The organism is Bacillus sp. IBL03825, from assembly GCF_024712505.1.
Lineage (GTDB): Bacteria > Bacillota > Bacilli > Bacillales > Bacillaceae_G > Bacillus_A > Bacillus_A wiedmannii.
In genome coordinates this window covers 4,820,001-4,931,975 of the sequence record NZ_JAMXKE010000001.1, presented here as the reverse complement: position 1 = coordinate 4,931,975, position 111,975 = coordinate 4,820,001, and the positions used below count along the sequence as shown (strand labels likewise).

Below are 111,975 nucleotides of genomic sequence, written 5' to 3'. Positions count from 1 at the left end.
TTGATGTGCTGAAAATCCATCAATGAATCCGAGTTTGAAAATCGTTGAAAGTACGCCGTAGCTACAAGCTCCGAATAAAACAAGTAATGAATACTTAAATTTCTCCATGAAAATCCTCCTTTTAAATAATAAAAAACGCCCGCTATCCAAATAAGGACAACGGGCGAACGAAACAGAGTAAGACACTCTACAAAATTCCGCCACTCATACGAAGTATGAATTTGGGGTATGAAATTGTAGTAGGTTTTTACATTGCTTTTGGAAATACAATGGAGCATTTTACACCTTGAGGTGTGTTTTGTATCCCATAAGGAAACTGATGCTTATCTAGTATTTGTTTTACAATGTATAACCCAAGACCACTACCTTGTACTAAGCCGTGTTTGTCAGGGTTTGCGCGATAGAATGGTTCAAATAAATGGGCGAGTTTATCTTCATCTATTTGTGAACCTGTATTTAGTACTTCTAATGCGTAACCGTTTGGCTTTTCATAAAGCTTTATATATACATGCTGATGGTCAATTGTGTAATGAATTGCATTTGAAATAATGTTAAAAATAGCAGTTTGAATAAATTTAGGGTCAGCTAAAATTTGTACATCTTGCTTAATGTTAGATTGAACATTTAATTGCTTTACAGATACAAAGTAATCTACTTTCTTCATAACATCCTCAATAATAGTAGTTAATGAGATAACTTTTAAATCAGGTTTAAATTGAGGGTTTTGTATTTTGGATAATTCCGACATTTTTTCCGTTAATATGTTAATATCTTGCATCATTTCATAGGAACGTTTTAAATATTTATCTCTATCTTTATAAGCTCCAATTCCGTGAATCATGCCATCTAGTTGTCCCATAACGGCTGCGATTGGTGTTTTTAATTCATGGGATACCATAGACATAAATTCTTTACGAGATTGTTCTAATTGTTGTTCTCTCTTGAGCTCGTTTCTTAAATCTTGATTGCTTGCATGTAAATTCTTCACGATATTTGGGACCTGTGAAGCAGCTACTTGTAAATTAAAATCAGTTTGGTCTGTATTTTTGTTAAGTAGCTTTTTATCTGAGAAATCAAGATTCATAATATCTTTTAAAGCATCGCTCATAAATTGAAAAGGTTTGGCAATTAGTTTTGTATAAATTAAAGATCCGAGTAAAGATAATGCAAGCATTGTCGCGCCAATATGTGGAGCTAATTGCTGCAGTACATCTGTTAATTTTGGATTATCTTGTGCATCATTTGTTTTACTTGCTGCATTTTGTTTATGTAAGGCATCATTAGTAGCGACTTGCTTTTCCATCTCTGTAAGTGGAGCAGAAGTGCTATTTTTCCCCGTACTACTTTGTGTATGTTCTTTTGCTTTTGCAGTTTGGCTAGGCTGCAAAAGATGATTGATAGCTGTAGAGAGTGATTTATAATCTATAATAGAAGATTGGAAATTAAAAATGTCTCCCTGTGATACAGCTTTATTTTGATTCGTTTTACTTTGGTCGTTTTGTTTGTCTGAATCCGCTTGTTCTGTAGACAGCGCTCCATTTTCTTTTGCAAAACGTTCTTTATCGTAGTTTGAAGCTAGGAAGTAAATAATTTGATAAAGACAAAGTGATAAAAGAATACAAAATAATAAGGTTTTGATGAAAATATTTTTGGTGATGTTGTCTGTGCTACGATTCGATTTTGTAGCCAATGCCTTTCACCGTTTTAATATAAGGAATCCCTAATTTTTTTCTTAAGTTTTTAATATGTGTATCTATAACTCTTACATCACCATAATGTTCATAGCCCCATACCTTATTCAGCAAATCACTTCTTGATAATACTTTTCCCCGATTTTGCAGTAAAGTATAAATAATTTCAAATTCCTTTGTTGTTAATTCAATTTGATTACCATGAACATAAGCGGCATATGCTGTAGAATTTAACATCAATTCACGGAATTGTAGTATAGTTGCGGTTTCTGCTTCCTTCGTTGCTGCCCTTCTTAATACAGCTTCTACACGTTTAATAAATACGGTGTAATGAAACGGTTTCGTAATATAGTCATCAATACCTAATTCAAATCCTTTAATTTCACTTTCTTCATTATGTAAGCCTGTTAACATAATAATCGGTACATCAGATTGTCCTCGCATAATTTTACAAATACTATAGCCATCTATATCTGGTAACATCACATCAAGGAGGACAAGATCGTATGAATTTTTTTGGAAAAGAAGTATACCTTCTGTTCCAGCGCCAACGACATCAACGGTAAAGTTTTGTGCCATTAGAAATTCACGAATTAGTTCTTGTATATCTGGGTTGTCTTCAATCACCAGTATATGCGTCATAGTAACACCTCCTAAATAACGCTTTTTACTGCAATATTCGAATTCATCATTTTTCCGATGACTCAGATTGTTTATACATATAATAAGCCCCCGCCATAAAATAATCATGAAAGTAGCAAGGGGAGTTGTTTTAGTGAAACTGAATATTTAAGAATTACAGTAATTCTATTATAGTATGTATTGTAAAATTTATAAAATATTATAACTGTATAATTTTAATATCCATGTTTATCAATGTTTAGATGTTACTTAATACAATCTATCCCTATTATATATGTAAATACAGTTGTTTTGCTACTGTAAATGAAGAAATAAAATAAGCCAAGATATAAAATTCTTGGCTACACGTAAATCGTGTTGTTAGGTTATTTTACAGTGACAGTAGCCTGCTGGGGAATACGCTCAAATAACCAGTGTATATCATTATTATACATACGAATGCAACCTAGTGTTGTCCATTTGCCAATTGCCTGATTATTGTTCGTACCATGAATCGCATAAGTTGTTCCGTAAGTTCCTGCCATGTTTAGTCCGAGCCAACGGTCACCCAGTGGATTACGTGGATCGCCGCCTTTAATTTTGCCTGTATAATAAGGACGATTTTTAATTTTATTTACGATTTGAAAAGTACCTTTAGGTGTAGGAGTAGCTGCTTTTCCAGTAGCGACAGTAAAACTCTTTATAAATTTTCCATTTTGATAATAATCCATTTTATTTAACTGCGTGTTTACAATCAGTTGATCGTTCGTTGTAGCTGCCTCAGCATTTGTGAATGGAATAGTTAAAAATCCTAATGATAATAGTGCGCTTAATAATAGTTTTTTCATTATATTCTCCTTTTTACTATTGTAATAGTCTTACATACAATGAATTTGCAATCCTCGTAATACTTTATTTACATTTTCATCTAATGTTTCAAAGAAGGTAGTAATCTTTGGATTTTGTTTGTTGTTTTTATCAATAAGTAATCTTTCATTTAGTAAAAGTTCACCATGCAGTCCAAAACTTTGAACTTGAATATTTAGCTCATCTTCAGTTTCAGAAATAATTGGTAAGAAGTAGTGGAAAGCTTTCGTTGGAATGATGTAACTTTTACCAATCATGCTTTCTTGATTTGAATTAATCCATTTTTTCGTAACAATCTTAATGTTCTTTTTTGAAACGATAAAAGACAGTGTTGTAGATTTTGTTAAACTTACGTCAAATTCACTTGTTTCACATATGTGTAAATTAAAAACGGTTTCATTTTGGTGAGATTCAACATTTGTATTAATAAAATCGTGCATTTTATAAGCTTCCATTTCTTATTCACCCTTTTTTTAATTTCGAAAAGCGACTTATATTTATTCAATTTAATGATTAGTAATATATTAGTTAAATTTTTCAACAAATTCCGCTATAATCTTACAATACGTATATGAAGCTAATATGAAGTTAGTATGAGTTTGTAGTGGTTTTTTATTGAGAACGAAATAAGGTGATTTTTAAGTGTTAAAAAATGGATGAAAAATGTATATTAAGGCCAGGTTTCTCACGGTATATATTTGTTAAGTTGTTTTTAAATGAACGTACATAGAAGTAAATAAAGAACAGAAAACTTTAGTGTGAGCCTTACAAAAATGTAATAAAAATGTAAGCTATTGTGATAGTTATTTCGACAATTTTTTTATACAATAATAGTAAGAAGTTGTACGTGATTGAAAGGAGAGATGACATGGAGTGGGTTCATGAATTATTTCAGCAGTACGGGTACTATGTTGTACTTGTTGGTTTGCTGTTAGAATATATTGCACTTCCGTTTCCGGGAGAGCCAACGTTAGCATATGCGGGGTTTTTAGCACAGAAGGGCGATTTAAGTTTACCGATTTTAATTATCTTATCCTTTATTGGGACAAGTGTAGGAATGACAATTCAATACTTTTTAGGAAATAAATTAGGTATGCCCTTTATTCAAAAGTATGGGAAATACGTATTTTTAACACAAAGAAAAATCGACTTAACAAGAATGTGGTTTGATAAGTATGGATACTTCCTTATTTTTATCGGCTTCTTTATTCCTGGTGTACGTCATTTTACAGGATATTTTGCAGGAATTATTAACTTACCATTCCGTCGTTTTGCAATTACAATTTACTCAGGTGCTCTATTTTGGGTATCATTCTTCTTAATCGGTGGTTATTGGTTAGGTGGAAACTTACATGACATCTTTGGAGTGCTAGAAGATCATATCGGTAAAATCATTGTTGGAGTTATCGTTATCGTAGCAATTACGTTAGGTGTTCGTTTCCGCAAACAGTTAAAACGAGTATTGTTACAAAACGCAAGTTAATATGGAATCCATTCTATGTCAGAATTTAGGAAGGCAGTGCAAAAAGCACTGCCTTTTTATTTTATATTCCAATCTATTCTCAACTTTCCTTTTAACTTATTGCCATTAACTATAATGTAATACGTTCCCGTCTTAATTGCTGCAAATTGGTATGTATTAGGACCGTTTGAAGCTAAATAATTTTCTTCCTCTTGAAACTCACTAGCCATTTTTACGGCTCCCATGTAGCCATCTGGATTTTCAGCTCGTGATTCAATGGTAAATTCTAATATGTCACCTCGTTTTAGTTCAATGGGGACTTTATGTTCACCACTAAAATGTTGAAAAGATGCTTCGAAAGAGTTTTCTGTTTTTGTTTCGACCCATTGTTCTTTTGATGTTCCAATCTTTCCTAGATCGATTAAGTTGATTGTAATAAATATAATAAGCATAATACCTGGCACGACATATTGTATCCACTTAAATTTTGTTGCTATAACTGCACATAAGTAGAAAAAAAGAGAACACACTGCTCCAATTGATCCGAGAAACAAGAACTGTATTAGACTAGCTTCTTTAAATATTAGGAATGGAAGAGAAAATAAATAGCCGCAAAAAATATAAAGGCATAATGTCTTCAGTCTTGTATATGTTTTTAATTTCAATTTATCGATGCAAATAGAACAAAAAATTGCATATGCCGCAAGAATAGGAACGAAGGGAACATATAGTAGTTCTCGTAATCCAGCTAAGAAACTATATAATGTTTGTTGACTAGTTGTTAAGAGAAGCGTGCTAATAAGTAATAATAATAATAAAGCTGCTGTAAGCTTAGTAAGAATGTAAGAAAAGGTAGATGTTTTCTTCATATGGAACCTCCTTTGTTTAATATTTCACATTCATTATATAAGTTATTTTCATCATAATACATCTTTATTTTTGTCAATTATTATAGTCGTAATGACAATTATAATTGACAAAGATAAGGATATTATTTACAATTTTAATTAAATAAATGAAAAAGAGGGAAGACATGAAGCTTCAAAATCGAGTGAGGGAATTGCGAGCAAAGCATCGTTTATCACAAGGGGATTTAGGGAAAGCGATAGGATCATCACGGCAAACGATTAGTTTAATTGAGCGCGGGGATTATGCACCATCTATCGTATTATCGTTAAAAATCGCACAAATTTTCAATGTACCGGTGGAGGAAATATTTACGTTAGTGGAGGGGGAAGAGGATGATGAAGAGTAAACGAAAAAAACAATTTGATTTTGTGGGGAAAATAGCATTAAGTATGATGGGTGGCTTTTTAACATCTTATATAGCTTTAAATTTACTCTCGGATGAACCGAGAAAATTATCATCTAATACATTTATAGGTGTATGTACTATTTTTGGAATCTTAATGATGTACTACACTTGGAAGAATACACGTATGTTAGCGGAGGCACGCGATGAAGAAGAGAGCGTACAAGGCAGAAAGTTAGGTATTATAAGTATATATTTACGTGTAGGTGATATAGTTACCCAGGCATGGTTTGTATATGCAGTTATTACATGTAGACGTGCACTGTTGCAGGATACAAATGTGTCATTTGCAGTGTGGAATTTAGTAGCTGCTATTGTCTGTTTGACTATTGTAGTGGTTATCGGGCTCATAACAAAAAATCGTTATAATAAGTTATATCCTGAACAAGGTGTAACATATATGGAATCTATGAAAATGTGGACGAAAAACGCAGATGAAGGATTAAAGCACATTGTGCATGAAGCTGGATATAAAGCGTATGAATTTACGAATACAATATTAGCATATGTATGGTGGGCTGCCGTTATATATACAGCGGCTAGTGATATCGATTTTGTATTAATTGGCTTAATCTCATTTATTTGGATATTGCATCTCGGAAAATTCATGTACGAGATGCAGAGAAAAATGATTTATTAAGGGGAGAAAAAGGTGGATATTTTAAGAAGGCCAGCTGGTTCTATGACGGTGGCGTTAGTTTTGTCCATTTTATACGGAGTAATCCGAACTGGAAAATTAGAAACAATGCTGAACATATGGGCATTATTGGCTATTTTTCTGTTAGTGGTAATCATTCATGAGTTAGGACATGTCATATTCGGCGTAATGGGTGGTTTGACATTTAAATTTATGACAGTAGGGCCTATTACTGTTCAAAAAGAGAAGGGGAAAGTACGTATTCGAGAAAATAAATTATGGGCGTACTTCGGAGGCGTGGCAATGTTAATACCGCCTTCTATAGTAACACCGAACCTTTCGAAAAAATGGGCATGGATGACTTTAGGTGGACCGATAACAAGTTTACTATTTGGTATTACTTTTGGTTACATATACATGGTAAGTTATTATCAATATCTGTTATATTTTTCTGTTTTCCATTTTATCATTTTTGCGGTTACAATCGTACCGATAAAAGGAACGCTTATGAGCGATGGTATGCAATTTCTTATTTTAATTAAAGATGATGAAAAGGCGAAGCAGCATGTATATAACATTCAAGTATCGAGTGAGTTATTTAGTTATAAGAGGCCGAAAGATTGGGACGAGAGATTAGTAAAACTTACCGAAGATAAAATAAAAGAACATAAAAGTATAAGAGAGATCATGAGCGGACTTATGCTTGTCTTCCTTGCCCGGTCGGATCAAAAGGGAATGGAAAGAGCGATACCATATATAGAACAAGTTGCCCAGCTCCCTGTAACGAAAGAAAATAAATATTTCGTTAGCAGTTTTCACAGTTGGTATCTTTTATATAAAGCTCTTTATGAGATGGATCGTCTTTCTCTGCAAGAAGCGAAGGTGCATGGGAAGGCCATTACAAAAATAGACCTACATGGGTATTATCGAGCACAAGCAATTGTTACATATGCAGAGAATGATTTAGAAGCTTCCCGTATGTATATGAAGAAAGCCGATAAAGAATTACAGAATGCTGAAAAGAATGAACTGGGATATTTACAATTAGAGAGAGAATGGTTTGAGCAGTTGAAAGAGAGGGTATCTTACGATGGGTAAGGTATCCTCTTTTTTCTATGTCGTCTTCTGCCGTTCCATAAAAAGTCTGGGGCGAGTAAAATAAGATTAGAAGAGCAAAGCTTGGAGGAATTCTAGATGGAAATTTTAACGATTATTTTAATAGTCTTGCTCATTTATGCTGTTTTTAAAGTAGCATATGTAGCATTAAAGATACTCGCGATCCTATTAGTTATCTTTTTAATCGTAGAGTTCGGCAGTAAATTGCTTGGGGGATAGGGTATATTGTACGCTTTGAATGTCGGTAAGTCGATATGTTGTGTCGAAGCGTCGATATAATGAAAAAATCGCCGATATAAGTGGAGAAATGATCGATATATTTGAAAAATCGTTGATATATTTTAGTGAATACTAAGTGGGGTATGTGGAAAAGAAGTTGCCATGAGGGTAGCTTCTTTTTATTTTGATAATGGGTATGAACAAGAAAGAATAACAAACAAAAAAGCTGGAAGATATTCTTCCAGCTTACGAGTTACTTTCAATTTGGCGACCGTTTTCTTCTTCATTGTCTTGTAAAAGGTTGAATACGTCTGCTAGGCAGAATGCAATGAACCAAGTCCATAGACCGTGGAAGAAAGCTGAGCTTAATTGAAGTGGTAATGTATAGTTAGTCATTGAGTAGGAAATACATCCGCCAACGATTCCGATCATTGTTAATAACATTGTTTTTTGTGCATTTTCTTCTGGATTGAAGAGGAAGTAAATGTATCCACCTAAAATTGAAGCGCTTACAAGCGTTTCGATTCCATTAAAAATGATATTCTCTCCAAGCTGAGTGTTTGTCCAGAAGCAGATTGTTCCGCCGATAATAGCAAACAGGACAGCTATTGTATATCTTATATATTGATTCATATGTTCATCTCCTTATGTAATAAGATGATTTGGAAGTCAAAAAGGTAGGTATAGTATATTGAAGTGAATTTTAGTTGTACGTATCTTTTTATAAAAAGATCATGGAAGAATAACTAAGATGATCGGTTTTTTAAACCGTTACGTGTATGGTGTTTGAAATATACCTGACTGCTCGTTTCTTTTTGCTTGTAAAAATAAGAGAAACTTCCAAGTCTATATACTCTTTTTTTGTGAGTCTGCTTTCATTATAACACATTTAGGGCCACAATAATAGAATTATCTGATTTTGTAATAAGTGTAAAAAATAAAAATCGCAAGGAAATACCACTAACAATGCAGTTTAGTGGAAGAAGGATTTTAATTTATTATGATGAAATATGTAATCAAGGTGAGATTTAAGAAGGAAGCTTACATACTATAAAAAATGTTTTGTAGCATGAATGTAAGGGAGGAGAGCTAACTTGGAGATCACAACAGAAAGATTAATAATTAGACCTTTTAAGAGTACTGATTTACAGGATGTATTTGCTATTTATAATAATGATGATACATGTAAGTTCCTATTACATAATAAGTGGACTCATGAAGACATGCAGAAAAAATTTAATAAGAAGCTAGCAAACAGTGTACTTACTGAAGAATCAATATTAAGTTTGGCAGTTATATACAAGGCTAAAGTAGTTGGTGATTTATCCGTATGGTACACAAATATGAAAGATACTGTTGAGATTGGTTATAGTTTTTCAAATGAAGTAGCTGGGAGAGGTTTGGCAACAGAAGCAGTAAGTAGTTTGGTATTTAAATTATTTAATGAATTTAATGTACACCGTATACAAGCTAACCTTGATGCACGTAATACTGCTTCAAAAAAATTGTGTGAACGAATAGGTATGAGAAAGGAAGCCCATTTCATACAAGATTTTTGGAATAAAAATGAATGGACAGATAGTTTTGTATATGGAATGCTATTCTCCGATTTGTAGTAATAAACTTCGTGATTTTATTATGCTAAAGGGTGCGTTAGTTGCATAACAAAGGGCATAACATATTATATATGACTAATATGTTATGCCCTTTCATGTATTAACCTTTTTTATATGCGTTTGAAACGGCCGACAATTTCAACTGTTTCAGTAATGTTCATGAATGCTTTGTTATCCACTTGACGGATAATACGTTTCATTTCGCCTAACTCATAGCGAGTCACGACAGTGTAAATCATTTTTTTCTTATGGTTTGTATAGCCGCCGACAGCATCTACCATTGTCACCCCGCGTATGCCGTGATGCAATAGTGCGCTTTTTATTTCCTCGCCTTTTTCTGTAACTGTCATTATCGTTAATTTAATATGTTTCGTATGCACAGCATCGATAACTTTGCTGACTACAAACCGGCTAATTAACGTATAAAGCGTAATATCCCATCCGAAAATAAATCCTGCTGCAACAAGTAAGATTAAGTTGAATCCAAAGATGATTGCTCCAATTGAAATATCTCGATGTTTCGCTACAATCAATCCAACAACATCAAAGCCACCTGTTGAAGAAGCAAATCGGAATATGATCCCTGAAGCTGCTCCACAGATTACACCACCGAATACAGAAGATAGTAAAATATCGTCTGAAACTTGGTGTACAGGGATAATGTTCATCGCTAACGATGATACAGCTACAAAGTACGCTGTTAAAAAGGTTGTCTTCTTGCCTAAGTAAAAGTGACTTAAAATAAGAAGAGGAATGTTTAGTAAAAAGATAAGTGCACCGATATTGTAGTGCATTAAATAACCGATAATCATCCCTACACCAGCGAATCCACCGCTAATCATGTTATGCGGGATAAAGAACATATTCATAGAAATTGCATACAAAATAGAGGCTACGAAAATAACAACCAACTGTATGATAAATTCTAAGTGGAATGTTTTAGCTGCTGGGAAGGATAAAAAGGCGGTGTCGGGAACGTAATCGGCGTCTCCTAGTTGACCCATAGTATGTTTCATCTCCATATTCATTTTTGATTACAAGAAGAGAATAAAGGTTTTTTCAAAAACTGGCAATAGTTTTATTATAATGCAAAAATTTTATAAATTTCTAACAAATTAAACCTATACAAGGATGCGTGTGAATATACTAAAGAAAGCGAATACATTAGTTTTTTAGCATAGTTTTCTTGAGAAAATATGCAAAATACTTTTTTGACGATAAAAGGAAATAGAGAATGTTTGTGGAATGTGCTAAAATGACCTTATTAAGGATGTGAAGCGATGGAATTTTTATTGCAGGATGCAATTCTATATATATCGTTTGTAACGACAGCACTTTGTTTATTAGAAGTTTTCTTCCTTGCTAATGTTTCTCGCTTTGTGCGTCAGCAAGCATCAAGCGGTAGACAAAGAGCTTTTAAACTAGTTAATACGTGTGAAGAGGGTACTGGTAATGTATCGCTTTTCTCTATTTTTTATAAATATGGAATGATTCGTTCTGTGCGCAGACAAGAATCCAGTGAAGAGAATGACGAGGTCGGTCCGTATACACCAATGTTTCGCTAAATAATTACGAAACATTGGAGGAATGAACATGTTAAAATCATACCGAGCTGTGCTCGTTAGTTTATCATTATTACTTGTTTTTGTTTTATCTGGTTGCAGTAATGCAGCCCCAATTGATGCACATAGTACGGGAATTTGGGATCATTATTTCGTATATCCAATCTCGTATATGATTCAATTTGTTGCTCATCATATACCAGGAGCTAGCTTCGGGATTGCTATCATTATTATGACGCTCTTTATTCGTTCAGCCATGATTCCATTAGCTGTTTCGCAATATCGTAGTCAAGCGAAAATGAAGAAAATGCAACCTGAACTGCAGAAGCTGAAACAAAAATACGGTGATGTGGGTAAAGATCTTGAAAAACAAAAGCAGTATCAAAAGGAAATGTCGGAACTAATGAAATCAGGCGGTTGGAATCCACTTGCTGGTTGCTGGCCAATCTTTATACAAATGCCGATTTTCTCTGCTTTGTATTATGCGATTAGCCGAACAGAAGAGATTCGCACATCTTCATTTTTATGGGTGAACTTAGGACATGCAGATCCTTATCATATATTACCGATTATCGCAGCGTTAACGACATTTATTCAGATGAAAGTTTTCCAATCTAATATTACACCTGGAGAACAAGTACAGATGCTGAAAATGCAGCAAATTATGATGCCGGCAATGATTCTATTTATGGGATTTGCGGCGCCATCAGGACTTGTGTTGTACTGGATAACGGGTAATTTATTTACAATGACACAAACAATTGTATTAAGAAGAATAATGGAACGTGAAGAATTACAATTACAAAAAGCTTAGAACAACACCGCTCGGGATGAGCGGTGTTTTTTGGTTAAGTCGTTAAGGAAATGTTAAGAAACCAACATTACTATAGGCATTGTATACGATAGTGTACATGCTTTAGAAATATGAAGGAGGAAATTTCCTATGAAGAAGAAAACAGTTGGGTATTTAGCGATTGCAGGTGCTTTATCATTCGGAATCATTGGAGGAGTCGGTATTCCGGCATTCGCGGCAACGAATACTCCAGCAGCTGAGCAGTCTACAAAAACGGCGAAAAAAGATTTGGATGACGCTACAAAACAAAAAGTAAAAACGATTATGGACGATACAAAGAAACAGTTGAAGGAGTTAGGTGTAAACCTTCCAGAGAAAGAAAAACGGAAAGATATGTTCGCTAACTTAGACGAAGCAACAAAAGAAAAAGCGAAATCAATCTTAGAACAAGAGAAATCCGGCAAACTAACACGTGAACAAGCGCAAGAAGAATTAACAAAACTAGGCGTGAAGTTTCCGGAAAAGGGTAAGCATGGAGATATGTTTGCTAACTTAGATGAAGCAACAAAAGAAAAAGCGAAATCAATCTTAGAACAAGAGAAATCCGGCAAACTAACACGTGAACAAGCAAAAGAAGAATTAACAAAGCTAGGTGTGAAATTCCCTGAGAAAGGTAAGCATAAAGACATGCTTGCTGACTTAGATGAAGCAACAAAAGAAAAAGCAAAGTCTATTTTCGAACAAGAAAAATCCGGGAAATTAACTCATGAGCAAGTAAAAGAAGAATTAACAAAGCTAGGTGTGAAACTTCCAGAGAAAGAGAAGCATGAAAACATGTTTGCGGGATTAGATGAGGCAACGAAAACAAAAGCAAAAGCGATTTTAGAAAATGAGAAGAAACAATTAGAGGCGTTGAATGTGGATCTTCCGCATCATAAGATTTTTATGAAAAAAGATGAGAAATAATTGAGTGAAGTCGTATCTTTCGTGTGGGCAACCGGAAGGTACGTGCGAGGACCGATTTCTGTTAGCAGAAATCGGTCCCTTTTAATGATTCAATAAAATTTTTTTCATTGTTAGTATGTATCCAAAGACGCAGTAGAAGATTGCAAAACCGATAAACACTTCTGTGTATTGGTATTTACCTAATACGTAGAAGGCAGCAGCTGGTATAATAGCTACCGCTAAAATGCTATAACCAGGATACTTGTGCCTGTACATGATAGCGAATAGAACAGAAAGAAACGTAGCGATGATACAAAAAACAGCAATCATTATTGGTGCACCTCCTATATAGATTGTACCATTTTTAGGGAATTAGAGAAGTGTCGTAACTTCTGTTATAATATAAGAAGAGAAACATTTCTTATGTTATATAAAAAAATATATTGATTTTTTCTAACAATTCAATATAATGAACAATAACTACAAAATTCGACATCAAGAAGTGATGATGAGGACATGATCAATTTTTTACGATTCTCAGAGAGGGAAGCCTTTGGCTGTGAGCTTCCTAATACGGAAAACTGGATTACCACCTCTGAACTGCAGCAGTGAACGGATACCTAGTAATTGCTTGCCGGAAAAAACCGTTATTTAGACTTGAGAAATTGGTGAAGTGTGTTACTTTGCGAATTGAAACAAGGGTGGAACCACGAATACAACACTCGTCCCTTTTTTAGGGAGGAGTGTTTTTTTATTTCATTTTTGCATCACACTAGAATTGGAAGGAGGATACGCAGCATGCATCATGATGAGAAGAACAAAATTGGTTTAACAGTAGCACTTTCTATCGTAGTAGGAACGATTATTGGATCTGGTGTGTTTATGAAACCAGGGAGCGTATTAGATTACTCAGGGAGTTCTAATATGGCTATTCTTGCTTGGGTAATTGGTGGACTATTGACGCTAGCCAGTGGTTTAACAGTAGCTGAAATTGGAGCGCAAATCCCGAAAAATGGTGGGTTGTATACGTATTTAGAGGAGATTTACGGAAGCTTTTGGGGATATTTATCAGGCTGGATGCAAACGATTGTTTATGGACCAGCTATTATTGGAACATTAGGATTGTACTTTAGTTCTTTAATGATTAATTTTTTCTATTTAGATAAAGTATGGAATTTACCAATTGCTATTGGAACAGTTGTGTTCCTTGGCGTTGTAAATAGTCTGGGAACAAAATACGGAGGTATCGTTCAAACAATCACGACAATTGGGAAAATGATTCCGATCGTATTAATTGTTGTACTAGGTTTTTGGAAAGGGAATAGCGATATCTTTAATGTAGTAGTGCCGATATCAGAAAATCAAAGTATCGGTATGGCAATTTTAGCAACATTATTTGCTTATGACGGCTGGATTCTACTTGCTTCGATTGGCGGAGAAATGAAGAATCCAACAAAGTTATTACCGAAAGCGATGACAGTTGGGATTTTAATTGTAACGGCTGCTTACGTACTAATTAACTTAGCGTTATTAAATGTATTACCAGCAGCGAAAATTGTAGACCTTGGAGAGAATGCAACAGCGACAGCTGCGGGCATGTTACTTGGAGAATATGGCGGAAAAATCATTAGTATCGGTATTATCGTTTCTATTTTCGGTTGTTTAAATGGAAAGATTTTAACGTTCCCACGTATTCCGATGTCGATGGCAGAGCGTGGACACCTTCCGTTTTCTAAGTTTATCGCAAAGGAAAGTCCAAGATTTAAAACACCAGCAAATGCGATTACTGTTGAAATCATTTTAGGAATTATTTTAATGATTATTAGTGATCCGAATAAGCTATCTGAGATTTCCGTATTCATTATTTATATTTTCTATGTAATGACGTTTATTGGTGTCTTCATTTTAAGAAAACGTAACAAGAATAAAGAGCGTGCATACAGTGTACCGTTATTCCCGATTGTACCAATCGTTGCGATTTTAGGATCATTGTTTGTACTTGGAAGTGCGATTATTAATGATCCGGTAAGTTGTTTCTTATCAATTGGAATTGTCTTTACTGGACTGCCGGTGTATTGGTATTTAAATAAGAAGAACAAAAATAGTGTTTCATAATTAGAAGGCAGGCGTATGATACGCCTGTTTTTTTACTGTAAAAAAATTGTACTTGTTTTCAATTTCTATTTTGGTTACTATAGTCGTAGTAACCAAAAAAGAAAGCGTGGGGAAAAACTTGAATTTTCGTGTGTATATTTTAGCTATCGCGGCTTTCGTAGTCGGAACGGTTGAGCTAATTATAGGAGGAACGCTCGATCTAGTTGCCAATGATTTAGGAGTATCTATTAGTGCAGCTGGTCAGCTTATAACAATATTTTCAGTAGTGTTTGCTTTATCAGGTCCGGTTTTATTAGCGGTAACTGGAAAATTTGAAAGAAAAAGATTATACATTGGGGCATTATCAATTTTTTTAATCGGAAATATTATTTCAGCATTTAGTGTGAATTACGGGATGTTAATGTTTTCAAGGGTTGTTTGTGCAGCGAGTGGTTCGCTTATTATTGCACTATCAGTAACACTTGCTTCTAGTGTTGTAGAACCGCATTTTCGTGCGCGTGCAATTGGAATTATTTTCATGGGGATTAGTGGATCGCTCGTACTTGGAGTACCACTTGGACTTGTACTCGGAAATGCATATGGATGGCGTGCACCATTTGTATTAATTTCGGTATTAACAGTTATAGCAATCGCTTGTATTTCATTATTCTTAACGAAAGTACCACCGACATCAGTGTTATCAATAAGAGAACAAATTGCTACGTTAAAAGATAAGAAAATCGTAAGTGCACAGTTAACATCATTTTTATTTTTAACGGGGCATTTAACACTATATGCATATTTAACACCATTTTTAAAAGATGTGATGCACGTGGAAGCGGATTGGATTAGTGTATTTTACTTCATTTTCGGAATTGCAGCGGTACTTGGAGGCGGTCTTGGGGGCTTGCTTGCTGATAAATGGGGATCGAAGAAAAGTATTATTTCCATCATTATTGTATTTGCATGTGCAATCTTTATATTACCAATGATGACATTCTCATTCCCGCTGTTCATTATTATGATGGGACTTTGGAGTATGCTGAGCTGGGCTATTTCGCCAGCGCAACAAAATTATTTAATTGAAATTGCGCCAGAATCAGCTGGTATTCAGCAAAGTTTAAATAATTCTGCCCTTCACTTAGGAATTGCACTCGGTTCAACAGTAGGCGGAGTTGTTATTGAAAAATCATCTGTTATATATAACGCTTGGGTAGGAGGCGGCTTTATTATATTAGCGCTGCTTTGTGCGATTTTCTCTATTACGAGAGGACGTTCTGCTCAGTTTGCGAAGGAAGAATCTATCGTTTGATAGGTTCTTTTTTTATTTGTAAAAAATTGCAGGTTTTAGTAGGTATATGGAGAAAGTTGTATGCAGCGAGGTGATAGAAAAATGATGTTTAATTTCTCGATATTCGGTATAATACTTGCACTATTGCCGATAGTTGTAGTTGTTTTTGTATTAGGGTGGATTCGTTGCATCTATCAAAATTCAGAGAAACAAGTGGAGCAAAATGAGAAAATTATTGAGCTGTTGATGGAGATAAAAGAGGAAAATAAAAAGGAGTCTAGGTGAAGAACTAGACTCCTTTTTTGTATGCAATTAATACCGCAACTTCCGCAACAAACTTTTAATTTCCTCATCTTGCATGAAGAGATCCAGATGCTTCTCTGTAATTTTTGCAAGTGCAACGTCGTGATAGAAGAATTCTGTAAAGAACTTTACGAAAGGTTGTGACATTGTTTTCATCGCTTGCCATGACTCTTGCTCTACACCAGCAAATAAAATTTCGCGGTCGTCAACGATTAGCAGCAAGTAGCGTTCTAATGCATTAGGTTCTTCAGTTGGGATTAGAAAATGCATGTTTTCTAAGTCTGTTTCTACTTGTCCAACTATAAGGGACTCGAGTTTGACGCCTTGTTTTGCTTTTTCTTCTAATGAAGAAAGGTATTCTAAAAGAGTATCATTCCAAGCTGAAATGCGAATCGATTCTTTTGCACTTTCGATGAGTTCCTTACTTTGCACTCGAATAGAAGATTGCATTTTTAAGCTCCACACACGGTCATCTGTAAATGATTTTTTCGATATATTTGTTTCCAATTCTTTAATATTTGATTGGAATTCTGTCGTTAATTTTTCAATTGCTAGCTTGAGTGGTAAAGCTGTATACAGCTTTTTCTTTTCTGAAACAGAATCCATTACCATCCCTTTATCGATCAGGCGTGCTAGCACTTCATATATTTTTGCTTTTGGAACACCAGAGTGCTTCACAATCGTTGTAGCATCTAGTGGTTCGTTGCTTGATACGACAACTTCATAAGCTTGGCTTTCATATTGTGAGAAACCGAATTTTTGTAACATAGTTCCCTCCGAACGAATGAGATTATATAGCTTAAGGATAATGAACTATTTGTTTTTGCACAAGTGGTAGTAGGTTGTCTACTCAAATTGAGATGAGAATTAATTTCAATTTTTTAATTTTATCCATTATACTTAATATAGTGATTAATATGATTACAATACAACGAGAAGGGGATGCTTGGGGGAAGATGTTAAGAAGTTTACGTTTAAAAATTGCGGTAGTATTTTCGGTGCTTATTTCTATGATGTTTGTAATATTAGGTACAGCAATGTATCAATTACAGAAAGAGAAGGAAGTGCGCTCCTTAGACCAGTATTCTCAAAATACGATGGATCTTGTGACAGAGCAACTTACGACATTTGTTCAAAGAACGGATGAAGATATGGGATATTATGCGAACAGTGAGATGGTTCGTAATATACTTCAAGACGGTGTTACTCCAGAAGAAGAAGCCTTTTTGACGAAAGAGTTTTCGGAGTACAAAAAGAATCATCCTGGCATTTTAGACTTATATATTGGTACGAAAGATAAAAAAACATTAAGTGCCAATCTTGCTGAAGGTGGACAAGTGCCAGAAGGATATGATCCAACGACAAGATCATGGTATAAAGACTCAGAAGCTGATGTGAAAAAGGTTCACTGGGGACAACCTATGTATGAAATTGCAACAGGTAAGCTAAGCGTGGGAGTTTCTAAAGCAATTACAGCTCAAGATGGATCTGTATTAGGTGTTGTTGCGATGGATGTATCACTTGGAACAATTCAGAAATTACTTCATAATATTCAATACAATAATGGCGGAGAAATGTTTATTATAAATGATAAAAGTATGGCTCTTGTTTACCCAGAGAAAATAGGGAAAGATGTTTCGAAAGAGCCACTTGTGAAGAGTTTAAATAAAGAGGTAACAAAATATGCTGTCACTACATTAAAAGGTGAAGATGTAGTTGTTTATAGCCAGTCATTTGATTTGATGAAATGGAAAATAGGAATTTTTTATCCGAAAGAAACGATTGATGGGCTATTAAATAGTACGAGAAATACAGTCATTATAATGGCTTGTATTAGCTTATTAGTTGGAATCGCAGCTTCATACTTGTTCTCAAGAAGATTAGCAAGACCATTGCAACTATTAACGAATCACGTTCAAAAAGTAGCAGAAGGTGATTTAACGTTGCAAATGAAAGTGACAAGTAAGGATGAAGTTGGAGAACTGACGAACCACTTTAATCATATGGTTGAGCAAATGAATGAAATGGTAAGTAAAATTAAAAATAGTGTATCAACAGTGCAACAATCAACGAATAATCTACATTATTTAACGAATGAAACTGTAGCAGCTAGTAGAGAAGTATCAGGTGCAATGGATGATGTGAGCGGAGGAGCGTCCACTCTTGCTAATAGTGTAGATGAAGTTTCAGAACAGCTCGAGAATATGGCGCAGTCAGTGGAACAAATGAATCACTCCGTTGGTGAAATAAAAGGTGTGGCTGGCAAAGCTGAAGAGGCATCTAAGCAAGGATTAAATACGATGCGTAATTTAGTTCGTACGAGGGGCCAATCATCATCGATTGTTGTTCATACAGAGGAAGCATCCGGAAAGTTAGAGCAAAGAGTTGGATCGATTCAAAATGTTGTAGAGCTTATAAAAGGTATTTCGGATCAAACGAATTTACTTGCTTTAAATGCTTCAATTGAGGCGGCACGTGCAGGGGAACAAGGTAAAGGCTTTGCTGTTGTGGCCGAAGAAGTTCGAAAGTTAGCGGAACAATCTAAAGAGGCGACAGGAGAAATCGCAACGATGATTGGCGATGTACAAGTAGAGGTAAGACGGGTTGTAGAAGTTGTAAGTAAATTAAAAGATATTGCAGATATACAAAATAAAGTTACGACAGAGGCAGAAACGGAATTCCGCACAATTATGTCAGTTGTAAATACGATTAGTACTTCAGTCGAACAAATTGTAGAAGAGGTACATAACATCGGTTATGAGCAAGGAGAAATTACAACGGTAATGCATACAATTGCTAGTACGAGTCAAGAAAGCGCAGCTGTTTCGGAAGAAGTAAATGCTGCAACTGAATCTCAAGTGAGTCATCTAGAAAAGGTAGCTCATACGATGGAAAGTTTGACGGAGCATATGAGAGACTTAGAAAGATTGGTTGAGCAGTTTAAAATAGAGGAATAACAAATTAGTAAAATGATGAGTATTTCGGTAAAATAGACAATGGATATATAAGAAGCAATTATAGGAGGAAGACTACTATGGCAATTGTTGACGTATCGATTATTCCAGTAGGAACGGGTAATCCAAGTGTTAGTGAATATGTAGCAGAAGTACAAAAGGTGCTAGAGAAAAATGCAGATCGCGTGAAGTATCAATTAACACCAATGAATACAGTAATTGAAGGAGATCTTCCTGTCATTCTAGAAGTAATTCAACAAATGCATGAAGTTCCATATACGAAAGGTGCACAGCGCGTTGCAACAACAATTCGTATCGATGATCGTCGTGATAAAGTAAGCACAATGGAGAAGAAATTAAACTCTGTTCGATCAAAATTATAAGAAAAAGCAGCGATTTTCGCTGCTTTTTTCATATAGGAGGTAAATAAAATGAGTGAAAAGTTTAACGAGCAATTTGACGGATTACTAGAGAAATACACGGAGTTATTACTGGGAGAGAGCAATGAAGAGAGAAAAGAACAGGTACAGAAGTGGGCCCTGTATTCTTATATTGCAAAGACGATGCCAGCTTTAGTGAAGCACTGGAATGAGACATATCCCGATGCAAAAGAAGAGATGGTACAGTTAATTACAGATATTAAAAAGCTGAATGAAGAGAAGAGAAATGAGCAATAAAAAACTTGAGGTAAATATAATCTCAAGTTTTCAGTATTAATATCCTTATATAATTTACATGGAATATAAAGGGTTTTATAAGCATGTCGAATATTTTCGACATGCTTATTTTGTGCCTAGTAAATTCGTTTTTTCTAAATGTCGAAAAATATTCCCTGCATATTTATAAGCGGAAATATAGGGTTTTAAATGTTTTTATAGTATTTTATAAATTATCTAAATAATTATTTGTATCCAATAATTTTAAACAGTGATATAATTTTGAAGAGGGGTAAAAAACAGATAAATCACAGTCATAGGGGTGAATTACATGGAACAATTAATGCGAAATTCGTTTCTTTTCTTGTCAAAAAATAAAGCGCTAACAAAACTGGCTAAAAAGTATGGTTTGCGCTTTGGTGCAGGTCGCTTCGTCGCAGGGGAGACGATTGAATTAGCGACAGCTGCAATTAAAGCATTAAATAAGCAAGGTCTTTGTGTAACAATCGATTATTTAGGTGAATTCGTTGATAACGAAGCGGAAGCAAATGAAATGGCTAGCGAATCGATTGAAGCGATTCGTGCAATTGGAAGAGAAGGTCTTAATTCGCAGCTTTCTTTAAAGATGACTTCTATGGGATTAGATATCTCTGATGAAATCGTAATGAACAATATGCGCCGTATTTTAGAAGCTGGAAAAGAAAATGGTGTGTTTATTACAATTGATATGGAAGACTATACGCGCTGCGGGAAAACAATTGAGATCTTTAAACAATTAAAATCTGAATACGATAATATTGGTACAGTTATTCAAGCTTACCTATATCGTACAGAAAAAGATATGGAAGAATTAAATGCTTATAGTCCTAATTTACGTCTTGTAAAAGGAGCTTATAAAGAGCCTGAAGAGGTAGCGTTCCCGGATAAGAAAGATGTAGATGATAACTATAAAAAAATTATTAAAATGCACTTATTAAATGGAAATTATACTGCAATTGCTTCACATGACGAAGCGATTATTGAATATACGAAAAAACTTGCCGAAGAACACAACATTCCAAGAGACCAATTTGAATTCCAGATGTTATATGGTATTCGTAATGAGCGTCAACTTGAGCTAGTAAAAGAAGGTTACAAAATGCGTGTTTACGTACCTTATGGAAACGACTGGTATGGCTACTTCATGCGTCGTCTAGCAGAGCGTCCAGCAAACGTTGCGTTCGTATTAAAAGGTATGGTTAAAAAATAACCAAGGAGAAAATACTCCTTGGTTATTTTAATTGCTGAAATGCGTAATGTGCCATTTTTTTCGTATCAGGATATAGTTGTGTGCGAGTAGAAGATAATACAACATTAATGACGCGTTTACCGTCTTTTTCATCCACTGTTACGACCGTATATTTTCCGAGTGCTGATAGACCGCTTTTACTTCCAATTGCATATGGATCGTCATATAGTTCTTCTCGTCCATAGTTTGCGATGTTTGGAGAGCGTTCTGAAGTATGTAGAGTTGTACGTGTTGAATTCATATATTCTAAAACAACTGGGTACTTTAATGCTTCTTTCGTAATCATAGCAATATCATATGGTGATACTTTATTTCCGAGTGCATCAGCACCACTTGCATTTTTGAAAGTCGCATGCTTTGTACCAAGTTCCTTCGCTCTTGCATTCATCATTTTTACAAATTCATTTTTTGATCCTGCGATATGTTCTGCGATAGATTCAGCGATTGGGTCTGCACTAATGATAAGCATAAGTTTTAATGCCTCATCACGCTTTAACTTTTCCCCAGCACGAAGTTTAATCTTCTTACTTTGACTTTCCGTTTTAATTGCGTTCTCTGTAACTGTAATTTCTTCATCTTCTTTTACATTCTCTAGTAAGAGTAAGGTAGTCATCATTTTCCCTATACTAGCCGGATAAGAGCGTTCGTCTTCCCGTTTTCCATACAAAATTTCACCTGTGTCTGCATCGATTGTAATGCCGTATTGCCCAGTAATGTTAGGTTGATCCGCTCTTACAGCTTGTTGCCTTTGTGCATAAGAGAAGAAAATCATCCCTGTAAATAGTGTAGCAATCATTACAATCATAACTATTGTTCGTTTCATCATCGTTCCCTCTTTTGTTTTCCATATGTACAAATAAATTGGGCAGAAAAAGCAGCCATTACCCATTATGCCACGTTTTCTGCCCAAAAATATACCGTTATTTTTCGCCCATATTATGCTTCTTATATTGTTGGTTATTACCTTGACGGCCCTTTTCCACACCGTGATTATGCGGACCTGCATTTCCCGTTACGCTTGCTGCGCTAATTCCAGCCTTTGAAGGGTTCTTCTTAAGTTTTGCCATATATATTCCTCCATTTTCGTCAGATTATAAAAAGGAAAAGTGTATTTGAGTGAAGAAAATACATATATATAGCATGGGCAAATAAAAGAAAAATATTTATTTCAGAAAATTTTATCAATAAATATATTGCGAAAATTCAAACTGTATCATATATTTATTAGTAGAGGCTCACTCATTGATTGCGACTTATGTCGAAAAATTGAATGAGCATTCATTCAAGAATAGGGGGAGAATTGGATGTTCCAAATTAAAAAGGCTGCTGTTCTAGGTTCAGGCGTAATGGGTTCAGGGATTGCGGCACACTTAGCTAATATTGGTATTCCGACATTATTGCTTGATATTGTACCACCTGCGCTAACAAAAGAAGAGGAAGCGAAGGGACTTACATTAGAACATAAAAGTGTGAGAAATCGTTTTAGTAATACGGCTGTGCAAAAACTACTAAAGCAAAAACCAGCTCCTCTGACAGTGAAAGGAAATCTAGCACTGATCGAAGCAGGTAACTTAGAAGATGATCTTGAGCGTCTAGCTGATGTTGATTGGATTATTGAAGTAGTAGTTGAAAACTTAGATATTAAAAAGAAACTATTTGAAAAAGTAGATGCTGTTCGTAAAACGGGTTCTATTGTAAGCTCGAATACGTCAGGCATTTCAGTAGAAAAAATGGCAGAAGGTCGTTCAGACGACTTCCAGAAGCACTTCTTAGGCACACACTTTTTTAACCCACCACGATATTTAAAACTTCTAGAGGTAATACCGACGAAAGAAACAGATCCACAAGTATTAAGCTTCATGAAACTATTTGGCGAAGACGTTCTTGGAAAAGGCGTTGTTATCGCAAAAGACACACCAAACTTTATTGGAAACCGCATCGGTACGTACGGTTTATTAGTAACTCTTCAAGAGATGATAAAACGCGGCTATAGCATTGGGGAAGTTGATTCTGTAACAGGCCCACTTATTGGTCGTCCGAAGAGTGCAACATTCCGTACATTAGATGTTGTCGGTTTAGATACATTCGTACACGTTGCAAATAACGTATATGAAAACGTACAAGAAGAAGAGCGTGATGTATTTAAAGTACCAGCTTTCATGCATGACATGCTTGATAAAAAATGGCTTGGAAGCAAAACAGGTCAAGGCTTCTTCTTAAAACAAGGAAAAGAAATTTTAGAATTGAACCCTGAAACGATGGAGTACGAAGCTCGCAAAAAATTAAAAGCTGCATCTATCGAGTTAAGTAAACAAGAAAAAGGTTTATCGAATAAATTGAAAGCGCTTGTATACGCGAAAGACCGTGCAGGAGAGTTGTTATGGAACATCATTACACCGACTCTTTTATACTCTGCAAAACTTCATAAAGAAATTGCTGACGATATCGTTGCAATTGACCAAGCGATGAAGTGGGGCTTCGGCTGGGAGCAAGGACCATTTGAAGTTTGGGATGCAATTGGCGTTGAAAAGTCCGTTCAAAAGATGGAAGAAAACGGTGCAGTTGTTCCGACTTGGGTGAAAGAAATGGTAGAGAAAGGTTTCACTACTTTCTACAAACATGATAACGGAGATAGCTACTATTACGATAATGGCGAATATAAGCTCATCGAACGTAATAAAAAGGCAATTTCTCTTAAACAATTAAAAGCGAAAAATGGCGTTTTAAAGAAAAATAGCGGAGCGAGCTTAATTGATTTAGGTGACGGCATCCTTTGCTTAGAATTCCATTCGAAGAGCAATGCAATTGGTATGGATATTACGCAAATGATTAACTACGCTGTTGATGAAGTAGAAAAGAATTATAAAGGTCTTGTTATCGGTAACCAATCGAAGAACTTCTGCGTTGGTGCGAACCTAGCAATGATCTTAATGGAAGCACAAGATGACAACTACTTTGAAATTGAGTGGGTTGTGAAAAACTTCCAAGATGCAATGACGAAAATTAAATACTCTTCTAAGCCGGTTGTAGCAGCACCATACGGTATGACGCTTGGCGGAGGTACAGAAGTTTGTTTACCAGCAGCTAGCATTCAAGCTTCTAGCGAAACGTATATGGGCTTAGTAGAAGTTGGTGTTGGCTTAATCCCTGGCGGAGGCGGTAATAAAGAGCTATACATTAAACACTTAAATAAAATGCCAAACGGTGTAGAGTTTGATCTGCAAAAAGTTGCGAATAAAGTATTCGAATCTGTAGCGATGGCGAAAGTTTCTACGTCAGCACAAGAAGCTGTATCGAACAACTTCTTAGGCGATAAAGACGGTATTAGTGTGAATGGTGATCACTTACTATATGATGCGAAACAAAAAGCACTTTCTTTATATGAAGCAGGTTATAAAGCGCCGATTCGCAAAAAGATACCAGTTGTTGGTGAAACAGGATATGCAACACTTGTACTTGGTGCAGAAGCAATGCATTTATCAGGTTACATTTCTGAACATGATCTTCACATTGCGAAGAAACTTGCATATGTCATTGCGGGCGGAAAAGTGCCGTACGGAACAGAAGTTGATGAGCAGTATTTATTAGATGTAGAACGTGAAGCATTTATTAGCTTAGTAAGTGAGATGAAATCACAAGCAAGAATGCAGCACATGCTTGTAAAAGGAAAGCCATTACGTAACTAATAACGAGGGGAGATATCGTTCATGAGAGAAGCTGTCATTGTTGCGGGAGCAAGAACACCAATTGGAAAAGCAAAGAGGGGTTCATTAAAAACAGTTCGTCCTGACGATCTAGGGGCGTTAGTAGTAAAGGAAACGTTAAAGCGTGCGAATTATGAAGGACCAATCGACGATTTAATTTTCGGTTGTGCAATGCCAGAAGCAGAGCAAGGTTTAAATATGGCTCGTAATATCGGCGGACTAGCAGGACTTTCTTACGATGTTCCAGCTATTACAATTAACCGTTACTGTTCTTCAGGGTTACAAAGTATTGCTTACGGAGCGGAGCGTATTATGCTTGGTCACTCGGAAGCAGTATTATCAGGCGGAGCGGAATCAATGAGTTTAGTTCCGATGATGGGACACGTTGTTCGTCCAAATAGTCGCCTTGTTGAAGCAGCTCCAGAATATTATATGGGTATGGGACATACAGCAGAGCAAGTTGCTGTGAAATATGGAATTTCTCGTGAAGAACAAGATGCATTTGCAGTAAGAAGTCATCAACGTGCTGCGAATGCATTAGCTGCAGGGAACTTTGCTGATGAAACAGTATCTGTAGATGTAACGTTACGTACTGTTGGATCAAACAATAAACTGCAAGAAGAAACAATCATTTTCGCACAAGACGAAGGTGTAAGAGCAGAAACGTCGCTAGACATTTTAGGTAAATTACGTCCAGCATTTAACGTTCGCGGTTCTGTAACAGCTGGTAACTCTTCACAAATGAGTGACGGTGCAGCATCTGTACTATTAATGGATCGTGAAAAAGCAGTGAGTGATGGCATGAAACCACTTGCGAAATTCCGTTCATTTGCAGTAGCTGGCGTACCACCAGAAGTAATGGGAATCGGCCCAATTGCTGCAATTCCAAAAGCGTTAAAATTAGCTGGTTTAGAGCTATTTGATATTGGCTTATTCGAACTAAATGAAGCATTCGCTTCTCAATCGATCCAAGTTATTCGTGAGCTTGGTTTAGATGAAGAAAAAGTAAACGTAAACGGCGGTGCAATCGCACTTGGACATCCACTTGGCTGTACAGGAGCAAAACTAACACTATCTCTTATTCACGAAATGAAACGCCGCAACCAACAATTCGGTATCGTAACAATGTGTATCGGTGGCGGAATGGGAGCAGCGGGAGTGTTTGAATTACTATAAAAAGTGGAAGCGGCTCGTTCAGAATGTGAGGAAGAAGCGAAGCCACCGAACATTCTAGCCGCTGGAACTAGATTATAAAAAGTGGAAGTGGCTCGTTCAGAACGAGACGCCCATGCAAAGAATGGAAGCAACAAAGGTTTATAAAAAATAAAATTGAGAGCCAGCTTCTTTCAAAAAGAAAGGAGCGGCTTATGAAAATATGAAGGAGGAAATTTTCATGGAAAAAACAGTAGGAAATGCGGTTAAAGGCGGTAGCTTTTTAGTTGATGAGATTACGATTGATCAAGTGTTTACGCCAGAGGATTTTTCATCTGAGCATAAAATGATTGCAAAAACGACAGAGGACTTTATCGTAAATGAAGTTCTTCCAGAGCTTGAATATTTAGAGCAACACGAGTTTGATCGTTCTGTTCGCCTTTTAAAAGAAGCTGGGGAACTTGGTTTATTAGGCGCTGACGTACCAGAAGAGTACGGCGGAATTGGCCTTGATAAAGTAAGCTCAGCGTTAATCGCAGAGAAATTCTCTCGCGCTGGTGGTTTTGCAATTACTCACGGTGCTCACGTAGGTATCGGATCTTTACCAATCGTTTTATTTGGTAACGAAGAGCAAAAGAAAAAGTATTTACCATTACTTGCAACTGGTGAAAAATTAGCGGCATACGCATTAACAGAGCCAGGTTCAGGGTCTGATGCATTAGGTGCGAAAACAACTGCACGTTTAAATGCAGAAGGTACACATTACGTATTAAATGGTGAAAAACAATGGATTACAAACTCTGCATTCGCTGACGTATTTATCGTATACGCAAAAATTGATGGAGAGCACTTCTCTGCATTTATCGTAGAGAAAGAATATGCTGGCGTATCTACAAGCCCAGAAGAAAAGAAAATGGGTATTAAATGTTCTTCAACTCGTACGTTAATTTTAGAAGATGCATTAGTACCGAAAGAAAACTTACTTGGTGAAATCGGTAAAGGTCATATTATCGCGTTCAACATTTTAAATATCGGCCGTTATAAATTAGGTGTTGGTACAGTTGGATCTGCGAAACGTGCAGTAGAAATTTCAGCACAATATGCAAACCAACGTCAACAGTTCAAACAACCAATCGCTCGCTTCCCATTAATTCAAGAGAAACTTGCGAACATGGCAGCGAAAACATATGCAGCTGAAAGCTCTGTATACCGTACAGTAGGTTTATTCGAAAGCCGCATGAGCACATTATCTGAAGAGGAAGTAAAGGACGGTAAAGCAGTAGCAGCTTCTATCGCTGAATATGCAATCGAGTGCTCTTTAAATAAAGTATTCGGTTCTGAAGTACTAGATTATACAGTAGATGAAGGTGTTCAAATTCACGGTGGTTACGGATTTATGGCAGAGTACGAGATTGAAAGAATGTACCGCGATTCTCGTATTAACCGTATTTTCGAAGGAACGAACGAAATTAACCGCCTAATCGTACCAGGTACGTTCTTACGTAAAGCGATGAAAGGTGAATTACCACTTCTTCAAAAAGCACAAAAATTACAAGAAGAGTTAATGATGATGATGCCAGAAGAAGTAGGCGATGAGCCATTAGCACTTCAAAAATATTTAGTAACTAACGCGAAGAAAATCGGCTTAATGGTAGCTGGATTAGCTGCTCAAAAATACGGTAAAGCATTAGATAAAGAGCAAGAAATTCTTGTGAATATCGCTGATATCGTAAGCAACCTTTACGCAATGGAGTCAGCTGTTCTTCGTACAGAAAAAGCAATTAAAACAACTGGTCTTGAAAAGAATAAACAAAAAGTGTTATACACTGAAGTATTCTGTCAAGAAGCATTCAACGAAATCGAAGCAGATGCGAAAGAAACACTTATCGCAGTTGAAAACGGCGACATGCTGCGCATGATGTTATCATCATTACGTAAATTAACTCGCCACACACCACTTAACGTAATTCCGAAGAAGCGTGAAATTGCTGCGAAAATTTTAGAAGATGAGCGTTACACAGTTTAATAGGTGTAAAGAACAGTAGTCGTATAAACGGCTACTGTTCTTTTTTTTTTGCAAAAATGAAAATTTTAGTGTCATAAAACTAATACCATTAGTATAATAAAACTAATAGCATTAGTTTTATTCAGAAAGGGAGCTGGAAATATGAGAGTGATACATGAAAAAACGGTATACCAATTGTCATTTTTGCCAAGAGTGTTTCCTGTGAATTGTTACTTTGTCGAGGAAGAAGATGGTTTAACTTTAATTGATGCGGCTTTGCCATATAGCGCGAAAGGAATTTTACAGGTGGCTGAGAAAATAGGGAAGCCAATTACTAAGATTGTATTAACACATGCGCATGATGATCATATTGGTGCATTAGACGCATTAAAGGAAGTGCTTCCTAATGTTCCAGTCTATATTTCTAAGCGGGACGCAAAGCTTTTAGAAGGAGATACGAAGTTACAAAAGGATGAACCGAATATGCCGATAAAAGGCGGTGTACCTAAAAAGATAAAAACGGTACCTGATGTTTTATTGGAAGATGGCGACCGAGTTGGATCGCTTCTTGCGATTATGACACCGGGACATACGCCAGGATCCATGTCGTTCCTTGATGTAAGAAATAAAGCTCTTATTGTCGGGGATGCCTTCCAAACAAGAGGAGGTATGGCTGTTTCGGGACAAATGAAATTTTGGTTTCCGTTTCCTGCGATGGCAACGTGGAGCAAAGAAATATCACTACAAAGTGCAGAGAAGTTAAGCGAATATGAGCCTTCCTTGCTTGCGGCAGGACATGGGAAAATGATAAAGGATCCAGGCACTGTCATAAAACTTGCTATTAAGGAAGCTAAGCGGAATATAGAAAGTAGGAAAGAAGGTTAATTTATGTCACCGAGAATCGGACTTACATTGCAAAAAATTGTAGAAACAGCAGCAGAAATTGCAGATATAAATGGAATACAAGAAGTAACGTTAGCCTCATTAGCGCAAACATTAGGGGTACGTTCACCCTCGCTATATAATCATGTGAAAGGTTTACAAGATGTACGGAAAAATCTCGGTATGTACGGAATAAAACAGCTGCATAACAGACTGGAAGAATCGGCTGAGGGTAAACGTATGGATGAAGCAATTCATGCTTTAGGAGAAGCGTATGTAGCATTCGTCCGCAAACACCCTGGACTGTATGAAGCAACCTTTTTACGAGATGAAGAAGTAAGAAAAGCAGGTGACGGAATTGTAAAGCTTTGTCTTCAGGTTTTACAGCAGTACGGCTTAGAAGGAGAGAATGCACTTCATGCGACACGTGGATTCAGAAGTATTTGCCATGGATTTGCGTCGATTGAACAGCAGGGTGGATTTGGTTTGCCGCTAGATTTAGATACAAGTTTACATGTATTATTGGAAACATTTATTAAAGGATTACATGTAATGAGAGGTTGAATAGGAAGCGAGACAACCCGAAACCTTAGAAGCGATTCTAAGGTTTTTTAGTATATATGATTTCAAAAGAACGGTAGATGGATAAAAGTTTCATTTGGTGTTAAAAATAGTTTACATGATGTTAAAAATAAATTACAACTAAAATATAGAAAATAATGTAAAAAGAGGAGGGGTTATGAAACAGAGTGGAAATTTACAAAATAATCTCGTTGTACTTAGAGCAGAAAAGCGCTGGTCACAAACAGATTTAGCGAACAAAGCTGGGGTAAGTAGACAAACGATCGCCTCAATTGAAGCGAATCGTTACAATCCATCTTTAATTTTAGCTTTTGAAATTGCACATATTTTCGGTAAGGAGTTTCATGAAGTTTTTCAATATAAGATAGAGGGGGAAACGGAATGAGTGTTGTAATAGGGATCATAATCTCAGTAGCAGGAATAATAGGTGTTTTATATTCAACACGTTTTCAGAAGAATGAAGGGGAAGATGAAAGAGGCGAGCATATTACAGGGAATGCAGCTAAAATTTCATTATTTGTATTTTTATTTCTATATTTAGTTATCTTTTTAATCGGGAATCTATATTCATTGACAGGCGAAGAGTATAAGTTAGCAAATGCATTTTTATTAGCTGGAGTACTTTGTTCGTATGCTTTAACTATTGTAGTTTTGAAAAGAAGATATTAGATGGAAAAGAGTCTCTAATGGTTTAGAGGCTCTTTCTTATTAAATGATATTATTTTGCAGGTTTGAAAAATGTATATATCGCTAAGAAAAAGCAAACGAAACTGAATGCGATAGGATCTTGATAGGGACTAGGTTCAGAGCCTTTCTGAATTTCTGTAAGGAATTCATGGGTTTTCATAGTCATTGCTCCTTTAACTAATAAGTTTTATATGATGCGAGGGGTATGGTGGATAGAAAGTTTTTTGAAACTTCATATAATAATTATTGTATAGCAATCTGATTCCTAAAACTATAGAATACAAAGTTTTCATAATATGTAAAATTGCATATTATTCTTTTGAAAGATTTGCTATATTATCTTTATATTTACATTAAAGGATTTTTGTTGAGGGAAATGAAAACAAATGGAGGAATATTATGAGTAAAACAGTGTTAGAAGCGTATAGTGCGGAAAGAAAAATAGAGAATATAACATATAAAAATCTATTTGTAATGATAGCAACCATTTTAGGATTCTTACTTCTGGGAGGATTATTCCTTGGTTTGGCTTTGGGGATTTATGGTGAGGAAGCGTTGCGTGATAATTTAGAGGGGTACTATTTCCTTTTAATAGATGCAGCTGTTGTTGCTATCGTTTTACTAGCTTATAAACCAGTTCTTCATTTTATTAAATCTATTTGGGATGTATCCGTTTTGAAGAATGGGAAGACATATTTATATCTATTAATTGGTTTTATAGTCATTGCGTTATCACAATATTTAATGTTACATGTGTTTAGTTTTGAAAGTGCAGAAGAACAGAAGGAACAATTAGGGAGCTTAGGGATTCAAAATAGCATACAAAGTATTATATATGTGTTAAGTGTTGCTATAATTACACCGATTAAAGAAGAAATTCTATTTCGAGGTATTTTATATCGATTTTTAGAAAAGAAATATAATTTTTTAGTTGGTATCATTATTTCTTCCTTCATTTTTGGAATTCTTCATGGAGGTCTTCTGATTACGGCAACGATTATGGGAATGGTATTTGCAATGTTATACAAAAAGACGCAATCTATTATACCTAGTATTGTTTTACACATTGTATGGAACTTACTTGTGAGTATAAGTATGATTGTGTCTCTATAAAAATAAATACATAACCAGTATAAAAGATGAATGGCTTAGCTATTCATCTTTTATTTTGTATGCACGTGAAAAAGTTAATTCATGTATACAATCAAAAAAGAGCTAAATACTAACAGTGAACGAATAAAGAAAGGTAGGAGTATTCTATGCAAAATTTAACAGAGCTTGAAGTAGAAAACTTACGCCATTTAATTGGTGGACATGCAACAATTATTAATAAGTTAGACCAGTATGCACAGGCTTGTACAGATCCACAACTGAAACAAATGTTACAAAAGGATGCGCAAGATGCACGAAATACGAAACAGCAATTAATGACTTTCCTAGGATAGGAGGAAACGACAGATGAATGAAAAAGATATGGTAAACGATTATTTAGCAGGATTAAATGCAAGTTTAACAAGTTATGCAAATTATATTTCTCAGTCTGATAATGAACAGTTACATCAAACGTTAATCCAAATTCGTAATCAAGATGAGATGCGTCAACGTAATATGTATGAGTACGCAAAGCAAAAGAGTTATTATAAGCCAGCTGCACCTGCTAACCCAATGATTGTACAGCAATTAAAAGGCCAATTAAGTGCAGAATAATGGGATGAAAAAACGGGCGAATGAAGTCGCTCGTTTTTTTGTTTTGTCCCGTAAAAGTACAATTGGTGAAGGGTGATTAAGGTTTCACTTTATATATGTCAATAAATATATAATAAATATTTTTCCAGTTGTAACAAATATGACGAAAATGGAATATAACAATTCACAAAAAAGACAAAAAGTTTGCTCAATGATTCACAAAGTATCCATGGTTTATATCGTGGGAATCTATATAATGAGGAGTGTAAAGAACAAAAGAAATAGATTATATGATCAATTAGGAGAGATTGCTATGAAAAGAAATACAAGAAAAATTGCAATTATCGGTACTGGATTAGTTGGATCAAGTTGTGCATATTCCATTGTAAATCAAGGCATTTGCGAAGAACTATTATTAATTGATATAAATCATGAACGTGCAGTTGGGGAAGCGATGGATTTATCACACTGCATTAATTTTACAAATACAAGAACAAAAGTATATGCAGGAAGCTATGAAGACTGCAAAGATATGGACATCGTTATTATTACAGCAGGACCAGCACCAAAACCTGGACAAAGTCGCTTAGATACTTTAGGAGCGAGTGCGAAGATTATGGAAAGTATTGTTGGAGGCGTAATGGAAAGTGGATTTGATGGTATTTTCTTACTTGCATCGAACCCAGTTGATATTATTACATATCAAGTGTGGAAATTATCTGGATTACCTAGAAATCGTGTGATCGGTACTGGTACATCATTAGATTCTTCTCGCTTAAGAACAATTTTATCTGAAATGTTACATGTAGATCCTCGTAGTATTCATGGGTATTCTCTAGGAGAACATGGTGATTCTCAAATGGTTGCTTGGTCTCACGTAGCGGTTGGTGGAAAGCCGATTCTACAAATTTTAGAAGAGAAAAAAGACCAATTTGGTGAAATAGATTTAGATGAAATTGTTGAGAAGACTGCAAAAGCTGGATGGGAAATTTATAAACGAAAAGGTACTACTTATTACGGAATCGGAAATTCTCTAGCGTATATTGCGAGCTCAATCTTTAATGATGATCACCGTGTAATTGCTGTATCAGCCATTTTAGATGGTGAGTATGGTGAATATGATATTTGTACAGGAGTGCCAGCTATTATTACTAGAGATGGTATGAAAGAAATTGTAGAACTAAATTTAACAGAGGATGAAGAATCTCGATTCGCAAAATCAAACGATATTTTACGTGATTATATGAAAACAATTGGTTACTAACTTATAGGAGAAGGTGAAACAAATGAAGGAATATATAATGTCTCGTGTATTTAAAGCATCAGCTGGAATCGCACAAGGTATTTTCGTATCCCTTGGAATTGGTTTACTAATCGAAAATATAGGAAGAATTGTTGATATTCCAATGCTTATTACAATCGGGGTTGTTGCAAAATCACTTATGGCACCAGCCATTGGTGCCGGAATTGCCTTTATGCTCGGTGCAAATGGTCTTGTAATTTTCTCGGCTATGGTAGCTGGAGCGATTGGTGCCGGATCCATTTCCATTACTGAAGCGGGTCTAATCATTAAAACAGGTGAACCAATCGGTGCATTATTAACAGCAACTTTAGCTGTATATATTGGTAAACGTTTAAGCGGAAAAACTGCGTTAGATATGATGCTCGTTCCATTTGCAGCAATATTAGGTTCTGGTTTAGTCGGTATATGGTTATCTCATAATATTACTCCTGTGTTAAATACAGTTGGAGCATTCATTAAAGATAGTTCAGCTGGTAGCCCGTTCATCGCTTCTATTGTTATTGCAGTCGTTTGGGGACTATTACTTATCTCTCCAGCTTCATCAGCTGCGTTAGCGATCGCACTTAGCTTAGACGGTGTTGCAGGTGGTGCTGCTCTTGCAGGCTGCGTTGCTCAGTTTATCGGATTCTCTGTAATCTCAGCGAAAGAAAATAATTTAGGCGGTATATTAGCTCAAGCGCTTTGTACTCCGAAAGTACAGTTGCCAAATATCACTAAAAATCCAATGATTCTCGTCCCAACTGTCGTCGCCAGTGCTATAGTTGGTCCAGTATCTGCATTAATTTTCCAACTGGAAGCAGGAAAAGAAATTGCAGGTCTTGGATTAAGTTCTCTTATCGCACCAATTAATTTAATTTCTAGCGAAGGATGGGAAGTTGTCCCAGCGATGGTAATCACTTATATCATCATTCCAGTAGCTGTTTCTTATATACTTTACATTGCTCTTAAAAAAGCAGGTCGTATTCATTCTGGTGATATGACTGTACCGCAATCTTAAATTTTATATAGAGAAAAGCAGACTGGAAGCCACAGTCTGCTTTTTACATTTTGTGATTTTGTTTTACTGGAACACGTACAGTTTCTTTTGCTAATAAAAGCTGAACGCCGAAGTAAAGTATGCTTGCAAGCGTCATTCCAGAAATGGCGTCTACAAATGCGTGTTGCTTCGTAAATAGCGTTGATAAAATAATAAGCGTACCGAAGAAGGTAAGAATATAATATTCAAAAGCATGTTGTTCTCTACGTTTAAAGGCAGCTAGCATAATCACAAAGGTAGTAAGAACGTGAATGCTAGGGAAACAGTTTACCGGCTGATCGATACTATAAATATAGCGGACTAGTTCGGAAAATACGTCTGATCCAACGACTGTTGGACGTGGTACAGTTGTTTGCCAAAAATAATAAATAGAAAAACAAGCAAGTTTTCCAAAAATTATACTACTTAAAGTGACATAATATTGTTTTCGATCTGCAAAGCAATAATAAATAAGTGCGCCGTATAAGTAAGGAAACCAAAGTAAATAAGGAATAATAAATGCTTTCACAAATGGAATCCAATCATCTACTACAGTTGTGACATCTACTGCGTGTACAGTAGATTTATTTAATACATCGTAAAGGGGACTTACGAGTACGAGTAGAAGTATATAACTTAACGGAAGAAAAGATGAAAGTTTAAATTTCTTCATGATAATCTCCTATGTTTAGTAATGTAAGTAAATTCAATTGATTATAATATAGAAATGTCATTTGAGCTATCGATTTTACTTACATTTTCTTGAATTAACCTTACGTTTTCGTCACTTGACTTAAAAGAAGGGGAGGGTGCTAAATGAAGCGTTTATCGTATTTCTTATTTTTTATATTGATATGCCTAGTGAGTGCTGGGTGTGCAAAGGATAAAGAAGGAGAGAAATTAGAATATAACGGGAGAGCACTCGTAATTGGAGTTATTGGAGAAAAGCCGAAAGATACGTTTAGAAATATAAAGTTTGAAAATGTGAAGTTAGAGGAATTGGAAAAGAAATCTAAGGAAGTGGATGGTTTTCTAATAATGAAAGATCACTTTCAAGAAGCCTCAACAGAGCAGTATAAAGATGTATTTTCATCGCTAAAGAAACCAGTGTTTTTTATTGGTTTACAAGATAAATCATATTCAACTTTTATTACAAAAGGGATAGAGTATAACAGTGCACGAAAAGATGTAAATGCTATGTATACGCAAGGTTTTGCAAATATCGGAAGTGGTGAAGGACAACAATGGGCAGTTGGTTTATCGAATGGTGGAAATACAGAAGAAAGTATTCATAATATGTATATCGTAGTATTTCAAACAATTGCAGATTATTTGAATAGATGATGAAGGAGCCTGTAAACGAGGCTTCTTATTTTTTTATGTAGAAGCATATAACAATGTGATTGAGAAGCTCACGCAAGCTTTACAACGTATGCCAGATGCATTCGCGGCTGTAATGATACCGATTTATAATTTTATATCAGCTATTGCAGATTTAATTATAAAATTTAATAAAGCGCATCGAGTATTAGCTCGTTTTATCAAGGGATGATAATGTTAGTTCCACATCTCCCCCCTTGCGATTGGTATTGGTTTGTGGGCAAGTATGCAAGCAGCTTTAGCTTCATTATGGCCAATAAGCGTTCCTGTTGAGACTGGACTTGCGGTTATGAGTGGCTAAGGTATGGTTAGTGGCGTCTGCTTGAGCAGGAATTGCAGTAGGATATTCATATGCATATAAACATGTTTATTTATATACTCGCTTACTCTTTCTATACCTCACTACATCATAACGACTATGCCATAGTTATGTAATGGATTTCTGTTAAAAATTAGTATTAAATATCTTAATTGAAGTGCACTGCATTTCTACCCATTCATTTGTTATATCTTGCTCAATTCCTTCTAAATCAATTAGTATGATACTATCGTAGATATTTAGTGTTGCTAAGTTATCCTCACTGTTATAATCTAGCTTAGCAATTACTTTAAAGCCTTTACTATTCTGAATTATTGCATTTGCATTTTTATCTGAAAAGGTTATATTTGTATTCCATATAAATTCATCATCTATATGTATTTCTACATTATAGTTTTCGTTTTTTTCTGGCTTATCCCCATCACACTCAGCGATAAATGGATTGCTATCTACTTGAACTAAAACTTTATATCCATCTAATAATTTTTCTGATATATCCACTATTTTAATATCCATTGCTTATTACTCCTTTTTATTTTTAATATGGTACTCTAACAAGGGGATTGTCAACATTCATTACGTTATTTACGGGGACAAAGATCCATTTTTCTTTATGAAAGAAAAAATGTAAATAAGAGGATATGTATTGTGAGGATAAGGGGGGAATGATGTTGAAAACTATTAAAAATACATTATTATTTGTTCTATGTTTGGTAGTTCTTAGTGGTTGTTTTACAAGAGAGGGAACGATTGTTGGTGGTAAGGTTCATGGAGGTTCAAATAGTATAGATGGAAAGTATAAAAGTTTCACAGGTTTTGCAACTCAAGATATGGATGTAAAAAAAGGTGAAAGCTGGATATTTATCTTTGATGATAAAACGAAGCAAGGAACCATAAAGGCTTATGTTTTAGATTCAAATGATAATACAATACTGGAAGTTAATAGTGGAAACAGTAAAAATAATATTAAAGTGTCTAAAGATGATACATATAAAGTTAAAATTATAACAGAAGAACATGGTGGAGAATTTGAAATATCATGGAAAAAAGAAAAGTAGTTAAGTTAATGAGTATCGGGCTATTATTATGTTCTTAGGATTCGAATACCTTCCAAAGAGATGGAGAAAAAGGAAAGTTTCAGAAAAGTTTCTGCAAGCAAAATTTGCTGATGAAGGAAAAGGGATTTTGATTATTACTTATGCTATAGATTTATATGTAATATCTATTCCTTTAAAAGTAAAGAAATATAATTCACTTTAATTTGTATTGAATATAGAAGTGATTATGCTATGAAAGTCATGTGTATACATGGCTTTTTCTTTGCAGTAATTTCTTACCTGTCGGTGCTATTGCATCCGTTGTAGCGTTATGCGGCGGGTTATTCATTATGGTCGGTGGCCAGGAACAGGGATTTTCCCTTATTTCAAGAGCTGGGATTGTCTATATGGTGGTTCAACTGATTCTGTTATTTATGCGATTACTTGTTGGGATTGCTAAAGCTATTTTGTCCTACACTAGTAGGGCTTTTTTATTAAAAGTAGTTCCTCAATATTCATGAAATATGCAAATGTACATATTGTATTTATTTGGATATTTTCTATGTTAAAATTAAATATAGGGATTTTTGTATATAACGAACTAAAATCAGAAATATCCAATGAATTTTGAGAGGTGTTATATGTTTAAAAACAAGAAATTAATTCGATTTGGTCTAACATTACTTGTATGTTTATGTGTAATTGATTTTACAATCAGTTATTTTCAAGCATATCTCGAATCAGCGGCAGGTATTAAATGGGTAGTCTCAGAAACTTGGAGAACTATTTTGTTAGATGCCCCTGAAAGTATATTGGTTATTTTAGGCGCAATTGCTTTATATGATTTCACAAAAGAAACATCTCCAAAAGACGCATCCATTTAAATGCGTCTTTTTTCTTTGCAGTAATTTCTTCAACATCATGGAATACTCTCACTATTACGGCCAAAATCGTTAGTTCCTTTTATCTGTACGCCTTTGTCATTTAAAGTGTTTCCGGGTTCTGTGATTATAGGCTGAAATGGTTAAATAAACGTTTGTTTAAGATGTATGTTCGGTAGAAAGAAACCGATGCAACTCAAAGGTTAACAAAGAAAAGTAGGAAATTAATCAAACGTTTGTTTAAGGTGTATGTTCGGTAGAAAGAAACCGATGCAATTCAAGGGTTAACAAAGAAAAATAGGGAGTTAATCAAACGTTTGTTTAAGATATATGTTCGGCGTGGGATGAGAAAAAAATTTAAAAAAATTATATATTTATTTTTTCTTAATAAATGGCGGAAAAATAAGAAAAATTTGCAGGATTATTAAAAATTATCACGAAATAAGTAAAAGTTTAGCGAATAATCGTTTGAAATAATAAAACGTTTTCTATATGATAAAGGTAAAGGTTAGTAAAAAAGTAGGTGAATTTATGACAGTAACATTTTATTCATATCCAAAGTGTGGCACATGTCAAAAAGCAAAGAAATGGTTTGAGGCAAACGATGTAGCATATGAGATGATTCATATTGTTGAAAATCCACCGTCAAAAGAAGATTTACGTAATTTACATGAGAAAAGTGAATTACCATTAAAAAAATTCTTTAATACAAGTGGAATGCGTTACCGCGAACTTGGTTTAAAAGATAAGTTAAAGGATGCAAGCGAAGACGAAATGTATGAGCTTTTAGCATCTGATGGCATGTTAATTAAACGTCCAGTTGTAACAGATGGAACGAGTGTAACACTTGGTTTTAACGAAGAGCAGTTTGAAAGTGTGTGGAAAAAGTACCAATAAGGTATTTTTACATAATTAATACATTCACTGGAGGTACAGTCATGAGCATTCCAAATAATTTACGTTACTCTGAAGAACACGAATGGGTAAAAACAGAAGGTAATGCGGTTGTTATCGGTATTACTCATTTTGCGCAAGGTGAGTTAGGCGATATCGTATTCGTTGAACTTCCTGAAGTAGGTGCAACAATCGAAGCTGACGAGCCATTCGGAAGCGTAGAATCTGTTAAAACAGTTTCTGAATTATACGCACCTGTAAGTGGTAAAGTTGTAGCAGTAAACGAAGAATTAAGTGACCAACCAGAACTAGTTAACGAATCTCCATACGAGGGTGCATGGATGGTTAAAGTTGAACTTTCTGATGCAAGCCAAGTTGAGAAATTATTAACTGCAGAAAAATATGCAGAAATGACAAACCAAGACTAATTATAGTCGACTAAAGGACAGCCTTTGTGCTGTCCTTTTTTATTTTGTGTTACATAATACATTTAAAATCGAGTGTAAATGAATAAGCTATTATGGGAATGAACGTTTTTCGGTAAGGTTTCATGTGGCTTCGTAATCTGAACGAGCCGCTTGCGCTTTTCTTTTGCAAAAATAAACAGGAAACAACATGAAAATAACGAATATACTATATACTAAGTTAAAGGTTGTATAGTATATGGTGATCGGGTGATGACATATGATTTATGTGGAAAAAGTCATTATTGTAGAAGGTAAATCAGATAGAAGAAAGATTGAATCTATTATTCGTGAACCGGTGGAAATTGTTTGTACAAATGGTACAATTGGTTTATCGAAAATGGATGAGCTCATTGATCAGTTTTTTGATAAGGAAGTGTATGTACTAGTGGATGCTGATGATGCTGGAGAAAAGTTAAGGAAACAGTTTCGAAAAGAATTTCCGCAAGCAGAGCATATTTATATTGATCGCTCGTACCGAGAAGTGGCAACTGCGCCATCTTCACACTTAGCAAATGTATTATGGGGAGCTGACATTGACGTTTATACAGAATATTTACGGTAAGGAATGATAGAAGTGATTGATTGGACAGGTGCCGAAGCTACAGCCCTAATAGGAAATGAAGAAAAAACAGTGTTATATGTGTATACACCAATGTGTGGAACATGCCAATTGGCAAAGAAGATGTTAACGGTCGTTGAGATGACAATTGAAGATTTGAAAATTGGAATGTTAGATTTAAATTATGCCCCGCATTTAGCGAAAGAGTATGGGATAGAAAGTGTACCGTGTTTACTTGTTTTTGAAAATGGGACACTCATGAAGAAGATATATGCATTTCATTCGGTTGAATATTTATATACGGAATTAAAGTAGGCGGCAAAGTTTTTGCCGCCTCGACATATTTCTCGGGAAATATGTCGAGATGCAGGGTGGCTACAGTATTTGTCGAGCGAAAGTAACAGGATTGCTCTTTAGTGAGAGGGAATGGTATGTGTAATAGAAAGTGATATGAAGGATGTGATTTAGGGTGAAATTATATTCTTTGCTGCAATCATTTGTAAATTACGCTAATGGTCAATATCATTTAGAGCCGCTTTTAAGACAAGGAGAAAGAACTGTTAATTTCCGCTTTGGAGATGAAAGTTGTTCGTTACAAATTTCAAGAGATTATATAGAGCTGCTACATGAGGAACGAGGAACGGAGCAAATCGTTTGTGTAGATGAGGAAGATGTAAAACAATTGGTGAACGGAAATGTACGATTGCAAATGTTAATGAACGATGGACGTGTACAATATTCGGGCACGTATCGAACGATGCTATTAGTTGAATCGATGTTTCATATATGTAAGCCGATGTCAGTGGGTGCTTAAAAGTCTGAAGTTTCTTTTTTTACGAAAATTTCTGTTGACATGGCGTATGGATATTGATACAATTCAATTCATAAAATATAGACAATTTCATAAATTACAAATCAGACGAAAATGTAATCTGATTTCTCTTATCAAGAGAGGTGGAGGGACTGTGCCCTGTGAAGCCCGGCAACCGTCAACTTATGTTGAAATGGTGCCAATTCCTGCAAAGCAAATGCTTTGAGAGATGAGAGAGAGGGATAATGTTGTTATATACGCATATAAACCTTTCTGCTTCTCTAAAAGCGGAAAGGTTTTTTTGTTGTTTGAATGTGGAGGACATTCAAATAATAAAAGTAGTGATAACGGTGGACTACACGCATTAAAAATAAAAAATTGCGGAGTCGACCAAAAATCTAGCTTCAGCGGCTAGAACAAAAAAAGGGGTGAACATCATGATCTTGTTAGAAAATGTAAAGAAAATATATAAAGCAAAAAGCGGTGATGTCACTGCTGTAGATAATGCCAATTTAAAAATAGACAAAGGTGAAATCTTTGGTGTTATCGGATATAGTGGCGCTGGGAAAAGTTCGTTAATTAGATTATTCAATCAGTTAGAGAAACCAACTTCTGGCCAAATTACAATTGCAAATCGTGTGATTTCAGCAATTACAGGGAGTGAACTTCGTAAGGCAAGGCAAGAAATCGGAATGATTTTTCAGCACTTCAACTTACTTTGGTCACGAACTGTACGCGAAAATATCGAGTTCCCACTTGAAATTGCAGGTGTCGATAAGGCGAAGAGAAGAAAACGCGTAGATGAGTTAATTCATCTTGTTGGATTAGAAGGAAGAGGAGACGCGTATCCATCTCAGCTAAGCGGAGGACAAAAGCAACGCGTTGGTATTGCAAGAGCATTAGCTAACAACCCACAAGTGCTTTTATGTGATGAAGCGACATCAGCTCTTGATCCAGAAACGACAGATCAAATTTTAGATTTATTATTAGATATTAATAAGCGTCTCGGTTTAACAATTGTACTCATTACACACGAGATGCACGTGATTCGAAAGATTTGTAATCGAGTGGCGGTAATGGAGAAAGGAAAGATTGTAGAAACGGGTCCAGTACTTGATGTATTCCGCAATCCGCAGAAAGACATTACAAAGCGATTTGTACAGCAGTTAACGGATTCTGAAGATACAAATGAAACGATTGAAAGTTTAATTGAAAAGTATCCAGATGGTAAAGTAATTCGTTTGCAGTTTATCGGTGAAGCTGTAGAAAGACCAGTACTTCAAAGATTAATGCAACGCAGTGATATAGAAGTTAGCATTTTGCAAGGAAACATCGCACAAACGAATAACGGCTCTTACGGTAGTTTAGTTGTTCATTTAAATGGTGAGGAAACAGCGATTCAGCAAGCAATAGAGGGAATACATCAAGATCAAGTAGAGCTGGAGGTGATTGCACATGGATAAGTTAATTGCAAATGTTGATTGGAATCAAATGTTAGAAGCAACTGGTGAAACGTTATATATGACGGCAATCGCAGCTCTTGCCACATTTGTATTAGGACTAATTTTAGGATTGTTACTCTTTATGACAGCGAAAGATAATTTATGGGAAAACAAAGCGGTTAACACGGGGATTGGAGCGTTCGTAAACATTTTCCGCTCGATACCGTTCATCATTTTAATCATTTTATTAATCCCATTCACAAAGATTCTGCTTGGAACAATTCTTGGAGCGAGTGCAGCACTTCCAGCTTTAATTATTGGAGCGGCACCATTTTACGCAAGAATGGTTGAAATTGCGCTTCGTGAAATTGATAAAGGTGTAATTGAAGCTTCGAAAGCAATGGGAGCAAAAACAAGCACAATTATTTTGAAAGTGTTAATTCCAGAATCGTTACCAGCATTAGTATCTGGTATCACGGTTACGACAATTGCTTTAGTAGGCTATACAGCAATGGCGGGAGTTGTTGGTGCTGGTGGCCTTGGAACGCTTGCTTATTTAGAAGGATTCCAACGAGGAAATAACGATGTAACAATCGTTGCGACAATTTGTGTATTATTAGTTGTATTTTTCATTCAGTGGATTGGTGATAGTTTAACGACTCGAATAGATAAACGATAATAAAAAATGGGAGGATATTTCAAATGAAAAAATTATTACTTACAGCACTTATTTCAACTTCAATTTTTGGGTTAGCTGCTTGTGGCGGGAAAGATAAAGATGAAAAGAAACTTGTTGTTGGTGCTTCTAACGTACCGCACGCTGAAATTTTAGAAAAGGCGAAACCGTTACTTGAGAAAAAAGGAATTGAATTAGAAGTGAAAAAGTTCCAAGATTACGTGTTACCAAATAAATCGTTAGCGGATAAGGATTTAGATGCAAACTACTTCCAGCACATTCCGTATTTAGAAAAAGAAATGAAAGATAAAAAATATGATTTTGAAATAGCAGGGAAAATTCATTTAGAGCCAATCGGTGTATATTCTCAAAAATATAAGAGCTTAAAAGAACTTCCAGACGGGGCGACAATTATTATGAGTAATTCCATTACTGACCATGGACGTGGTTTAGCGATTTTACAAAAAGAAGGCATTTTAAAAATTAAAGACGGAGTAGATCCAGTTAGTGCAACTCAAAAAGATATTGCAGATAATCCGAAAAACTTAAAGTTCAAAACGGATATTGAGCCTGGTTTATTACCACAAGTGTATAACAATAAAGAAGGCGACGCTGTTTTAATTAACTCGAACTATGCAATTGATGCGAAATTAAACCCAGAAAAAGATGCAATGGCAATTGAAGGTGATGATTCTCCATACGCAAACGTATTAGTGGTTCGTAAAGGTGATAAAGATAAAAAAGCGATTAAAGAGCTTGTAGAAGTATTGCATTCTAAAGAAATCGAAGACTTTATTACTAAAGAATATAAAGGAGCGGTTGTTCCTGTAAAAGAATAATTGCTGAAAAGGGCTGGTGTATGCCGGCCCTTTTTTATAACTACATAACTATAAGGGAGAAGGGGACATCATATGAAAAAGATTCTACTGTCAGTTGTTACAGCGCTGTCTGTATTTACATTAGCTGCTTGCGGAGGGAAAGATGAGAATAAGCTTGTTGTAGGAGCTTCTAACGTGCCGCACGCCGTTATTTTAGAAAAGGCACAGCCGATATTAGAGAAAAAGGGTATTAAATTAGAAATTAAAAAATTCCAAGATTATGTTCTGCCGAATAAAGCATTAGCGGATAAGGAAATTGATGCAAACTACTTCCAGCACATTCCTTACTTAGATAAAGAAATTCAAGAAAAGGGATATAAAATTGTAAACGCAGGAAAAATCCATTTAGAGCCAATGGGCATTTATTCTAAGAAATATAAAAGTTTAAAAGAACTTCCAGATGGCGGAACAGTTATTATGAGTAACAACGTAGCGGAGCGTGGCCGTATGCTCGCATTGTTACAAAAAGGCGGCGTTATTAAATTAAAAGACGGTGTAGATGTTGTTAAAGCAACAGTAAAAGATATTGTAGAAAATCCGAAAAACTTAAAGTTTAAAACAGATGTAGAGCCTGGATTGTCACCAAAGCTGTATGAAAATAATGAAGGTGATGCTTTATTCATTAATTCAAACTATGCAATTGATGCGAAGTTAAATCCAACAAAGGATGCAATTGCGATTGAAGGATCAGACTCTCCGTACGCAAATATTATTGCAGTTCGTAAAGGTGACGAGAAGAAAAAAGAAATTAAAGAATTAGTAGAAGTACTGCATTCAAAAGAAATCCAAGACTTTATTAATAAAGAATATAAAGGTGCTGTACTTTCGGTAAGTGAATAAACACAAGGAAAGGACTGGAAAATTCCCAGTCCTTTTTTCTTTATATAAATAAGAAGAAAGGTGTATCATATAAGGATGCAAGGGAAATACTTATATACATTTGTGAAAAAATTGTTACTTTTTTTCGTCGTTTGCGATATCATTTTATTTGATATAAGATTAGAATGAGAATAAAATGAGAATATGAACGTTTTAGGAATTTTTAAAATGTATATATAGGATTAATGGAGGTATTGAGATGGCTGGTTCTACATTAACGGTTAAAGACTTACACGTATCAATTGATGGCAAAGAAATTTTAAAAGGTGTAAACCTTGAAGTAAAAGGTGGAGAAATCCACGCAATTATGGGACCTAACGGAACAGGTAAATCAACTTTATCTTCTGCGATTATGGGTCACCCAAAGTATGAAGTAACAGAAGGTAGCATCATCATCGACGGTGAAGATGTATTAGAAATGGAAGTAGACGAGCGCGCACAAGCAGGTCTATTCCTAGCAATGCAATATCCAAGTGAAATTAGCGGAGTAACAAACGCTGACTTCTTACGTTCTGCAATTAATGCACGTCGTGAAGAGGGCGATGAAATTTCTCTTATGAAATTTATCCGTACATTAGATAAAAACATGGAATTCCTAGAAATGGATCCAGAAATGGCACAACGTTACTTAAACGAAGGTTTCTCTGGTGGAGAGAAAAAACGTAACGAAATTCTTCAATTAATGATGATTGAGCCAAAAATCGCAATCTTAGATGAAATCGACTCAGGTCTTGATATCGATGCATTAAAAGTTGTATCTAAAGGTATTAACCAAATGCGCGGCGAAGATTTCGGTTGCCTAATGATTACGCATTACCAACGTTTATTAAACTACATCACTCCAGACTTCGTTCACGTTATGATGAACGGTCGTATCGTTAAATCTGGTGGCCCTGAGCTTGCACAACGTCTAGAAGCTGAAGGTTACGACTGGATTAAAAAAGAATTAGGTATTGAAGACGAAACAGCAGAGCAAGAAGCGTAAGAGAGGAGCATAAACATGACAATCGGTACATTACCTTTCGATCAAGAAACAATCCGTCAGCGCGCAAGCGAAGTAAACGAAGCTGCTTGGTTGACTGAGTTCCGCTTACAAGCTCTTGCACAAGCAACTGAACTTCCAATGCCAACGCCTGATAAAACGAAAATTGAAAAATGGGACTTTATCGGAAAAGGCGACGCTGCTAAGCAAGAGCCTGTAAGTTCTTTAACAGAGCTTCCAGAAGCAGTGAAAAACTTAATCGATGAAAATAACAGCGTATTAGTACAACGTACTGGTACAACTGCATTCGTTTCTTTAGCAGACGAAGCAAAAGAAAAAGGTGTTATTTTTACAGACATCGTAACAGCTGCAACAGAGCATGCTGAATTATTACAAAAGTATTTAATGAAAGACGGCGTGAAGGTAGACGAGCATCGTTTAACTGCACTTCATGCTGCATTAATCAACGGCGGTGCATTTGTATATGTTCCGAAAAACGTTGTTCTTGAAACTCCACTTCAAGCTGTATTCTTAGTAGACGGCGAAGAAGCTAACGTATATAACCACGTATTATTCGTGGCTGATGCGAACAGTACTGCAACTTATGTAGAAAACTACGTTGCAAATGAAAATGCTAAAGGTATTGCAAATATCGTAGCAGAAGTAATCGTGGAACAAGGCGCACAAGTGAAGTTCGGTGCGGTTGATCTATTAGCAAAAGATGTAACAACTTACGTTAACCGCCGCGGTGTAGTTGGACGCGACGGCCGCATTGATTGGGCTCTAGGCCTTATGAATGACGGAAACACAATTTCAGAGAACGTTACGAACTTAATGGGCGACGGTTCATATGCTGATACGAAAACAGTAACAATTGGCCGTGGTAACCAAACGCAAAACTTTACAACTAAAGTTGTTCACTTCGGTAAACACTCTGAAGGTTGGATTTTAAAACACGGTGTACAAAAAGATAGTGCAACATCTATCTTTAACGGAATTGGTAAGATTGAACACGGTGCATCTAAATCAAATGCACAACAATCTTCTCGCGTTCTTATGTTAGATGAAAAAGCTCGCGGTGATGCAAACCCAATTCTTTTAATCGACGAAGATGATGTAATGGCAGGTCACGCAGCTTCAGTAGGCCGCGTAGATCCGTACCAATTATACTACTTGATGAGCCGTGGTATTCCAAAACGCGAAGCAGAACGTTTAGTCATCCATGGATTTTTAGCACCTGTAGTAAATGAGCTTCCAATTGAAGGAGTAAAAGCACAGCTTGTTGAGGTAATTGAAAGGAAAGTTCGCTAATGAATATTCATGAAATACGCAAACAGTTTCCAATTCTTGATCAAAAAGTGAACGGCAAACAACTTGTATATTTCGATAGTGCAGCAACTTCTCAAAAACCAATTCAAGTAATTGAAACGTTAGAACGTTACTATAAAGAATATAATTCTAACGTGCATCGCGGTGTTCATACGCTCGGTACGAAAGCTACCGACGCGTATGAAGGTGCACGCGAGAAAGTTCGCAAGTTTATTAACGCGAAATCAATGGAAGAGATTATTTTCACGCGCGGAACGACAACTGCATTAAATACAGTAGCGGCTAGCTATGGTCTTGAAAATGTAAAAGAAGGCGATGAAATCGTTATTTCTTACATGGAGCACCATAGTAACATCATTCCGTGGCAACAAGTTGCGAAGAAAACTGGTGCAACTTTAAAATACCTTCCGCTTCAACCAGACGGTACAATTTCTTTAGAAGATGTTCGTCAAACAGTTACACCGAATACAAAAATCGTTTCTATTATGCAAGTATCAAACGTACTTGGAACGATTAACCCTGTAAAAGAAATCGGAGCAATCGCACACGAAAACGGTGCAATCATGATCGTTGATGGAGCACAAAGTGCACCTCATATGAAAGTGGATGTACAAGATTTAAACTGTGATTTCTACGCATTATCTGCTCATAAGATGTGCGGACCTACAGGTATCGGCGTATTATATGGTAAAAAAGAATTGCTGAACAATATGGAGCCAATTGAATTTGGCGGTGAAATGATTGATTTCGTAGATTTACAAGAATCTACTTGGAAAGAGCTTCCGTGGAAGTTTGAAGCAGGTACACCGATTATCGGTAATGCAATCGGACTTGGTGCGGCAATTGATTTCCTAGAAGAAATCGGTCTTCATAATATTGAAAAGCATGAACATGAATTAGCGCAATATGCTTTAGAAAGACTATCAGAAGTAGATGGCGTTACAATTTATGGTCCAAAGCATCGCGCTGGTCTTGTTACATTTAATATTGAAGACGTACATCCTCATGATGTAGCAACTGTATTAGATGTAGAAGGCATTGCGGTTCGCGCAGGACACCACTGTGCACAACCGCTTATGAAGTGGCTGAAAGCTTCTTCTACAGCACGTGCGAGCTTCTATTTATATAATACAAAAGAAGAAATTGATACATTTGTTGAATCGCTAATCAAGACAAAGGAGTATTTCACAAATGTCATTTAATAATTTAGATACGTTATACCGTCAAGTTATTATGGATCATTATAAGAATCCTCGTAACAATGGCGTGTTAGAAGATAGTGTTACTGTTAACTTGAACAATCCAACTTGCGGCGATCGTATTCAACTTACGATGAAAGTAGAAGAAGGTATTGTGCAAGAGGCGAAGTTTGAAGGAGAAGGATGTTCTATCTCAATGTCTTCAGCTTCGATGATGACACAAGCAGTAAAAGGTAAGAAAATTGAAGAGGCACTTCAGCTTTCTAAAATTTTCTCTGACATGATGCTAGGAAAAGAGTACGATGACAGCATTGATTTAGGAGATATTGAAGCATTACAAGGCGTATGCAAGTTCCCTGCACGTATTAAATGTGCAACATTAGCGTGGAAAGCGTTAGAAAAGGGCTTAAACGAAGATAAGTAATGTTAAAGGTTCCTAAAAACGAGGTTATCTAAGGAGGGACACACCAACATGGCGAAGCAACTGCCAGATATCGGCGATTATAAATATGGTTTCAAAGACAAAGACGTTTCGATTTTCCGTGCTGGACGCGGTTTAACAAAAGAAATCGTTGAAGAGATTTCACGTATGAAAGAAGAACCACAGTGGATGTTAGACTTCCGTTTAAAATCACTGGATAAGTTCTATGAAATGCCAATGCCACAATGGGGCGGCGACTTAAACGACTTAGATTTCGATGAAATTACGTACTACGTAAAACCATCTGAGAAATCTGAGAAGTCTTGGGATGAAGTACCTGAGGAAATTAAAGCGACATTTGATAAATTAGGTATTCCTGAAGCGGAGCAAAAATATTTAGCTGGTGTATCTGCACAGTACGAATCTGAAGTTGTATACCACAACATGAAAGAAGACCTAGAAGCTCTAGGAATCGTCTTCAAAGATACAGATAGCGCATTAAAAGAGAACGAAGATATTTTCCGTGAGCATTTCGGAAAAGTAATCCCACCAACAGACAACAAATTCTCTGCATTAAACTCTGCAGTTTGGTCTGGTGGATCATTCATCTACGTTCCAAAAGGTATTAAAGTGGATACACCACTTCAAGCGTACTTCCGTATTAACTCTGAAAATATGGGACAATTCGAGCGTACGCTTATCATCGTAGACGAAGGCGCACACGTACACTACGTAGAAGGTTGTACAGCACCTGTTTACACGACTAACTCACTTCACAGTGCGGTAGTAGAAATCATCATTAAGAAAGATGCATATTGCCGTTATACAACAATCCAAAACTGGGCGAACAACGTATACAACCTAGTTACAAAACGTGCGGTTTGTGAAGAAAACGCAACGATGGAATGGATTGACGGTAACATCGGATCTAAATTAACGATGAAATACCCAGCAGTTATCTTAAAAGGCGAAGGCGCTCGTGGTTTAACATTATCTATCGCGATTGCTGGTAAAGGCCAACACCAAGATGCTGGTGCAAAAATGATTCACTTAGCACCAAACACGTCTTCAACAATCGTTTCTAAATCGATTGCGAAGCATGGTGGTAAAGTAACTTACCGTGGTATCGTACAATTCGGACCAAAAGCGAAAAACTCTCGCTCTAACATCGAGTGTGACACGTTAATCATGGATAACCAATCTACATCTGATACAATTCCTTACAACGAAATCAAAAACGATTACGTTTCACTTGAACACGAAGCGAAAGTATCGAAAGTATCAGAAGAACAATTATTCTACCTAATGAGCCGCGGTATTTCTGAGCAAGAAGCTACAGAAATGATCGTAATGGGCTTCATTGAGCCATTCACACGTGAACTTCCAATGGAATACGCAGTTGAAATGAACCGCCTAATCAAGTTTGAGATGGAAGGTTCTATTGGTTAATAGATAAAGTGGAAGCGCCCTGCAATGCAGGGCGCTTTTTTATGTTGTGCTGGGGTCTATTCAGTTCAGTCCAGGTAGGGATACCTGGGTGGATGTTCGGTTAAATATATCAACGATTTTTTAAATATATCGATCATAACTCGGAATATATCGACGATTCGACAAAGTAAGACAAAAGAAATTCTTCATATACCCCGCAACATTTTATATGAAAAGAGAACAACTGGAAGTAAGGCAAAGATATTGATAAACCCACTGGATAATCCAATCGCCCCCGACCTACCGAACTCTCTGTTAAACTTTTTGACAAATCCCCCGAACCCCAACCCAACCATCTAGAATCCTTCCAAACAATAGAAAAAGTTTTCATATCAAAAAGGGCAATCTTTTGCTTTTTCTCACAATGCGAGTACAATGTAAAATAGCAAGAAAAGACGAAAAGTATTTACAGGATTATTGCGTACGTGTAGCGTAAATGGCAGTAAGGAACTGAGAGGAGGTTTTTTCTCTGAATATAAATAAAGAAACAATCATCCACCTTTATCATACAAACGATATACATAGTCATTTTGAAAATTGGCCGCAAATTTCTCGGTTTGTACAAGGGGAGAAAAAGCGAAGACAGGAAGCGGGAGAGACCGTTTTGACGGCTGATATCGGCGATCATGTGGATCGTTTTCATAGTATTTCGGAAGCGACGAATGGACTTGGCAATACGAAGCTTTTGAATGAGGCGTTATATGATTATGTAACAATCGGAAATAATGAAGGAATTACGTTAGCGAAGGAGCATTTGAATCGTCTATATGATGATGCAGGATTTGAGGTGCTCGTTGCGAATTTATTTGAAAAAGAAGGTGTACGTCCGGAGTGGGCAAAGCCTTATAAATTACATACAACGACAGATGGGATTACGATTGCCTTTATCGGGTTAACGGTAGCTTATCCAGAGTTTTATCATATGCTCGATTGGCATATTGAAGATCCACTTATCCATTTAGAGTCTATTTTAGAAGAAGTGCGAGATGAGGCTCATATTACGGTTGTCCTTTCTCATCTTGGAAAAAGCATGGATGAGTATATGGCAGAGCATTATGATATAGATGTTATTTTAGGTGCACATACGCACCATTTATTTGAGCGTGGAGTTCTCATGAATAATACTTTACTTTGTTGTTGTGAAAAGTGGGGACGTTACGTTGGGCACGTTCAGCTTACTGTGGATAAAGAGACGAAGAAGTTATTGAAAAAGGACGGTAGGGCGATTAAAACAGAACGTTTAGGTGCTTATAACAAACCGTTATCCACAATTGAAATGCTGCAGGAAGAAAGTAAACATATTATGGCAGAGCCTGTCGTTCATTTAAAGGAATCATTACCGATCGATTGGTTTCATGAGACATCATTTTCTCACATGTTAGCAAATGCGCTGAAAACGTGGTGCGATGCAGAGATTGGCATGGTGAACGCTGGTGTACTTCTTGAAGGATTAGAAGAAGGTGTTGTGACGCGCGGAGATATTCACAGAATTTGTCCACATCCAATTAATCCATGTTTATTAAAAGTGCCAGGAAAAACGTTACGAGAAGTTATTTTGAAAGCGCGTCGCCCGAATATGGAGAACCTTGAGGTAAAAGGATTCGGATTTCGCGGAAAAGTGATGGGAAAAATGATTTATGCTGGTGTAGAGGTCATTCCAGATACGATTCCTGGGAATAAAATTTTACTCGAAGATGTATTGATTAACGGGGAATCGCTGGAATTAGATCGTATATATACGGTAGGAACGATTGATATGTTTACGTTCGGATACTTATACCCAGAGCTATCCACACTTTCTGACAAACAATATTATATGCCAGAGTTACTCAGAGATGTGTTAACAGACGTGTTGATAACTCATACATCTTCCGTCAAACTATAGGCTAGTTACTTGTAACACTCATTTTTCTCTTGTCATACAGATAAGAAAGAGAGGAGTGTGAACTATGGTTAATGTGGAGCCAATTATAATTGATAATTATACGTTTATTGCGGTTAGCGTCAAACTTCCAAAGACAAATTTGCTAGCTGTAATGAGCGATAAAGGATATATTATGTGCGGTGCATTAGATGTAGGTCTTTTAAATGAGAAGTTAGGGGATCGAGGAATTATTGCTGGCCGTGCGGTTGGTGTAAGAACGATTGAACAGCTTCTTGAAGCACCGCTAGAATCAGTAACGATTGAAGCCGAAGCTTTAGGTATTACGGCAGGCACAATCGGAAAAGAAGCATTATTAAAAATGAGATAAGCATATATCGTCCCTCCTTCTTGCATAGAAATGATATAAGAAGGAGGTTTTTTTATGAGTATATTTCGTTCGAAAAATTCGCGGTTTCGAAGGGGGCCTATTTCCTTTCGGTACATACTGCTTATGTCGTTTATTCTTTTTGTCATATTACTCGTGCAAGGATTATGGATTGTGAATAGTAGCATTCAGCCAACATTACTTAAATATGGAGAAGTAGAGACGCATAAAATGGCGACAGCGATTATGACAAAGGCGGTAAAAGATAGAATTAATGAAGGATTCGATGTCGATTCATTAATGAAAGTACAAAATGATAAAAACGGGAAAGTATCCACAATTAATTTAAATACGAAGCAAGTAAATGAAATCGTAACATCAACGACTACATACATAGAAAAATATTTACAGCAAGTAGAACAAGGTGATTTGAAGGGGCTAGGTATTTCTGAAAAAAATGGAGCAACGATGGCAGTTCCTTTTGGTCGTGTAACGGATAATGCGCTTCTTGGAAATGTAGGTCCCGATATTCCAATCGATTTCACGACGATTGGTCATGTGAATACGGATATTAAACAAAAAATTGAACCGCACGGGATCAATACGACAGCGATTCAAATTATTATGGAGATGGAAGTCACGTTGCAAGTGATTATTCCATTTCATACGAAAGAAATAACAGTGAAGCAAGACGTTCCGATTGCAACGCGCATTGTTCAAGGGGAAGTACCTACTTATTATGGAAGCGGGAGTGTTGTTGTACCTGATAAAAAGAAAACGGATAGTTAGCCGAATTAAAAAAATAACCGTAGCATATTGCTACGGTTATCGCTTTGTATTCGCGCGTTCTTTTCGCTCCCAAAGACTTAAATGCATATATGGATCGAAAGCCCATTCTGTATAACCATTGTCTTTATACATGCCGAAATGTAGGTGGGGCGGGAATTTTCCAGCTGTGCCGGGAGGGCCGTAACCGGTGCTACCGACAAATCCGATTACTTTTCCGGGCTCAACAATTTGTCCAAGCTGTATTTCCTTTGAGAATCCGCCTAAATGAGCGTAATAATGGTAGTTATTATGAAGGTCACGAATGCCGATGCGCCATCCGCCAAGACGGTTCCAGCCTTTTGTTTCAATAATGCCATAGCAAGTGGATTTTACTGGTACGCCGTAGCCTGCAAAAATATCGGTTCCTTCATGAACTCTCCTTCCCCCGAAACTTCTTCCAGCACCGAAAGTACTACGGTAGCTATGATCACTACGAATCGGGAGAGGGAAAGCATTTCCTTCTAAATTAATACGTCCATAATGTTTATAAATACGGGCGTATTCGGTAATTAATTCAACTGTTTTCGCACGTCTATAATATTCCCAAAGCATAATGTGAATACGGTCTTCGGACGGTCCTTGTTTCTTTAAAATCGTTGCTGCTGTATGCAAAAGATCACGGTCGTTATTTGCATTTGCAAATCCATCTTTGTCACCATCTAAACCCATCCCGCCAAATAGAGAAATTGTATGGGGAAGAGTGTCGTTAATATTAACGGGTCCAGCCCATATTTCTGGTTTGAAATAAAGGGAAATGATGGCATCTGGTTTTTTCGGAATATCTTTTCTTACGCTCCGTATATTTCTTTCATATTGATCCATTGCAGCTAAGTAATACCACGGAATGCCTGAAGATTGCTCGGTTTCTTTATATAGTGCCATGCGCTTTTCGTATATGCTTTGCTGATTATCTTCACCGTAAGCGATGTTTTGGTGGAGAAGAAAGCAAATCGAAAGCAAAAGAGAAATTTTTCGAAGCATGAAATAGACTCCTTTCACAACATCACTCTTTTTAGTGTGGGATATACGGAGTATTTCATTATAGGGAACGATTGGAAAAAATCTTAGAATCTTCATTTGAGCAAATCGCTTTCATACGTTAGAATAGATATGTTACATTGAAAGAAGCGAACACGGTAAACTATTTCATATTGTGCGGAGTTGATAACCATGACAAAACAAACAGAATATAAGCGCAAGCCCGAATGGTTGAAAATTAAGTTAAACACGAATGAAAACTATACAGGCTTAAAGAAAATGATGCGTTCTAAGAATCTTCATACAGTTTGTGAAGAAGCGAAATGTCCGAATATTCATGAATGCTGGGCTGTAAGGAAAACAGCAACATTTATGATCTTAGGTGCGGTTTGTACACGTGCTTGTCGTTTTTGTGCGGTTAAAACAGGCTTACCAACTGAGCTTGATTTACAAGAGCCAGAACGCGTAGCAGATTCTGTAGTACAAATGGGCTTAAAGCACGTTGTTATAACAGCGGTTGCACGTGATGATTTAAAGGACGGCGGAGCAGCTGTTTTTGCTGAAACAGTACGCGCTGTTCGTCGCAAAAACCCATTTACGTCAATCGAAGTATTACCATCTGATATGGGTGGAGTAGAAGAAAACTTAAAAATGTTAATGGATGCAAAACCAGATATTTTAAACCATAACATTGAAACAGTACGTCGATTATCTAACCGAGTTCGCGCTAGAGCAAAATATGACCGTTCATTAGAGTTTTTACGTCGAGCGAAAGAAATGCAGCCTGATATTCCAACTAAATCGAGCATTATGGTGGGCTTAGGTGAAACGAGAGAAGATTTAATTGAAGCAATGGATGACTTACGTGCAAACAATGTGGATATTTTAACTCTTGGACAATACCTACAACCATCTAAGAAGCATTTACCAGTTCTTAAATATTACCCACCAGCAGAATTTGCAGAGCTTAAAGAAATTGCACTTAGCAAAGGATTTAGTCACTGTGAAGCTGGCCCACTTGTACGTTCTTCTTACCATGCGGACGAGCAAGTTCGTTCTGCAAAAGAAAAAGTAGCAGAAGCAAAATAATGACAAAAGAGAGCTAATGATTAGCTCTCTTTTTGTTTATATTCTAAAACAGTATTTGGGCATGTTAATAAGATTTTCTTTAATTCCTCTGTGGATAATTCAATTGTAAATTCAGGTACACCAGGTGTAATTAAAATTTTATCGTAAGCATAAATAGCACTATCCACAATAATCGTTACATGTTGTGAATAACCGAAAGGAGCTACACATCCTGGCGTACAGCCTGTTTCTTCTCTTAGCTCATCAGGAGAACAGAGAGATAAGCTTTCTCCAGTTATTTCTTTCATCTCTCCTCGGTTGAGCCTTGTGCCCTCTAACGTGAAAAATACGTAATAATCTCCAGACTTTGATTTTAAAAATAAGCTTTTACTTGGAGTGCCGTGTAAGCCAAGCCTTTCACGTACGATACGATCTGTTTCATAATCGAGTACTGGTTCGTGTTCAAACTTTTCGTAAGAAGCATTTGTTTTATGTAGTAAAGCAAGTACATCTTCGTACATATGGAGTGATACCCCTTTCTATTGTTAGTACAGTTTCTTCTCGTGGCGTCAACTGAATGTGTTGGAAAGAGATATTACTTGGACGGTGCTCCCCATAATCGTTTTAGGATACATTGTTTATCGAGTGTAATTTCGTAAATATCAGGATTCGTTAAAGCTCTCCATTCAATAAAGCCGATCGTATGATCAAAGTGCTTTAAAATGAGCGTGAGTAAGTTGCCGTGTGTAACGAGTAGTGTTGTAGTATGGTTTAACTTTAAAACGTCTTGGATAAGTGATATAGCTCGATCCGTCGCTTGTTTTGTAGACTCTCCGCCTGAAAAGGCAATATCTATATTTGTAAAAGTAGATTCTAGTTTTTGCAACCAATCATCCATTGGAACGTCGCTTAATATGCGTTCAGCTAATCGTTCATCTTCTTGGATAGACAAGTTAGCTTGAAGCGCATAGGGCCGAATAGAATCGATAGCTCGCACAAATGGGCTTGAAATAATATGATCTATTTGTGGTTGGTTTTCTAAGAGGAATGTAGCAAGAGTGTTTGCTTGATTTTTTCCTGCAATCGTTAATTCGGCATCACGTTCTTGTCCAGTTGCTGAACAATGTCGTATTACAATCAATTTCTTCATAATTCATCCCCATCTTTCAAGTTGACGCTATATACTTCGACAAATGTGGAAAAAATTCCTTTTTATTGGAAACGGCATATTGATCTAAATATGTGGAAAAGTAATGTGGATAAATGAATATTTGAGGTGTAATGATGAAAAAAATGATATGTATTATATTCGGTCTTTGTTTTTTTATACACTTGTCCACAACATATGCAGAATCCAATCAAAAATTAAATTATCCAAGCAATCGAAATAAATCGTTTGTGAGTGAGGGTGTGTTTTACGAACAGTTAGATAAGAAAATCTATAAAGAATACAACAATGCAACATATAGCGTTCGGAAAAAGATTTTATTTAAAGAAGTGCCCGATGAAGAATTTTCTTTCAGGCAAAAAACAGCCGTGGGTTGCCGGGGTGAAGTGGTGCTTCAAGATATTTTTATTCACCCTGATCGCCAAGTTTATTTTTTCGCTTCCTTTTCTCAAAATGAAGTAGACGAATTTCATAAGTACATTGTTATAGATGCAGAAACAAAGAAGGAGCTGCGAGAGGGCAAAAGTTATCATCATTACGATAATCCATATAAAAAATAACCCACCAACTGGTGGGTTATTTTTACGCCGGTACACTCATTAATTTCGCTTTCATTTTACGAATAAGAATGACAGCACCAATTGTGAAGAGAAGGGTAATTCCTTCTGCGACGAAGATGTTAATTGTTTTTGTTTGGTAAAGCGCCGCGAAAAAGTCTACAAATGCGTGGAATAATATAGCGTAAACAAGGAAGATATATTTCTTCTGTTTTACAGCGAATAAGACAAGCATTGTAAAGGCAATTTGTAATACAAGGGCCATAATTCTTTCCAAGCTGCCAAGGAAGTATAAATAAGCAGGTTGTTCTATTAACATATCCTTTACAACATTTAATTGTGGTAGTTTTTCTGCCATTTGAGCGAAGCTACCATTGTTAATAGCATTAGCGAATATAAGTGTCTGCAAGGCAGAGAATCCGCCAACTAAAATGGATTCAATCCCGCCATGACCAATTCCATAAGCGAAGCCATCTTTATATTCTAGATATTTTTTTAGTAGGAAGAAGAAGGCAACGAAGCGTCCTAATTCTTCAAAAATACCAGCAGTTAGTCCGCCATAAATTGCAAAGACAAACGGATTTTCTAAAAATGGAGCGATTGCTGGATTACCGCGCATAAATAGGTGGAACGGTGTTTCGAGAATTTGGGTAAATCCAATAAAGATAAGAACACCAACGCCGACCACTTTCCAATTAATATTATATTTTTTACGGAAATAAACGAGTACAACAATTGGGACCAGAACCGAAACAACGAGTTGAAATATGATGCTGGCAATTACAGTATTTGAAACCATACTTTCACCGCTTTCTAATATATGTACATATCTATTATGCATGAAATATGGGAGAGATGAAACTTTTAACAAAAAATGAATGTACTTATTGACTCTAACGTTGCGTCATACTTTATCGTATGTATTAAGGGGGAGATACACATGACAATGAAGGTAAAGGAAGTAGCTAATTTAGTTGGAATTAGTGTGCGCACACTGCATCATTACGATGAAATTGGGTTATTAACCCCAGACGAGACGACAGAGTCTGGATATCGTCTGTATTCCAATGAAAATTTAGAGACATTGCAGCAAATTTTATTTTTTAAAGAACTAGGCTTCCCTTTAAAGAAAATTAAAGAAATTATCATGAGTCCATCATTTGACCACGAAGAAGCACTACAGCTTCACAAGAAAATGCTTCTTGAAAAGCGTGCTAGGTTAGATAAAGTGATTGCGACGATTGATAAAACAATTCAGCATACAAAAGGAGAGATTGAAATGACGAATAAAGAGAAATTTGAAGGCTTCGATTTCAGCCATAATCCGTACGAAGAAGAAGCGCGTGAACGATGGGGAGACGCAGCTGTAGATAAAGCGAATGAATACGCGAAAGGTATGTCAAAAGACAATCAAGAAGAGTTTAATACGATTTATAGAAATTTGGCGGCGCTTAGACACGGCGCACCAGATTCTAAAGAGGCACAAGAAGCAATCGGGGTATGGTACGATTACTTGCAAAACTTCGGAGAATATTCATTAGATGCTTTTAAAGGACTCGGTCAAATGTATGTCGCTGATGAGCGCTTTACGAAAAATATCGATAAGTTTGGTGAGGGGTTAGCACAGTTTATGTGTGATGCGATGGAGGTTTATGCGGATTGTAAGAAATAGTAAAAAAGGTGGAGGTTTTCTCCACCTTCTTTATTTTTTTATCATATCATTCAAAGTCTGATCCCCCGTATTGTTCAAATGAGGATTTTTGCTCATTTCTCGCTTTAGCATATCAAGGCTTTGTGTATATTCTGTATCATTTAACGCGCCAGATTGAAGCCCTTGAATTTGAGAAATCAACTTTTGGTCTGTTGATACATATGCTTTATAATAGCGAGGGACGATGGACAAAGCAGCTTTATATACTTGATCTGCTACGAGTTTTGGATCCGTTGTGTTTGCACGGTATACAACAAATACTTCATCATCGGTAACGAGCGTAGCAGCGTTTGTAACGTCAGGAAGTTTGACTGTCATGCTTGTAATCATTTCAGCGACTTTCTCGCGGTTAATGGCTCCTACTTGTTTGTTAGATACTTCATGTTTTTGTTTAGATGAATAACCGACTCTTGTAAGCCGTGTATTTGTATTTTCCGTATGATACATGTCGTTTTTATTGGAAACAAGAACACGACTTCCTTCTTCACGTTCCATTTCGGCTTTATTCGTTGATTGACAGCCTGCAAATAAGGAAAGAGTGAGGAGAGAGAGTATAATTTGTTTTTTCACGATGTATCACCTCCTTCTCCATAGTATGCACTAATTTTCAATTTTTTGTATTTGAAATTGTTGGTTGGTATGCTTTGTGATACGATAAAAAGAAGAATGCTTAGAGAGGAAGTTAATGATGGAGCAAAAGCAAGAGCAAGAGATGCATGCTACGGTGAGCATTAATAATGTGCAGTACGAAGTAATTAAAAACTTTCGTGACGGTTTTAGTGAAGAAGCATTTAAAGAGCGTTATGCAGAAATTTTAAATAAATATGATTATATCGTTGGGGACTGGGGTTATGAGCAACTTAGATTGCGCGGTTTCTTTGATGATAGTAATCAACGTTCGACATATGATACGAAAATTAGTACGTTAACGGAGTATTTATACGAGTACTGTAACTTCGGTTGTGCACACTTTGTATTACGAAAAGTGAAGAAATAAAAAAATCCTCTTACGATTGTAAGAGGATTTTTTTTACTTGCTCACAAACAAATTGAAATAGAATCACCTTCAGAAAGTATTGCATTTGGTTTCATTTGTTGTCCGTTCAATTGAATATCCCCATTTTTAATTTTATCCACAATGCGTGTACGGCTCCAGTCAGAAATATATGTGGATAAAGCTTTATCGATTCGGTGGGAACCGAAAACGATATCTAATACGATTGTAATTTCAGCTACGCCACTTTCTTTATGATGTGTAATGGAAATGGTAGTAGTTGTTTCTGTTTGATCTTGCGTATTCATGTCGACTGTTTCCACATGATCAGTAAATGATTTATAAATACGAAGTTTTTGGTTCCAAGTATGATCTTTCGGACATTTATAAATGGCAAAACGATATATATTTTTTCCGTTGGCGTTATGCCTACGAATATTCGTGTCAGTAAATAGGGTAGTGCGTCTGCAATTTTTACAATACTTTTCGATTGTATTTTGCTCATTTTCATATAAACTCCAAGAAAGTTGTACTTTCTGCATTTTCCTTCACCTCTTATAGTAGTGGTAAAGGAACGTAATACAGCTATTTGGATGTCTTGTAGTATGAAGACATGAGAAATAGACAAAAATAAAAGGAGGTTCCCCAAAGAGGAACCTCCGTAAACATCATACTACAGATGCGTTACGTTCCTTTGTAATGGGAATGGGCAGATTACTCCCTTGAAAAAGCATGGTGCTTTTTTGAGAGTAATGCTATCCAATTGCTGGTCCATTACAAAGTAAATGTTGGCATACGTAGATAACGTCCTTTCTATCCAAATAGATTTATTCTTAATTATAACATAGAAGATTGAAAATTCAAAACTCTTATAACGGAAAAACACCAGCTAACATAGCTGGTGCCTACGATAAATTATATAAGTTCAAATAAAAATGAGCGTAGTTCTTCTGCAATTTCTTCAGTCATCGAAAATGCATGCTCTAAGTAGCCTGGTTCGTTTAAATCGTCAGGACCGATGATTGCAAATCTATTGCGCTGCATATCAAGGACAATTGTTTTACCGTAATGACGATCGGAGTATAAAAGCGCTAAATCATGACGCTCATTTTCTCCCATAAAGCTAACGAAACGAGTTCTTGTAGCGACTGTATCGTCGTACAGAAAGAAACGTTCTTCCATACACATGGCTCCTTTATTAAATATCTAAGTTTAAGTGTGGTTTATGATCTAAATGGTGATGCGTTTTAATGAATCGTACCGTTCTTGTTTTGTAACGCATAACGATAGAATATGTTTCAGCTAAATCTCCGCCAAGGAATTTCACACCGTCTAATAACTCACCAGCAGATACACCAGTTGCTGAGAAGATTGCATCATCCCCAGATACTAAGTCATCTAACATAAGCAGTTGACGAGGATCTTCTAATCCCATTTCACGACAACGAGCTTCTTCTTCTTCGTTCATTGGAACTAAGCGAGCTTGCATTTCACCTTCAAGGCATTTTAATGCTGCTGCAGAAATAACACCTTCTGGAGCTCCGCCAATACCTACGAATAAATCAATACCCGTTCCAGGTAGTGCTGTTGCGATTGACGCACCAACATCACCATCACCAAATAACTTTACGCGTGCACCTTTTGCACGAACACGTTCAATAATATCTTGATGACGTTCACGTTCTTGCACGATAACTGTTAGATCGCGAATCTTTTTATTGTTAGCTTCTGCTACAATTTCAATTGTTTTTTCAATTGGATCATCTAAGCTAATTTTACCAGCTGCTTTTGGACCAACCGCGATTTTTTCCATGTACATATCAGGAGCATGAAGAAGGTTTCCTTTATCGGCGATTGCGATAACTGCCATTGCATTTGCAAGACCTTTTGCAACGATGTTTGTACCTTCTAATGGGTCAACGGCGATGTCTACTTCTGGACCGTTACCTGTTCCTAGTTCTTCACCAATATACAACATCGGTGCTTCATCAAGTTCTCCTTCACCGATTACAACTGTACCTGCCATGTTTACTGAATCAAACATATCACGCATTGCTGTAGTTGCTGCATCATCTGCTTCGTTTTTCTTTCCGCGGCCCATCCACTGTGCGGATGCTAATGCTGCTGCTTCTGTTACACGGACAATTTCTAGTGCGAGTTCACGTTCCAAGATTCCATTCCTCCAATTTCAAAAATCATACAAATATAACTATAACAAATAACGGAGAAAAGGTGAATTCGAAAAATTGTCGATTTTTTCAGAAGAAAGCGTTACAATTAAAATGTAAATGCTTTAATTTCCAGGTAGGTGACATTCATGTATTTTGTAGACAGAAAGAAAATAGAACAAATGCTAGTATGTTTAGAACGAGCAACAAGTACATTTCAAGAGAAAAAGATATATGAAACCGAGTTTGAATTTTACGCATTAGAACGCATAGCCCATCTAATTATTGATTGTGTATTAGATGTAGGGAATGCGATGATTGATGGATTTATTATGCGCGATCCAGGAAGTTATGAAGATATTATCGACATTTTGATGGACGAGCGAGTGATAAGTGCAGAAGAAGGAAGAGGAATGAAAGAAATTATCCTTCTTCGAAAAATGCTTACGCAAGATTATATTCAAATGAATCATGATGAATTATATAAGACGATTCAAAAACATATTGCAGTGGTAGAGAAATACCCAGCAAATATTCGCAGTTATTTAGAGAAGGAATTAGGACCTGTATCTGCATTTGTACCAGAATAATTATGCTTATAAGATCCCCAGGACTATCTTTTGGGGATCTTATATTGTATGTGAGAAAGTAAAGGGAGAAGGGAGAAGGGTGAAGCATGGGGGAAGCACGTACGACGAAAGATGAAATTGTGCAATTGTTGAAAGTAAAGGGAGAGCACACGGTAGCGGAATTAGCTGATGTTTTAGAGATTACAGAAATGGCGATTCGAAGACATTTAAGTAATCTTGAGAAAGATGGTTTCATTTATTCTAAGATGGTAAGACAACATGTCGGAAGACCAACTTATTTGTATGGATTAAGTGAAAAGGGAGAAGATACATTCCCGAAAGAGTATAAGCAATTTGCGATTGATATGCTAGAAGATTTAGCTCGAATGGGTGATGAAAAAATACTTAGTCACATTTTAAAAGAGAGAACGAAGCGAATGGAAGACCAGTTGCAAAAGCGAGTGAGTAATCAGAAGAGTTTAGCATATAAAGTGCAAGAGATAGCAGCTATGCAAGAGAAAAATGGTTATATGGTTCAAATAAAGAGAGATGGAGAGAACTCTTTCGTAATTGAAAAACAAAACTGTCCGTTAAAAGAAATTGCAGAGAGATTCCCGCAAGTATGCGAAGATGAAAAAGAGATGTATAATCGTTTATTTGCAGGAGCAGATGTAAAGACGTTGGCAAACATGTGTGAGGGCGATTGTAGTTGTTCTTACCAAGTAAAAGAGAAAAAATGAACGTTATGGGGCGCTTTAAGGTAAAGCGTTTTTTTCTTTGGAAAAAGCGGGTAATATAAGAGTGGTATGATAGGTGAGAACGTTAGCATAGAAGGAGAGACATAATGATGTATAAAGGTTACTTAATTGACTTAGACGGTACGATGTATCGCGGAGAAGAACAAATTGAAGAAGCAAGCGACTTCGTAAAAGCATTAGGAGAGCGCGGCATTCCTTATTTATTCGTTACGAATAATTCGACGCGTAAACCAGAACAAGTGGCAGAAAAACTTGTTCGTTTCGATATTCCAGCGGAAGCAGAGCAAGTATTCACAACGAGTATGGCGACAGCGAACTTTATTTATGAACGTAAACAAGATGCAAAGGTATATATGATTGGTGAAGAAGGCTTACATGATGCGCTTGTGGAAAAAGGGTTTGAACTTGTGGATGAAAATCCTGATTTCGTTGTTGTTGGTTTAGATCGTGACATCACATATGAAAAATTAGCAAAAGCTTGTCTTGCTGTGCGTAACGGCGCAACGTTTATTTCTACAAATGGAGACATTGCCATTCCGACTGAGCGCGGATTATTACCAGGTAACGGTTCATTAACATCAGTTGTAGCAGTATCAACAGGTGTGGAGCCAATCTTTATCGGAAAACCAGAATCAATCATTATGGAACAAGCGTTAAAAGTGCTTGGGATAGGAAAAGATGAAGCATTAATGGTTGGGGATAACTACGATACAGACATTTTAGCGGGAGTAAATGCTGGCATGCATACGCTTCTTGTCCACACTGGAGTCACAACTGTGGAGAAGTTAACAGAATATGAAGTACAACCAACGCAAGTTGTGCATAACTTGACGGAGTGGATTGAGAAGATGTAATGAAAAACAGGTAACCGGAAGTGGTTACCTGTTTTTTTATGCATAATTGCATATGTGCTATTGTTATATAAAATGTAAAATTTATATGTAATGATATTGAGGGGAGGGAATTAGAGTGTACTGGATGTCATGTATTATGTTTGTTTTTACATTATGTGTTTTATTTTTTGTTCTATGGAAGATATATAAAATAAATGAAATGAAAAAAAGTGTGGGAAAACTTATTGCAACATATCCACGAGTGAAGAGACGTTGGATTGCATTACTTGGACCAGCATATTTCATTGGACAATGTATGTATATATATGCTCAGTACGTAAGTGGCGATATTGATACAGCTGAACAGTTTCTTATTCAGTCGGGTAGTTATGTTGTAGCAAGTTGTTTTATGACTTTAATAGCTATCCATCTTATTAAAAGTGTACAAATATATGAAAAAGGTGTAGTAGACGGATTAAACTTTTATTCATACGAAGAATTAAAAGGCTATAAAACATCGACATGGGAAAATCCAAAAGAAAATATATTTTTATATCGCGGGCGAGAAAAAATGAATGACAATGTGAATTTACTTATTAGACAGGAAGATATGAATGAATTAGAAAGCATTCTTCAAAGATATATTCCGAAATTAATGATGAAATAAAAAACTCCGGTTTTAACAACCGGAGTTTTTTATTAGAATGCACGATTTACTACCTCTTTCACTTCTTCAAGATATTGTTTACGCACATTATCATCCACAGAAGGAACACTCGTATAGAATGTATGCTCAATTGTTTCAATGCCTGTAAACTCAAAAATACCAACATCCGCTGTTTTCTTCATTGCTTCAAACATACCGCCTGCTGTGTATGCTTCTTTCGTATTTCCCATTGTGGATAATAATAATCCTTTTTTACCGCTTAATAACTTTTCAATACCATTTTCACCGTAAGCATAAGCGAAGCCATGGCTAAATACACGGTCAACGTATCCTTTTAAAATAGCAGGAAGTCCCGCCCACCAAACTGGATAAATGAATGTAATGCTATCGGCCCAAGAGATGTGCTCTTGCTCTTCTTTAATATCTTCTGGTGTATTTCCTTGAGAAAATGAGATGAAATCGGAAGCGCCTAATACTGGATTGAAGTTTAATTCGTATAGATCACGAACGCGTACTTCATGACCTTTTTCTTCTAATTCACTTTTTACCGTTTCTAAAATTGCATGGTTGAAGCTTTCTGTATTTGGGTGTGCATAAACGATTACATGTTTCATTGCTCTTCCTCCTATTTGTGGATATGTGAATAGTTTTTTATTTATGTAACTATTATGGTTACTTCTTTTGCGGAAGTCAAATGATACATATGTATAAAAAGACGGCAAAAATCGTCTTTCTATACCCCACTCATACAAAGAACAAAGAAAACAAATAAAATGATGACAATACCAATGCCGAAATTAAATACGAGAGTACTATCCATATTATGTAACCTCCTTATTTGAAAGTAAAAAGCACTCTAGCCAAGAGTGCTTTTTTTATTTTGAGTCTACTTCAAAACTTTGAGAAAAGGGTTCATGCATGTAAAGAGTTACATTATTTTATGTGTTTATATGTTGAAATGAGTAAGTCCTTGTGAGATATAAAAAAAAGACACTCTTTCGAGTGTCTTTCATGATGACAAAATGTGCCAATTGCTTGAGTTTGATAAGGCGCTAATATCCGTTTTAACGCCTTTTCTTTGATCAAGAAGTGTAGCAACAGCGATTCAAATAAATTGTACCATTTGTTTCATAGGTGTGCGTATGTAATTATGCATATTCCAATTAGAGGGAAATGAGGCGCGAAAAATGAATGAGTATATATAGAATATTTGATTAGGAGAGAGAAGGATGGATATACATAAGTTAACGGTAGCAGAAGCAAATGAGATAAATACGTGGACGTATGAAGAACCTTATGATTTGTATAATTTTTCAGGAGAGGAAGAAGCAATAGAAGAATTATTAGATGGGACGTATTATGGCTGTTGTGACGATAAGGGAGAGTTTATCGGCTATTTTTGTTTTGGGGAAAATGCACAAGTACCAGGTGGAAGAGATGCTCATTTATATGGTGGAGAAGATGTAATTGATATCGGACTTGGCATGAAGCCAGCGTTAACAGGGAAAGGGCTGGGTAACATATTTTTTCAAGCTGGGATAGCCTTTGCAGCGAAAGAATATAAGCCGAAGATGTTTCGACTTAGTGTAGCGACATTTAATACAAGGGCGATTACGCTATATAAAAAAATAGGTTTTCAACAAGGTCCTATTTTTTTAAGCCGCGGAAGAGAATTTATGCTCATGGAATATGAAAGACCGTCAGTATGAAACTGACGGTCTTTCATATTTTATTCCGAATGCTCAGCTCTATGCGCTAAGCGGCTTGAAGCAGCGGCAGCAATTCCGCCAACGATATCATCAAGGAATGTATGCACCTTTCCAGATGATTTATCATTTAAGAATTCTAAAATACCAGGTTTTAATTTATCGATATATCCAAAGTTCGTGAAACCGATAGAGCCGTACACATTAACGATAGAAAGTGCGATCACTTCATCAATTCCGTATAAGCCTTCATCACGTTTTACGATATCTTGTAACGGCTCACTTAACATTCCTTTTTCAGCAAGAACATCGAGTTCGATACCAGTAATCAGTGCGTTTTGTACTTCACGTTTTGATAATACACGCTCAACGTTATAACGGCATTCTGACATCTCTAAATTTGGATGATATTTTTTTTGAAGAAAATGAACAAGCTCAGCAATATCGTCAATTGTTACACCGCGCTCTTGTAATAGTTGTAATGCTCTTTCTTGTAGTTGATTTGATTCTTTCATGTTTATCACCTTTTTTTCTTTTTAGTATTTGTATACGTTTCGTTGCTTTATCATGTGCATAGGCATGAAAGGCGAGCACAAGCTCATATATATAAAGAAAAACCATAGGTGGCGACTGCGATGATTCATCATATTTATGAGCATTATCACATGCATGTTAAAGAATTAATCCCCCTTGGCCCCTATAAAAGCTTTTGGATTCGCAACAAAATTTATGTACTTGTTCCAATTGGAGAAATGGAGGAAGAAGTACTTGTAGAGATGAAAAAGCTCAGTGACTATATGAACCAGCAAGGGGATATAACTGTAGCGACTTTCGTTCCGACTATACACGGCTACTATGTATGTGAGATAGAAGAACAAAATTACTGCTTATTAAAAGGTATGCGTGCGTTAGAACGACATGCTACATCATTAGGAAGTGAGCTTTCTATATTCCATAAACGAGGCGCATTCTTTCCAGAAGAAATCGAGCAATTAAGCCGCATTGGTGAATGGAAAGCGTTATGGGAAAAAAGACTCGACCAATTAGAAAAGTTTTGGCAATCACAAGTGATGAACCACCCTACAGACGTATTCGATCAATTGTTTATTGAATCCTTCCCGTATTACTTAGGAGTTGCAGAAAATGCAATTCAATATGTTGTTGATACAGAGATGGATGATACGCCGCAAATGACTGATGCAGCAACAATTTGCCAAGAACGATTCACACCTTTATTATGGCATCAAACGAAGCGCCTCAAACTTCCTTTTGATTGGGTGTATGATCACCCAACTCGAGATATGGCAGAATTAATCCGCTATATGATGATAGAAAAAAAGAAAGACTGGGAGCAAACAATCGTTCAATTTGTTACAGACTATGAACGAAATTATTCGCTATCCTCTTTTGGTTGGCGCTTATTATTTGCAAGGCTCCTGTTCCCACTTCACTATTTTGAAACAGTCGAACGATATTACCAAACAGGAAATGAAGAACAAAAAAGCATATATAGAGATCGCTTAGAAGCCATTTTACACGATGTGAACCGCTCTGAGCAATTTATGAAGCACTTTTATGGATCACTTCGTTTACCAGTTGATAAGTTAGGTATTAGGAAATTAGATTGGCTATCTTAAAATAAAAAAGAGACCGGGTGAGGTCTCTTTTTTTTATACTACAATTGTATGTAATACATTATGCCCCTACCTGTTGATCTGTACATATATTTAAAATGAATTGATGTCTTTCGATTTTTTCATTTACTTTACTCAATAATTCTTGCTGGATTTCTTTAAATAAAAATTGATAGCTTGTATTCCATGTTGGTATAACGGATGAAAGGTCTAATAAATATTCTTTTTTCTTTTCTAGTTCTTGAATTGTTAAAAAAGTGTTTCCCATTCTTGGCATGTGTCGTCCCCCTATGTTTTTTTCTGTATATGTGTGAACGATTCTATAGTATTAATTATCTCACTTTTTGAGAAGGATTTCCAATTTTGTTTTATGATGTTAAAGGAGAAGTGTTATTTGAATAAAAAAAGAGACCCATTTGGGTCTCTTCCTAGGAAGCGATTCTGAACGAGCTGCTTCCGCTTTTAGATTAATATCTAGCTTCAGCGGCTAGAACAGTCGGCCATTTCGCGCCTTCCTGTGAGGCAAAAAGCGCCTCTTCGTCAGGAGCTCCAATGACCTCCTGTTCTGAATGAGCCGCTTCCGCTTTTAATTAAAATACTTGTTCTACTTCAATAACGCCTGGTACTTCTTCAAGTAATGCGCGTTCGATACCAGCTTTTAGTGTGATTGTAGAACTTGGGCAGCTTCCGCAAGCACCCATAAGGCGTAATTTTACGATACCTTCTTCAATGTCTACTAATTCAACGTCTCCGCCATCGCGAAGTAAGAATGGACGTAATTTATCTAATACTTCTAGTACTTGTTCTTCCATATGTGGGTTTTCCATTTTTATCGACTCCTTTCATCAGTTTTATTATAATCAAGATAGAGGGGAAAATCTATTTTTTCTGTTCTTGTTTTAATGTCGAAATTTTTTATCATGTTTATAACGTGTTTTTTCAGTATAGGGGTAGGGAATAAGTTTGTAAAATGATGTGCTTATGTACTAAGACATCTGAATATACTGTTGAAACAAGAAGCGGGGGAGAAGAAATGGTTAATGTGCAAGTGTATGGGACGAAAGTAATTTGTGCAAGCTGCGTTGGAATGCCATCTTCAACAGAAACGTTTGAATGGTTACAAGCGGCAATTGGGCGTAAATATGAAGGACAAGAAAATAAATTTAATTTCGAGTATATTGATTTTCAAGAAAAACAAGAAGATGAAGATAAAAAAGCATTCGCAGAGCGCGTAGTGGAGGAAGATCTATTTTATCCAGTCGTTCTTGTAAATGGAGAAGTTGTTGGAGAAGGAAATCCTCGTTTGAAGGATGTTTACGAAGAAATCGAGAAATATTTATAAAACAGGAAGCCTTTGCGAATTCGCAAAGGCTCTTTTTTATTGGAGGGATAGATGTGAAAAATGGAGTGAAGTATGCGTTACCAACGGAAGTACAACAGTTAATGGAGCGGTACACAGTAGAATTAAAAGAAATTTTTTTGGACGAAAAGATAGTCGGGGTATATATTTACGGCTCCATCGCACTTGGTGCATTTCATGCAGAAACGAGCGATGTTGATTTTGTTACGGTAATAAGTGATTCTGTGAATGAAGCTGAAAAACAGCAACTTGTAGAACTTCATAAGAAACTTAGTGATAGTACGTTAGGTAAAAGAATGGATGGTATGTATATTCCGCTTGCTGATTTAGGAAAATACAATGATGAAATGAATGAGTACGTGTATTGTGCAGATGGTAAAGCAAATATAGGTCATTGGGATATTAATGCGGTCACATGGTGGACGTTAAAAAATCAAGGTATTACAGTTACTGGGAAAGAAGCTGAAGATCTTTCGTTTCAAATAAGGTGGGACGATGTAGTAAATACGATGAAATACAACGTAGAACAATACTGGAGTGAAAAAGCAAAGCAGCCATATTTATTTTTCGTAGAAGAGTGGGTAGAATCAGCTGTCGTTACGATGGGCCGTATTTTATATACACTGGATCATAAAACAATCGTTTCAAAAGATAGTGGATTGCAATACTTGTTAGAACGTTCAGCGGAAGAATGGGGGCTTTTATTAAAAGAAGTAGCGAGAATACGGCAGAATCCAAAAGAAAAGCGAATGCTCTCAAGGTGGAGAAGGGCAGATATGACGAGGAAGTACTTACTGCATTTAATTGAAACATGTAGAGAGAAATGGTAGGAAAAAAACAGATGATACATTAGATTGTATCGTCTGTTTTTGTGTTAGAATTGGTATATAATGGATTAAAAGGTTTAATTATACTGGAGGGATAGGATGAATACAGAATTAGCTACATATGAAGAAAAGAATGTACAAATGAGTATGCGCGAAGTAATTAGTATGATAATAATTATTTTTGGAGTCATGTATGGAATTGATTTTTTGAACATTATATATGACTCTTCCTTATATCCATGGTATGTAGATTATCTTATTCCGCCTTTAACATTTCTTACTATTATTTTAATATACTCACCAGTAAGAAATTACTGTGCACATTTATTAAAATCAATACAGTTCAATAATTTTAAGCATTATGTAACGATAGTAATGACGATGATCGTACTGCTTATATATCTTGCGGTATTAAATTTAGTTTTACCACATGGGCTTGGTGTGAATGAATCTAATATAGTAATAGAGCCTACTAAAAGTGAAATCATTTTATACGTAGTTGTACTCACAATTTTCGCACCGATTTGGGAAGAACTTTTATTTCGGGGGATGTTTTTCACAAAATTATCTCAGCGCTTTTCTACACTTACTAGTATTGTTATAAGTGCTTTTATATTTACTTTAGGGCATCCACTTACTTTAGGTGGTGTTTTATATATTTTTGGTGGTGGTATATGTTTAGCCTACACTTATAAGAAAACAAATAATTTACTCGTTCCATGGGTAATTCATTTATTCAATAATTCATTTTTTATATTAGTAAATTTTCAACTGTAAAAAGACGCCTTTTTGAAAAGGGCGTCTTTCGTATTTTGGAGAAATGGATTTACATGTACTGTGTAGAGGTAAGGTAATACGAAATATAGATAGTTTCATGTGAAACATTTTTATTATCAAATATACAAAATGTCGTTCGCTAAAGTAGTGAAGGTGTTACTTTAGAGATTATGACAGATGATCCAACTTGGAAGTTTGTGAAGAAAGAAAAAGATTATGACGTAGTAGAGTTTACTGGTTATGATTATACAGAGAAGAAAAATGTGAAAATAAAATTTGCTGTTTATTTTAGTGAAGACTATTTTGAATGGCAAGAAGTATATGAGAATAATAAAAAGTTAAGTGAAGAAGAGTTAGAAGAGTATCAATTTTATATTGAAGAAAATAGTTGGAGTTTCTAGTGAAAACTCGTTCATTTTGAAAAGAAGAATCCTGTGAAGGTTCATTTTTTTTATTGGAAACACCATACGAATTGAAAATTTGTAAAATACAATAATAAATGAGAATTCCAGGTAGGCTTGTCAATAACGTAAGACTATGGCACTATAAAGAAATGCTGTACAAATTTTATTTATCGAGATGTAAACATCAATTTTGATTTTTACGTATAAATAATGAACGGAGGAAATGAATTTATGGCTACTTTACCAAATTGTCCAAAATGTAATTCAGAATATACGTATGAGGATGGCGTTCTATTCGTATGTCCAGAATGTGCTCATGAGTGGGGCCAAGAAGCAGAAGCTGAAAATAATGATGGTGCAAAAGTTGTAAAAGATGCAAACGGAAACGTTCTTCAAGATGGCGATGCTGTTACTGTCATTAAAGATTTAAAAGTAAAAGGAACTTCTTCAGTTGTGAAGATCGGTACGAAAGTAAAGAGTATCCGTCTAGTTGATGGCGATCACGATATTGATTGTAAAATCGACGGTTTCGGAGCTATGAAGTTAAAATCACAGTTCGTTAAGAAGGCGTAAGTAAAAAGAGGAGGCGATTAGCCTCCTCTTTTTTATTGTCATTTTTTATCGGTAAGTCTATATAATTTTATTTACCGTGAACAGTGCAACATTTACCGCGCACCATAGTCAATTTCTTTTAACTGACACCGTTTATTAAAGAATGTTTTATATCCAAGCTGTAAAAAGATAATGACAGCAAAGGCAGTACTCCCAGAAATACCGAGTATGATGGCGATTTGATATTGAATGGCTGTAAATGGTGATACACCAGCTAAGATTTGACCAGTCATCATGCCTGGTAGGCTTATAATTCCCATTCCGACCATGGAGTTGATTGTTGGCAAAATAGCAGAGTCAAAAGCGTCACGTATGAGCGGAGCAGTTGCTTCTTTCGGTGTTGCACCGAGCATAAGTGCTCCTTCAATTTGACCTCTTTGCGATTTCATATTGTTTAAGAACGTATTTGCACCGAGAGAAACACCTGTCATTGCATTTCCAACTAACATTCCTGTAATCGGAACGATATATTGCGGAGCATACCAAGGATCATGCCCGATAATAACAAAGATAAATAGTAGAAGTGGCCCGATTGATCCGGCAACCATGGAAAGCGCGGCTACTCGTTTTAAGTCTTTTGACATCGGGATGTTAACTCGTTTATAAATATTAAAAATGGCAAAGGTAGTAATAGAAGTAATAAGAGCAATTGTATAAAATGGATTACTATTTTCAAATACGTATGTAAGGACATATGCAACAAGTACGAGCTGAATCGTCATACGGAATGTTGCGAGCGCAATTTGTTTTTCACGCGGTATTCCTTTTAATTTTATAAGACCTATTAAAATAAGAATAAAAATATATGCAGCGGCAAGTTGCCAAATTTGGAGTTCAATAACGCCCTTCAACTGAGAGCACTTCCTTTCTAGTTGCACCGTTTGTTTTGCTAATTTCAATAATATCGTCTGCAATTTCTTCTGGAAGTTGTTGTGAGTGTGTGATGAAGATAACTGTTTTTTTCTTTTCTTTTGCTAGCATAGTAAATTGTTTCATAACGCGGCGTTCTGTATCGCTATCTAGTGCCGAGGTTGGTTCATCTAATAAATAAACAGGTGGATCCATAAGTACGATACGTGCAAAAGCAAGTCGCTGTTTTTCTCCGCCTGATAATGAATCGGCGTTGTCTTCTAAATTTTTTTCTAAGCTAACAGTCGTTAGTGCGCCTCGCAAAATATCATCATTTGGAAATGGTTTTTCAGAAAGACGAAGTCCCATTAATAAATTGTCTTTAATCGTTCCATCAAAAATAGGTGGAGTTTGCCCAAGCATGACTACGTCACGTCGTAATTGAATAGGAGGATAATCAGAAATCAGCTTTCCGTTATATTCAATTGTACCGGATGTTGGAGATTGTAAATCATTTAGCATGCGAAGCAATGTACTTTTTCCGCTCCCACTCTCACCGATAATACATGTGATTTTTTCTTTTTGAATCTGTAAATAAGGAATGTGTAGTATATCTTTGTATGTAACGTCTTTTAATATAAACATAAATGGCTCCTTTCTGATTCTATTTATATCGTATCAAAAAAGAGAAGATAACGGTTATAAAGAGCAACGTTTTTTCTTCGTCTTGAGTTTTATTAATAAGTTAAGTAAACGATCTAATTCTTGACTGAAAGAAATCACTTTATCATGAGTGAATCCGTACTTTTCAACGAGATAGATCAATTCTTTCTTCTTTACTTCTATTCGATTGTTTAGTTTCGTTAAGTTCATAAGTGAAATGGAATACCTCCTGTAAAAGTGTTTACAACATAAAAAAATAAGACCGAATGACTTCGGTCTTAAAGGAAATAAAAAAACTTATAAATAGCATACACTGTTCATCGATAGTTTTTAATATAAAAATGAAAAATAAATCATTATCCATATTGAGAAAGATGTGTCTGAAAATTATATTGTAACTCATAAAAGAGGCTGCCTACTTAGTAGACAGCTTGTAAAGTATTAACCTTTATGATATTTATACATCCAAAGAAGACCGGATTTTAATAATCTCGGTACACGTCCCATTAATGGTTGGTTTGCAAGTAAACCGAAGCCGTGCTTCTTACCAAGAGAGCCGAGAACACCTTTTAATTTGATTACAGGTAGTTCGTCAGGAAGTGGTTCATTGTTCCAACGTTTTAATAATATTTGGACAATTTGCTCTCCTTGACCTTCAGCAAGTTGTGCAGATGGAGCGTGTGGAAGTGCTGCGCAATCTCCTACAACATACACGTGCTCGTTATTTGGAATATTGTGATATTTTGTTAAAACAACCCGTCCGCTACCATCTTGTTCAACTGGAAGGTTTCGAACAACTTCATTTGCTTGAATACCAGCTGTCCAGACGATTGCATCACATTCAAGTGGTTCATCGTGGTTGTACACAATATTTGGTTCTACTTTTGTAATGTTAGCGTTTCGTATAATAGTAACCTTATGTTTTACGAACCATTCTTCTACGTATCTACTTAATTTCTCTGGATATGGGAATAGAATTCTATCTTTTCGATCAAATAAGTGAATTTTTAAATCAGAACGGCTTTCGCGAAGTTCACTTGCAACTTCAACGCCACTTAATCCAGCGCCAACGACAGCTACTGTTGCGTTTGGTTCTAGACTATTTAATTGTTCATATGTCTTACGTGTTTGTTCAATCGATTGTAGGCTATGTGTATATTCCTTCGCCCCAGGAACGTTATGATATTTATCCTCACAGCCAAGACCGATAATTAAATCATCATATTGGATCGCTTCGCCGCCATCGAGATGAACAGCTTTTTCTTCGAGATCAATATTTGTTATTGTGCCGTATTGAATATTGAGGCGTGGGTGCTCGGGAAACGGTATACGAATATGTGTTTCTGAAATAGTACCCGCAACTAATGCATAATATTCAGTTTTGAAGCAATGATATGGTACTTTGTCGATTAATGTCACTTGTACATCATCTGGAAGTTGGTTGCTTGGAAGTAGCCTCTGCAGAATTCTCATTCCACCGTAGCCGCCACCTAGTATTACGAGGTGTTTCATGATGGATTACCCCTTTTCTGTTGAAATATCCCCTAATCATACAATTTTATATTAATAAAATATTTCGACTTTACTCAATCAAATTATATCGAATTTGTGAACAAATAACAATGCATGAATGAATACTCTGTTGTACAATAAGAAGAAAAGTAAAGTAAACTGTTTTTCCTTTTTAGTTACTATTTCATTGCAGGTAGCATGTTATATAAAATAAGACCATCTACTTTGAAGTGAAATAGTGAAGTAACTAAATAGTTTAGAATGTATAACGAAAACAACAAGAGACAGCTTAGTTTTCTTCTTAATAGATAGAGTCAGAAGGTAATTTGTTTTGTAGTACAGGGGGGAGAATTTTGATTAAACCATTAATTGAATTTTGTGTAGGTAACCTTGCGAGTGGATCACAAGCAGCTTTAGAGAAATTAGAAAAAGATCCGAATTTAGATGTAATGGAGTATGGTTGTTTAGGATATTGTGGCATTTGTTTTGAAGGACCGTTTGCACTTGTAAATGGTGAAGTAGTACAAGGTGCTACAGTAGAAGAACTGGTCAATAATGTATATGATTATTTGGATGAAAATCCAATGTTTTAAGGTGTTGCAATCAGCAGCACCTTTTTCTTTTTCTATTAGATAAAATTTTCTTTCCCGGGGGAGGATAATATTGTATATAAATAAAAAAGGCCCTTGTAAAAGGGCTTTTTTCTTACACAATTTGTGCAAGAATGGCTCATCGCCAAATGTTGTCAAATATGAGAAACGGGGGACATTCATATTGTGTTCTAAAAGCGTGCATTTTATACTTAAAATAACAAACTATTTTTGGAGTGAATACAAATGAGCCGATTTTCTTTTACAAAAATGCATGGTCTTGGCAATAGTTATATATATGTAAATATGTTTGAAGAACAAATTCCGGAAGAAGATTTAGCTCTTGTGGCGGAAAAGGTTTCCAATATTAATACTGGTATTGGAGCAGATGGGATGATTTTAATTTGTCCATCTGACGTAGCTCCGGTGAAAATGCGCATGTTTAATAATGATGGTTCAGAAGGAAAGAGTTGTGGTAACGGTTTACGATGCGTAGCGAAATATGCGTATGAGCATAAACTAGTAGAAGAAACAGTTTTCACAATTGAAACGTTAGCTGGTATTGTAACAGCGGAAGTAACGGTAGAAGAAGGGAAAGTTACATTAGCAAAAATCGATATGGGAGCACCGCGTTTAACACGTGCAGAAATACCGATGCTTGGTGAAGGTGAAACACCATTTATTCGTGAAAACTTCTTATACAATAATCATCGCTATGCATTTACAGCTGTTTCAATGGGGAATCCGCATGCGGTTATTTTTGTTGATGATGTAGAACAAGCGCCTCTTACAACACTTGGTCCAGTCTTGGAGACACATGAAATGTTCCCAGAGCGAGTAAATGTTGAATTCATCGAGATTTTGAATGATGCAGAGATGAACTTCCGCGTTTGGGAACGTGGATCTGGTGTAACACAAGCTTGTGGAACAGGGGCGTGTGCTGCAGTTGTAGCCTCTATTTTAAATGGGAAAATGGAACATGGTAAGGAAATTACAGTTCATTTAGCTGGCGGCGATTTAATGATTGCATGGACAGAAGAAGGCAATGTGTTAATGAAAGGACCAGCAGAAGTAATTTGCCGCGGAGTGTATGAGTACAAGATAGAAGCGTAAAGATGTATAATAGAATGAGAACAGAAAGGATGGTGTATTTCATGATTGAAGTAACAGAACAAGCAGCTTTTCAAATTAAAGATATGTTAAAAGATGCTGAAGATGGAGAGAAGTACGTGCGCCTTGCTGTACATGGCGGCGGATGTACGGGCCTTTCTTACGGCTTAGGATTTGAAGTAGAACCAAAAGAAGACGACACAGTTCTTGAGTTTTTCGGTGTTGAATTTGTTATCGATACAGAAAGTGCTCCAATTGTTAAAGGAGTAAAAATTGATTATAAACAATCTATGCTTGGCGGCGGATTCACAATCGACAATCCAAACGCAATCGCATCATGCGGATGTGGATCATCTTTCCGTACAGCGACGAATGCTGGTAAGCCAGAAGAGTGCTAAGTTTTTAGCAGAAATAGAGAAAGACCTTTTTAGCGATGAAATAAAATCGTTAAGGAGGTCTTTTCTTTTGTCGTAAAAAATCAAAAACGTCGCCTTCCCAATTTAGAAACCGACTTTAAGATATGTTGCACAACGAATGTTAAAATCTAATTTATTTTTGCATAGATGCAAGTATCAGTTAGTTGTTTGCCGTCAGCTGAAAGATCTTCATTACGTAATGTCCCTTCAAGCTCAAAACCTAGTTTTTCAGGGATTGCACGACTTTTCGTATTATTACGTTCACATCGTATTTCAATCCTTCTAAATTTGAATAACTGAAATCCAAAGTTTATTAACGCACTTACTACTTCTGTCATATATCCATTACCACTAAATTGCGTGTTAATCCAGTATCCAATTTCACATTTAGAAACCTTCCAATCGATTTCGTGAAGGCTAGCCGTTCCAATAAAATCATTCGTCTCCTTATGGTAGATAAGATAGCGAAAGCTTTCTCTTTTCAAAAAATCTATATGCGCATTTCTCAGGAGAATTTCGGTTTCTTCAACAGTAGGAATTGACTGGAATAAAAGTAGCCATTGCTTTAATTCACGAATGGAATCTTTAATAGCTTCGTGTACGATATTCCCTTCACCAGCTTGAAGTGGTGCCCGAAGAATGAGTCTGTCTGTTTCTATTTGTAACGGAACATCCAATAAAATAGGGTTCATAGTATTTCTCTCCTCGAAAACTTTAAATTAGGACATATAAAAACTTTCGCTCGAAAGCTAGAAAACAATAAGTATATATTCAATTCATCATTTAGAAATCCCTTTTCATATATTGAAGACGAAACTGCCAGTTGGTACAAAAAATAGCCGCTAAAGTAGCTTTAAGTTGTTCAACTTATGCATTATTATTTATTTGAGCTTCTTTTAAAGTTCTCTTTGTTTGAGTTATATTTGAAGGGTAGAAAGAGGAGATATATGCTGGAAGATATTTTTGAATTTATATTGAAGTACGTTATAGGTTCTATTTTTAGAGTTATAAGATACCTTGTGATAGATATTATAATAGAATGCATAATAGAAGGTGTAATAAACGGTATAAGGAAATTACGTGATAAAATCTGTGATAAGTGGCGAAACTGGCGTGAAAGACGTTATTGGCGGTAATAGGTACATAAAAAATTGGCAGTAAAGAGATAGAGGATAAAAAGCCTTAAGGGGGATGATTAATTCAGTTCCCTTAAGGCTTTTTATAACGAAGTAGTAGCAACTCATCCAAGTTTAGAATCCGTACTCAGTCCAATTGGTGACGGAATGACGGTTTCTAAAGTGAAGAAATAATGATTATCTTACAAAAGTGTAATGTTCATGTCATGTTTTTGAATTTCTTCTTTAAAGCTTAGGCTTTAAGATAACAATATAAGAAAAACACATGAGGTGAAGGAAATGAAAAGATATATTGCACTTTTTAGTATTTTAGTTGTATTTGCAAGTCTATTAGTTGGTTGTGATTTAAATCGTATGGGTAAAGACGAGTATTACGTTCAAATTACAGTAGATGGAAAAGAGTATAATGGTAAATCTGATAATGGTGAGCCGTATAAAAATTACGAATATAAACTAAATGGTTTTGATAAAGACGGGAAAGAAAAAGAATTAGAATTTAATGCACAAAAAAATCTTCGTAAAGAAGCATTCTTACGTGTATATCACTCAAATAAAAAAGGTGTATCAGCTTGGGAAGAAGTAAAGAAAGATGAGCTTCCTGCGAAAGTGAAAGAAAAATTAGGTGCAAAATAAGAAAGAAAAAGGAATTGACGAACAGGGTCAATTCCTTTTTATATTCTCGAAATCCTCTTCTGAAATGACTTTCAATCCATGTCTTTTGAATAAAGCAGTTGTTACCCCGTAACCAGTTTGTTTATTCCCGTTAAATTCTCCAGTGTAAATCGTAGAACTACCACAAGATGGACTGCGTTCCTTTAAAATAATATATTCTGGATGTAAATCTTTCATTTGTTCTAGAGCTTTATAAGCACCGCTCACGAAAGCTTTTGTAACATCTTCACCGTCTTTTGTTATCACTTTCGCTTTCCCATCTAAAACATCATCGCCATTCCCGCCAATAATTTCAGCTGAAGGACGAGGCGTTGGTAATCCTCCTAATACTTCAGGACAAATGAGGACTGTATCTTCTTGTTGCAGTAGCTCCTCTATTTTTGAAACGAGATTGTCATTTCCATCATACCGACAAGCGATACCACCTAAACAAGCGCTAATTACGATCATATTGTCACCTCCAAAAAAATTTAAAATATCACGCCAATTTTGCTTCCTGACTCTTACCTATAAATGAGGTGATAAAAATGGGAAGCTTATATAATTTAATGAAACCATATAGTGAATTTCGAAGTAAAGAAGAGTTTAATACATATCAAAGACAAATTTTGAAGTGCTATCGATTTGAATTAAATAAAACGGATACTACCATCATTCATTTTTTAGGAAAGTATGCGGTGAATGAGAAACAGAAAACAGTGGGAGTTGCTTGTCCGTTAATGGAGACGATTGCTACAAAAGTTGGAAAGAGCATTCGTACAGTACGCCGCTCAATTGCAAAGTTAGAGGAACTAGGAATTATAAAGCGTGTTGCGACAAAAGAAAGACATAAGCGCGGCGGATATAGTGCGAACTTATATGTATTTCTTACATCTGCAATTGACCGCATGGATGACCGTATGAAACTGTCCGCATGTGAAAGTGAGGATCGTGTAGATGGCTGTAGTAAAAATGAGCAAAAAAGTGAAGGGGAAACAATTATTTTTAAAAACATTCCACAAATAAAAGAGAATAGAAAAGAAACGTACGAACTTGATGAGACGTATTGCCGTCACGATATACCGAAGCCTTTTATATACGCACTTGTGCCAATGACGCGTAATCCGAAAAAGATTAATATATTTTGGAGTAAGGTGGAACTTGCATATAAAAAGAGCGGGTTACTAGAGCAAGGTGTTTTACTGGAGCAAATATTAGCTGATGAAGAAGTGTATGGAAATTTCATTTGGCGAGTAAAGAGTGTTGTGAGAGCGTATAAATACGGGGAAATCCGTAAAAATGTTAAGGCGCTCTTATATAGTACAGTGCGGGATCTATTTTTAGAGGTTGGACTAGAATGGGGAGCAGCTGTGAGAAGAAGGAAGGGGATACTGTTATTTGATCCGTTTAAAAAGGAGCCATGCGTATAACACATGACTCCAAGTAGTTAATCAAACTTTCTTACAACTGGAACACGAATCGCTACAAAGAGTACGAAGACGATAACGGCGATTGCACCGCTTTTCATAACGGTTACGATTGGAAGTCCTATTGCAAGTGCGATTGATGTGAATGCATAAGAAAGCGGGATAAAGCCCATTGATGAGAGCATAAGTAAACTCATTACGCGTCCCATCATTTCTTCTTTTACTGTCGATTGAATCATCGCCATAAGCGGAACGATAGCCATTGCAATTGTAATACCGTAAAACATGCCAGCTAATAATGCTTGCCAAAGTACGGTGCTAAAGTTGATTGATAAGAAGAATACACCAGACAGTAGCATCATGATAATACAAAATAGACCGCGTCTACGATTAATATTTTTTAAACCGACAATGACAGCGCCTATTGCCATTCCGCCTCCTACAGATGCTTCTAAGTAACTGAACTGAAGCGAGTCACCGTGCAGAACATTTTTAACGAAAAGCGGGAAACCAACTTGCATCGGACCGATTAAAAATAAGTTTAAAAAGGCGCTACAAAGAAGGAAAGTTGAAAGGAATGGTGATTCCTTTACATATAAAATTCCTTCTTTAATAGAAGTGAACATGCCTTTGTCTGTATTTTGCTGTTCTGGCATCGTAAATTGTATTTTTTGAACGAGTATGGCTGCGACAATTAGTAATAAAATCGTGATCGAAAAGATCGTCTCATAGTTCGTAAATTTGATAAGAATTCCGCCCAGTACAGGGCCTAAGATGACCGATGCTTGATTTGACATTTGTGTAAGTGAGTTTGCTTGTGTTAAACGGCTTTTTTCTACAAGTTCAGGCAAGATAGATCCATCAGCTGACCAGAAAAAAGCATCAGCAAGCCCAAAGAATAAAGCGAATAAAGCAAATGTATATAGTGTTACATCACCTACGATGAACCATGTAAGGATGGTTGCGACAAGAATAGCACGAATAATATTAGAGTAAAACATAATGTTTTTTTTCGGGAATTTATCAGCTACAGCACCGCCGATAATCATAAAAATAAGCCTTGGAACACTAAGAGCTACGAAAACAACACCGAGTGAAGCCTCAAGGTTTAATGTTTTTGCTATGTACCAGGTTTGTGAAAAAGTAAAAAAGGCTAAGGCAAAACTTGAAAAGAGTGTAGCTGCCCAAAGGAAAAGGAAATTTGTATTTTTTAATAACGGTTTCGCATTTTCTTTTAAAGCAGATTTATTTTGTTGTAGTTCCTCCATATTGCTTCCTTTCTATGTGACAAATTTAAACTAAAAAACCTATTAACAATCGTTTTATACAGTTTCTAATATTTCTATACTGCACTTTCTCATTGTAGACAATAATGTTGGGTTTGCACAGTGGCTATTTAACGACAAAAAAGAAGATACCATTTGGTATCTTCTTTTTTGTCGTTCAGGCTAATGCAATATAAATATCTAATTGTACGTTGGTTGGATCTGTTGCTTTTTCATCATAAAGCTCAAAGTCTGTTGTAAAAGCACGTTTGTTTTCTTTCGACCATTGCCAAATATATTCCCAAGCCTCACAAACGACTTCAGCAACTGGTCCTTTTCTCGTTGTAAATACCGCATATGTAGCGGCAGGTATTGTTAAAGTTGTCATATTTTCAGGAACGTCTTCTAATGAAGAAACGGGCATACCGATCGTAAATTGATATGTACCAGTTTCATCCGATTCGTAATTTGAATAGAAAGCGAATGTTTCTTTCGTTTGTTGATTTGGGATGTGATGCATCATTTGTTCTTGGAAGTATCGGTTCCAAAGCTGTGGGATTTTTCCTTCAGTAGATGCTTCTTTTTCGTTTGTCGTCGTAATCGAAACGCCGATTGCTTGGAAAGCTTCTTTTTTTACGATCTTAGGTTCTTTCATTTTAAAATATCCCCCTTATCAAATAGAACGTTTGTTCTTGTTTATTGTAACATATTTTGGAAGGATACGGTAGCACAATAATAAAAGAACTCCTTCACGTAAAAGGAGTTCTTTTCATTTCTATATTAAAACATACTTGAGCTGTGCATCGGTTGAAGTTTTGCGTTTGGATCGAAGTAAGCTTTTGCATTGTTTACTGCTGTTGGTGCTTCACCAAAGCCGCAAGCAATGAGTTTTACTTTTCCTTCATATGTACAAATGTCACCAGCAGCGTAAATGCCAGGAATATTCGTTTCCATTTTTGAGTTCACGAGAATGCTGTTTTTTTGTATATCTAAGCCCCAGTTTTTAATTGGACCAAGAGAGGAAACGAAGCCGTAGTTTACAATTACATCATCCACATCGATGATAATTTTTTCTTCCGTTTTTACGTGTTGAAGAACGACTTGTTCAATATTGTCATCACCAATGAGTTCAACTGGAACGTACGGTGTGCTTACTTCCGCACGGGAATTCATTAAGCTTTCTACGCTATGCTCATGCGCACGGAATTTATCACGGCGATGAACGATTGTAACTTTGTCAGCAATTGGCTCTAACATCATTGTCCAATCAACCGCTGAGTCGCCGCCACCAAATACTACGACGCGCTTACCAGCAAATTTATTCATATCATCAACAAAATAATGTAAGTTTTTCTTTTCGTACTTTGCTGTACCTTCTAATTCTAAGCGGCGTGGCTGGAAAGCACCATTGCCAGCAGTAATAATAACTGATTTAGAATAGTGAGTTTGCTTATTCGTAACAAGTTTAAATATACCGTCAGCTTGTTTCTCAAGCGTATCAACAGCTTCTTCTAAACAAACGGTTGGGTCAAATTTCTTCATTTGCTCTTTTAAGTTATCAACTAATTCTTGTGCACGCACTTTCGGGAATCCAGCTACATCATAAATGTATTTTTCAGGGTAGAGTGCGGATAATTGTCCTCCAAGTTGAGGTAAGCTTTCAATGATTTTTACACTTGCTTGTCTCATGCCGCCATAAAATGCTGTGAACAGTCCTGTTGGACCACCACCAATAATTGTTATGTCGTAAACTTTTTGATTTTCTGCCACTTTCATGCCCCCTATAGATGGAATTTTGATATTGATTTCATATATTGTTCATATGTACAAGAAAATCCTGCAAATGATGACACTTTCAAATAAATGATAGCATATTTGAGTTCATAATACTTCCGAAAACGACTGAATTGTGTGTAAGTTTTCGCATAGATGCTTTTTTAATTGTATAAAATATGGTGAAAGGAAAATACATGAAAAAAAGGTTGAAAAACCCTTGAAAACGCTATGTTATTTTAAAATATTGATAATTCGCCAGACGCTTGAATTCTGGAATAAAACCGACTAATATAGGGAAGTATTATGTTAAATTTCTATGACAAAATTCGTACGATTTTTTGACTGCGTTTTGTTATGATATAGAATGTGATAAATTCCACATTCTTGACAAATAGAGTTTTTAGTACTTGGTATTATTTTTCATTACTATTATATAAAGAAAAGGGTTGTGATTTGGTGAAGACTCCAAAAATCGTAGTTTTAGGTGCAGGTTATGGCGGGATGATTACGACTGTTCGTCTGCAAAAAGCATTATCTGTAAATGAAGCTGAAATTACGTTAGTAAACAACAACAGCTATCACTACCAAGCGACTTGGTTACACGAGAGCGCAGCTGGTACATTACAAGATGAAAAAATCTGTCTAGATATTCAAGACGTTATTGATACAAATAAAGTAAACTTTGTACAAGATACAGTAGTAGAAATTAAATCTGCTGAAAAACGCATTATCTTAAAAGACGGCGAGTTAGAGTATGACTACTTAGTAATCGGTCTTGGTTTCGAATCAGAAACATTCGGAATTACAGGATTAAAAGAGCATGCATTCTCAATCGCTAACATTAATGCAACTCGTCAAATTCGTGAGCATATGGAAGCTAGTTTCGCTAAATATGCAACTGAACAACGCGATGAGTTAGTAACAATCGTTGTTGGTGGTGCTGGATTTACTGGTATCGAGTACGTAGGTGAGCTTGCAAACCGTGTTCCAGAACTTTGCAAAGAGTACAATGTACCACGTGAAAAAGCACGTATCATCTGTGTAGAGGCTGCTCCAACAGCACTTCCAGGTTTCGATCCAGCATTAGTAGAATATGCTGTAAAACAACTTGAGAAAAAAGGCGTAGAATTCCGCATCGGTACAGCAATTAAAGAAGCAACTGAAGAAGGTATTATCGTTGCAAACGGTGATGATACTGAATTACTTAAGTCTGAAACAGTAGTTTGGGCTGCGGGTGTTCGTGGTAACGGTATTGTAGAAGAGTCTGGCTTTGAAGCAATGCGCGGACGTGTAAAAGTTGATGAGTACATGCACGCTCCAGGATACGAAGATGTATTCATGGTTGGTGACGCAGCGTTAATCATTAACGAAGAAATTAATCGTCCATATCCACCAACGGCACAAATCGCAATTCAAGAAGGTTACAACATTGCACACAACTTAACTGTGTTAGTTCGTGGCAAGGGCGAAATGAAAAAATTCGCATTTGATAATAAAGGATCTGTATGTTCTTTAGGTCATGACGATGCAATGGGCGTTGTTATGGGCAAAAAGTTAACAGGTTGGAAAGCTTCTTTCATGAAGAAAGTTATCGATAACCGTTACCTATTCTTATTAGGTGGACCTTTATTAGTTCTTAAAAAAGGTAAATTAAAGTTCTTTTAATATATAGTAGAAAAAGCAGAAACGGCTAAGAGCTGTTTCTGCTTTTTTCATTTAAAAAATATAGTATAATATATAAAAAAGAAAGAATATTCTGTCCGTTCTAGTAGAGGAGGGTATTACATCATGGAGAAGCGAGGGAAAGTGTGGTTAGCTGTTAGTGGTTTAGTTGCTACAAAAGATGGCAGGTGGCTGTTCGTTAAGAAAAAATACAGTGGATTAAAGGGGAAATGGTCTTTACCGGCTGGTTTTGTAAATGAAGGTGAGACGGTTGATGAAGCTGTGAAACGTGAAGTGTTAGAAGAGACAGGTATCGTCGCTCATGTGAAGGGGATCATTGGTGTTCGATCGGGCGTGATTCGCAATGAGATTAGTGATAATATGATTATTTTCCTTTTGGAGCCTGAAGGAGAAAACATTATTGTACAGGAGAAGGAATTGTCTGAAGTAGCATTTTTACATCCAGATACGATTGCGGACGATCCAAATACGTCTGTACTTATCAAATATTTGTTTGAAGGAAGATCAGAACCACATCTTGAGATGAACAAAACATTAGATCCAGGAGAGCAATTTGGTTATACAGCTTATCACGTATTTACGGCGCAGACGAAGGAGAGGGAGAAAGAGTGAGTATACCGGTACTACTTATTTCAATGATGTTATTTTTCATTTTATTTTTTGGAATTGGATTTTTACTCAACATGATATTGCGAGCGACATGGGTAATGGTTATTGTGTATCCGATTGTTTGTATACTTATTATTAATAAGGCGAGTGTGTGGGATTATTTTTCAAAGCCGAAAGAAACATTCTCTTCATTTGGGACAAGTGTATCGCATTTAGGGCAGGCAGATGTGTTTATTCTATCTACTGGATTAGTAGGTGCTGCCTTAGCCGGAATTGTCATTAAGAAACTTCGGAAAAGCGGATATCAAATGTTTTAATCTCCAATTCATTTGGGGATTATTTTTTGCATATTCCTTCATCGTATAGGGAATGATTAACGATGAAGGAGTGTGGAATATAAAAATGTTAAAACGATATTGTATTCGCATTATGATGACTTGTTTACTTGTATCCGCATTATGCGTAACATGGAATGCTTTCACAGGAGTTTCTTTATTAGAGATTGTAAAGAAATATGAGGGAACGAGTGCAAAAGAAGTACATGCAGCAGAAGTTAAGAGAAATGTTGCTCCGAGTAAAGAAGTGATAAATGCTTTAGAGCAGGCAAACGACTGGTCTAAATATCGTTCAATTGAAATGACTGCAACAGGTTATACGTCGGGAATTGAATCAACTGGTAAGAGACCGGGACATCCGGAGTATGGTATTACATATTCAGGAGTTAAGGTGAAAAGGGATTTATATTCCACAATAGCTGCGGACTTACGCGTATTCCCAATTGGAACGATTCTATTCGTACCAGGTTATGGGTACGGTGTAGTAGCTGATAAGGGCGGTGCAATAAAAGGAAACCGTCTTGATCTATATTATGATACGGTGAAAGATGTTTATAGCCAATGGGGTAAGAAAAAAGTAAATGTGTATGTAGTGAAAGTCGGAAATGGTAAGTTTTCAGAAGAAGAGTTAACGATGTTAAATCAAGACGAAACGATGCAAGTGTTTCGCGGTCAATATTTAAAACAAAGATAGTCTAGTGGGAAGTACGCTAGACTTTTTTATTTTATAAATAGAAGAAATATGGATTATATAGGATGTAACAGAAGTTAGAATTGTCGCATTTTATCGAAAATAAAGTTATAATAAAGGCAGAGTAGAGAAATTTAGGGGGTCTGAACATGTTTCAAGTACAAAAAGAATTAGCAAGCCATGAAGCGGTAATCGTTGCCTTATTTGAAGAAGAGAAAACGAGTAGTTTTGTACAAGAACTGGACAAAGCTTTTGAAGGACAATTACAAGTTTTATTAGAAGAGAAAGAACTTTCTACTAAGAAGAAAGCTATTTCAAAAGTACATAGTTTAGGAAAAACAAATGTGAAACGTTATTATTTCGTTGGTTTAGGTAAGAAAGTGTCTTACACGACAGAAACGTTGCGTTCTGCTCTTGGTAAGGCGTTTAAAACGTTACAAGCAGCGAAAGTACAAGATGCAGCAATCTTGCTTGATTCTTTCGTAACAGAGAAATTGGATGCGATTGATGTAGCTCATATTGCAGCAGAAGTACAAGGTCTTGGTACATATGAGTTACAAACGTATAAATCAGATAAAAAGGATCGTGTGGAACTAGAGAAGTTCACGGCTATTACAGCGGAAGATGCACAAGAAATTGAAGCTGCATTAACAGTTGGCTACGTACATGGACGTGCAACAAATTCAGCTCGTACACTTGTAAATATGCCACCAAACGTATTAACAGCAACAAAGCTTGCTGAGTATGCTGTTGAGTTAGCAGAAAAGTATGATATGGATTATAAAGTTCTTGAGAAAGAAGAGATGGAAGAGCTTGGTATGGGTGCGTTACTTGCAGTAAACCAAGGATCTACTGAGCCACCAAAAATGATCGCTCTTATTTATAAAGGAAAAGAAGAGTGGACAGATGTCATTGGATTCGTTGGAAAAGGGATTACATACGATACAGGTGGTTATTCTTTAAAACCACGTGAAGGCATGGTCGGTATGAAAGGTGATATGGGCGGTGCTGCGTCTGTATTAGGTGCGATGGAAATTATCGGTGAACTTCGCCCAGAGCAAAATGTGATTGCTGTTATTCCATCAACTGATAACGTTGTAAGTGGTACAGCATTTAAGCCAGACGATGTAATCACATCTATGAGCGGAAAAACAATTGAAGTATTAAATACAGATGCAGAGGGTCGCCTAGCGTTAGCTGACGGTATTACGTATGCGAAAAAACTAGGTGCAAACTATCTTATTGATGTTGCGACATTAACAGGTGGTGTAATTGTTGCACTTGGAAATCAGACGACAGGCGCAATGACAAACAATGAAGAGTTGTTTGAGCAAGTGCTAGAGGCGTCTATGGAAACAGATGAATCAATTTGGCAATTACCGATTTTTGATCGTGATAAAGAACGCGTTCGAAACAGTAAGTTTGCCGATTTAAATAACTCACCAGGCCGTGAAGGACATGCGGTTATGGCAGGTACATTCTTAGGTGAATTTGCTGAAGATACACCTTGGGTACACTTAGACATCGCGGGAACATCTGAAACGTCAGGAGCGCATGATTTAGGGCCAGCTGGAGCAACAGGTGCAATGGTACGTACACTTGCAACACTTGTTGAACGTTTCGGGGAAGAGTAAGATCCAATAGAAAAGGCTGTTCCAATATTTTGGAACAGCCTTTTTTATTGGTATGATTATTGTCATTTTTTTTCGGTAAGTCGATATAATTTCAATTCCTATTGTACTGTTCTATAGGAAAAGATGGATCCTATAAAGAAATCGTATATAACGTCCCATTTAAAGCGAATGAAGTGCGGCCTGTTTCTTCAGAGACAACTAAAATAAGTGCATCGCTTTTTTCTGATAAACCAATTGCAGCTCTGTGACGTGTTCCTAGCTCAGGATCAACTTCTGTGCTTTTCGTTAACGGAAGAATATTGGCAGCTGAAACAATATGATTATTTTTAACGAGAACGGCTCCGTCATGAAGAGGGTTACCTGGATAGAAAATGGATTCAAGTAACGGTGAGGTTAAATGAGCATGTAATGTTGTTCCAGTTTGAATGAGAGAGTCAAGCGGCTCGTTTCTTTCCACAACAATAAGAGCCCCGTGTTTTCGGGCACTTAAATGTTGGACAGTTGCTGTAATAGAATGTGAGCTTTCCGTATAAGGTGATAAATACGCTTGAATATAGTATGTAGCTGCCAATGTTTGTACGTTTGCTAACATATGATGAATATCTTCCATTTTGCACAAAATACATTCATCCTCTTTATCAATTGCTTGTCTCATAATGGATAATTCTTTCTCAGCAATTTCAATCATTTGCTTTGTTTGTATTTTGAGCTCTTCTGACAAGCCCCATTCTTGCATAATCCTCATTCCCTTTATTGGAGTATTTAACCATAGTGTATACAAATATTCCTAGTAAAATCCTGTTAGATTGTAAAAAATATTGAGATACAGGTTGTTTTTTTCATATAATAAAGGTAGGACAAGCGAGAGGAGATAGAAATATGAACTGGAAACAAGAATTTAGTCGCTGGCTTTCATATGCAGAGTTAGATGCAGAACTAAAAGAACAGTTAGAAAACATGAAGCAAGATGAGAAGAAAATTGAGGACAGCTTTTATAAAAATCTAGAATTCGGCACAGGTGGTATGCGTGGTGAACTTGGTGCTGGTACGAACCGTTTGAATGTATATACAGTTCGTAAAGCAACACAAGGATTAGCAAAGTTTATTGAAAAATTAGGTGAAGAAGCGAAAAAACGCGGTGTTGTTGTAGCGTACGATTCTCGTCATAAATCACCTGAATTTGCAATGGAAGTAGCTGCTACACTTGGTGCACACGGTATCACAACATATGTGTTTGAAAGCTTGCGTCCAACGCCAGTGCTTTCTTTCGCAGTTCGTCATTTACATACAGTAAGTGGAATCGTTCTTACGGCAAGCCATAATCCACCGGAATATAACGGTTATAAAGTATATGGTGAAGATGGTGGGCAGTTGCCTCCAAAAGAAGCTGATGAATTAATTAGCTATGTAAATGCAGTAGAGGATGAGTTAACAGTTGAGGTTGCTAATGTGGAGCAATTAAAAGCTGACGGTTTATTACATATTATTGGACAAGAAGTAGATGATGCATATGCAACAGAATTGAACAATGTCATCATTAATAAAGAAATGGTACAAAATGTTGGAAAAGACTTAAAAATCGTCTTTACACCATTACATGGAACATCAAATATTTCTGTACGCCGTGGTTTAGAAGAAGTTGGATTTAAAGATGTAACAGTTGTAAAAGAGCAAGAATTACCAGATCCGAACTTCTCTACAGTAAAATCACCGAACCCAGAAGAGCATGCAGCGTTTGAGTATGCAATTCGTGACGGTGAGAAGGTAGGCGCAGATGTGTTAATCGCAACGGATCCTGACGCAGACCGCCTAGGCGTTGCAGTTCGTAATCACGATGGTGAGTTCCAAGTATTAACGGGTAACCAAACAGGTGCATTAATGCTTGATTATTTATTATCTCAAAAGAAAGAAAACGGAACGCTTCCAGAGAACGGTGTTGTATTAAAAACAATCGTAACGTCTGAAATTGGCCGTACAATCGCGAAAGCATACGGTTTAGATACAGTTGATACGTTAACTGGATTTAAATTTATCGGTGAGAAAATTAAACAGTATGAAGAAAGCGGACAATACGAATTCCAATTCGGTTATGAGGAAAGCTATGGTTATTTAATCCGTCCATTCTGTCGTGATAAAGATGCAGTACAATCTGTTCTATTTGCATGTGAAGTAGCTGCATACTACAAATCACAAGGTAAAACGTTATACGATGGTTTATTAGAAGTATTTGAGAAGTACGGTTTCTTCCGTGAAGATCTTGTATCGCTAACGTTAAAAGGAAAAGATGGAGCGGAACAAATTCAAGAGATGATGGCAACATTCCGTGAAAATCCTCCGAAAGAAGTAGCGGGCTTAACAGTTGTGGCTGTTGAAGACTATAAAGCGAGCATCGTTACATCTTTACAAGATGGACATAAAGAAGAGATTCACTTACCGAAATCAAATGTGTTAAAATATCAATTAGAAGATGGTTCTTGGTTCTGCCTACGTCCATCGGGAACTGAACCGAAGATTAAGTTCTACTTCGGTGTTCAAGATAATTCTTTACAAAATAGTGAACAAAAGTTACTTACTATTAAAGAAGATATTATGAATCGTTTATAATATAAAGTAATTTTAAGTAGTAGGGAACAAAAGGGAGTGAAACCTCCCTTTTGTTCTATGTAAGGAAATAATCGTTATTGATTCTGACAGAAGAGAGGGTATTTTGTGATGAAAAGAGTAAGAAAAGCGATAATCCCAGCAGCTGGATTAGGAACACGTTTTTTACCAGCTACAAAAGCAATGCCAAAAGAAATGTTACCGATAGTAGATAAACCAACTATCCAATACATTGTAGAAGAAGCAATAAAATCAGGAATCGAAGATATTATTATCGTTACTGGTAAAACGAAGCGCTCTATTGAAGATCATTTTGATAATGCATTTGAGTTAGAGCAAAACTTATTAGAAAAGAAAAAGTATGAGTTACTTGAAAAAGTACAGGCTTCTTCAAAAATGGTAGATATTCACTATATCCGTCAAAAAGAACCAAAAGGATTAGGGCATGCAGTTTGGTGTGCACGTAAATTCATCGGTGATGAGCCATTCGCTGTTTTATTAGGTGATGATATCGTTCAAGCTGAAAAACCATGTTTACGTCAATTAATTGAAGAATATGATAAAACGCTTTCTTCTGTTATTGGTGTACAAACGGTTCCAGAAGATGAAACACACCGTTATGGAATTATCGACCCGTTAGAGCAGGAAGGACGTCGTTATCAAGTTCGCAATTTCGTTGAGAAACCAGCAGCAGGTACAGCACCTTCAAACTTAGCAATTATGGGACGTTACGTTTTAACACCTGAAATCTTCATGTTCTTAGAACAGCAACATGTTGGTGCTGGTGGTGAAATTCAGTTAACAGATGCAATCCAAAACTTAAACGAAATTCAACGTGTATTCGCTTACGATTTCGAAGGAAAGCGCTACGACGTAGGTGAAAAGTTAGGATTCGTTCAAACGACAATCGAAATGGCCCTGCAACACCCAGAATTACGTGATGAAATGGTTCCAATGATGCAGAAAATTTTAGAAGAACACACGAAGCAACAGTCTTAATATAGTGATATAATCCCCTGTTGGATGAGCGGTAAAGGAACGTATTTACTGCTTAATCTAAAGGGGATTTTTTTGAGAAAAAAAGACACTCTCAAGAGAGTGTCTTTACTTTTGATCAGTAGGCTTTAGCTCATCAGCTTTGGATTTTATTTCATCAGTAATAGCGATATTAATATTACCAGCTGCTTTTTTGTATTCCTGAATCAATGCATTAACGTTTTGATTAAATGAAATTAAGCTGCCACTTGGAGATTGGGCCTGTTCGTTAAGCGCAGTGATAATCCCATATATTTTTTTATATTCTTCATAGGTTTCTTTATATTTATTAGGCTGTTCTTTTGCAGCTTCAGAGACTAACTTTAAATCATTTCCCATATTGTTATAAAACGTATCAACGCTTGTAATCATTCCGTCAATTTCTGTTCTCTTAGAACTTAGTGCATTATTGAAGTCCTGTCTTTTATCTATTGCGCTTGACCATGTAGTTGAATACTCGGATAACACGTAAGATGCTGCATATTTAAAGGTGTTTATATTATTATAAAAAGATGCTGCGGCAATTAAGTAATTAGCTTCTTTTTTCTTTTGGGCTTGAAGAGCTTGATACTCCTCTTCCATATTTGTTACTTTTGTTATCGTAAAGAGAAGAACGATGACGGATATAACGGTTGTTAGAAATAGTATTAACGATGTTATTAAAGATTTTTTTGCTGGTAATTTTCGTACTTTCTTAATTAACCCAATAACAATAAAGATTAAAGCCGCGCATAAACTAACTATAGTAAGAATTAAAAAGAAAAATGCTAGGCCGTTTCCAAAGGTATATGACATTCCTAACTCGCTATTTCCATATAATTTGTAACCGATACTCATACCTAGTATGAAAAATAAAGATAGTACTCCGACACTTACTTTAATAAGTGTATTTTTTGATAGATTCACTGATTTTCCTCCAAAATATTGTTCTAATTAGATGTGCAAAATATCTAATTTGCTGAATTAGCATAACAAAAATCATTTTTAATATGTGTCGTATATTGTCGAAGAAACAAAAAAGAGTTATCTTAGCATAGTAAGATAACTCTTTTTATTATGAAATCGTCGAATGAGAATGCTGATAAGCGGAACGACGTACAGCATAGTATATGCGAGGTGCGATAATAGCACCGATAATGGTAAATGCAATATCTTTTACTGCGAACCACATCATAATCATCCAAGCAGCTTTATAACTCATATTACCACCCATGAAGAAATTGACTGCCCCGTACATATAAGTAGTACCGATAATATACGTTAAAATGATTCCTGTGAAAGAGGCAATTGCAAATGTACTGAATGTTGGTCGTTCTTTTTGTTCTACTAGTTTTCCTGATACGTAAGCAACGATAATAAATGCAATAATAAAACCACCAGTAGGATCTAAAAGTGCCCCGAATCCAGCTTTGAAGTTAGCGAAAATTGGTGCACCAGCTAAGCCAACGAGCATATACACAGTCATTGATAATGCACCAAGTCTACTTCCAAGAAGAAGCCCTGCTAAAATTGCGAAAAATGGTTGCATAGATAATGGGATGCCCGCTACTTGCAGGAATGGTGCCCAAGATACAATATTTGCACCAATGGCCATAAGAGCGACGAACATGGCAGCTAATGCTAAATCTAAAACATGAAATCTTCTCATAATGTTAACCTCCTGTTGTTTTTAGGTTAACATTATCGTAGCGAAAATATTTACTTGTTGTCAATCAAAATATTTTGATAAGAAGGCTTCAAATACTCTCTTAGCAACGTATACGGAATACGGAATTGAGGAATTCCGCTTGAATAAGGAGCAATCTCATATAAAGGGAAATAAATGACGAGGTTGTCCGGTTCTAAAAAGAAGTGAAACTTTTTCGTGCTCATGACCTTTTCAGTTGCATCGGGAAAATAAATGCCTTCATTTTGTTTAATTTGTCTTACGATCTCAGCGCGGATTACTTCTTTATATGTATCTTTTTGTTGAAATAAATCATCTAAGCGTAGTAACTTTTTTTCGTTTAAATCAAATGTGTTTGCCTTCCACGTATAAAGACCGTGTGCTCCGCCTGTATATTGATAGTAATTCAAATATAGGCTGAGAAACGGTGGTTTATTCAGGGAGACTTTATAATCAACATTCGCCACGTACGGATGAAATGGTGTACTAGATCCTTCTGTTTCTTTATAATATTTTTTTGCGTCTTTTTCTAATTTTGTTTTAAATTTATCGGTAGATTTTTTGTAATAGAAATTGAGCTTATTTTGAAATTTAGAATCGGAAAAATTGTGAAAAGAAGGTCTGTTAATTTGATATTCTATATAAGGTTTCTTACCTTTTTGTGTTACAGTCTGAACATCGATTGTCAGGTTGGATGCTTTGGCTGCTAGTGCACAATTTGGTACAATAGACAGCAAGGAGAACATAAGCAGTAATATACAAAATTTCTGTTTCATTTAGGTGAAACCTCCTTATATAAGTGTTATAAGTAGTTTGAAAATAAATAGGTAAAATTATACATTCAATTAAAGTAAGAGAAGGAGGAAACGATATGGGAAAAACTTTAATGGATTCACTTGGAATTGAGTTGTTAGAGATGACAGAAGATAAGGTGGTTGCTACGATGCCTGTTGATGAGCGTACGCATCAGCCGTTTGGTTTTTTACACGGCGGTGCATCTCTTGCATTAGCGGAAACAGTAGCAAGTGTTGGTTCATACAATTTAATTGATCAAGAGAAATGTATTTGTTTCGGTCTAGAAATTAATGCAAATCACATTCGCTCAAAGAAAGATGGAATTGTAACAGCGATCGGGACACCGATACATAGAGGACATTCAACGATGGTTTGGGATGTGCGTATTATTGATGAAAATGATGATTTACTATGCATATCAAGATGTACAGTAGCAATTAAAGAAAAACGTGAAAAGTAAAAAGAGGCGGCTCAATAGAGCGCCTCTTTTTCTTATAATTAGAACTGGATTTTCTTCTCTAAGAAACCTTTTAGTTCGCTAATTGGCATACGAACTTGTTCCATTGTGTCACGGTCACGTACTGTAACAGCTTTGTCTTCAACTGAGTCGAAGTCGTAAGTGATACAGAATGGTGTACCGATTTCGTCTTGACGACGGTAACGTTTACCGATAGAACCAGTTTCGTCAAAGTCTACCATGAAGTCTTTAGCTAGTTCTGCGAATACTTCAGTAGCACCTTCAGATAGCTTTTTAGATAATGGTAAGATAGCTGCTTTGTATGGTGCTAAAGCAGGGTGGAAACGAAGAACTGTACGAGAATCGTTTTCTAATTGCTCTTCTTCATATGCATCACATAAGAATGCTAATGTTACGCGGTCAGCACCTAAAGATGGCTCGATGCAGTACGGTACGTAACGCTCATTCGTTTGTGGATCGATATAGTTAAAGTCTTCATTAGAGTGTTCCATGTGACGTTTTAAATCGAAGTCTGTACGAGATGCAACGCCCCATAGTTCGCCCCAACCGAATGGGAATCTGAATTCAATATCAGTTGTTGCGTTACTGTAGTGAGATAATTCCTCTTCACCGTGGTCACGAAGACGCATGCTTTCTTCAGTCATACCAAGTGAAAGTAACCAGTTCTTACAAGTTTCACGCCAGAATGCGAACCACTCTAAATCTTCACCAGGCTTACAGAAGAATTCAAGTTCCATTTGTTCGAATTCACGTGTACGGAATGTGAAGTTACCAGGCGTGATTTCGTTACGGAAGCTCTTACCGATTTGGCCAATACCAAATGGAAGCTTTTTACGCATAGAGCGTTGTACGTTTTTGAAGTTTACGAAAATACCTTGTGCTGTTTCAGGACGAAGGAAGATTTCGTTCGTGCTAGACTCTGTAACACCTTGGAATGTTTTGAACATTAAGTTGAACTGACGGATTTCAGTGAATTCTTGGCTACCACAATCAGGACATTTTACTTCATGTTCTTTCATTAAATCAGCCATTTGGTCGAAAGTAAGACCATCAACAACCATTTCGATGCCTTTTGCATCTAATGCATCTTCAATTAATTTGTCGGCACGGTGACGCGCTTTACATTTTTTACAGTCGATCATTGGATCGTTGAAGTTACCAACGTGACCAGAAGCGATCCAAGTTTTTGGGTTCATTAAAATAGCTGCGTCTAAACCAACGTTATGTGGAGATTCTTGAATGAATTTTTTCCACCAAGCTTTTTTAACGTTATTTTTTAATTCGATTCCAAGTGGACCGTAATCCCAAGTGTTTGCAAGACCACCGTAAATTTCAGAACCAGGGAAAACAAAACCGCGATGTTTCGCTAAGTTTACAACTTGTTCCATTGAATACATAATAAAATCCTCCTTTTGAAAGTTAACGTATTGGCGATGACGTGCTCAGATACTAGTGAAACGAGCGGTATATGCTTTGAAAACATAAAAAAACGCTCATCCCAAGGCTTAATTGCCTAGGGACGAGCGTTTGCCCGCGGTTCCACCCTAGTTGATACACAACAGGTGCATCCACTTTATCACGTATTGCTCGGGACTGCCGTTTCCTTGCGGTTTCAGGCTTTCACTATCCCTGAATCGCTTTTGTGCAAGTACTTATAAGTCCGTCATCGCTACTTATATTAATAATAATGAACATATTCTAACACGTTCTTTTTTAAATCTCAATAGAGGAACGCGTCTATCTATGATAGAGTCTCGCCTATTTTTTCGTTATTTATTCCGTAATTTTGTTTAATGTGCTTAATTGCTTCACGTTTACTAAGCGAGGCAAGCTCGTTATTTTGCACGTATTCCCAAACGACATCGGGCTTCGTTTTTGCATATTCGCGAAGGACCCAGCCGATTGCTTTTTGAATGAAAAATTCTTTTGAAGAATGTAGTTGTCCAATAATCCAGAAAAGAAGTTCTTCATCCATCTTTTGTTTATATTTTAGCTGGAATAAAATAGCGGCGCGTTGTAACCATATGTTATCTGATGCAATCCATTTTGGAATATAGGCGGAAATTAATTCCGGATGTTTTAAAAAGATATTCCCTAAAAATGTAGGAACGATGCTATCGACAGAATCCCACCAAGATTTTGTTACAATGAGTTCTTCTAAAAACGGAATATGCGTTTCGTTTATATGCTTTTTATATTTTTGCATAATATCGAGTGCGGCCGCTTGAAATTCACGTTCTGGTAAATCCCAAAGCTCACGTACGATAACTTGGAAATCTTTTTGATCTGGGAGAGTATGTATTTGGATGACGTCTTTCAATAGTTGTCTTCTTTCAGGTGTTTGAATACCGAGAAATGGGAAGTGATTTTTCATATAACGTGCCATCGGTTCCGCTTTTTCAAGGTTTTTATGAGCTATGAAATGCTCTTGTAATGCTTGTACAAATGGATGCATAAGTGCGTTCTCCTTTCTTATTACCTTTCTCATACCATTATACAGAGAGTTTGGATAAATTTTAAAACATAACTTGTAAAGTAATGAAATATGTTGAAAGTAGAGAGGAGAGGATAAGATGGAAGATCAAGGCGTACTAGCAGGTTTCTTTGCTCTTAGTTTTGCGTTTATTCTTGTTATATTGATTTGGGCAATTATTGCGTATTTATTAACGGCTTTTGCACTGTATACGATGGCGAAAAATGATGGTGCAACGGATGGTGTTCTTGCGTTTATTCCTTTTTTAAATAGTAAGATATGGGGGGATTTAGCGAAAGACAAATTACCGGATTTCTTAAAAGAAGAAGCAGGATGGAAAGTATTCGGCATATATGTCGCGTGTTTCATTTTTAACTTCGTACCAATTCTATATTTATTAGCAACAGCTGTATCGATTGTGCTGTCTATTTATCTTATCTACGCAATTTTAGATAGATACGGAACGAATTCTATATTGTTTACGATTATTCATACAATCACATTTTCGGTTTTTTTACCGATTCACTTGTTCATTATTCGGAATGAGCCGGTAAGGTATAAAGAGTAGATATATGCGGGGAGCTGTTTCAAAGATATTTTGGAACAGCTCTTTGTTGGTTAATCGATATTTCGTTGACTAAGAAAAAAGGGCTGCCACATAGGACAGCCCTTTTTTTACTACATAAGGTAGCGTAAATAAATATAAATATGAGAAATGATTAATGAAACGATCATAATTGGGAAGCCGACTTTAAGGAATTCCATGTAGCTAAATTTATGGCCCTCACGACTTGCGATACCTGCAACAATTACGTTAGCAGAAGCTCCGATTAATGTTCCGTTTCCACCTAGACAAGCACCTAATGCTAATGCCCACCATAATACGTCGATTTGTGCATCAGAAGGTGATAAACCTAGCCCAACTGCCATATCGTTAATAAGTGGGATCATTGTTGCAACGAATGGAATGTTATCAATTGTTGCAGAGGCGATACCAGATACCCATAAAATAAGGATAGATGCGTAAGAAACATCTCCGCCTGTTATTCCAATTACTTTTTGAGCTAACATTTTGATAAGGCCGATATCAATAAGTCCTCCAACAAGTACGAATAGTCCTGCGAAGAAGAAGATTGTTACCCACTCTACACTTGCGAATACCTCTTCAATTTCATGTTCTTTCACACCGATTAGCATAAGTACAGTAGCACCAGTTAAAGCGATGATAGCCGCATCAACATGGAAGATCGAATGAGTCATGAAACCTACGATTGTAAGCCCAAGTACTGTTAAAGATTTTTTCATTAATACTGGATCTTTAATGTATTGTTTTTCATCTAAACTCATTAATTTTTTAATTTGTACAGGGTCAGCAATTAATTGTTTACGGTACATGAAGTAAAGTATTGTCGCTGTAACAGCAATAATAATGATTACGATAGGTGCTAAGTTGAATAAGAAAGCATTGAAATCTAAATGCTTATTTGCAGAACCAATCATAATATTTGGCGGATCACCAATTAATGTTGCTGTTCCTCCAATGTTTGAAAAAATAATTTCAGAAAGTAAATAAGGAACAGGATTTACTTGCAGTATGCGCGTAATAGATAAAGTAACTGGAACAACAAGAAGTACAGTTGTAACGTTATCTAAAAATGCGGAACCAAGCGCAGTAAGTAAGGAAAGTGAAATTAAAATTTTAATTGGATTTCCTTGCGCCCCTTTTGCTGCTTTAATGGCAACGTATTGGAAGACACCCGATTTACTCGTAATGTTCACCAGAATCATCATACCGATGAGTAGCGTAATCGTCCCCCATTCAATATGTTTCGTAAAGGCGTTGTGTAAATCAACGACCCCCATAATTACCATGAGTGCTGCACCAAGAAGTGCGATGACAGCGCGATTAATTTTTTCTGAAATAATAATGGCATATGTAATTAAAAAGACTGCGATAGCAAAATAATACTGCCAGTTTGCGAGCTCTTGCGTTGTTTCGTGCAAAACTCTCATCTCCTTTCATTCACTTTTCTTAGTGTGTCAAAAATGTTCCCAAAGAAACACACATAAAGTCATTATAAAGTAGAAAAATGGAGGATGTAAATGAGAGGGGGTATTTTGTCATATTTTCTGCATCGGTCATTTTTTCTTATTTTTAAAAATATTTGTGGGCATTTGACATATATATAAGATACATCCAATCTGAATATTTAAAATGGAATTAGCATTCGAGCTTGTTCGTGTAGGAGTGTCAAATAGAAAGGAATGACAAAGATGATAAGGAAGGGATCGTATGGATGAACAACGATTTTTATTTTTGGATTTTGAGTTTACGATGCCCCAGCACAGAAAAAAACCAAAAGGATTTTTCCCGGAAATCATTGAGGTAGGACTCGTTTCGGTTGTTGGCTGTAAGGTAGAAGACACGTATTCAGCTCATGTTAGGCCGAAAACTTTTCCTTCTTTAACGGATCGATGTAAGAAATTTTTAGGAATTAAACAAGAAGTCGTAGATAAAGGAATTTCGTTTCCAGAACTCGTTGAAAAACTTGCAGAATATGAAAGGAGATGTAAACCAACCATTGTTACGTGGGGAAATATGGATATGAAAGTGTTGAAGCATAATTGTGAAATGGCAAGAGTAGACTTTCCGTTCTTAGGACAGTGTCGTGATTTATCAATTGAGTATAAGAAGTTTTTTGGGGAGAGAAATCAAACTGGATTGTGGAAAGCAATTGAGGCATATGGAAAAGCTGGGACGGGTAAGCATCATTGTGCGCTAGATGATGCGATGACGACGTATAATATTTTTAAATTAGTAGAAAAAGATAAAGAGTATTTAGTGAAACCAGCACCCCCAACGTTAGGAGAACTCGTGGATTTTTCAAAAGTGTTAAAGAAAGTGAGTACACAGTAACGACCAAATTGCACAGTATGTAATTTGGTCGTTTTGTTTTTTTTAAAGTTTGTAATCTTTTTTTAACTGCTCTAATGTTTCTAGACTACGAACCGCAAAAGATGAATCATCTTCAGAAAATGAATTCATTTGAGTTTCTAATGCTAATTTGAGTGACTCTGTATACTCTGGAATTTCTCCTTCATATTTCTTCACCATTTGCTCTGGAATGTTCGTCTGTTCACGGAAAGCTAAAGCACGTCTTTCATGGAAAAATGGTACGTCAGCTTGTTTTACGTTATGTAAGTCACCTTGCACCGGATGTTTTAAAACAGCTAACACTTTTACGACGTAACTGCCAGGACGGCTATTTGTAACTTCGCCGATGTATTTGCCAGTTTTATAAATACCAGTAACGATTTCACCAATTTCAAATGTTTCTCTCATATTTTTCACCTCAAGTTTATAGTAAGGAAAGTGTGCGAAGGAGTCAAAGAAATCATTCGCTTTTGGAACGCCCCTTGAGAATATGAACTGGTTCAACTATAATTTAAAGGTATATAACAGAAAATTCTGATGTTTTTTTGAATCCAATAATAAGGAGTGTTCGTTATGATGCCTTTATATTTTCCGGAAGATAAAACAGAATATATTATTCCAGGGATTGTTTGCGTTCTATTTATCATTGGTGCCGTTGCTACGTGGCGTATGTTCATTCGTGTATCAAAACGCGAAGCGGAGCGATTACAGAAAGTTGAAGAAAAACTTTTAGCGGAAAAGAAACAGTAACTCATTTTTGTATGTTTCCCTCTATGCTCGGACAATCTAAGGGCAGAATATATTTTGGAGGGAATAGAATGAAAAAACGGCTTTTTTTCAGTTGTTGTTTATTATTTCTGATGGCAGGTTGTGACCAAGGAAAGCCGAAAGAAATTGACGTGAAATTACATAATGCTTCAGGCGATGAAGTGGGGACTGCGAAAGTAAAGCAACAAACAAGCGGAGTGAAAATTACGATTAAAGGGGAAGGTTTTGCACCAGGCCCGCACGGCATACATGTACACGAAATTGGTGAGTGTAAAGCACCACGTTTTGAATCATCTGGCAATCATTTTAATCCTGATAATAAAAAACATGGACTTCTTAATCCGAAGGGTGCAGAAAACGGTGATTTACCGAACGTAATTGCAGACGGTTCTGGAAAGATCAAGGCAGAAATCGATGCGCCGCACATAACGCTTGAAGAAGGAAAAACAACGATTCATAGAAAAGATGGAGCGTCTATTATTATTACAGAAAACGCTGATGATGGTATGACACAACCAACAGGTAAATCAGGTGATCGAATTGCTTGTGGTGTCATTGTAAAAAAAGCATCGGATATGAAGAAAAAGTAAAAGCTACCGTGCATGGTAGCTTTTTTTGTGAAACGTAATTGAAAAGATATTGATAAAGGAGGTTGTCCCAAAACGATTGGAGGTCGCCTCCTTTCTTATTCTGAAAACGTATGGCGCAACCTATTTAAGATTTCTTCTAAAACAGATCTTGGACAGCCGATGTTAATTCGAATATGTTCTTCTCCGCCTAATCCGTATTTCTCACCAGGTTCAACGATGATTTTCCCTTTTTCCTCAAGCGATGTGGTGCGTTCGTTTTGAGAAAGCTGTAGGCGAGAGCAATCAATCCATAATAAAAAGCTACCTTCTGGTTTTGTTACAGAAAGAGCGGGTATGTGATTTTTAATATATTCACAAGCGAATTGAGCGTTATCTTCTATATATAATCGAATTTCATTTAGCCAATCATTACATTCTGTATAGGCACTTTGCATCGCTGTATAGGCAAATGTATTTAATCCGTGGAAACCTTGTCTGTATTGGATAGATGTAAAGGTTTGACGGAGTTTTTCGTTTGGAATGATAATAATCGATGCTTGTAATCCGGCGATATTAAATGTTTTACTCGGAGCCATACAAGTAATCGTGCGTGCTGCTAATTCTTCAGATAAAGAAGCAAATGGTGTATGAGTACGATCTCCGTAAATAATATCAGCATGAATTTCATCTGCGACAACGATTATATTATATGTTGTACACAATGCGCCAAGTTGTGTGAGTTCATCTTTTGACCAAACACGCCCGATTGGATTGTGAGGACTACAAAGAAGCATGAGTTTGACGCCTTGTTGAAATTGCTTTTCTAAATGCTCGAAGTCTATCGCATATGTATCATTTTGTTTCTGTAATGGACTCACGCATAATTGTCTATTGTTTGTTGTGACCATTTCGAAAAATGGGGGATAAATAGGTGGTTGTACGAGAACGGATTCATTTTCCTTTGTGAAGGCCTGTATGCTCGTACTAAGAGCTGGAACGATCCCTGCGCTAAAGACAATCCAATCTTTTTGAATATCCCAGTTGTACTGTTTTTTTGTCCAGTTACAAATAGTATCTCCAATATTTTCGGGAGGAAGTGTATAGCCGAAAATAGGATGCTCGATACGTTTCTTTAAAGCAGTTTGAATTGGTTGTGGTACTTCAAAATCCATATCAGCTATCCAAGCGTGGATAAGTTCTTCGTTTTTATACGTATCCCATTTTGTACTATGAGTTCCACGTCGATTGACTGTTTTATGAAATAGTTGCATAAGTTTGCCCCCTTCTTCTGTAAAACCGTTAAGTTATGAAAGTTCTCTCTCTTCTTATAGAATAGCTGATGTGATAGGATAAAGAAAAGCATTAAAAAGTGAAAAGGCGGGAAGCGAATGGGTACATATGAAAAGATGATAGAGGTTGTGAAGAATTGGGATCCGTTTCAAATGGGACCGGAGTTTTATGAAACAGAAGCGAGCGATGTTGTGAACGTCGTAAGTGTGTTCGACGATTCAAAATACATCGCAAAAAAGATTCAACATATATACTTTATGTCTTTTGAGGAAGTACCTGCGCTTGAAAAATGTGAGAAGTTAGCTGTGGAATTACTTGTAATAAAAGAAGGCGGAAGTTGTTCATTGTAGGCTGTCGGAATTTCCGACAGCCTTTTGCATTATTGCGCGGAAAACGCAATGATTTCTTCATAAACATGTTCAGGCTTTTCTTCAGGTAGTAAATGTCCTGTGTTTTCGTAAGAAATAAATTTCGAATTTGGTAAATCTTTGTGTAGCCGGTGACCTACATGTACAGGGACGACACGATCTTTTTCACCCCAAATGAGTAGTGTAGGTGTTTCGATCTTTTGTAATTCAGTTGAAGATAAGTCACCTTCACGGTCTCTTATCATACGAGTTAAAGCAGGGAATATACGGTTGTCATAAAAAGGAGCGGAGTAACCTTCCTTCATTTCATCGTCAATTAATGAGTGATCATGAACGACATTCATTAAGTTATGAACAATCCCGCGCCGTATAATCCAGTTCTTTACGTATAAATGAAAGAACGGTAAGTAAGAAGAGTACAGTAAAGGTAAGGTTGCGCGTGCTAAATAGCTAGAGCTACATAGTAAAATCGTCTTTGAGATTAATTCAGGGCGTATACGGTTTACATAGAGAGAAATTTGTCCACCCATAGAATGCCCAACTAACACAATATTTGAGAGAGATAAATGTTCAATTAAATCGATGATAACCGTTGCTAAATTATGATAAGAATACTTAAAGAGATGAGACTTATCACTTTTTCCGAATGGTGGTAAATCAAGAGCTAGTACTGTTCCTGCTTTCGATAATAAAGGAATGAGGCGGCGGTAACTGAATGAGGAAGATAAAAAGCCGTGAACGAGTACGAAAGTAGGACGTTCCGTTTTGTTGTCATGTTCATACAATTCGTAATGAATAGTAGTGCCGCGAGTGGAAAAAGTGAAATAAGGACAAGTATATTCGTGATTCATTTTTTGTCACTCCATTGATTTTTGTTCATATCATTTCCAAGGAAGAAAAAAATATGTTAACAAAAAAAGGCAAGATGACGATGTCATCTTGCCTTTCGCTTATTTATTATTACCCACGAACAATATTAGGCGGTGTTTTTCCTTGTAATCCTGCAACTAAATTTTCAGCGGCTGTCATAGCCATTTGCTGCCTAGTCTTTAATGTTGCAGATCCGATGTGCGGTAAAGTCACAACATTTTGTAATGATAAGAGGGGATTATCTTTTTGAATTGGCTCTTGTGTAAAAGTATCGATGCCTGCTGCAAAGATTTTCTTTTCGGTTAACGCATGGATTAACGCTTCTTCATCTACTGTTTTCCCGCGAGAAGCATTAATAAAGATTGCTGTTTCTTTCATTAATGAAAATTCTTTTTCTCCGATAAGGTGATACGTTTCATCTGTTAATGGAGTAAGAAGAATAATAAAGTCAGACTGTTTGAGTAGCGTCTGTAAATCACAATATGTAGCATCAAATTTTTGTTCAGCTTCTTCTTTACGGCGACGGTTATAATAAAGAACATCCATATCAAATCCGAATTTCGCTCGTTTTGCAACGGCTTCTCCAATTCGCCCCATACCGATAATACCGATTGTACTATGGTGTACATCCAGCCCGAAGTGCTCTTTTCCAATTTCGGCGTTCCATTCACCATTTTTCACGTAGGAGTCGAGTTCACAGACGCGGCGACCAGCAGATAACATAAGAGCGAAAACAAGGTCAGCTACTGTATCATCTAATACATATGGTGTATTCGTTCCGATTACATTTCGCTTTTCCATCGCTTGTAAATCAAAATTATCGTAACCGACAGAAATGTTGCTTACTACTTTTAAGTTAGGAGCTACATTTAATAATTCTTCATTAATAGCAGATCCGAAATTTAATAATCCATCTTTATTTTGTATTTTCTCCAATAGGACATCACGAGGTACCTTCTCATTTTGCTCCCATTTTTCATAATCACAGTGTTCTAATAAATAGTTTTCTACAAATGTTGGAACTGGTTCAGCAATATAAACTTTTGGTTTCACGGTTCCATCCCCTTTCACTTTATCCTACGTTTTTTCACTGATTAAAGTTTCACTTTATTTTGACATAATTCACTAAAAAAATCTTCTTTTCAAACTGGAAAGGGTATTTGTATAATTTAGACACAACCGAAAAGGAAGGATGATTTATATGGTGACAGAAAAAGAATTAGAATTATTAGCTTGTCTTGAAAAAAGTAGTCGATTATCTGTAGATACATTAGCGAAGCTGTTAAATATAGAAGTAGAAGAAGTAAAGAAGATGGTTGAAAAATTAGAAGCGGAAAAGATTATTGTGGATTATGTAACACATATCGATTGGACGAAGGTAAAAGAACATACAGGTTTAACGGCGATGATCGATGTGAAAGTTACGCCAAAGCGCGGCGTTGGGTTCGATGCGGTTGCTGAACAAATTTATCGTTATTCAGAAGTGAAATCTGTGTATTTAATGTCAGGGACATACGATCTTTCTATTACATTAGAAGGAAAGACAATGGGAGAAGTAGCGATGTTTGTTTCTGAGAAATTAGCAACAATTGAATCTGTCGTTTCTACAACAACGCATTTCATTTTGAAAAAGTATAAACATGAGGGAATTATTTACGAAAAAAACGATGATGATAAGCGCATTGTGGTGACACCATGAAGCAATTTGAGCTATCTAGAACGGCAGAATCTTTACAACCATCTGGTATTCGAAAGTTTTTCGATTTAGCAGCAAATATGAAAGGTGTTATTTCTCTTGGAGTAGGAGAGCCTGACTTTGTTACACCTTGGAATGTAAGGCAAGCATGCATCCGTTCTTTAGAACAAGGATATACGTCATATACAGCAAATGCAGGATTATTGGAACTTCGCCAAGAAATAGCAAAGTATCTAAAAAAACAATTTGCAGTATCCTATGATCCGAACGATGAAATCATTGTTACAGTTGGAGCGAGTCAGGCGTTAGATGTAGCGATGCGTGCCATTATAAATCCTGATGATGAAGTACTCATTATTGAACCAAGTTTCGTTTCTTATGCACCGCTTGTGACATTAGCTGGAGGAGTTCCGGTTCCTGTGGCAACGACTTTAGAAAACGAGTTTAAAGTACAACCAGAACAAATTGAAGCAGCTATTACAGCGAAAACAAAGGCAATTTTGCTTTGTTCACCAAATAACCCAACAGGTGCAATGTTAAATAAATCCGAGCTTGAAGAAATAGCAGTGATTGTTGAGAAGTACAATTTAATCGTATTATCTGATGAAATTTATGCAGAGCTTGTATACGACGAAGTATATACAAGTTTCGCGAGTATTAAAAATATGCGCGAGCATACAATTTTAATTTCCGGATTTTCAAAAGGGTTTGCGATGACAGGATGGCGCCTCGGTATGATTGCAGCTCCTGTTCAATTTTCGGAATTAATGCTCAAAATTCATCAATATTCCATGATGTGTGCACCGACAATGTCTCAGTTCGCAGCACTTGAAGCGTTACGCGCGGGGAATGATGAAGTAATTCGGATGAGAGATAGTTATAAGAAACGCCGTAATTTTATGACGACATCGTTTAATGAAATGGATTTAATGTGTCATGTGCCGGGCGGAGCATTTTATGTCTTTCCTTCTATTTCTTCAACTGGACTATCTTCGGCAGAATTTGCAGAACAGTTATTATTAGAAGAAAAGGTGGCTGTTGTACCTGGAAGTGTATTTGGCGAAAGTGGTGAAGGATTTATTCGTTGTTCGTATGCAACATCGCTTGAACAACTTATGGAAGCAATGAAGAGAATGGAACGGTTTATAGAAAATAAAAAAAGGACAAAACATAATACGTTTTGTCCATAAAAGGGGGGGAATACTAGAAAGCCATGTGTTAGTATTCTATCCCAATATTAGAAAATTATACGTACTCTAGGAAATTTTTCGTTAATTTTGAATGAGTTCTGTCATAGTGGTATAATTTACTAATATAAGGTATGCGTATCCTGAGTAGCTTTACTTAGGGTACGTACTAACTAATCGGATATTTAACAATAAATCATCTGCTTTGCTATCTACAATTGTAGAGAAAATGGTAAACGTATGGGAGTGTTTCATATGTCAGAACAATATACAACTGGAGTGGTTGTAACAGGGAAAGTGACTGGGATTCAAGATTACGGAGCATTTGTAGCGTTAGATGCAGAAACACAAGGGCTTGTGCATATATCTGAAATTACAAATGGATATGTAAAGGATATTCATGACTTTTTAAAAGTCGGCGATACAGTAGAAGTAAAAGTACTTTCAATTGATGAAGAACACAGAAAAATGAGTTTATCGTTAAAAGCGGCGAAAAGAAAACAAGGACGGATTCTTATACCGAATCCATCTGAGAATGGATTTAATACGCTGCGAGAAAAGCTAACGGAATGGATTGAAGAATCCGAGTTAACAAAGTAAAAGAGGAGCGCATATGAGCGTTCCTCTTTTACTTTGTTTTATGATATATATTTGCAAATATGATTGCATGCAATCATATTCGTATGTCGGAGGTGAAATAAAGACATACTGACTAGCGAATTTCGTTCGTTTCTGGGTGAGTGCCAAGATTTTCTGATGGTTTAAAGAGTAAACCAAGATTGATAAGCCCAGAAATACCGACGATACCGTAAATAATGCGTGCGAGAGCTGAGTTTTGTCCACCGAAAATGGCAGCCACTAAGTCAAACTGGAAGAACCCGATCAGTCCCCAGTTAACAGCACCAATTACAGTAAAGACTAATGCGATACGTTGCAGAGTACTCATGAAAAAGCCCCCCCCTTAATTGTGAAGCATGAGCAAGCGATGAGTTAATTAACTCCTTTATAGAATGGCGTAGTTATGTTGTTTTTATACATAAAAAATATAAGAAAAAGGATGTATATACATCTATACCGAAAAATGCGAATTTTTATGCAAAAAATGAACTTTTTCTAAAAAATATATTTTGGTTACGGTTACAATTGTTGAATCGCTTGATTTACAACTTCAGTTTCGCTAAAGTGAATACAGAAATACATATACATTATTGGAGGGAAAAAGATGAGTACACATGTAACGTTCGACTATTCTAAAGCGTTATCCTTCATCGGTGAACACGAAATAACTTATTTACGTGATGCAGTGAAAGTAACACATCATGCAATCCACGAAAAAACTGGAGCTGGGAACGATTTCCTTGGGTGGGTAGACCTTCCGCTTCAATATGACAAAGAAGAATTCGCTCGCATTCAAAAATGCGCAGAAAAAATTAAAAATGACTCTGACATTTTACTTGTTGTAGGTATCGGTGGTTCTTACCTAGGAGCACGTGCAGCAATCGAAATGTTAAACCATTCTTTCTACAACACGCTATCTAAAGAACAACGTAAAACTCCACAAGTGCTATTTGTTGGACAAAACATTAGCTCCACTTACATGAAAGATTTAATGGACGTATTAGAAGGTAAAGACTTCTCTATTAACGTTATTTCCAAATCAGGTACAACAACAGAGCCGGCACTAGCATTCCGTATTTTCCGTAAGTTATTAGAAGAAAAGTATGGAAAAGAAGAAGCTCGCAAACGTATTTATGCAACGACGGATAAAGCACGTGGTGCATTAAAAACATTAGCTGATAACGAAGGTTACGAAACATTCGTTATTCCAGATGATGTTGGAGGCCGTTTCTCTGTATTAACGCCAGTTGGTTTATTACCAATCGCAGTAAGTGGCTTAAATATTGAAGAGATGATGAAAGGTGCAGCTGCTGGTCATGGTGACTTCGGTACATCAGAACTAGAAGAAAACCCAGCTTACCAATACGCAGTAGTTCGTAACGCTTTATACAATAAAGGAAAAACAATTGAAATGCTTGTTAACTATGAGCCAGCACTTCAATACTTCTCTGAGTGGTGGAAACAGTTATTTGGTGAAAGTGAAGGAAAAGATCAAAAAGGCATTTTCCCATCTTCAGCAAACTTCTCAACTGACTTACACTCATTAGGTCAATACGTTCAAGAAGGTCGTCGTGACTTATTTGAAACAGTTCTGAAAGTAGGTAAATCTACACATGAACTAACAATTGAATCAGAAGAAAACGATTTAGATGGATTAAACTACCTTGCTGGTGAAACTGTAGACTTCGTAAACACGAAAGCATACGAAGGTACATTACTTGCACATAGCGATGGTGGCGTACCAAACTTAATCGTAAATATCCCTGAATTAAATGAGTACACATTCGGTTACCTTGTATACTTCTTCGAAAAGGCATGTGCGATGAGCGGCTACTTATTAGGCGTAAATCCATTCGACCAACCAGGAGTAGAAGCATACAAGAAAAACATGTTTGCTTTACTTGGTAAACCAGGATTTGAAGAGTTAAAAGCAGAATTAGAAGAGCGTTTAAAATAATAAAAAGCGACCGGATTCCGGTCGCTTTTTATTATTTTATCGAAAAGTCCATCGGTATATTCAAACTAGAGTGGGTATGCTAAAGAAAAAGTCTAGGAGGGATGGGCTTGATTCCGATTCAATCAAATTTAGAAGGACGTACATATGCGTTATATAAGTTAGAAGAGATAATGAAGCCACTTGGGTATAACATTGGTGGCAATTGGGATTACGATACAGGATGTTTTGATTACAAAATCGATGAAGAAGATGGCTATCAATTTCTGCGAGTGCCATTTACAGCAGTGAATGGCGAATTAGATGTGCCTGGTGTAATAGTCCGTCTGGAAACACCGTATATTCTTTCGCACGTATATCAAGACGAACTAGATGATCACGTAAATACTTTAACGGCTGGAACGAGTGGAATGGATCAATTTGCTGAGCCGAAAGATCCAGATGGAGATGTGAAAAGGAAATATATCAATATTGGGAAAGTGCTCATGCAGGAACTAGAAAAACATTTTCTTAATGGTGAATAACAATGAGTATGTCGCTTTCAATGAGAACAAAGGAATGGACTGGATTAATCATATATTGTTCGTCGCGTTTTATACCTAGTAAGAGAATGTTTTGCTTTAAAAGAGTGTAGCTGCAATTTGCAAAAGTTTGTCCGGTGCAGGAAGGATAAAGCTCCATCAGTTGTAATTTGTTATCAGAGATTTCATCGTAAAGTGAGAATAGTACACCTGAAATGGAAGGAAATAAAAGAGAAGCTGTAAATACATAGCTCGTTAATTTATTTCCTTCTATAATTTCTGATGCACCAGCTCTCGTTGCATTTTGAATTTGTTCAGTAGTAAGAAGTTCAGCGATGCAGTGAATGTTTGGGTTGAGCCCTTTTGCAGTTAAAATATTTAAAATGGACTGTGTATCTGCTAAGCTTTCATTTTTTTCTTTATCAGCTGTTATTAATATAGTGTGAGCCGTTGTAATATTAGCTTTTAATAAAGTTTGATCGTGATGGGGGCAACCCTTAATAAATTCTAAATGATGAAATGGTTTTGGAAGTAAAGAAAGTGTTTCATCAATTAAAACGATATCAAGGTTCGGTTGTAAGATGTGCATTTGTTTTACAACATGTTTTGCCCGCTCATTCCAACCCACGATAATCATATGACCGTTAGAGGTAGCGGCTTCTTCTCCTTTAATTTTCATATATTGTTTATTAATCATATCAGTGGCGAACAGAACCATATAATAAGAACAAAAACCGGTTCCAAATAAAATAATACCCATACCGATAAGTTTGCCTATTAGTGTATGCGGGGCAAAGTCACCATAGCCAACGGTGAAAATGGTAACGATTGACCACCAAACACCATCAAACCATGTGGTGAAGTGCGATGGCTCTAATCTATGTATAAGGAAGCCAGAAAAAGCAGTAAGTACAACAATAAAGCAAACTAAACGAAAAATAATGGAATCACGAAATGTATCTACTAAATTTGGACGGGATTTCAAACTTTTATTCCTCCTTACTTTGCAGGACTACATTCATTGTTACCATTATAGAAAAAAGAAAAACTCTCTAATTTAAAAGAGAGTTTGTTTTACATTACATACTTTCTAATTCAGTTTGTTGAACACTTTCAAGATGCTGGAGGGCGTAGTAAACATCAGCAGTATGCCTTTTTTGATCGATAGATAATTTCAAATGTAAATAGTGAGAGCCATTCTCCAATGTTTTGAGCTTCATATTCTTAACTTTTATATCCATTTCTTTTATTTCTTCAATTACAATTGGGATATTGTCCATATTTCGCACAACAAGCTTTACTGCGATATCACGTTGACGAAATGATCTCGGTCCTACAAATTTCATTGTTAATGGTATAAGTTCGACGCTAATCATAAGGAAACACATTCCGAAAATCGCTTCGATATAGAATCCAGCCCCAACAGCAATACCAATACCAGAAGCACCCCAAATCATAGCAGCAGTCGTTAGTCCTGCAATGCTATCGTTTCCTCTTCGTAAAATAACACCGGCACCTAAAAAACCGATTCCTGATACAATTTGAGCGGCAAGTCGAAGTGGATCCATATTCATATGATCGGTATGTGGTAAATTGTAAGCCGCTTTAATAGAAACAATTGTCAGGAGGCAACTAATAATAGAAATAACTAAACAAGTTTTTAAACCAAGTGGTTTCCGTTTTAATTCGCGCTCTAAACCGATAGCGAACCCTAAAATAGCCGAGAGACCTAGTTTGATTAATAAATCGGCATAGTCCATATATATTCCTCCTTGTATGATATGGTATATGAATAAAACGTTTATTATAGAAAGAAACGCTTTTTGATAGAGTGACTTTATATAGAATATA

General features: G+C 36.3%; 136 protein-coding genes, 3 pseudogenes, 1 riboswitch and 1 other annotated feature (1 of these 141 cut by a window edge). Of the genes and pseudogenes, 90 read left to right on the top strand and 49 right to left on the bottom strand.

What is annotated here, in order from left to right; all coding sequences use genetic code 11:
* The 5 genes from NHG49_RS25580 to NHG49_RS25560 form a co-directional block, all read right to left on the bottom strand.
* Nucleotides 1-108, bottom strand: partial view of an EamA family transporter gene (locus tag NHG49_RS25580; RefSeq protein ID WP_064476256.1) — the beginning only. Its footprint begins 795 nt before the window's first position; only the first 108 of its 903 coding nucleotides appear in the window; the start codon lies at nt 106-108; its stop codon lies off the left edge, out of view.
* Nucleotides 109-247: 139 nt separating this feature from the next.
* Nucleotides 248-1,690, bottom strand: a complete 1,443-nt coding sequence (locus NHG49_RS25575) for a sensor histidine kinase (RefSeq protein WP_000201984.1) — start codon at nt 1,688-1,690, stop codon at nt 248-250.
* Nucleotides 1,668-2,333 (bottom strand): response regulator transcription factor, encoded by a 666-nt coding sequence (locus NHG49_RS25570; RefSeq protein ID WP_000148838.1) that lies wholly within the window; start codon nt 2,331-2,333, stop codon nt 1,668-1,670. Before NHG49_RS25570 ends, NHG49_RS25575 begins: the two co-directional genes overlap by 23 nt.
* 365 nt (nt 2,334-2,698) lie before the next feature.
* Nucleotides 2,699-3,160: a L,D-transpeptidase gene (locus NHG49_RS25565; protein WP_000735052.1), complete on the bottom strand. Its 462-nt coding sequence runs from the start codon at nt 3,158-3,160 to the stop codon at nt 2,699-2,701.
* A 30-nt stretch (nt 3,161-3,190) separates the two neighbouring features.
* Nucleotides 3,191-3,634: a DUF3978 family protein gene (locus NHG49_RS25560; protein ID WP_000388758.1), complete on the bottom strand. Its 444-nt coding sequence runs from the start codon at nt 3,632-3,634 to the stop codon at nt 3,191-3,193.
* Between the two features lie 413 nt (nt 3,635-4,047).
* Here NHG49_RS25560 and NHG49_RS25555 point away from each other — a divergent pair, with 413 nt between their 5' ends.
* On the top strand, nt 4,048-4,662 hold the full coding sequence (locus NHG49_RS25555; protein WP_048542376.1) for a DedA family protein: 615 nt from the start codon (nt 4,048-4,050) through the stop codon (nt 4,660-4,662).
* Nucleotides 4,663-4,718: 56 nt separating this feature from the next.
* Here the strand turns inward: NHG49_RS25555 and NHG49_RS25550 are convergent, their stop codons facing one another.
* Complete coding sequence (locus tag NHG49_RS25550) at nt 4,719-5,510, bottom strand: hypothetical protein (protein WP_149173747.1); 792 nt, start codon at nt 5,508-5,510, stop codon at nt 4,719-4,721.
* Nucleotides 5,511-5,674: 164 nt separating this feature from the next.
* Between NHG49_RS25550 and NHG49_RS25545 the strand changes: the two genes are divergently transcribed.
* From NHG49_RS25545 to NHG49_RS25530, 4 genes are all read left to right on the top strand, one after another.
* Complete coding sequence (locus NHG49_RS25545; RefSeq protein ID WP_000776168.1) at nt 5,675-5,896, top strand: helix-turn-helix transcriptional regulator; 222 nt, start codon at nt 5,675-5,677, stop codon at nt 5,894-5,896.
* The gene (locus tag NHG49_RS25540) at nt 5,886-6,593 is read left to right on the top strand and encodes a DUF3169 family protein (protein WP_064476332.1); all 708 of its coding nucleotides are present in this window, start codon (nt 5,886-5,888) and stop codon (nt 6,591-6,593) included. The genes NHG49_RS25545 and NHG49_RS25540 overlap by 11 nt, the downstream gene beginning before the upstream one ends.
* 42 nt (nt 6,594-6,635) lie before the next feature.
* On the top strand, nt 6,636-7,688 hold the full coding sequence (locus NHG49_RS25535; protein ID WP_064476333.1) for a site-2 protease family protein: 1,053 nt from the start codon (nt 6,636-6,638) through the stop codon (nt 7,686-7,688).
* A 96-nt stretch (nt 7,689-7,784) separates the two neighbouring features.
* On the top strand, nt 7,785-7,925 hold the full coding sequence (locus NHG49_RS25530) for a DUF3985 family protein (protein WP_000404783.1): 141 nt from the start codon (nt 7,785-7,787) through the stop codon (nt 7,923-7,925).
* Nucleotides 7,926-8,171: 246 nt separating this feature from the next.
* On the opposite strand, the gene NHG49_RS25525 is transcribed toward NHG49_RS25530, so the two are convergent.
* Entirely contained in the window at nt 8,172-8,558 is a 387-nt protein-coding gene (locus NHG49_RS25525; protein WP_001077775.1) for a DUF3938 domain-containing protein, read from the bottom strand.
* 461 nt (nt 8,559-9,019) lie between these two features.
* On the opposite strand from NHG49_RS25525, the gene NHG49_RS25520 reads away from it, so the two are divergent.
* Nucleotides 9,020-9,541: a GNAT family N-acetyltransferase gene (locus tag NHG49_RS25520; RefSeq protein ID WP_064476258.1), complete on the top strand. Its 522-nt coding sequence runs from the start codon at nt 9,020-9,022 to the stop codon at nt 9,539-9,541.
* A 110-nt stretch (nt 9,542-9,651) separates the two neighbouring features.
* On the opposite strand, the gene NHG49_RS25515 is transcribed toward NHG49_RS25520, so the two are convergent.
* Complete coding sequence (locus tag NHG49_RS25515; RefSeq protein WP_000530035.1) at nt 9,652-10,545, bottom strand: YitT family protein; 894 nt, start codon at nt 10,543-10,545, stop codon at nt 9,652-9,654.
* Nucleotides 10,546-10,821: 276 nt separating this feature from the next.
* Here NHG49_RS25515 and NHG49_RS25510 point away from each other — a divergent pair, with 276 nt between their 5' ends.
* The 3 genes from NHG49_RS25510 to NHG49_RS25500 all read left to right on the top strand — a co-directional run bounded on the left by NHG49_RS25510 (nt 10,822) and on the right by NHG49_RS25500 (nt 12,862).
* Nucleotides 10,822-11,106 carry a hypothetical protein gene (locus tag NHG49_RS25510; protein WP_000394931.1) on the top strand — a complete coding sequence of 95 codons (285 nt, stop codon included), beginning with the start codon at nt 10,822-10,824 and terminating at the stop codon, nt 11,104-11,106.
* A gap of 28 nt (nt 11,107-11,134) precedes the next feature.
* Nucleotides 11,135-11,917 carry a membrane protein insertase YidC gene (gene yidC / locus NHG49_RS25505; protein ID WP_098103570.1) on the top strand — a complete coding sequence of 261 codons (783 nt, stop codon included), beginning with the start codon at nt 11,135-11,137 and terminating at the stop codon, nt 11,915-11,917.
* 129 nt (nt 11,918-12,046) lie between these two features.
* On the top strand, nt 12,047-12,862 hold the full coding sequence (locus NHG49_RS25500) for a hypothetical protein (protein ID WP_088047830.1): 816 nt from the start codon (nt 12,047-12,049) through the stop codon (nt 12,860-12,862).
* 81 nt (nt 12,863-12,943) lie between these two features.
* Here the strand turns inward: NHG49_RS25500 and NHG49_RS25495 are convergent, their stop codons facing one another.
* Nucleotides 12,944-13,171, bottom strand: coding sequence for a hypothetical protein (locus NHG49_RS25495; RefSeq protein ID WP_064476261.1), 228 nt, complete (start codon nt 13,169-13,171; stop codon nt 12,944-12,946).
* 166 nt (nt 13,172-13,337) lie between these two features.
* Nucleotides 13,338-13,574 (top strand) — a binding site (T-box leader).
* Between the two features lie 65 nt (nt 13,575-13,639).
* Here NHG49_RS25495 and NHG49_RS25490 point away from each other — a divergent pair.
* The 3 genes from NHG49_RS25490 to NHG49_RS25480 all read left to right on the top strand — a co-directional run bounded on the left by NHG49_RS25490 (nt 13,640) and on the right by NHG49_RS25480 (nt 16,511).
* Nucleotides 13,640-14,956, top strand: coding sequence for an APC family permease (locus tag NHG49_RS25490; protein ID WP_064476262.1), 1,317 nt, complete (start codon nt 13,640-13,642; stop codon nt 14,954-14,956).
* A gap of 106 nt (nt 14,957-15,062) precedes the next feature.
* On the top strand, nt 15,063-16,247 hold the full coding sequence (locus NHG49_RS25485; protein ID WP_098103575.1) for an MFS transporter: 1,185 nt from the start codon (nt 15,063-15,065) through the stop codon (nt 16,245-16,247).
* Between the two features lie 81 nt (nt 16,248-16,328).
* Complete coding sequence (locus tag NHG49_RS25480; RefSeq protein WP_064476334.1) at nt 16,329-16,511, top strand: hypothetical protein; 183 nt, start codon at nt 16,329-16,331, stop codon at nt 16,509-16,511.
* A gap of 27 nt (nt 16,512-16,538) precedes the next feature.
* Here the strand turns inward: NHG49_RS25480 and NHG49_RS25475 are convergent, their stop codons facing one another.
* Nucleotides 16,539-17,297, bottom strand: coding sequence for a TrmB family transcriptional regulator (locus NHG49_RS25475; protein ID WP_064476264.1), 759 nt, complete (start codon nt 17,295-17,297; stop codon nt 16,539-16,541).
* A gap of 188 nt (nt 17,298-17,485) precedes the next feature.
* Here NHG49_RS25475 and NHG49_RS25470 point away from each other — a divergent pair, with 188 nt between their 5' ends.
* The 4 genes from NHG49_RS25470 (at nt 17,486) to NHG49_RS25455 (ending at nt 21,388) form a co-directional block, all read left to right on the top strand.
* Entirely contained in the window at nt 17,486-19,486 is a 2,001-nt protein-coding gene (locus tag NHG49_RS25470) for a methyl-accepting chemotaxis protein (RefSeq protein WP_064476335.1), read from the top strand.
* A 77-nt stretch (nt 19,487-19,563) separates the two neighbouring features.
* Nucleotides 19,564-19,866, top strand: a complete 303-nt coding sequence (locus NHG49_RS25465) for an MTH1187 family thiamine-binding protein (RefSeq protein WP_001018862.1) — start codon at nt 19,564-19,566, stop codon at nt 19,864-19,866.
* 48 nt (nt 19,867-19,914) lie between these two features.
* Complete coding sequence (locus NHG49_RS25460; protein WP_001290592.1) at nt 19,915-20,160, top strand: YusU family protein; 246 nt, start codon at nt 19,915-19,917, stop codon at nt 20,158-20,160.
* Nucleotides 20,161-20,470: 310 nt separating this feature from the next.
* A complete protein-coding gene (locus NHG49_RS25455) occupies nt 20,471-21,388 on the top strand; it encodes a proline dehydrogenase family protein (RefSeq protein WP_000436767.1) in 918 nt (305 codons plus the stop codon).
* Between the two features lie 22 nt (nt 21,389-21,410).
* On the opposite strand, the gene NHG49_RS25450 is transcribed toward NHG49_RS25455, so the two are convergent.
* Entirely contained in the window at nt 21,411-22,250 is an 840-nt protein-coding gene (locus tag NHG49_RS25450; RefSeq protein WP_064476265.1) for a D-alanyl-D-alanine carboxypeptidase family protein, read from the bottom strand.
* 97 nt (nt 22,251-22,347) lie between these two features.
* Nucleotides 22,348-22,494 (bottom strand): YuzL family protein, encoded by a 147-nt coding sequence (locus NHG49_RS25445; protein WP_001096344.1) that lies wholly within the window; start codon nt 22,492-22,494, stop codon nt 22,348-22,350.
* 237 nt (nt 22,495-22,731) lie between these two features.
* Between NHG49_RS25445 and NHG49_RS25440 the strand changes: the two genes are divergently transcribed.
* The 12 genes from NHG49_RS25440 (at nt 22,732) to NHG49_RS25385 (ending at nt 34,425) form a co-directional block, all read left to right on the top strand.
* A complete protein-coding gene (locus tag NHG49_RS25440) occupies nt 22,732-25,113 on the top strand; it encodes a 3-hydroxyacyl-CoA dehydrogenase/enoyl-CoA hydratase family protein (RefSeq protein WP_064476266.1) in 2,382 nt (793 codons plus the stop codon).
* Nucleotides 25,114-25,134: 21 nt separating this feature from the next.
* Nucleotides 25,135-26,307 carry an acetyl-CoA C-acetyltransferase gene (locus NHG49_RS25435; protein WP_258126650.1) on the top strand — a complete coding sequence of 391 codons (1,173 nt, stop codon included), beginning with the start codon at nt 25,135-25,137 and terminating at the stop codon, nt 26,305-26,307.
* A 217-nt stretch (nt 26,308-26,524) separates the two neighbouring features.
* Complete coding sequence (locus NHG49_RS25430) at nt 26,525-28,309, top strand: acyl-CoA dehydrogenase family protein (RefSeq protein WP_000416287.1); 1,785 nt, start codon at nt 26,525-26,527, stop codon at nt 28,307-28,309.
* Nucleotides 28,310-28,450: 141 nt separating this feature from the next.
* A complete protein-coding gene (locus NHG49_RS25425; protein WP_064476268.1) occupies nt 28,451-29,173 on the top strand; it encodes an MBL fold metallo-hydrolase in 723 nt (240 codons plus the stop codon).
* A gap of 3 nt (nt 29,174-29,176) precedes the next feature.
* Nucleotides 29,177-29,734, top strand: a complete 558-nt coding sequence (locus tag NHG49_RS25420) for a TetR/AcrR family transcriptional regulator (protein ID WP_064476269.1) — start codon at nt 29,177-29,179, stop codon at nt 29,732-29,734.
* Nucleotides 29,735-29,909: 175 nt separating this feature from the next.
* Complete coding sequence (locus NHG49_RS25415; protein WP_064476270.1) at nt 29,910-30,137, top strand: helix-turn-helix transcriptional regulator; 228 nt, start codon at nt 29,910-29,912, stop codon at nt 30,135-30,137.
* Nucleotides 30,134-30,421 carry a DUF2178 domain-containing protein gene (locus tag NHG49_RS25410; RefSeq protein ID WP_064476271.1) on the top strand — a complete coding sequence of 96 codons (288 nt, stop codon included), beginning with the start codon at nt 30,134-30,136 and terminating at the stop codon, nt 30,419-30,421. Before NHG49_RS25415 ends, NHG49_RS25410 begins: the two co-directional genes overlap by 4 nt.
* A 417-nt stretch (nt 30,422-30,838) precedes the next feature.
* Entirely contained in the window at nt 30,839-31,552 is a 714-nt protein-coding gene (locus tag NHG49_RS25405; RefSeq protein ID WP_064476272.1) for a CPBP family intramembrane glutamic endopeptidase, read from the top strand.
* Between the two features lie 146 nt (nt 31,553-31,698).
* Nucleotides 31,699-31,884 (top strand): hypothetical protein, encoded by a 186-nt coding sequence (locus NHG49_RS25400; RefSeq protein WP_001180550.1) that lies wholly within the window; start codon nt 31,699-31,701, stop codon nt 31,882-31,884.
* A 13-nt stretch (nt 31,885-31,897) separates the two neighbouring features.
* On the top strand, nt 31,898-32,146 hold the full coding sequence (locus NHG49_RS25395; RefSeq protein ID WP_001002991.1) for a spore coat protein: 249 nt from the start codon (nt 31,898-31,900) through the stop codon (nt 32,144-32,146).
* Nucleotides 32,147-32,438: 292 nt separating this feature from the next.
* Nucleotides 32,439-33,389: an L-lactate dehydrogenase gene (locus tag NHG49_RS25390; RefSeq protein WP_064476273.1), complete on the top strand. Its 951-nt coding sequence runs from the start codon at nt 32,439-32,441 to the stop codon at nt 33,387-33,389.
* Between the two features lie 22 nt (nt 33,390-33,411).
* Nucleotides 33,412-34,425 (top strand): PTS sugar transporter subunit IIC, encoded by a 1,014-nt coding sequence (locus NHG49_RS25385; RefSeq protein ID WP_064476274.1) that lies wholly within the window; start codon nt 33,412-33,414, stop codon nt 34,423-34,425.
* A gap of 43 nt (nt 34,426-34,468) precedes the next feature.
* Here the strand turns inward: NHG49_RS25385 and NHG49_RS25380 are convergent, their stop codons facing one another.
* Nucleotides 34,469-35,116, bottom strand: a complete 648-nt coding sequence (locus NHG49_RS25380; RefSeq protein ID WP_064476275.1) for a phosphatase PAP2 family protein — start codon at nt 35,114-35,116, stop codon at nt 34,469-34,471.
* 143 nt (nt 35,117-35,259) lie between these two features.
* Between NHG49_RS25380 and NHG49_RS25375 the strand changes: the two genes are divergently transcribed.
* Nucleotides 35,260-35,787, top strand: a complete 528-nt coding sequence (locus NHG49_RS25375) for a hypothetical protein (RefSeq protein ID WP_064476276.1) — start codon at nt 35,260-35,262, stop codon at nt 35,785-35,787.
* A 55-nt stretch (nt 35,788-35,842) separates the two neighbouring features.
* Complete coding sequence (locus NHG49_RS25370; protein ID WP_002034624.1) at nt 35,843-35,995, top strand: hypothetical protein; 153 nt, start codon at nt 35,843-35,845, stop codon at nt 35,993-35,995.
* Nucleotides 35,996-36,268: 273 nt separating this feature from the next.
* On the opposite strand, the gene NHG49_RS25365 is transcribed toward NHG49_RS25370, so the two are convergent.
* A complete protein-coding gene (locus NHG49_RS25365; protein ID WP_088046852.1) occupies nt 36,269-36,658 on the bottom strand; it encodes a hypothetical protein in 390 nt (129 codons plus the stop codon).
* Between the two features lie 152 nt (nt 36,659-36,810).
* On the opposite strand from NHG49_RS25365, the gene NHG49_RS25360 reads away from it, so the two are divergent.
* From NHG49_RS25360 to yunB, 20 genes and pseudogenes are all read left to right on the top strand, one after another.
* Entirely contained in the window at nt 36,811-37,200 is a 390-nt protein-coding gene (locus NHG49_RS25360) for a hypothetical protein (RefSeq protein WP_141530027.1), read from the top strand.
* 290 nt (nt 37,201-37,490) lie between these two features.
* Nucleotides 37,491-37,700, top strand: a pseudogene (locus NHG49_RS25355) (hypothetical protein); the annotation flags it as partial.
* Between the two features lie 120 nt (nt 37,701-37,820).
* Complete coding sequence (locus tag NHG49_RS25350) at nt 37,821-38,063, top strand: DUF3937 family protein (RefSeq protein ID WP_141525236.1); 243 nt, start codon at nt 37,821-37,823, stop codon at nt 38,061-38,063.
* A 528-nt stretch (nt 38,064-38,591) separates the two neighbouring features.
* A complete protein-coding gene (locus tag NHG49_RS25345; protein WP_258126647.1) occupies nt 38,592-38,957 on the top strand; it encodes an arsenate reductase family protein in 366 nt (121 codons plus the stop codon).
* A gap of 41 nt (nt 38,958-38,998) precedes the next feature.
* Nucleotides 38,999-39,382: a glycine cleavage system protein GcvH gene (gene gcvH, locus NHG49_RS25340; RefSeq protein WP_088046856.1), complete on the top strand. Its 384-nt coding sequence runs from the start codon at nt 38,999-39,001 to the stop codon at nt 39,380-39,382.
* A 256-nt stretch (nt 39,383-39,638) separates the two neighbouring features.
* Nucleotides 39,639-39,983: a toprim domain-containing protein gene (locus NHG49_RS25335; protein ID WP_000640866.1), complete on the top strand. Its 345-nt coding sequence runs from the start codon at nt 39,639-39,641 to the stop codon at nt 39,981-39,983.
* 3 nt (nt 39,984-39,986) lie between these two features.
* Nucleotides 39,987-40,295, top strand: coding sequence for a thioredoxin family protein (locus tag NHG49_RS25330; protein ID WP_081257354.1), 309 nt, complete (start codon nt 39,987-39,989; stop codon nt 40,293-40,295).
* 154 nt (nt 40,296-40,449) lie between these two features.
* A complete protein-coding gene (locus tag NHG49_RS25325) occupies nt 40,450-40,794 on the top strand; it encodes a hypothetical protein (protein WP_064476281.1) in 345 nt (114 codons plus the stop codon).
* 125 nt (nt 40,795-40,919) lie between these two features.
* Nucleotides 40,920-41,027, top strand: a riboswitch (SAM riboswitch).
* A 201-nt stretch (nt 41,028-41,228) separates the two neighbouring features.
* Nucleotides 41,229-42,254 (top strand): methionine ABC transporter ATP-binding protein, encoded by a 1,026-nt coding sequence (locus NHG49_RS25320; RefSeq protein ID WP_000601755.1) that lies wholly within the window; start codon nt 41,229-41,231, stop codon nt 42,252-42,254.
* Complete coding sequence (locus NHG49_RS25315) at nt 42,247-42,912, top strand: methionine ABC transporter permease (RefSeq protein ID WP_000359328.1); 666 nt, start codon at nt 42,247-42,249, stop codon at nt 42,910-42,912. The genes NHG49_RS25320 and NHG49_RS25315 overlap by 8 nt, the downstream gene beginning before the upstream one ends.
* Before the next feature lie 23 nt (nt 42,913-42,935).
* Entirely contained in the window at nt 42,936-43,748 is an 813-nt protein-coding gene (gene metQ / locus NHG49_RS25310; RefSeq protein WP_258126643.1) for a methionine ABC transporter substrate-binding lipoprotein MetQ, read from the top strand.
* A 72-nt stretch (nt 43,749-43,820) separates the two neighbouring features.
* Nucleotides 43,821-44,627: a methionine ABC transporter substrate-binding lipoprotein MetQ gene (metQ, locus tag NHG49_RS25305; RefSeq protein ID WP_258126641.1), complete on the top strand. Its 807-nt coding sequence runs from the start codon at nt 43,821-43,823 to the stop codon at nt 44,625-44,627.
* A 238-nt stretch (nt 44,628-44,865) separates the two neighbouring features.
* On the top strand, nt 44,866-45,651 hold the full coding sequence (gene sufC / locus NHG49_RS25300) for a Fe-S cluster assembly ATPase SufC (RefSeq protein WP_000929161.1): 786 nt from the start codon (nt 44,866-44,868) through the stop codon (nt 45,649-45,651).
* A 15-nt stretch (nt 45,652-45,666) separates the two neighbouring features.
* Entirely contained in the window at nt 45,667-46,959 is a 1,293-nt protein-coding gene (gene sufD, locus NHG49_RS25295; protein ID WP_000152177.1) for a Fe-S cluster assembly protein SufD, read from the top strand.
* Nucleotides 46,959-48,179: a cysteine desulfurase SufS gene (gene sufS / locus NHG49_RS25290; protein WP_001020765.1), complete on the top strand. Its 1,221-nt coding sequence runs from the start codon at nt 46,959-46,961 to the stop codon at nt 48,177-48,179. The genes sufD and sufS overlap by 1 nt, the downstream gene beginning before the upstream one ends.
* The gene (sufU, locus tag NHG49_RS25285; protein WP_000009525.1) at nt 48,169-48,600 is read left to right on the top strand and encodes a Fe-S cluster assembly sulfur transfer protein SufU; all 432 of its coding nucleotides are present in this window, start codon (nt 48,169-48,171) and stop codon (nt 48,598-48,600) included. The genes sufS and sufU overlap by 11 nt, the downstream gene beginning before the upstream one ends.
* Nucleotides 48,601-48,648: 48 nt before the next feature.
* Nucleotides 48,649-50,046, top strand: a complete 1,398-nt coding sequence (sufB, locus tag NHG49_RS25280) for a Fe-S cluster assembly protein SufB (RefSeq protein ID WP_001118829.1) — start codon at nt 48,649-48,651, stop codon at nt 50,044-50,046.
* Between the two features lie 508 nt (nt 50,047-50,554).
* Nucleotides 50,555-51,970 (top strand): bifunctional metallophosphatase/5'-nucleotidase, encoded by a 1,416-nt coding sequence (locus NHG49_RS25275; RefSeq protein ID WP_154131837.1) that lies wholly within the window; start codon nt 50,555-50,557, stop codon nt 51,968-51,970.
* Between the two features lie 64 nt (nt 51,971-52,034).
* Complete coding sequence (locus NHG49_RS25270; protein ID WP_000248463.1) at nt 52,035-52,337, top strand: YunC family protein; 303 nt, start codon at nt 52,035-52,037, stop codon at nt 52,335-52,337.
* 54 nt (nt 52,338-52,391) lie between these two features.
* Entirely contained in the window at nt 52,392-53,123 is a 732-nt protein-coding gene (yunB, locus tag NHG49_RS25265) for a sporulation protein YunB (RefSeq protein ID WP_258126640.1), read from the top strand.
* Between the two features lie 36 nt (nt 53,124-53,159).
* Here yunB and NHG49_RS25260 read toward each other — a convergent pair whose 3' ends face one another.
* A complete protein-coding gene (locus NHG49_RS25260) occupies nt 53,160-54,143 on the bottom strand; it encodes a M23 family metallopeptidase (protein ID WP_064476286.1) in 984 nt (327 codons plus the stop codon).
* A gap of 189 nt (nt 54,144-54,332) precedes the next feature.
* Between NHG49_RS25260 and lipA the strand changes: the two genes are divergently transcribed.
* Complete coding sequence (gene lipA, locus NHG49_RS25255) at nt 54,333-55,229, top strand: lipoyl synthase (RefSeq protein ID WP_000166376.1); 897 nt, start codon at nt 54,333-54,335, stop codon at nt 55,227-55,229.
* Nucleotides 55,230-55,249: 20 nt separating this feature from the next.
* Here lipA and NHG49_RS25250 read toward each other — a convergent pair whose 3' ends face one another.
* Both NHG49_RS25250 and NHG49_RS25245 read right to left on the bottom strand, forming a co-directional pair.
* Nucleotides 55,250-55,729, bottom strand: coding sequence for a YbaK/EbsC family protein (locus NHG49_RS25250; protein WP_000272726.1), 480 nt, complete (start codon nt 55,727-55,729; stop codon nt 55,250-55,252).
* Nucleotides 55,730-55,803: 74 nt separating this feature from the next.
* On the bottom strand, nt 55,804-56,358 hold the full coding sequence (locus NHG49_RS25245) for a histidine phosphatase family protein (RefSeq protein ID WP_064469505.1): 555 nt from the start codon (nt 56,356-56,358) through the stop codon (nt 55,804-55,806).
* 134 nt (nt 56,359-56,492) lie between these two features.
* On the opposite strand from NHG49_RS25245, the gene NHG49_RS25240 reads away from it, so the two are divergent.
* A complete protein-coding gene (locus NHG49_RS25240; RefSeq protein WP_064469504.1) occupies nt 56,493-56,936 on the top strand; it encodes a hypothetical protein in 444 nt (147 codons plus the stop codon).
* 22 nt (nt 56,937-56,958) lie between these two features.
* On the opposite strand, the gene NHG49_RS25235 is transcribed toward NHG49_RS25240, so the two are convergent.
* Entirely contained in the window at nt 56,959-57,774 is an 816-nt protein-coding gene (locus NHG49_RS25235) for a YhfC family intramembrane metalloprotease (protein WP_142289305.1), read from the bottom strand.
* A gap of 99 nt (nt 57,775-57,873) precedes the next feature.
* Between NHG49_RS25235 and NHG49_RS25230 the strand changes: the two genes are divergently transcribed.
* The gene (locus NHG49_RS25230; protein ID WP_064476287.1) at nt 57,874-58,605 is read left to right on the top strand and encodes a MerR family transcriptional regulator; all 732 of its coding nucleotides are present in this window, start codon (nt 57,874-57,876) and stop codon (nt 58,603-58,605) included.
* Nucleotides 58,606-58,635: 30 nt separating this feature from the next.
* Here NHG49_RS25230 and NHG49_RS25225 read toward each other — a convergent pair whose 3' ends face one another.
* Nucleotides 58,636-59,214 (bottom strand): YhcN/YlaJ family sporulation lipoprotein, encoded by a 579-nt coding sequence (locus NHG49_RS25225; protein ID WP_002191082.1) that lies wholly within the window; start codon nt 59,212-59,214, stop codon nt 58,636-58,638.
* Between the two features lie 115 nt (nt 59,215-59,329).
* Between NHG49_RS25225 and NHG49_RS25220 the strand changes: the two genes are divergently transcribed.
* Nucleotides 59,330-59,641 (top strand): YutD family protein, encoded by a 312-nt coding sequence (locus tag NHG49_RS25220; protein ID WP_002008894.1) that lies wholly within the window; start codon nt 59,330-59,332, stop codon nt 59,639-59,641.
* Between the two features lie 41 nt (nt 59,642-59,682).
* On the opposite strand, the gene NHG49_RS25215 is transcribed toward NHG49_RS25220, so the two are convergent.
* From NHG49_RS25215 to glpX, 3 genes are all read right to left on the bottom strand, one after another.
* On the bottom strand, nt 59,683-60,180 hold the full coding sequence (locus NHG49_RS25215) for a hypothetical protein (protein WP_064476288.1): 498 nt from the start codon (nt 60,178-60,180) through the stop codon (nt 59,683-59,685).
* Nucleotides 60,181-60,553: 373 nt separating this feature from the next.
* Nucleotides 60,554-60,820 (bottom strand): DUF3055 domain-containing protein, encoded by a 267-nt coding sequence (locus NHG49_RS25210; protein ID WP_000392616.1) that lies wholly within the window; start codon nt 60,818-60,820, stop codon nt 60,554-60,556.
* Nucleotides 60,821-60,836: 16 nt separating this feature from the next.
* Nucleotides 60,837-61,808, bottom strand: a complete 972-nt coding sequence (gene glpX, locus NHG49_RS25205) for a class II fructose-bisphosphatase (protein ID WP_064476289.1) — start codon at nt 61,806-61,808, stop codon at nt 60,837-60,839.
* A gap of 147 nt (nt 61,809-61,955) precedes the next feature.
* On the opposite strand from glpX, the gene NHG49_RS25200 reads away from it, so the two are divergent.
* From NHG49_RS25200 to NHG49_RS25185, 4 genes are all read left to right on the top strand, one after another.
* Complete coding sequence (locus tag NHG49_RS25200; RefSeq protein ID WP_064476290.1) at nt 61,956-62,396, top strand: DUF86 domain-containing protein; 441 nt, start codon at nt 61,956-61,958, stop codon at nt 62,394-62,396.
* An 86-nt stretch (nt 62,397-62,482) separates the two neighbouring features.
* Nucleotides 62,483-63,115: a helix-turn-helix transcriptional regulator gene (locus NHG49_RS25195; protein ID WP_064476291.1), complete on the top strand. Its 633-nt coding sequence runs from the start codon at nt 62,483-62,485 to the stop codon at nt 63,113-63,115.
* A 107-nt stretch (nt 63,116-63,222) separates the two neighbouring features.
* A complete protein-coding gene (locus NHG49_RS25190) occupies nt 63,223-63,987 on the top strand; it encodes a TIGR01457 family HAD-type hydrolase (protein ID WP_064476337.1) in 765 nt (254 codons plus the stop codon).
* A gap of 115 nt (nt 63,988-64,102) precedes the next feature.
* Nucleotides 64,103-64,633 carry a hypothetical protein gene (locus tag NHG49_RS25185; protein WP_064476292.1) on the top strand — a complete coding sequence of 177 codons (531 nt, stop codon included), beginning with the start codon at nt 64,103-64,105 and terminating at the stop codon, nt 64,631-64,633.
* A 32-nt stretch (nt 64,634-64,665) separates the two neighbouring features.
* Here the strand turns inward: NHG49_RS25185 and NHG49_RS25180 are convergent, their stop codons facing one another.
* A complete protein-coding gene (locus tag NHG49_RS25180) occupies nt 64,666-65,247 on the bottom strand; it encodes an NAD(P)H-dependent oxidoreductase (protein WP_064476293.1) in 582 nt (193 codons plus the stop codon).
* 615 nt (nt 65,248-65,862) lie between these two features.
* Between NHG49_RS25180 and NHG49_RS25175 the strand changes: the two genes are divergently transcribed.
* Nucleotides 65,863-66,342: a GNAT family N-acetyltransferase gene (locus NHG49_RS25175; protein WP_088046861.1), complete on the top strand. Its 480-nt coding sequence runs from the start codon at nt 65,863-65,865 to the stop codon at nt 66,340-66,342.
* A gap of 20 nt (nt 66,343-66,362) precedes the next feature.
* On the opposite strand, the gene NHG49_RS25170 is transcribed toward NHG49_RS25175, so the two are convergent.
* The gene (locus NHG49_RS25170; RefSeq protein ID WP_000665100.1) at nt 66,363-66,854 is read right to left on the bottom strand and encodes a phosphatidylglycerophosphatase A family protein; all 492 of its coding nucleotides are present in this window, start codon (nt 66,852-66,854) and stop codon (nt 66,363-66,365) included.
* Between the two features lie 120 nt (nt 66,855-66,974).
* Between NHG49_RS25170 and yutH the strand changes: the two genes are divergently transcribed.
* Nucleotides 66,975-67,976 carry a spore coat putative kinase YutH gene (gene yutH / locus NHG49_RS25165; protein ID WP_000581260.1) on the top strand — a complete coding sequence of 334 codons (1,002 nt, stop codon included), beginning with the start codon at nt 66,975-66,977 and terminating at the stop codon, nt 67,974-67,976.
* A gap of 58 nt (nt 67,977-68,034) precedes the next feature.
* On the opposite strand, the gene NHG49_RS25160 is transcribed toward yutH, so the two are convergent.
* Complete coding sequence (locus NHG49_RS25160) at nt 68,035-68,250, bottom strand: hypothetical protein (protein WP_064476294.1); 216 nt, start codon at nt 68,248-68,250, stop codon at nt 68,035-68,037.
* A 313-nt stretch (nt 68,251-68,563) separates the two neighbouring features.
* A complete protein-coding gene (locus NHG49_RS25155; protein ID WP_000431158.1) occupies nt 68,564-68,800 on the bottom strand; it encodes a NifU family protein in 237 nt (78 codons plus the stop codon).
* Nucleotides 68,801-69,006: 206 nt separating this feature from the next.
* Here NHG49_RS25155 and NHG49_RS25150 point away from each other — a divergent pair, with 206 nt between their 5' ends.
* The 5 genes and pseudogenes from NHG49_RS25150 (at nt 69,007) to phnA (ending at nt 71,914) form a co-directional block, all read left to right on the top strand.
* Entirely contained in the window at nt 69,007-69,315 is a 309-nt protein-coding gene (locus tag NHG49_RS25150; RefSeq protein ID WP_048561653.1) for a YuzD family protein, read from the top strand.
* Between the two features lie 53 nt (nt 69,316-69,368).
* Nucleotides 69,369-70,163 carry a nucleotidyltransferase domain-containing protein gene (locus NHG49_RS25145; RefSeq protein ID WP_064476295.1) on the top strand — a complete coding sequence of 265 codons (795 nt, stop codon included), beginning with the start codon at nt 69,369-69,371 and terminating at the stop codon, nt 70,161-70,163.
* 96 nt (nt 70,164-70,259) lie between these two features.
* Nucleotides 70,260-70,937 (top strand): CPBP family intramembrane glutamic endopeptidase, encoded by a 678-nt coding sequence (locus tag NHG49_RS25140; protein ID WP_088046863.1) that lies wholly within the window; start codon nt 70,260-70,262, stop codon nt 70,935-70,937.
* A gap of 119 nt (nt 70,938-71,056) precedes the next feature.
* Nucleotides 71,057-71,338 (top strand): annotated as a pseudogene (locus NHG49_RS25135) (DUF2628 domain-containing protein); the annotation flags it as partial.
* A gap of 234 nt (nt 71,339-71,572) precedes the next feature.
* Entirely contained in the window at nt 71,573-71,914 is a 342-nt protein-coding gene (phnA, locus tag NHG49_RS25130) for an alkylphosphonate utilization operon protein PhnA (RefSeq protein ID WP_000212737.1), read from the top strand.
* 92 nt (nt 71,915-72,006) lie between these two features.
* Here the strand turns inward: phnA and NHG49_RS25125 are convergent, their stop codons facing one another.
* From NHG49_RS25125 to NHG49_RS25110, 4 genes are all read right to left on the bottom strand, one after another.
* Nucleotides 72,007-72,804: an ABC transporter permease gene (locus NHG49_RS25125; protein ID WP_088046864.1), complete on the bottom strand. Its 798-nt coding sequence runs from the start codon at nt 72,802-72,804 to the stop codon at nt 72,007-72,009.
* A complete protein-coding gene (locus NHG49_RS25120; protein WP_076541849.1) occupies nt 72,788-73,447 on the bottom strand; it encodes an ABC transporter ATP-binding protein in 660 nt (219 codons plus the stop codon). Before NHG49_RS25120 ends, NHG49_RS25125 begins: the two co-directional genes overlap by 17 nt.
* A gap of 54 nt (nt 73,448-73,501) precedes the next feature.
* Nucleotides 73,502-73,675 (bottom strand): aspartyl-phosphate phosphatase Spo0E family protein, encoded by a 174-nt coding sequence (locus tag NHG49_RS25115; protein WP_063222111.1) that lies wholly within the window; start codon nt 73,673-73,675, stop codon nt 73,502-73,504.
* A 231-nt stretch (nt 73,676-73,906) separates the two neighbouring features.
* Nucleotides 73,907-74,977 carry an NAD(P)/FAD-dependent oxidoreductase gene (locus tag NHG49_RS25110; protein WP_064476298.1) on the bottom strand — a complete coding sequence of 357 codons (1,071 nt, stop codon included), beginning with the start codon at nt 74,975-74,977 and terminating at the stop codon, nt 73,907-73,909.
* A gap of 353 nt (nt 74,978-75,330) precedes the next feature.
* Between NHG49_RS25110 and NHG49_RS25105 the strand changes: the two genes are divergently transcribed.
* From NHG49_RS25105 to NHG49_RS25095, 3 genes are all read left to right on the top strand, one after another.
* Entirely contained in the window at nt 75,331-75,570 is a 240-nt protein-coding gene (locus NHG49_RS25105; RefSeq protein ID WP_000595025.1) for a YuzB family protein, read from the top strand.
* Between the two features lie 243 nt (nt 75,571-75,813).
* On the top strand, nt 75,814-76,680 hold the full coding sequence (gene dapF / locus NHG49_RS25100) for a diaminopimelate epimerase (RefSeq protein ID WP_064476299.1): 867 nt from the start codon (nt 75,814-75,816) through the stop codon (nt 76,678-76,680).
* 41 nt (nt 76,681-76,721) lie between these two features.
* Nucleotides 76,722-77,075 carry a HesB/IscA family protein gene (locus NHG49_RS25095; protein ID WP_000573830.1) on the top strand — a complete coding sequence of 118 codons (354 nt, stop codon included), beginning with the start codon at nt 76,722-76,724 and terminating at the stop codon, nt 77,073-77,075.
* Nucleotides 77,076-77,221: 146 nt separating this feature from the next.
* Here the strand turns inward: NHG49_RS25095 and NHG49_RS25090 are convergent, their stop codons facing one another.
* Entirely contained in the window at nt 77,222-77,785 is a 564-nt protein-coding gene (locus tag NHG49_RS25090) for a GNAT family N-acetyltransferase (RefSeq protein WP_064476300.1), read from the bottom strand.
* Between the two features lie 255 nt (nt 77,786-78,040).
* On the opposite strand from NHG49_RS25090, the gene NHG49_RS25085 reads away from it, so the two are divergent.
* The 3 genes and pseudogenes from NHG49_RS25085 to NHG49_RS25075 all read left to right on the top strand — a co-directional run bounded on the left by NHG49_RS25085 (nt 78,041) and on the right by NHG49_RS25075 (nt 78,862).
* Nucleotides 78,041-78,229 carry a hypothetical protein gene (locus NHG49_RS25085; RefSeq protein ID WP_064476301.1) on the top strand — a complete coding sequence of 63 codons (189 nt, stop codon included), beginning with the start codon at nt 78,041-78,043 and terminating at the stop codon, nt 78,227-78,229.
* A gap of 84 nt (nt 78,230-78,313) precedes the next feature.
* Nucleotides 78,314-78,403: pseudogene (locus tag NHG49_RS25080) on the top strand (O-methyltransferase); the annotation flags it as partial.
* 105 nt (nt 78,404-78,508) lie between these two features.
* Nucleotides 78,509-78,862: a YxeA family protein gene (locus NHG49_RS25075; RefSeq protein ID WP_064476302.1), complete on the top strand. Its 354-nt coding sequence runs from the start codon at nt 78,509-78,511 to the stop codon at nt 78,860-78,862.
* A 27-nt stretch (nt 78,863-78,889) separates the two neighbouring features.
* Here NHG49_RS25075 and NHG49_RS25070 read toward each other — a convergent pair whose 3' ends face one another.
* Nucleotides 78,890-79,351, bottom strand: coding sequence for a 2-thiouracil desulfurase family protein (locus NHG49_RS25070; protein ID WP_064476303.1), 462 nt, complete (start codon nt 79,349-79,351; stop codon nt 78,890-78,892).
* A 77-nt stretch (nt 79,352-79,428) separates the two neighbouring features.
* On the opposite strand from NHG49_RS25070, the gene NHG49_RS25065 reads away from it, so the two are divergent.
* Nucleotides 79,429-80,310 carry a helix-turn-helix domain-containing protein gene (locus NHG49_RS25065; RefSeq protein WP_258126634.1) on the top strand — a complete coding sequence of 294 codons (882 nt, stop codon included), beginning with the start codon at nt 79,429-79,431 and terminating at the stop codon, nt 80,308-80,310.
* A 17-nt stretch (nt 80,311-80,327) separates the two neighbouring features.
* On the opposite strand, the gene NHG49_RS25060 is transcribed toward NHG49_RS25065, so the two are convergent.
* The 3 genes from NHG49_RS25060 to NHG49_RS25050 all read right to left on the bottom strand — a co-directional run bounded on the left by NHG49_RS25060 (nt 80,328) and on the right by NHG49_RS25050 (nt 83,342).
* Nucleotides 80,328-81,575 carry an MFS transporter gene (locus tag NHG49_RS25060; protein ID WP_064476305.1) on the bottom strand — a complete coding sequence of 416 codons (1,248 nt, stop codon included), beginning with the start codon at nt 81,573-81,575 and terminating at the stop codon, nt 80,328-80,330.
* Nucleotides 81,576-81,750: 175 nt separating this feature from the next.
* A complete protein-coding gene (locus NHG49_RS25055) occupies nt 81,751-82,227 on the bottom strand; it encodes a GyrI-like domain-containing protein (protein ID WP_064476306.1) in 477 nt (158 codons plus the stop codon).
* Nucleotides 82,228-82,352: 125 nt separating this feature from the next.
* Entirely contained in the window at nt 82,353-83,342 is a 990-nt protein-coding gene (locus tag NHG49_RS25050) for an NAD(P)/FAD-dependent oxidoreductase (RefSeq protein ID WP_000829782.1), read from the bottom strand.
* Nucleotides 83,343-83,804: 462 nt separating this feature from the next.
* On the opposite strand from NHG49_RS25050, the gene NHG49_RS25045 reads away from it, so the two are divergent.
* The 5 genes from NHG49_RS25045 (at nt 83,805) to pepA (ending at nt 88,300) form a co-directional block, all read left to right on the top strand.
* Nucleotides 83,805-85,013, top strand: coding sequence for an NAD(P)/FAD-dependent oxidoreductase (locus NHG49_RS25045; protein WP_258126633.1), 1,209 nt, complete (start codon nt 83,805-83,807; stop codon nt 85,011-85,013).
* A 123-nt stretch (nt 85,014-85,136) separates the two neighbouring features.
* Nucleotides 85,137-85,643, top strand: coding sequence for an NUDIX hydrolase (locus NHG49_RS25040; RefSeq protein WP_064476308.1), 507 nt, complete (start codon nt 85,137-85,139; stop codon nt 85,641-85,643).
* Nucleotides 85,640-85,957, top strand: coding sequence for a YuiB family protein (locus tag NHG49_RS25035; RefSeq protein WP_000027007.1), 318 nt, complete (start codon nt 85,640-85,642; stop codon nt 85,955-85,957). Before NHG49_RS25040 ends, NHG49_RS25035 begins: the two co-directional genes overlap by 4 nt.
* Before the next feature lie 85 nt (nt 85,958-86,042).
* The gene (locus NHG49_RS25030) at nt 86,043-86,669 is read left to right on the top strand and encodes a 3D domain-containing protein (protein ID WP_000920109.1); all 627 of its coding nucleotides are present in this window, start codon (nt 86,043-86,045) and stop codon (nt 86,667-86,669) included.
* A 146-nt stretch (nt 86,670-86,815) separates the two neighbouring features.
* Nucleotides 86,816-88,300, top strand: a complete 1,485-nt coding sequence (gene pepA / locus NHG49_RS25025) for a cytosol aminopeptidase (protein WP_064476309.1) — start codon at nt 86,816-86,818, stop codon at nt 88,298-88,300.
* Between the two features lie 130 nt (nt 88,301-88,430).
* Here pepA and cdaS read toward each other — a convergent pair whose 3' ends face one another.
* Nucleotides 88,431-89,036 (bottom strand): sporulation-specific diadenylate cyclase CdaS, encoded by a 606-nt coding sequence (gene cdaS / locus NHG49_RS25020; RefSeq protein WP_001158734.1) that lies wholly within the window; start codon nt 89,034-89,036, stop codon nt 88,431-88,433.
* Nucleotides 89,037-89,179: 143 nt separating this feature from the next.
* Here cdaS and NHG49_RS25015 point away from each other — a divergent pair, with 143 nt between their 5' ends.
* A complete protein-coding gene (locus NHG49_RS25015; RefSeq protein WP_064476310.1) occupies nt 89,180-90,904 on the top strand; it encodes a phospho-sugar mutase in 1,725 nt (574 codons plus the stop codon).
* A gap of 108 nt (nt 90,905-91,012) precedes the next feature.
* Nucleotides 91,013-91,900 carry a UTP--glucose-1-phosphate uridylyltransferase GalU gene (galU, locus tag NHG49_RS25010; protein ID WP_000832650.1) on the top strand — a complete coding sequence of 296 codons (888 nt, stop codon included), beginning with the start codon at nt 91,013-91,015 and terminating at the stop codon, nt 91,898-91,900.
* 105 nt (nt 91,901-92,005) lie between these two features.
* Here galU and NHG49_RS25005 read toward each other — a convergent pair whose 3' ends face one another.
* The 3 genes from NHG49_RS25005 to NHG49_RS24995 form a co-directional block, all read right to left on the bottom strand.
* Entirely contained in the window at nt 92,006-92,842 is an 837-nt protein-coding gene (locus NHG49_RS25005; RefSeq protein WP_064476311.1) for a hypothetical protein, read from the bottom strand.
* A gap of 148 nt (nt 92,843-92,990) precedes the next feature.
* Entirely contained in the window at nt 92,991-93,584 is a 594-nt protein-coding gene (locus NHG49_RS25000; protein WP_001252151.1) for a biotin transporter BioY, read from the bottom strand.
* 50 nt (nt 93,585-93,634) lie between these two features.
* On the bottom strand, nt 93,635-94,378 hold the full coding sequence (locus tag NHG49_RS24995; RefSeq protein WP_064476312.1) for a DUF3298 and DUF4163 domain-containing protein: 744 nt from the start codon (nt 94,376-94,378) through the stop codon (nt 93,635-93,637).
* Between the two features lie 95 nt (nt 94,379-94,473).
* On the opposite strand from NHG49_RS24995, the gene NHG49_RS24990 reads away from it, so the two are divergent.
* A complete protein-coding gene (locus tag NHG49_RS24990; RefSeq protein ID WP_000520763.1) occupies nt 94,474-94,857 on the top strand; it encodes a hotdog fold thioesterase in 384 nt (127 codons plus the stop codon).
* A gap of 38 nt (nt 94,858-94,895) precedes the next feature.
* On the opposite strand, the gene NHG49_RS24985 is transcribed toward NHG49_RS24990, so the two are convergent.
* Together NHG49_RS24985 and NHG49_RS24980 are read right to left on the bottom strand one after the other, a co-directional pair.
* Nucleotides 94,896-96,272, bottom strand: a complete 1,377-nt coding sequence (locus NHG49_RS24985) for a glycine--tRNA ligase (RefSeq protein ID WP_060488162.1) — start codon at nt 96,270-96,272, stop codon at nt 94,896-94,898.
* A gap of 344 nt (nt 96,273-96,616) precedes the next feature.
* Nucleotides 96,617-97,330 (bottom strand): DNA alkylation repair protein, encoded by a 714-nt coding sequence (locus NHG49_RS24980; protein ID WP_064476313.1) that lies wholly within the window; start codon nt 97,328-97,330, stop codon nt 96,617-96,619.
* Nucleotides 97,331-97,448: 118 nt separating this feature from the next.
* On the opposite strand from NHG49_RS24980, the gene NHG49_RS24975 reads away from it, so the two are divergent.
* Nucleotides 97,449-97,916, top strand: a complete 468-nt coding sequence (locus NHG49_RS24975) for a hypothetical protein (RefSeq protein WP_064476314.1) — start codon at nt 97,449-97,451, stop codon at nt 97,914-97,916.
* 110 nt (nt 97,917-98,026) lie between these two features.
* On the opposite strand, the gene NHG49_RS24970 is transcribed toward NHG49_RS24975, so the two are convergent.
* Nucleotides 98,027-99,352 (bottom strand): ArsB/NhaD family transporter, encoded by a 1,326-nt coding sequence (locus NHG49_RS24970; protein WP_000545212.1) that lies wholly within the window; start codon nt 99,350-99,352, stop codon nt 98,027-98,029.
* Nucleotides 99,353-99,641: 289 nt separating this feature from the next.
* On the opposite strand from NHG49_RS24970, the gene kapD reads away from it, so the two are divergent.
* Nucleotides 99,642-100,265, top strand: coding sequence for a 3'-5' exonuclease KapD (gene kapD, locus NHG49_RS24965; RefSeq protein WP_064476315.1), 624 nt, complete (start codon nt 99,642-99,644; stop codon nt 100,263-100,265).
* A 42-nt stretch (nt 100,266-100,307) separates the two neighbouring features.
* Here kapD and kapB read toward each other — a convergent pair whose 3' ends face one another.
* Nucleotides 100,308-100,691, bottom strand: a complete 384-nt coding sequence (gene kapB, locus NHG49_RS24960) for a kinase-associated lipoprotein KapB (RefSeq protein WP_088046869.1) — start codon at nt 100,689-100,691, stop codon at nt 100,308-100,310.
* Between the two features lie 165 nt (nt 100,692-100,856).
* Here kapB and NHG49_RS24955 point away from each other — a divergent pair, with 165 nt between their 5' ends.
* Together NHG49_RS24955 and sodC are read left to right on the top strand one after the other, a co-directional pair.
* Nucleotides 100,857-101,033: a hypothetical protein gene (locus NHG49_RS24955; RefSeq protein ID WP_000982763.1), complete on the top strand. Its 177-nt coding sequence runs from the start codon at nt 100,857-100,859 to the stop codon at nt 101,031-101,033.
* 68 nt (nt 101,034-101,101) lie between these two features.
* Entirely contained in the window at nt 101,102-101,641 is a 540-nt protein-coding gene (gene sodC, locus NHG49_RS24950; RefSeq protein ID WP_064476316.1) for a superoxide dismutase [Cu-Zn], read from the top strand.
* Nucleotides 101,642-101,736: 95 nt separating this feature from the next.
* Here the strand turns inward: sodC and NHG49_RS24945 are convergent, their stop codons facing one another.
* Nucleotides 101,737-102,891: a MalY/PatB family protein gene (locus tag NHG49_RS24945; protein WP_222661194.1), complete on the bottom strand. Its 1,155-nt coding sequence runs from the start codon at nt 102,889-102,891 to the stop codon at nt 101,737-101,739.
* Between the two features lie 117 nt (nt 102,892-103,008).
* Here NHG49_RS24945 and NHG49_RS24940 point away from each other — a divergent pair, with 117 nt between their 5' ends.
* Entirely contained in the window at nt 103,009-103,260 is a 252-nt protein-coding gene (locus tag NHG49_RS24940) for a YugE family protein (RefSeq protein ID WP_000537644.1), read from the top strand.
* 29 nt (nt 103,261-103,289) lie between these two features.
* On the opposite strand, the gene NHG49_RS24935 is transcribed toward NHG49_RS24940, so the two are convergent.
* Both NHG49_RS24935 and NHG49_RS24930 read right to left on the bottom strand, forming a co-directional pair.
* Nucleotides 103,290-104,129, bottom strand: coding sequence for an alpha/beta fold hydrolase (locus tag NHG49_RS24935; protein WP_001015206.1), 840 nt, complete (start codon nt 104,127-104,129; stop codon nt 103,290-103,292).
* A gap of 109 nt (nt 104,130-104,238) precedes the next feature.
* The gene (locus NHG49_RS24930) at nt 104,239-105,219 is read right to left on the bottom strand and encodes a 2-hydroxyacid dehydrogenase (RefSeq protein WP_098101649.1); all 981 of its coding nucleotides are present in this window, start codon (nt 105,217-105,219) and stop codon (nt 104,239-104,241) included.
* Nucleotides 105,220-105,349: 130 nt separating this feature from the next.
* On the opposite strand from NHG49_RS24930, the gene NHG49_RS24925 reads away from it, so the two are divergent.
* From NHG49_RS24925 to yugI, 3 genes are all read left to right on the top strand, one after another.
* Nucleotides 105,350-105,847, top strand: coding sequence for an Lrp/AsnC family transcriptional regulator (locus NHG49_RS24925; protein WP_000255701.1), 498 nt, complete (start codon nt 105,350-105,352; stop codon nt 105,845-105,847).
* Entirely contained in the window at nt 105,844-107,034 is a 1,191-nt protein-coding gene (locus NHG49_RS24920; protein ID WP_064476319.1) for an aminotransferase, read from the top strand. Before NHG49_RS24925 ends, NHG49_RS24920 begins: the two co-directional genes overlap by 4 nt.
* Before the next feature lie 252 nt (nt 107,035-107,286).
* Entirely contained in the window at nt 107,287-107,631 is a 345-nt protein-coding gene (gene yugI, locus NHG49_RS24915) for a S1 domain-containing post-transcriptional regulator GSP13 (protein WP_000003765.1), read from the top strand.
* Between the two features lie 112 nt (nt 107,632-107,743).
* Here the strand turns inward: yugI and NHG49_RS24910 are convergent, their stop codons facing one another.
* Nucleotides 107,744-107,977, bottom strand: coding sequence for a DUF378 domain-containing protein (locus NHG49_RS24910; protein WP_000105788.1), 234 nt, complete (start codon nt 107,975-107,977; stop codon nt 107,744-107,746).
* A gap of 276 nt (nt 107,978-108,253) precedes the next feature.
* Between NHG49_RS24910 and NHG49_RS24905 the strand changes: the two genes are divergently transcribed.
* On the top strand, nt 108,254-109,606 hold the full coding sequence (locus tag NHG49_RS24905; protein WP_048561621.1) for a glucose-6-phosphate isomerase: 1,353 nt from the start codon (nt 108,254-108,256) through the stop codon (nt 109,604-109,606).
* 107 nt (nt 109,607-109,713) lie between these two features.
* Entirely contained in the window at nt 109,714-110,127 is a 414-nt protein-coding gene (locus NHG49_RS24900) for a YugN-like family protein (protein ID WP_064476320.1), read from the top strand.
* Here the strand turns inward: NHG49_RS24900 and NHG49_RS24895 are convergent.
* Nucleotides 110,114-111,109, bottom strand: coding sequence for a potassium channel family protein (locus tag NHG49_RS24895; RefSeq protein WP_064476321.1), 996 nt, complete (start codon nt 111,107-111,109; stop codon nt 110,114-110,116). The two genes, NHG49_RS24900 and NHG49_RS24895, sit on opposite strands and share 14 nt — an antisense overlap.
* 94 nt (nt 111,110-111,203) lie before the next feature.
* Nucleotides 111,204-111,884, bottom strand: a complete 681-nt coding sequence (locus NHG49_RS24890) for an MgtC/SapB family protein (RefSeq protein WP_000384161.1) — start codon at nt 111,882-111,884, stop codon at nt 111,204-111,206.
* Between the last annotated feature and the right edge of the window lie 91 nt (nt 111,885-111,975).

Excerpts from the sequence above, each read along its gene's own strand:
- NHG49_RS25220 (WP_002008894.1), top strand. The coding sequence starts at position 59,330 with ATGATGGAGCAAAAGCAAGAGCAAGAGATGCATGCTACGGTGAGCATT.
- NHG49_RS25440 (WP_064476266.1), top strand. The coding sequence starts at position 22,732 with ATGTTCCAAATTAAAAAGGCTGCTGTTCTAGGTTCAGGCGTAATGGGT.
- NHG49_RS25460 (WP_001290592.1), top strand. The coding sequence starts at position 19,915 with ATGAGTGAAAAGTTTAACGAGCAATTTGACGGATTACTAGAGAAATAC.
- yugI (WP_000003765.1), top strand. The coding sequence starts at position 107,287 with ATGTCAGAACAATATACAACTGGAGTGGTTGTAACAGGGAAAGTGACT.
- NHG49_RS24905 (WP_048561621.1), top strand. The coding sequence starts at position 108,254 with ATGAGTACACATGTAACGTTCGACTATTCTAAAGCGTTATCCTTCATC.
- NHG49_RS25400 (WP_001180550.1), top strand. The coding sequence starts at position 31,699 with ATGCAAAATTTAACAGAGCTTGAAGTAGAAAACTTACGCCATTTAATT.
- kapD (WP_064476315.1), top strand. The coding sequence starts at position 99,642 with ATGGATGAACAACGATTTTTATTTTTGGATTTTGAGTTTACGATGCCC.
- NHG49_RS25455 (WP_000436767.1), top strand. The coding sequence starts at position 20,471 with ATGGAACAATTAATGCGAAATTCGTTTCTTTTCTTGTCAAAAAATAAA.
- NHG49_RS24955 (WP_000982763.1), top strand. The coding sequence starts at position 100,857 with ATGATGCCTTTATATTTTCCGGAAGATAAAACAGAATATATTATTCCA.
- NHG49_RS25480 (WP_064476334.1), top strand. The coding sequence starts at position 16,329 with ATGATGTTTAATTTCTCGATATTCGGTATAATACTTGCACTATTGCCG.
- sufU (WP_000009525.1), top strand. The coding sequence starts at position 48,169 with ATGTCATTTAATAATTTAGATACGTTATACCGTCAAGTTATTATGGAT.
- NHG49_RS25090 (WP_064476300.1), bottom strand. The coding sequence starts at position 77,785 with ATGAACCCTATTTTATTGGATGTTCCGTTACAAATAGAAACAGACAGA.
- NHG49_RS25250 (WP_000272726.1), bottom strand. The coding sequence starts at position 55,729 with ATGTACGAAGATGTACTTGCTTTACTACATAAAACAAATGCTTCTTAC.
- NHG49_RS24995 (WP_064476312.1), bottom strand. The coding sequence starts at position 94,378 with ATGAAACAGAAATTTTGTATATTACTGCTTATGTTCTCCTTGCTGTCT.
- NHG49_RS24990 (WP_000520763.1), top strand. The coding sequence starts at position 94,474 with ATGGGAAAAACTTTAATGGATTCACTTGGAATTGAGTTGTTAGAGATG.
- metQ (WP_258126643.1), top strand. The coding sequence starts at position 42,936 with ATGAAAAAATTATTACTTACAGCACTTATTTCAACTTCAATTTTTGGG.
- NHG49_RS25555 (WP_048542376.1), top strand. The coding sequence starts at position 4,048 with ATGGAGTGGGTTCATGAATTATTTCAGCAGTACGGGTACTATGTTGTA.
- cdaS (WP_001158734.1), bottom strand. The coding sequence starts at position 89,036 with ATGCAAGAATGGGGCTTGTCAGAAGAGCTCAAAATACAAACAAAGCAA.
- NHG49_RS25070 (WP_064476303.1), bottom strand. The coding sequence starts at position 79,351 with ATGATCGTAATTAGCGCTTGTTTAGGTGGTATCGCTTGTCGGTATGAT.
- NHG49_RS25345 (WP_258126647.1), top strand. The coding sequence starts at position 38,592 with ATGACAGTAACATTTTATTCATATCCAAAGTGTGGCACATGTCAAAAA.
- galU (WP_000832650.1), top strand. The coding sequence starts at position 91,013 with ATGAAAAGAGTAAGAAAAGCGATAATCCCAGCAGCTGGATTAGGAACA.
- phnA (WP_000212737.1), top strand. The coding sequence starts at position 71,573 with ATGGCTACTTTACCAAATTGTCCAAAATGTAATTCAGAATATACGTAT.
- NHG49_RS25445 (WP_001096344.1), bottom strand. The coding sequence starts at position 22,494 with ATGGCAAAACTTAAGAAGAACCCTTCAAAGGCTGGAATTAGCGCAGCA.
- NHG49_RS25420 (WP_064476269.1), top strand. The coding sequence starts at position 29,177 with ATGTCACCGAGAATCGGACTTACATTGCAAAAAATTGTAGAAACAGCA.
- NHG49_RS25395 (WP_001002991.1), top strand. The coding sequence starts at position 31,898 with ATGAATGAAAAAGATATGGTAAACGATTATTTAGCAGGATTAAATGCA.
- NHG49_RS25215 (WP_064476288.1), bottom strand. The coding sequence starts at position 60,180 with ATGCAGAAAGTACAACTTTCTTGGAGTTTATATGAAAATGAGCAAAAT.
- NHG49_RS25190 (WP_064476337.1), top strand. The coding sequence starts at position 63,223 with ATGTATAAAGGTTACTTAATTGACTTAGACGGTACGATGTATCGCGGA.
- NHG49_RS24925 (WP_000255701.1), top strand. The coding sequence starts at position 105,350 with ATGGTGACAGAAAAAGAATTAGAATTATTAGCTTGTCTTGAAAAAAGT.
- dapF (WP_064476299.1), top strand. The coding sequence starts at position 75,814 with ATGAGCCGATTTTCTTTTACAAAAATGCATGGTCTTGGCAATAGTTAT.
- NHG49_RS25425 (WP_064476268.1), top strand. The coding sequence starts at position 28,451 with ATGAGAGTGATACATGAAAAAACGGTATACCAATTGTCATTTTTGCCA.
- yutH (WP_000581260.1), top strand. The coding sequence starts at position 66,975 with ATGATTCATCATATTTATGAGCATTATCACATGCATGTTAAAGAATTA.
- NHG49_RS25200 (WP_064476290.1), top strand. The coding sequence starts at position 61,956 with ATGTATTTTGTAGACAGAAAGAAAATAGAACAAATGCTAGTATGTTTA.
- NHG49_RS25375 (WP_064476276.1), top strand. The coding sequence starts at position 35,260 with ATGAAGCGTTTATCGTATTTCTTATTTTTTATATTGATATGCCTAGTG.
- NHG49_RS25150 (WP_048561653.1), top strand. The coding sequence starts at position 69,007 with ATGGTTAATGTGCAAGTGTATGGGACGAAAGTAATTTGTGCAAGCTGC.
- metQ (WP_258126641.1), top strand. The coding sequence starts at position 43,821 with ATGAAAAAGATTCTACTGTCAGTTGTTACAGCGCTGTCTGTATTTACA.
- NHG49_RS25210 (WP_000392616.1), bottom strand. The coding sequence starts at position 60,820 with ATGGAAGAACGTTTCTTTCTGTACGACGATACAGTCGCTACAAGAACT.
- NHG49_RS25540 (WP_064476332.1), top strand. The coding sequence starts at position 5,886 with ATGAAGAGTAAACGAAAAAAACAATTTGATTTTGTGGGGAAAATAGCA.
- NHG49_RS25550 (WP_149173747.1), bottom strand. The coding sequence starts at position 5,510 with ATGAAGAAAACATCTACCTTTTCTTACATTCTTACTAAGCTTACAGCA.
- NHG49_RS25095 (WP_000573830.1), top strand. The coding sequence starts at position 76,722 with ATGATTGAAGTAACAGAACAAGCAGCTTTTCAAATTAAAGATATGTTA.
- NHG49_RS25545 (WP_000776168.1), top strand. The coding sequence starts at position 5,675 with ATGAAGCTTCAAAATCGAGTGAGGGAATTGCGAGCAAAGCATCGTTTA.
- sufB (WP_001118829.1), top strand. The coding sequence starts at position 48,649 with ATGGCGAAGCAACTGCCAGATATCGGCGATTATAAATATGGTTTCAAA.
- NHG49_RS25015 (WP_064476310.1), top strand. The coding sequence starts at position 89,180 with ATGAACTGGAAACAAGAATTTAGTCGCTGGCTTTCATATGCAGAGTTA.
- NHG49_RS25160 (WP_064476294.1), bottom strand. The coding sequence starts at position 68,250 with ATGCCAAGAATGGGAAACACTTTTTTAACAATTCAAGAACTAGAAAAG.
- NHG49_RS25415 (WP_064476270.1), top strand. The coding sequence starts at position 29,910 with ATGAAACAGAGTGGAAATTTACAAAATAATCTCGTTGTACTTAGAGCA.
- NHG49_RS25330 (WP_081257354.1), top strand. The coding sequence starts at position 39,987 with ATGATAGAAGTGATTGATTGGACAGGTGCCGAAGCTACAGCCCTAATA.
- NHG49_RS25405 (WP_064476272.1), top strand. The coding sequence starts at position 30,839 with ATGAGTAAAACAGTGTTAGAAGCGTATAGTGCGGAAAGAAAAATAGAG.
- NHG49_RS25530 (WP_000404783.1), top strand. The coding sequence starts at position 7,785 with ATGGAAATTTTAACGATTATTTTAATAGTCTTGCTCATTTATGCTGTT.
- NHG49_RS25235 (WP_142289305.1), bottom strand. The coding sequence starts at position 57,774 with ATGCATAATAGATATGTACATATATTAGAAAGCGGTGAAAGTATGGTT.
- NHG49_RS25240 (WP_064469504.1), top strand. The coding sequence starts at position 56,493 with ATGAAAAAAATGATATGTATTATATTCGGTCTTTGTTTTTTTATACAC.
- NHG49_RS25470 (WP_064476335.1), top strand. The coding sequence starts at position 17,486 with ATGTTAAGAAGTTTACGTTTAAAAATTGCGGTAGTATTTTCGGTGCTT.
- NHG49_RS25320 (WP_000601755.1), top strand. The coding sequence starts at position 41,229 with ATGATCTTGTTAGAAAATGTAAAGAAAATATATAAAGCAAAAAGCGGT.
- NHG49_RS25230 (WP_064476287.1), top strand. The coding sequence starts at position 57,874 with ATGACAATGAAGGTAAAGGAAGTAGCTAATTTAGTTGGAATTAGTGTG.
- NHG49_RS24940 (WP_000537644.1), top strand. The coding sequence starts at position 103,009 with ATGGGTACATATGAAAAGATGATAGAGGTTGTGAAGAATTGGGATCCG.
- NHG49_RS25410 (WP_064476271.1), top strand. The coding sequence starts at position 30,134 with ATGAGTGTTGTAATAGGGATCATAATCTCAGTAGCAGGAATAATAGGT.
- NHG49_RS25380 (WP_064476275.1), bottom strand. The coding sequence starts at position 35,116 with ATGAAGAAATTTAAACTTTCATCTTTTCTTCCGTTAAGTTATATACTT.
- NHG49_RS25565 (WP_000735052.1), bottom strand. The coding sequence starts at position 3,160 with ATGAAAAAACTATTATTAAGCGCACTATTATCATTAGGATTTTTAACT.
- sufS (WP_001020765.1), top strand. The coding sequence starts at position 46,959 with ATGAATATTCATGAAATACGCAAACAGTTTCCAATTCTTGATCAAAAA.
- NHG49_RS25435 (WP_258126650.1), top strand. The coding sequence starts at position 25,135 with ATGAGAGAAGCTGTCATTGTTGCGGGAGCAAGAACACCAATTGGAAAA.
- NHG49_RS25510 (WP_000394931.1), top strand. The coding sequence starts at position 10,822 with ATGGAATTTTTATTGCAGGATGCAATTCTATATATATCGTTTGTAACG.
- NHG49_RS25060 (WP_064476305.1), bottom strand. The coding sequence starts at position 81,575 with ATGGAGGAACTACAACAAAATAAATCTGCTTTAAAAGAAAATGCGAAA.
- NHG49_RS25360 (WP_141530027.1), top strand. The coding sequence starts at position 36,811 with ATGTTGAAAACTATTAAAAATACATTATTATTTGTTCTATGTTTGGTA.
- NHG49_RS25120 (WP_076541849.1), bottom strand. The coding sequence starts at position 73,447 with ATGTTTATATTAAAAGACGTTACATACAAAGATATACTACACATTCCT.
- NHG49_RS25535 (WP_064476333.1), top strand. The coding sequence starts at position 6,636 with ATGACGGTGGCGTTAGTTTTGTCCATTTTATACGGAGTAATCCGAACT.
- NHG49_RS25430 (WP_000416287.1), top strand. The coding sequence starts at position 26,525 with ATGGAAAAAACAGTAGGAAATGCGGTTAAAGGCGGTAGCTTTTTAGTT.
- NHG49_RS25335 (WP_000640866.1), top strand. The coding sequence starts at position 39,639 with ATGATTTATGTGGAAAAAGTCATTATTGTAGAAGGTAAATCAGATAGA.
- NHG49_RS25170 (WP_000665100.1), bottom strand. The coding sequence starts at position 66,854 with ATGAAAGAATCAAATCAACTACAAGAAAGAGCATTACAACTATTACAA.
- NHG49_RS24980 (WP_064476313.1), bottom strand. The coding sequence starts at position 97,330 with ATGCATCCATTTGTACAAGCATTACAAGAGCATTTCATAGCTCATAAA.
- NHG49_RS25040 (WP_064476308.1), top strand. The coding sequence starts at position 85,137 with ATGGAGAAGCGAGGGAAAGTGTGGTTAGCTGTTAGTGGTTTAGTTGCT.
- NHG49_RS25350 (WP_141525236.1), top strand. The coding sequence starts at position 37,821 with ATGTTTAAAAACAAGAAATTAATTCGATTTGGTCTAACATTACTTGTA.
- NHG49_RS24890 (WP_000384161.1), bottom strand. The coding sequence starts at position 111,884 with ATGGACTATGCCGATTTATTAATCAAACTAGGTCTCTCGGCTATTTTA.
- NHG49_RS25490 (WP_064476262.1), top strand. The coding sequence starts at position 13,640 with ATGCATCATGATGAGAAGAACAAAATTGGTTTAACAGTAGCACTTTCT.
- NHG49_RS25085 (WP_064476301.1), top strand. The coding sequence starts at position 78,041 with ATGCTGGAAGATATTTTTGAATTTATATTGAAGTACGTTATAGGTTCT.
- NHG49_RS24935 (WP_001015206.1), bottom strand. The coding sequence starts at position 104,129 with ATGAATCACGAATATACTTGTCCTTATTTCACTTTTTCCACTCGCGGC.
- gcvH (WP_088046856.1), top strand. The coding sequence starts at position 38,999 with ATGAGCATTCCAAATAATTTACGTTACTCTGAAGAACACGAATGGGTA.
- NHG49_RS25450 (WP_064476265.1), bottom strand. The coding sequence starts at position 22,250 with ATGAAACGAACAATAGTTATGATTGTAATGATTGCTACACTATTTACA.
- NHG49_RS25390 (WP_064476273.1), top strand. The coding sequence starts at position 32,439 with ATGAAAAGAAATACAAGAAAAATTGCAATTATCGGTACTGGATTAGTT.
- NHG49_RS25385 (WP_064476274.1), top strand. The coding sequence starts at position 33,412 with ATGAAGGAATATATAATGTCTCGTGTATTTAAAGCATCAGCTGGAATC.
- NHG49_RS24975 (WP_064476314.1), top strand. The coding sequence starts at position 97,449 with ATGGAAGATCAAGGCGTACTAGCAGGTTTCTTTGCTCTTAGTTTTGCG.
- lipA (WP_000166376.1), top strand. The coding sequence starts at position 54,333 with ATGACAAAACAAACAGAATATAAGCGCAAGCCCGAATGGTTGAAAATT.
- NHG49_RS25560 (WP_000388758.1), bottom strand. The coding sequence starts at position 3,634 with ATGGAAGCTTATAAAATGCACGATTTTATTAATACAAATGTTGAATCT.
- NHG49_RS25365 (WP_088046852.1), bottom strand. The coding sequence starts at position 36,658 with ATGGATATTAAAATAGTGGATATATCAGAAAAATTATTAGATGGATAT.
- NHG49_RS25270 (WP_000248463.1), top strand. The coding sequence starts at position 52,035 with ATGGTTAATGTGGAGCCAATTATAATTGATAATTATACGTTTATTGCG.
- NHG49_RS25515 (WP_000530035.1), bottom strand. The coding sequence starts at position 10,545 with ATGGGTCAACTAGGAGACGCCGATTACGTTCCCGACACCGCCTTTTTA.
- NHG49_RS25000 (WP_001252151.1), bottom strand. The coding sequence starts at position 93,584 with ATGAGAAGATTTCATGTTTTAGATTTAGCATTAGCTGCCATGTTCGTC.
- sufD (WP_000152177.1), top strand. The coding sequence starts at position 45,667 with ATGACAATCGGTACATTACCTTTCGATCAAGAAACAATCCGTCAGCGC.
- yidC (WP_098103570.1), top strand. The coding sequence starts at position 11,135 with ATGTTAAAATCATACCGAGCTGTGCTCGTTAGTTTATCATTATTACTT.
- NHG49_RS25110 (WP_064476298.1), bottom strand. The coding sequence starts at position 74,977 with ATGAAACACCTCGTAATACTAGGTGGCGGCTACGGTGGAATGAGAATT.
- kapB (WP_088046869.1), bottom strand. The coding sequence starts at position 100,691 with ATGAGAGAAACATTTGAAATTGGTGAAATCGTTACTGGTATTTATAAA.
- NHG49_RS25155 (WP_000431158.1), bottom strand. The coding sequence starts at position 68,800 with ATGGAAAACCCACATATGGAAGAACAAGTACTAGAAGTATTAGATAAA.
- NHG49_RS25260 (WP_064476286.1), bottom strand. The coding sequence starts at position 54,143 with ATGCTTCGAAAAATTTCTCTTTTGCTTTCGATTTGCTTTCTTCTCCAC.
- sufC (WP_000929161.1), top strand. The coding sequence starts at position 44,866 with ATGGCTGGTTCTACATTAACGGTTAAAGACTTACACGTATCAATTGAT.
- pepA (WP_064476309.1), top strand. The coding sequence starts at position 86,816 with ATGTTTCAAGTACAAAAAGAATTAGCAAGCCATGAAGCGGTAATCGTT.
- NHG49_RS25180 (WP_064476293.1), bottom strand. The coding sequence starts at position 65,247 with ATGAAACATGTAATCGTTTATGCACACCCAAATACAGAAAGCTTCAAC.
- NHG49_RS25115 (WP_063222111.1), bottom strand. The coding sequence starts at position 73,675 with ATGAACTTAACGAAACTAAACAATCGAATAGAAGTAAAGAAGAAAGAA.
- NHG49_RS25075 (WP_064476302.1), top strand. The coding sequence starts at position 78,509 with ATGAAAAGATATATTGCACTTTTTAGTATTTTAGTTGTATTTGCAAGT.
- NHG49_RS25195 (WP_064476291.1), top strand. The coding sequence starts at position 62,483 with ATGGGGGAAGCACGTACGACGAAAGATGAAATTGTGCAATTGTTGAAA.
- NHG49_RS24910 (WP_000105788.1), bottom strand. The coding sequence starts at position 107,977 with ATGAGTACTCTGCAACGTATCGCATTAGTCTTTACTGTAATTGGTGCT.
- NHG49_RS24985 (WP_060488162.1), bottom strand. The coding sequence starts at position 96,272 with ATGTATTCAATGGAACAAGTTGTAAACTTAGCGAAACATCGCGGTTTT.
- NHG49_RS25465 (WP_001018862.1), top strand. The coding sequence starts at position 19,564 with ATGGCAATTGTTGACGTATCGATTATTCCAGTAGGAACGGGTAATCCA.
- NHG49_RS25065 (WP_258126634.1), top strand. The coding sequence starts at position 79,429 with ATGGGAAGCTTATATAATTTAATGAAACCATATAGTGAATTTCGAAGT.
- NHG49_RS25140 (WP_088046863.1), top strand. The coding sequence starts at position 70,260 with ATGAATACAGAATTAGCTACATATGAAGAAAAGAATGTACAAATGAGT.
- NHG49_RS24920 (WP_064476319.1), top strand. The coding sequence starts at position 105,844 with ATGAAGCAATTTGAGCTATCTAGAACGGCAGAATCTTTACAACCATCT.
- NHG49_RS25570 (WP_000148838.1), bottom strand. The coding sequence starts at position 2,333 with ATGACGCATATACTGGTGATTGAAGACAACCCAGATATACAAGAACTA.
- NHG49_RS25175 (WP_088046861.1), top strand. The coding sequence starts at position 65,863 with ATGGATATACATAAGTTAACGGTAGCAGAAGCAAATGAGATAAATACG.
- NHG49_RS24945 (WP_222661194.1), bottom strand. The coding sequence starts at position 102,891 with ATGCAACTATTTCATAAAACAGTCAATCGACGTGGAACTCATAGTACA.
- sodC (WP_064476316.1), top strand. The coding sequence starts at position 101,102 with ATGAAAAAACGGCTTTTTTTCAGTTGTTGTTTATTATTTCTGATGGCA.
- NHG49_RS25500 (WP_088047830.1), top strand. The coding sequence starts at position 12,047 with ATGAAGAAGAAAACAGTTGGGTATTTAGCGATTGCAGGTGCTTTATCA.
- NHG49_RS25495 (WP_064476261.1), bottom strand. The coding sequence starts at position 13,171 with ATGATTGCTGTTTTTTGTATCATCGCTACGTTTCTTTCTGTTCTATTC.
- NHG49_RS25525 (WP_001077775.1), bottom strand. The coding sequence starts at position 8,558 with ATGAATCAATATATAAGATATACAATAGCTGTCCTGTTTGCTATTATC.
- yunB (WP_258126640.1), top strand. The coding sequence starts at position 52,392 with ATGAGTATATTTCGTTCGAAAAATTCGCGGTTTCGAAGGGGGCCTATT.
- NHG49_RS25315 (WP_000359328.1), top strand. The coding sequence starts at position 42,247 with ATGGATAAGTTAATTGCAAATGTTGATTGGAATCAAATGTTAGAAGCA.
- NHG49_RS25475 (WP_064476264.1), bottom strand. The coding sequence starts at position 17,297 with ATGTTACAAAAATTCGGTTTCTCACAATATGAAAGCCAAGCTTATGAA.
- NHG49_RS25245 (WP_064469505.1), bottom strand. The coding sequence starts at position 56,358 with ATGAAGAAATTGATTGTAATACGACATTGTTCAGCAACTGGACAAGAA.
- NHG49_RS25055 (WP_064476306.1), bottom strand. The coding sequence starts at position 82,227 with ATGAAAGAACCTAAGATCGTAAAAAAAGAAGCTTTCCAAGCAATCGGC.
- NHG49_RS25030 (WP_000920109.1), top strand. The coding sequence starts at position 86,043 with ATGTTAAAACGATATTGTATTCGCATTATGATGACTTGTTTACTTGTA.